Source organism: Anaerostipes amylophilus (genome assembly GCF_025567365.1).
GTDB classification, from domain to species: Bacteria; Bacillota; Clostridia; order Lachnospirales; family Lachnospiraceae; genus Anaerostipes; species Anaerostipes amylophilus.
In genome coordinates, this window is record NZ_JAOQJG010000004.1 from 115,344 (window position 1) to 205,844 (window position 90,501).

General features: G+C 37.0%; 96 protein-coding genes, 10 tRNA genes, 4 pseudogenes, 1 riboswitch and 2 other annotated features (1 of these 113 cut by a window edge). Of the genes and pseudogenes, 93 read left to right on the forward strand and 17 right to left on the reverse strand.

The features are described 5' to 3' along the window. The 3 genes in view from OCV53_RS06900 to OCV53_RS06910 are tightly spaced (at most 34 nt apart) and all read left to right on the forward strand, a layout consistent with a single transcriptional unit that may run on beyond the window. Window positions 1-1,589, forward strand: the 3' portion of a protein-coding gene (locus OCV53_RS06900) for a sucrose-specific PTS transporter subunit IIBC (protein ID WP_055197320.1). 340 nt of this gene lie to the left of the window's left edge; only the last 1,589 of its 1,929 coding nucleotides appear in the window; its start codon lies off the left edge, out of view; the stop codon is at window positions 1,587-1,589. A gap of 34 nt (window positions 1,590-1,623) precedes the next feature. Further along, complete coding sequence (locus OCV53_RS06905; RefSeq protein ID WP_022375149.1) at window positions 1,624-3,090, forward strand: glycoside hydrolase family 32 protein; 1,467 nt, start codon at window positions 1,624-1,626, stop codon at window positions 3,088-3,090. Beyond that, entirely contained in the window at window positions 3,080-4,051 is a 972-nt protein-coding gene (locus OCV53_RS06910; RefSeq protein ID WP_055197322.1) for a carbohydrate kinase family protein, read from the forward strand. Before OCV53_RS06905 ends, OCV53_RS06910 begins: the two co-directional genes overlap by 11 nt. 277 nt (window positions 4,052-4,328) lie before the next feature. Here the strand turns inward: OCV53_RS06910 and OCV53_RS06915 are convergent. After that, a pseudogene (locus OCV53_RS06915) lies at window positions 4,329-4,496 on the reverse strand (transposase); the annotation flags it as partial. Between the two features lie 67 nt (window positions 4,497-4,563). Continuing rightward, a complete protein-coding gene (locus OCV53_RS06920; protein ID WP_055197325.1) occupies window positions 4,564-5,424 on the reverse strand; it encodes a hypothetical protein in 861 nt (286 codons plus the stop codon). Between the two features lie 398 nt (window positions 5,425-5,822). On the opposite strand from OCV53_RS06920, the gene OCV53_RS06925 reads away from it, so the two are divergent. Continuing rightward, window positions 5,823-6,305, forward strand: a complete 483-nt coding sequence (locus tag OCV53_RS06925; protein ID WP_022374463.1) for a DUF2798 domain-containing protein — start codon at window positions 5,823-5,825, stop codon at window positions 6,303-6,305. 108 nt (window positions 6,306-6,413) lie between these two features. On the opposite strand, the gene OCV53_RS06930 is transcribed toward OCV53_RS06925, so the two are convergent. Both OCV53_RS06930 and OCV53_RS06935 read right to left on the reverse strand, forming a co-directional pair. Continuing rightward, window positions 6,414-6,878, reverse strand: a complete 465-nt coding sequence (locus tag OCV53_RS06930) for a hypothetical protein (protein ID WP_022374462.1) — start codon at window positions 6,876-6,878, stop codon at window positions 6,414-6,416. Between the two features lie 3 nt (window positions 6,879-6,881). Beyond that, window positions 6,882-7,235: a cupin domain-containing protein gene (locus OCV53_RS06935; protein WP_055197327.1), complete on the reverse strand. Its 354-nt coding sequence runs from the start codon at window positions 7,233-7,235 to the stop codon at window positions 6,882-6,884. Between the two features lie 209 nt (window positions 7,236-7,444). On the opposite strand from OCV53_RS06935, the gene OCV53_RS06940 reads away from it, so the two are divergent. Both OCV53_RS06940 and OCV53_RS06945 read left to right on the forward strand, forming a co-directional pair. Further along, window positions 7,445-8,734, forward strand: coding sequence for a M18 family aminopeptidase (locus OCV53_RS06940; protein WP_081020056.1), 1,290 nt, complete (start codon window positions 7,445-7,447; stop codon window positions 8,732-8,734). A 20-nt stretch (window positions 8,735-8,754) separates the two neighbouring features. Further along, window positions 8,755-9,402: a YoaK family protein gene (locus OCV53_RS06945; RefSeq protein WP_331485891.1), complete on the forward strand. Its 648-nt coding sequence runs from the start codon at window positions 8,755-8,757 to the stop codon at window positions 9,400-9,402. Window positions 9,403-9,461: 59 nt separating this feature from the next. Here the strand turns inward: OCV53_RS06945 and OCV53_RS06950 are convergent, their stop codons facing one another. Beyond that, a complete protein-coding gene (locus tag OCV53_RS06950; RefSeq protein WP_022374458.1) occupies window positions 9,462-10,004 on the reverse strand; it encodes an HD domain-containing protein in 543 nt (180 codons plus the stop codon). 215 nt (window positions 10,005-10,219) lie between these two features. On the opposite strand from OCV53_RS06950, the gene OCV53_RS06955 reads away from it, so the two are divergent. From OCV53_RS06955 to putP, 5 genes are all read left to right on the forward strand, one after another. Further along, the gene (locus tag OCV53_RS06955) at window positions 10,220-11,326 is read left to right on the forward strand and encodes a prephenate dehydrogenase/arogenate dehydrogenase family protein (RefSeq protein ID WP_055197329.1); all 1,107 of its coding nucleotides are present in this window, start codon (window positions 10,220-10,222) and stop codon (window positions 11,324-11,326) included. A 2-nt stretch (window positions 11,327-11,328) separates the two neighbouring features. Continuing rightward, entirely contained in the window at window positions 11,329-12,603 is a 1,275-nt protein-coding gene (gene aroA / locus OCV53_RS06960) for a 3-phosphoshikimate 1-carboxyvinyltransferase (RefSeq protein ID WP_055197331.1), read from the forward strand. 74 nt (window positions 12,604-12,677) lie between these two features. Beyond that, window positions 12,678-13,964, forward strand: coding sequence for a glycoside hydrolase family 10-like protein (locus OCV53_RS06965; protein WP_055197333.1), 1,287 nt, complete (start codon window positions 12,678-12,680; stop codon window positions 13,962-13,964). 30 nt (window positions 13,965-13,994) lie between these two features. Then, window positions 13,995-14,180 (forward strand): PspC domain-containing protein, encoded by a 186-nt coding sequence (locus OCV53_RS06970; RefSeq protein WP_055197335.1) that lies wholly within the window; start codon window positions 13,995-13,997, stop codon window positions 14,178-14,180. Window positions 14,181-14,298: 118 nt separating this feature from the next. Then, window positions 14,299-15,819 carry a sodium/proline symporter PutP gene (gene putP, locus OCV53_RS06975; RefSeq protein ID WP_022374453.1) on the forward strand — a complete coding sequence of 507 codons (1,521 nt, stop codon included), beginning with the start codon at window positions 14,299-14,301 and terminating at the stop codon, window positions 15,817-15,819. 236 nt (window positions 15,820-16,055) lie between these two features. On the opposite strand, the gene OCV53_RS06980 is transcribed toward putP, so the two are convergent. Genes OCV53_RS06980 through OCV53_RS06990 form a run of 3 tightly spaced genes read right to left on the reverse strand, consistent with a single transcriptional unit; the run spans window position 16,056 to window position 17,129 of the window. Next, window positions 16,056-16,661, reverse strand: a complete 606-nt coding sequence (locus OCV53_RS06980) for a manganese catalase family protein (RefSeq protein ID WP_022374452.1) — start codon at window positions 16,659-16,661, stop codon at window positions 16,056-16,058. 1 nt (window position 16,662) lies between these two features. After that, window positions 16,663-16,926, reverse strand: a complete 264-nt coding sequence (locus OCV53_RS06985) for a spore coat protein CotJB (RefSeq protein ID WP_022374451.1) — start codon at window positions 16,924-16,926, stop codon at window positions 16,663-16,665. Continuing rightward, complete coding sequence (locus tag OCV53_RS06990) at window positions 16,926-17,129, reverse strand: spore coat associated protein CotJA (protein WP_055197337.1); 204 nt, start codon at window positions 17,127-17,129, stop codon at window positions 16,926-16,928. Before OCV53_RS06990 ends, OCV53_RS06985 begins: the two co-directional genes overlap by 1 nt. A gap of 624 nt (window positions 17,130-17,753) precedes the next feature. Between OCV53_RS06990 and OCV53_RS06995 the strand changes: the two genes are divergently transcribed. The 13 genes and pseudogenes from OCV53_RS06995 (at window position 17,754) to OCV53_RS07055 (ending at window position 26,559) form a co-directional block, all read left to right on the forward strand. Further along, window positions 17,754-18,188 (forward strand): MarR family winged helix-turn-helix transcriptional regulator, encoded by a 435-nt coding sequence (locus tag OCV53_RS06995; RefSeq protein ID WP_022374449.1) that lies wholly within the window; start codon window positions 17,754-17,756, stop codon window positions 18,186-18,188. A 1-nt stretch (window position 18,189) separates the two neighbouring features. Further along, window positions 18,190-18,963, forward strand: a complete 774-nt coding sequence (locus OCV53_RS07000) for a sulfite exporter TauE/SafE family protein (protein WP_022374448.1) — start codon at window positions 18,190-18,192, stop codon at window positions 18,961-18,963. A gap of 78 nt (window positions 18,964-19,041) precedes the next feature. Next, complete coding sequence (locus OCV53_RS07005; RefSeq protein ID WP_055197341.1) at window positions 19,042-19,794, forward strand: GTP pyrophosphokinase; 753 nt, start codon at window positions 19,042-19,044, stop codon at window positions 19,792-19,794. Between the two features lie 88 nt (window positions 19,795-19,882). Continuing rightward, a pseudogene (locus OCV53_RS12430) lies at window positions 19,883-19,966 on the forward strand (hypothetical protein); the annotation flags it as partial. A gap of 27 nt (window positions 19,967-19,993) precedes the next feature. Continuing rightward, window positions 19,994-20,137, forward strand: a pseudogene (locus OCV53_RS12530) (potassium transporter TrkG); the annotation flags it as partial. Between the two features lie 187 nt (window positions 20,138-20,324). Then, window positions 20,325-20,594: a PqqD family protein gene (locus tag OCV53_RS07020; RefSeq protein ID WP_022374445.1), complete on the forward strand. Its 270-nt coding sequence runs from the start codon at window positions 20,325-20,327 to the stop codon at window positions 20,592-20,594. Beyond that, window positions 20,591-21,031: a S24/S26 family peptidase gene (locus OCV53_RS07025; RefSeq protein WP_022374444.1), complete on the forward strand. Its 441-nt coding sequence runs from the start codon at window positions 20,591-20,593 to the stop codon at window positions 21,029-21,031. Before OCV53_RS07020 ends, OCV53_RS07025 begins: the two co-directional genes overlap by 4 nt. Before the next feature lie 188 nt (window positions 21,032-21,219). After that, a complete protein-coding gene (locus OCV53_RS07030; protein WP_022374443.1) occupies window positions 21,220-21,696 on the forward strand; it encodes a LeuD/DmdB family oxidoreductase small subunit in 477 nt (158 codons plus the stop codon). A 4-nt stretch (window positions 21,697-21,700) separates the two neighbouring features. Beyond that, window positions 21,701-22,945 (forward strand): 3-isopropylmalate dehydratase large subunit, encoded by a 1,245-nt coding sequence (locus OCV53_RS07035; protein WP_055197345.1) that lies wholly within the window; start codon window positions 21,701-21,703, stop codon window positions 22,943-22,945. Between the two features lie 26 nt (window positions 22,946-22,971). Beyond that, a complete protein-coding gene (locus OCV53_RS07040) occupies window positions 22,972-23,463 on the forward strand; it encodes a LeuD/DmdB family oxidoreductase small subunit (protein WP_055197348.1) in 492 nt (163 codons plus the stop codon). Between the two features lie 4 nt (window positions 23,464-23,467). Next, entirely contained in the window at window positions 23,468-24,709 is a 1,242-nt protein-coding gene (locus OCV53_RS07045; RefSeq protein ID WP_055197350.1) for a 3-isopropylmalate dehydratase large subunit, read from the forward strand. 94 nt (window positions 24,710-24,803) lie between these two features. Next, on the forward strand, window positions 24,804-25,967 hold the full coding sequence (locus tag OCV53_RS07050) for a cation diffusion facilitator family transporter (RefSeq protein WP_022375093.1): 1,164 nt from the start codon (window positions 24,804-24,806) through the stop codon (window positions 25,965-25,967). A 67-nt stretch (window positions 25,968-26,034) separates the two neighbouring features. Next, a complete protein-coding gene (locus OCV53_RS07055; protein WP_055197352.1) occupies window positions 26,035-26,559 on the forward strand; it encodes a pyridoxamine 5'-phosphate oxidase family protein in 525 nt (174 codons plus the stop codon). Here the strand turns inward: OCV53_RS07055 and OCV53_RS07060 are convergent. Then, window positions 26,531-27,136: a GNAT family N-acetyltransferase gene (locus OCV53_RS07060; protein WP_055197354.1), complete on the reverse strand. Its 606-nt coding sequence runs from the start codon at window positions 27,134-27,136 to the stop codon at window positions 26,531-26,533. The genes OCV53_RS07055 and OCV53_RS07060 overlap by 29 nt on opposite strands. A 373-nt stretch (window positions 27,137-27,509) precedes the next feature. On the opposite strand from OCV53_RS07060, the gene OCV53_RS07065 reads away from it, so the two are divergent. The 7 genes from OCV53_RS07065 to OCV53_RS07095 all read left to right on the forward strand — a co-directional run bounded on the left by OCV53_RS07065 (window position 27,510) and on the right by OCV53_RS07095 (window position 33,439). Further along, entirely contained in the window at window positions 27,510-28,691 is a 1,182-nt protein-coding gene (locus OCV53_RS07065; RefSeq protein WP_055197356.1) for a MerR family transcriptional regulator, read from the forward strand. Between the two features lie 57 nt (window positions 28,692-28,748). Next, the gene (gene rfbD / locus OCV53_RS07070) at window positions 28,749-29,594 is read left to right on the forward strand and encodes a dTDP-4-dehydrorhamnose reductase (protein ID WP_055197358.1); all 846 of its coding nucleotides are present in this window, start codon (window positions 28,749-28,751) and stop codon (window positions 29,592-29,594) included. A 39-nt stretch (window positions 29,595-29,633) separates the two neighbouring features. Beyond that, window positions 29,634-30,188 carry a dTDP-4-dehydrorhamnose 3,5-epimerase gene (gene rfbC, locus OCV53_RS07075; protein WP_009265363.1) on the forward strand — a complete coding sequence of 185 codons (555 nt, stop codon included), beginning with the start codon at window positions 29,634-29,636 and terminating at the stop codon, window positions 30,186-30,188. Window positions 30,189-30,218: 30 nt separating this feature from the next. Then, window positions 30,219-31,100, forward strand: coding sequence for a glucose-1-phosphate thymidylyltransferase RfbA (gene rfbA, locus OCV53_RS07080; RefSeq protein WP_055197360.1), 882 nt, complete (start codon window positions 30,219-30,221; stop codon window positions 31,098-31,100). A 10-nt stretch (window positions 31,101-31,110) separates the two neighbouring features. Beyond that, window positions 31,111-32,133: a dTDP-glucose 4,6-dehydratase gene (gene rfbB / locus OCV53_RS07085; protein WP_055197362.1), complete on the forward strand. Its 1,023-nt coding sequence runs from the start codon at window positions 31,111-31,113 to the stop codon at window positions 32,131-32,133. A gap of 9 nt (window positions 32,134-32,142) precedes the next feature. Continuing rightward, the gene (locus OCV53_RS07090) at window positions 32,143-32,637 is read left to right on the forward strand and encodes a VanZ family protein (RefSeq protein ID WP_055197364.1); all 495 of its coding nucleotides are present in this window, start codon (window positions 32,143-32,145) and stop codon (window positions 32,635-32,637) included. A gap of 175 nt (window positions 32,638-32,812) precedes the next feature. Beyond that, window positions 32,813-33,439, forward strand: coding sequence for a methylated-DNA--[protein]-cysteine S-methyltransferase (locus tag OCV53_RS07095; protein WP_055197366.1), 627 nt, complete (start codon window positions 32,813-32,815; stop codon window positions 33,437-33,439). Between the two features lie 168 nt (window positions 33,440-33,607). On the opposite strand, the gene OCV53_RS07100 is transcribed toward OCV53_RS07095, so the two are convergent. Next, a complete protein-coding gene (locus OCV53_RS07100) occupies window positions 33,608-34,420 on the reverse strand; it encodes an HAD family hydrolase (protein ID WP_055197368.1) in 813 nt (270 codons plus the stop codon). 102 nt (window positions 34,421-34,522) lie between these two features. Here OCV53_RS07100 and OCV53_RS07105 point away from each other — a divergent pair, with 102 nt between their 5' ends. The 12 genes and pseudogenes from OCV53_RS07105 to yihA all read left to right on the forward strand — a co-directional run bounded on the left by OCV53_RS07105 (window position 34,523) and on the right by yihA (window position 45,886). Further along, window positions 34,523-35,284 (forward strand): N-acetylmuramoyl-L-alanine amidase, encoded by a 762-nt coding sequence (locus OCV53_RS07105; RefSeq protein WP_055197370.1) that lies wholly within the window; start codon window positions 34,523-34,525, stop codon window positions 35,282-35,284. Between the two features lie 366 nt (window positions 35,285-35,650). Continuing rightward, a complete protein-coding gene (licT, locus tag OCV53_RS07110; protein WP_022374975.1) occupies window positions 35,651-36,508 on the forward strand; it encodes a BglG family transcription antiterminator LicT in 858 nt (285 codons plus the stop codon). Beyond that, entirely contained in the window at window positions 36,501-36,998 is a 498-nt protein-coding gene (locus OCV53_RS07115; protein ID WP_055197372.1) for a PTS sugar transporter subunit IIA, read from the forward strand. The genes licT and OCV53_RS07115 overlap by 8 nt, the downstream gene beginning before the upstream one ends. A gap of 82 nt (window positions 36,999-37,080) precedes the next feature. Next, window positions 37,081-38,547, forward strand: coding sequence for a PTS transporter subunit EIIC (locus tag OCV53_RS07120; RefSeq protein WP_022374973.1), 1,467 nt, complete (start codon window positions 37,081-37,083; stop codon window positions 38,545-38,547). 383 nt (window positions 38,548-38,930) lie between these two features. Next, window positions 38,931-40,043: an N-acetylglucosamine-6-phosphate deacetylase gene (gene nagA, locus OCV53_RS07125; RefSeq protein ID WP_022374972.1), complete on the forward strand. Its 1,113-nt coding sequence runs from the start codon at window positions 38,931-38,933 to the stop codon at window positions 40,041-40,043. 114 nt (window positions 40,044-40,157) lie between these two features. Next, window positions 40,158-40,931, forward strand: coding sequence for a polysaccharide deacetylase family protein (locus OCV53_RS07130; protein ID WP_055197374.1), 774 nt, complete (start codon window positions 40,158-40,160; stop codon window positions 40,929-40,931). After that, window positions 40,928-41,158 (forward strand): annotated as a pseudogene (locus OCV53_RS12535) (ATP-binding cassette domain-containing protein); the annotation flags it as partial. The gene OCV53_RS07130 and the pseudogene OCV53_RS12535, both read left to right, overlap by 4 nt. Before the next feature lie 21 nt (window positions 41,159-41,179). Continuing rightward, window positions 41,180-41,404 (forward strand): hypothetical protein, encoded by a 225-nt coding sequence (locus OCV53_RS12540; protein WP_416781749.1) that lies wholly within the window; start codon window positions 41,180-41,182, stop codon window positions 41,402-41,404. 70 nt (window positions 41,405-41,474) lie between these two features. Further along, complete coding sequence (locus OCV53_RS07145; protein WP_055197378.1) at window positions 41,475-41,834, forward strand: ATP-binding cassette domain-containing protein; 360 nt, start codon at window positions 41,475-41,477, stop codon at window positions 41,832-41,834. Window positions 41,835-42,171: 337 nt separating this feature from the next. Further along, the gene (locus tag OCV53_RS07150) at window positions 42,172-44,289 is read left to right on the forward strand and encodes a glutamine synthetase III family protein (RefSeq protein WP_055197380.1); all 2,118 of its coding nucleotides are present in this window, start codon (window positions 42,172-42,174) and stop codon (window positions 44,287-44,289) included. A 166-nt stretch (window positions 44,290-44,455) separates the two neighbouring features. Then, window positions 44,456-45,226, forward strand: coding sequence for a polysaccharide deacetylase family protein (locus OCV53_RS07155; protein WP_055197382.1), 771 nt, complete (start codon window positions 44,456-44,458; stop codon window positions 45,224-45,226). 57 nt (window positions 45,227-45,283) lie between these two features. After that, a complete protein-coding gene (yihA, locus tag OCV53_RS07160; protein ID WP_022375702.1) occupies window positions 45,284-45,886 on the forward strand; it encodes a ribosome biogenesis GTP-binding protein YihA/YsxC in 603 nt (200 codons plus the stop codon). Here yihA and OCV53_RS07165 read toward each other — a convergent pair whose 3' ends face one another. Next, entirely contained in the window at window positions 45,887-46,420 is a 534-nt protein-coding gene (locus OCV53_RS07165) for a DUF4364 family protein (RefSeq protein WP_022375703.1), read from the reverse strand. It abuts the gene before it with no gap. Between the two features lie 122 nt (window positions 46,421-46,542). Between OCV53_RS07165 and OCV53_RS07170 the strand changes: the two genes are divergently transcribed. From OCV53_RS07170 to spoVAE, 5 genes are read left to right on the forward strand one after another with little or no spacing between them, the layout of a single operon-like run. Then, complete coding sequence (locus tag OCV53_RS07170; RefSeq protein WP_022375704.1) at window positions 46,543-47,166, forward strand: stage V sporulation protein AA; 624 nt, start codon at window positions 46,543-46,545, stop codon at window positions 47,164-47,166. Continuing rightward, entirely contained in the window at window positions 47,153-47,569 is a 417-nt protein-coding gene (locus OCV53_RS07175) for a stage V sporulation protein AB (RefSeq protein WP_022375705.1), read from the forward strand. Before OCV53_RS07170 ends, OCV53_RS07175 begins: the two co-directional genes overlap by 14 nt. Before the next feature lie 25 nt (window positions 47,570-47,594). Then, entirely contained in the window at window positions 47,595-48,059 is a 465-nt protein-coding gene (spoVAC, locus tag OCV53_RS07180) for a stage V sporulation protein AC (protein ID WP_022375706.1), read from the forward strand. Continuing rightward, on the forward strand, window positions 48,056-49,072 hold the full coding sequence (gene spoVAD / locus OCV53_RS07185) for a stage V sporulation protein AD (protein ID WP_022375707.1): 1,017 nt from the start codon (window positions 48,056-48,058) through the stop codon (window positions 49,070-49,072). Before spoVAC ends, spoVAD begins: the two co-directional genes overlap by 4 nt. Then, window positions 49,072-49,428 carry a stage V sporulation protein AE gene (spoVAE, locus tag OCV53_RS07190; RefSeq protein WP_022375708.1) on the forward strand — a complete coding sequence of 119 codons (357 nt, stop codon included), beginning with the start codon at window positions 49,072-49,074 and terminating at the stop codon, window positions 49,426-49,428. Before spoVAD ends, spoVAE begins: the two co-directional genes overlap by 1 nt. A gap of 48 nt (window positions 49,429-49,476) precedes the next feature. Here the strand turns inward: spoVAE and OCV53_RS07195 are convergent, their stop codons facing one another. Then, window positions 49,477-52,014 carry a transglycosylase domain-containing protein gene (locus OCV53_RS07195; protein ID WP_055197384.1) on the reverse strand — a complete coding sequence of 846 codons (2,538 nt, stop codon included), beginning with the start codon at window positions 52,012-52,014 and terminating at the stop codon, window positions 49,477-49,479. Window positions 52,015-52,114: 100 nt separating this feature from the next. Here OCV53_RS07195 and OCV53_RS07200 point away from each other — a divergent pair, with 100 nt between their 5' ends. Both OCV53_RS07200 and OCV53_RS07205 read left to right on the forward strand, forming a co-directional pair. Then, the gene (locus OCV53_RS07200; RefSeq protein WP_055197386.1) at window positions 52,115-52,426 is read left to right on the forward strand and encodes a DUF6514 family protein; all 312 of its coding nucleotides are present in this window, start codon (window positions 52,115-52,117) and stop codon (window positions 52,424-52,426) included. Then, complete coding sequence (locus OCV53_RS07205) at window positions 52,407-53,063, forward strand: YigZ family protein (protein ID WP_055197389.1); 657 nt, start codon at window positions 52,407-52,409, stop codon at window positions 53,061-53,063. The genes OCV53_RS07200 and OCV53_RS07205 overlap by 20 nt, the downstream gene beginning before the upstream one ends. A gap of 284 nt (window positions 53,064-53,347) precedes the next feature. Here the strand turns inward: OCV53_RS07205 and OCV53_RS07210 are convergent, their stop codons facing one another. Next, window positions 53,348-55,009, reverse strand: a complete 1,662-nt coding sequence (locus tag OCV53_RS07210; protein ID WP_055197391.1) for a 2-isopropylmalate synthase — start codon at window positions 55,007-55,009, stop codon at window positions 53,348-53,350. 144 nt (window positions 55,010-55,153) lie between these two features. Further along, window positions 55,154-55,398 (reverse strand) — a binding site (T-box leader). 148 nt (window positions 55,399-55,546) lie between these two features. Between OCV53_RS07210 and OCV53_RS07215 the strand changes: the two genes are divergently transcribed. The 5 genes from OCV53_RS07215 (at window position 55,547) to OCV53_RS07235 (ending at window position 56,393) form a co-directional block, all read left to right on the forward strand. Beyond that, window positions 55,547-55,930, forward strand: coding sequence for a hypothetical protein (locus tag OCV53_RS07215; RefSeq protein ID WP_022375713.1), 384 nt, complete (start codon window positions 55,547-55,549; stop codon window positions 55,928-55,930). A 77-nt stretch (window positions 55,931-56,007) separates the two neighbouring features. Next, window positions 56,008-56,078 (forward strand) — tRNA-Gln (locus OCV53_RS07220). 5 nt (window positions 56,079-56,083) lie between these two features. Then, window positions 56,084-56,156, forward strand: a tRNA-Lys gene (locus OCV53_RS07225). 89 nt (window positions 56,157-56,245) lie between these two features. Continuing rightward, window positions 56,246-56,316, forward strand: a tRNA-Gln gene (locus OCV53_RS07230). A 4-nt stretch (window positions 56,317-56,320) separates the two neighbouring features. Next, window positions 56,321-56,393 (forward strand) — tRNA-Lys (locus OCV53_RS07235). Between the two features lie 133 nt (window positions 56,394-56,526). On the opposite strand, the gene OCV53_RS07240 is transcribed toward OCV53_RS07235, so the two are convergent. Next, window positions 56,527-56,763: an HPr family phosphocarrier protein gene (locus tag OCV53_RS07240; RefSeq protein WP_081020062.1), complete on the reverse strand. Its 237-nt coding sequence runs from the start codon at window positions 56,761-56,763 to the stop codon at window positions 56,527-56,529. Between the two features lie 119 nt (window positions 56,764-56,882). Here OCV53_RS07240 and OCV53_RS07245 point away from each other — a divergent pair, with 119 nt between their 5' ends. The 8 genes from OCV53_RS07245 to OCV53_RS07280 all read left to right on the forward strand — a co-directional run bounded on the left by OCV53_RS07245 (window position 56,883) and on the right by OCV53_RS07280 (window position 62,707). After that, window positions 56,883-57,479 carry a sugar O-acetyltransferase gene (locus OCV53_RS07245; RefSeq protein ID WP_055197393.1) on the forward strand — a complete coding sequence of 199 codons (597 nt, stop codon included), beginning with the start codon at window positions 56,883-56,885 and terminating at the stop codon, window positions 57,477-57,479. After that, window positions 57,448-57,627, forward strand: a complete 180-nt coding sequence (locus OCV53_RS07250; RefSeq protein WP_022375395.1) for a hypothetical protein — start codon at window positions 57,448-57,450, stop codon at window positions 57,625-57,627. The genes OCV53_RS07245 and OCV53_RS07250 overlap by 32 nt, the downstream gene beginning before the upstream one ends. A gap of 211 nt (window positions 57,628-57,838) precedes the next feature. Beyond that, window positions 57,839-58,396: a biotin transporter BioY gene (locus OCV53_RS07255; protein WP_055197395.1), complete on the forward strand. Its 558-nt coding sequence runs from the start codon at window positions 57,839-57,841 to the stop codon at window positions 58,394-58,396. 73 nt (window positions 58,397-58,469) lie between these two features. Beyond that, window positions 58,470-58,725, forward strand: a binding site (T-box leader). Window positions 58,726-58,836: 111 nt separating this feature from the next. After that, on the forward strand, window positions 58,837-59,532 hold the full coding sequence (gene epsC / locus OCV53_RS07260) for a serine O-acetyltransferase EpsC (RefSeq protein WP_055197529.1): 696 nt from the start codon (window positions 58,837-58,839) through the stop codon (window positions 59,530-59,532). After that, window positions 59,529-60,932, forward strand: coding sequence for a cysteine--tRNA ligase (gene cysS, locus OCV53_RS07265; RefSeq protein ID WP_055197397.1), 1,404 nt, complete (start codon window positions 59,529-59,531; stop codon window positions 60,930-60,932). The genes epsC and cysS overlap by 4 nt, the downstream gene beginning before the upstream one ends. Continuing rightward, window positions 60,917-61,372: a Mini-ribonuclease 3 gene (locus OCV53_RS07270; RefSeq protein ID WP_055197399.1), complete on the forward strand. Its 456-nt coding sequence runs from the start codon at window positions 60,917-60,919 to the stop codon at window positions 61,370-61,372. The genes cysS and OCV53_RS07270 overlap by 16 nt, the downstream gene beginning before the upstream one ends. Then, on the forward strand, window positions 61,362-62,102 hold the full coding sequence (gene rlmB, locus OCV53_RS07275) for a 23S rRNA (guanosine(2251)-2'-O)-methyltransferase RlmB (RefSeq protein WP_022375390.1): 741 nt from the start codon (window positions 61,362-61,364) through the stop codon (window positions 62,100-62,102). The genes OCV53_RS07270 and rlmB overlap by 11 nt, the downstream gene beginning before the upstream one ends. Window positions 62,103-62,104: 2 nt before the next feature. Beyond that, window positions 62,105-62,707 (forward strand): sigma-70 family RNA polymerase sigma factor, encoded by a 603-nt coding sequence (locus tag OCV53_RS07280; RefSeq protein ID WP_055197401.1) that lies wholly within the window; start codon window positions 62,105-62,107, stop codon window positions 62,705-62,707. A gap of 52 nt (window positions 62,708-62,759) precedes the next feature. Here OCV53_RS07280 and OCV53_RS07285 read toward each other — a convergent pair. Beyond that, a tRNA-Thr gene (locus tag OCV53_RS07285) sits at window positions 62,760-62,832 on the reverse strand. 71 nt (window positions 62,833-62,903) lie between these two features. Here OCV53_RS07285 and OCV53_RS07290 point away from each other — a divergent pair. The 22 genes from OCV53_RS07290 to purD all read left to right on the forward strand — a co-directional run bounded on the left by OCV53_RS07290 (window position 62,904) and on the right by purD (window position 82,841). After that, window positions 62,904-64,223 carry a C39 family peptidase gene (locus tag OCV53_RS07290; RefSeq protein WP_242852141.1) on the forward strand — a complete coding sequence of 440 codons (1,320 nt, stop codon included), beginning with the start codon at window positions 62,904-62,906 and terminating at the stop codon, window positions 64,221-64,223. 67 nt (window positions 64,224-64,290) lie between these two features. Further along, complete coding sequence (locus OCV53_RS07295; RefSeq protein WP_262568708.1) at window positions 64,291-67,389, forward strand: glycosyl hydrolase 53 family protein; 3,099 nt, start codon at window positions 64,291-64,293, stop codon at window positions 67,387-67,389. Between the two features lie 146 nt (window positions 67,390-67,535). Beyond that, window positions 67,536-67,895, forward strand: coding sequence for a CidA/LrgA family protein (locus OCV53_RS07300; RefSeq protein ID WP_022375386.1), 360 nt, complete (start codon window positions 67,536-67,538; stop codon window positions 67,893-67,895). Then, window positions 67,888-68,580, forward strand: coding sequence for an LrgB family protein (locus OCV53_RS07305; RefSeq protein ID WP_022375385.1), 693 nt, complete (start codon window positions 67,888-67,890; stop codon window positions 68,578-68,580). The genes OCV53_RS07300 and OCV53_RS07305 overlap by 8 nt, the downstream gene beginning before the upstream one ends. A 20-nt stretch (window positions 68,581-68,600) precedes the next feature. Next, window positions 68,601-69,185: a cytidylate kinase-like family protein gene (locus OCV53_RS07310; RefSeq protein WP_055197405.1), complete on the forward strand. Its 585-nt coding sequence runs from the start codon at window positions 68,601-68,603 to the stop codon at window positions 69,183-69,185. A gap of 75 nt (window positions 69,186-69,260) precedes the next feature. Beyond that, window positions 69,261-69,332, forward strand: a tRNA-Glu gene (locus tag OCV53_RS07315). Between the two features lie 207 nt (window positions 69,333-69,539). Then, a complete protein-coding gene (gene thiS, locus OCV53_RS07320) occupies window positions 69,540-69,734 on the forward strand; it encodes a sulfur carrier protein ThiS (protein ID WP_022375383.1) in 195 nt (64 codons plus the stop codon). A gap of 59 nt (window positions 69,735-69,793) precedes the next feature. Further along, the gene (locus OCV53_RS07325) at window positions 69,794-70,564 is read left to right on the forward strand and encodes a thiazole synthase (protein WP_055197406.1); all 771 of its coding nucleotides are present in this window, start codon (window positions 69,794-69,796) and stop codon (window positions 70,562-70,564) included. A gap of 2 nt (window positions 70,565-70,566) precedes the next feature. Further along, window positions 70,567-71,733, forward strand: a complete 1,167-nt coding sequence (gene thiH, locus OCV53_RS07330; RefSeq protein WP_055197408.1) for a 2-iminoacetate synthase ThiH — start codon at window positions 70,567-70,569, stop codon at window positions 71,731-71,733. 46 nt (window positions 71,734-71,779) lie between these two features. Next, window positions 71,780-72,439: an HAD family hydrolase gene (locus tag OCV53_RS07335; protein ID WP_022374239.1), complete on the forward strand. Its 660-nt coding sequence runs from the start codon at window positions 71,780-71,782 to the stop codon at window positions 72,437-72,439. Window positions 72,440-72,582: 143 nt separating this feature from the next. Next, window positions 72,583-73,506: an orotidine-5'-phosphate decarboxylase gene (gene pyrF / locus OCV53_RS07340; RefSeq protein WP_055197410.1), complete on the forward strand. Its 924-nt coding sequence runs from the start codon at window positions 72,583-72,585 to the stop codon at window positions 73,504-73,506. Window positions 73,507-73,576: 70 nt separating this feature from the next. After that, a complete protein-coding gene (locus tag OCV53_RS07345) occupies window positions 73,577-74,344 on the forward strand; it encodes a dihydroorotate dehydrogenase electron transfer subunit (RefSeq protein WP_055197412.1) in 768 nt (255 codons plus the stop codon). Next, window positions 74,344-75,246, forward strand: a complete 903-nt coding sequence (locus OCV53_RS07350; RefSeq protein ID WP_022375656.1) for a dihydroorotate dehydrogenase — start codon at window positions 74,344-74,346, stop codon at window positions 75,244-75,246. Before OCV53_RS07345 ends, OCV53_RS07350 begins: the two co-directional genes overlap by 1 nt. 22 nt (window positions 75,247-75,268) lie before the next feature. Continuing rightward, window positions 75,269-75,685, forward strand: coding sequence for a CBS domain-containing protein (locus tag OCV53_RS07355; protein ID WP_022375657.1), 417 nt, complete (start codon window positions 75,269-75,271; stop codon window positions 75,683-75,685). A 24-nt stretch (window positions 75,686-75,709) separates the two neighbouring features. Then, window positions 75,710-76,393 carry an orotate phosphoribosyltransferase gene (pyrE, locus tag OCV53_RS07360; protein ID WP_055197414.1) on the forward strand — a complete coding sequence of 228 codons (684 nt, stop codon included), beginning with the start codon at window positions 75,710-75,712 and terminating at the stop codon, window positions 76,391-76,393. Window positions 76,394-76,395: 2 nt separating this feature from the next. Continuing rightward, window positions 76,396-76,881, forward strand: coding sequence for a VanZ family protein (locus tag OCV53_RS07365; RefSeq protein WP_055197416.1), 486 nt, complete (start codon window positions 76,396-76,398; stop codon window positions 76,879-76,881). Then, window positions 76,878-77,216: a hypothetical protein gene (locus OCV53_RS07370; protein ID WP_055197419.1), complete on the forward strand. Its 339-nt coding sequence runs from the start codon at window positions 76,878-76,880 to the stop codon at window positions 77,214-77,216. The genes OCV53_RS07365 and OCV53_RS07370 overlap by 4 nt, the downstream gene beginning before the upstream one ends. A gap of 31 nt (window positions 77,217-77,247) precedes the next feature. Beyond that, window positions 77,248-79,251, forward strand: coding sequence for an aminopeptidase (locus OCV53_RS07375; RefSeq protein WP_055197533.1), 2,004 nt, complete (start codon window positions 77,248-77,250; stop codon window positions 79,249-79,251). Between the two features lie 78 nt (window positions 79,252-79,329). Next, window positions 79,330-79,833 carry a 5-(carboxyamino)imidazole ribonucleotide mutase gene (purE, locus tag OCV53_RS07380; protein ID WP_055197421.1) on the forward strand — a complete coding sequence of 168 codons (504 nt, stop codon included), beginning with the start codon at window positions 79,330-79,332 and terminating at the stop codon, window positions 79,831-79,833. Window positions 79,834-79,893: 60 nt separating this feature from the next. Next, on the forward strand, window positions 79,894-80,919 hold the full coding sequence (gene purM / locus OCV53_RS07385; protein WP_055197423.1) for a phosphoribosylformylglycinamidine cyclo-ligase: 1,026 nt from the start codon (window positions 79,894-79,896) through the stop codon (window positions 80,917-80,919). Further along, window positions 80,913-81,536 carry a phosphoribosylglycinamide formyltransferase gene (purN, locus tag OCV53_RS07390; RefSeq protein ID WP_055197425.1) on the forward strand — a complete coding sequence of 208 codons (624 nt, stop codon included), beginning with the start codon at window positions 80,913-80,915 and terminating at the stop codon, window positions 81,534-81,536. Before purM ends, purN begins: the two co-directional genes overlap by 7 nt. Before the next feature lie 33 nt (window positions 81,537-81,569). Beyond that, window positions 81,570-82,841, forward strand: coding sequence for a phosphoribosylamine--glycine ligase (gene purD, locus OCV53_RS07395; protein WP_055197427.1), 1,272 nt, complete (start codon window positions 81,570-81,572; stop codon window positions 82,839-82,841). Between the two features lie 37 nt (window positions 82,842-82,878). Here purD and OCV53_RS07400 read toward each other — a convergent pair whose 3' ends face one another. Next, window positions 82,879-84,246, reverse strand: a complete 1,368-nt coding sequence (locus OCV53_RS07400; RefSeq protein ID WP_055197430.1) for a sodium-dependent transporter — start codon at window positions 84,244-84,246, stop codon at window positions 82,879-82,881. 270 nt (window positions 84,247-84,516) lie between these two features. Next, a riboswitch (glycine riboswitch) is annotated at window positions 84,517-84,612 on the forward strand. A gap of 120 nt (window positions 84,613-84,732) precedes the next feature. Between OCV53_RS07400 and OCV53_RS07405 the strand changes: the two genes are divergently transcribed. Further along, a complete protein-coding gene (locus tag OCV53_RS07405) occupies window positions 84,733-86,160 on the forward strand; it encodes an alanine/glycine:cation symporter family protein (protein WP_055197433.1) in 1,428 nt (475 codons plus the stop codon). Between the two features lie 74 nt (window positions 86,161-86,234). Then, entirely contained in the window at window positions 86,235-86,522 is a 288-nt protein-coding gene (locus tag OCV53_RS07410) for a YerC/YecD family TrpR-related protein (RefSeq protein WP_015530549.1), read from the forward strand. 8 nt (window positions 86,523-86,530) lie between these two features. Here the strand turns inward: OCV53_RS07410 and OCV53_RS07415 are convergent, their stop codons facing one another. After that, window positions 86,531-87,148 carry a DUF1836 domain-containing protein gene (locus OCV53_RS07415; RefSeq protein ID WP_022375668.1) on the reverse strand — a complete coding sequence of 206 codons (618 nt, stop codon included), beginning with the start codon at window positions 87,146-87,148 and terminating at the stop codon, window positions 86,531-86,533. A 142-nt stretch (window positions 87,149-87,290) separates the two neighbouring features. On the opposite strand from OCV53_RS07415, the gene pcrA reads away from it, so the two are divergent. The 6 genes from pcrA (at window position 87,291) to OCV53_RS07445 (ending at window position 90,500) form a co-directional block, all read left to right on the forward strand. Further along, the gene (gene pcrA / locus OCV53_RS07420; protein ID WP_055197435.1) at window positions 87,291-89,492 is read left to right on the forward strand and encodes a DNA helicase PcrA; all 2,202 of its coding nucleotides are present in this window, start codon (window positions 87,291-87,293) and stop codon (window positions 89,490-89,492) included. Window positions 89,493-89,568: 76 nt separating this feature from the next. Next, a complete protein-coding gene (locus OCV53_RS07425; protein WP_055197437.1) occupies window positions 89,569-89,850 on the forward strand; it encodes a hypothetical protein in 282 nt (93 codons plus the stop codon). 305 nt (window positions 89,851-90,155) lie between these two features. Next, window positions 90,156-90,230, forward strand: a tRNA-Pro gene (locus OCV53_RS07430). A gap of 6 nt (window positions 90,231-90,236) precedes the next feature. Beyond that, a tRNA-Gly gene (locus OCV53_RS07435) sits at window positions 90,237-90,307 on the forward strand. A gap of 5 nt (window positions 90,308-90,312) precedes the next feature. Beyond that, window positions 90,313-90,386, forward strand: a tRNA-Arg gene (locus OCV53_RS07440). A gap of 40 nt (window positions 90,387-90,426) precedes the next feature. Next, window positions 90,427-90,500: transfer RNA gene (locus tag OCV53_RS07445), tRNA-His, on the forward strand. Window position 90,501: the final 1 nt, after the last annotated feature.

Here is a 90,501-nt window from a genome sequence, read left to right on the forward strand (position 1 = left end):
CAATCATTCCAGCCATCGTAGCCGGTGGTCTGTTAATGGGATTAAATAACATTTTGACAGCAGCAATGTTTCATGGAAAATCAGTGATCGATCTGTATCCACAGTGGAAAGGCCTTGCGACAGCGATCAACTTATTTGCAAGTGCACCATTTACATTCTTGCCAGTACTGATCGGATTCAGTGCAACAAAGAAATTTGGTGGTAATCCATATCTTGGAGCAGCCATGGGTATGATCATGGTTCATCCTGATCTGTTAAGTGCGTACAGCATTGGTATTGCACAGCCACCAGTATGGAACATCTTTGGATTTAAGATTGCAGCGATCGGATATCAGGGAACCGTACTTCCAGTGTTAGCAGTTGCATTTATCTTAGCAACGATCGAGAAGAAGTTACATAAAGTAACACCAACATGGTTAGATAACTTAACAACGCCATTGATCTCTATCATGGTAACATCATTTTTAACATTTATTTTTGTAGGCCCAGTTTTAAGAGAAGCAGGTAACTTATTAGCAGACGGAATCACATGGGTATACAATACACTTGGATTTGTTGGTGGTGGATTATTTGGACTTGCATATGCACCAATTTGTTTAACAGGAATGCATCACAGCTTTATCGCAATCGAGACACAGTTAATTGCAGCGAAAGCAACAACAGGTGGAAGTTTCATTTTCACAACAGCAAGTATGAACAATGTAGCACAGGGAGCAGCTGTTTTAGCAGTTTTATTCTTAACAAAGAATGAGAAAATGAAATCTATCTGTTCCGCTTCTGGTGTATCTGCATTACTTGGAATCACAGAACCAGCAATGTTCGGTGTTACATTAAAATTAAAATATCCATTCTACGCAGCTATCATTGGTTCTGCCGTAGGAAATGCATATTGTGCAGCAACAGGAGTCCTAGCTCAGGCATTAGGAGCAGCCGGACTTCCAGGATTTTTATCTATGCTTCCAAAAGACTATTTAAACTTTGCAATCGGATTAATCTTATCTATGGCAGTATCCGCAGTTTTAACAGCAATCTTCTGGAAGAAGTTTAACATCGAAAGAGAAGACAACAAAGCTCAGACTTCAGTGAAAGAAGAAGTAAAAGAGATCGAAGTACAGGAATCAACAGCTGATACAGCAGAAGAAACAAATGAATTATATGCACCGATGAAAGGTGAAGTTTTAGATGTATCAAAATCTGCAGACCCAGCATTTGCAAGTAAAGCAATGGGAGAAGGAGTTGCGATCAATCCAAGTGAAGGAGTGATCTATGCACCGGCAGATGGAATAATTAGCTTAATCTTCCCAACAAAACATGCGATGGGAATTACATTAAACTCTGGTGTAGAACTTTTGATACATGCAGGAATTGATACAGTCAAGATGGAAGGCAAGGGTTTTGAAACATTCGTAGAGACAGGAGTCAAAGTAAAGAAAGGTGATAAACTGTTATCTTTTGATATGGATCTTGTCAAAGAAAAAGGATACCAGACACAGACAATGTTCCTAGTAGCAGATGCGAAAGGAAAAGAAGTAGAAGTTATTGAAGCAACGAATGCAGATAATGATACAAAGATCATGAAATTAAAATAATAATTATTCGAAAAAGGAAAGGAAACCAGGGCATATGTTTGAAAAATACAAGAAAGTCTATAAGGCAGATTATGAAAAATGGTATAAAGAAAATGAAGCTTACAGAGAACGTGTGGCAGCAGATCCTGACCGATTAAAATTTCATTTAATGCCAAAGACAGGATGGTTAAATGATCCAAACGGTTTATGCCAGTTTGACGGTACATATCATATTTACTACCAGTACACTCCATTTGAACCAACTGGTGAGTTAAAGACATGGGGACATTATACAACAAAGGATTTTATTCATTACAAAGATTATGGACCAGTGGTATTTCCGGATGAAGATATTGATGCCCATGGTGTCTATTCCGGATCTGCATTTATCGAAAATGGCACGATTCACTATTTTTATACAGGTAATCTGAAATATTTTGATCGAGATGATTATGATTATATTAACAGTGGACGCGGAAGTAATACGATCACATTTACAAGCAAAGATGGGTATAATTTTACAAAAAAAGAACTGCTTATGACAACTAACGATTATCCGGATGATATGAGCAACCATGTGCGTGATCCAAAAATCTTTAAGAAAAATGATAAATATTACATGGTGCTAGGAGCAAGAGATAAAGAAGGTATTGGAATGATCCTTCTTTATGAATCCGCAGATCTTAAGAACTGGACATACAAAAACCGTATTACAACGCCACAGAAATTTGGTTATATGTGGGAATGCCCAGATTTATTTGAAATCGATGGACAGTTATACATCATCTGCTGCCCACAGGGCGTAGAGACGCAGGGAATTGATTATGAAAATGTTCATCAGGTCACAGCAATGAAATTAAACTATGATTTTGAGACGGATGAATATGAGATCACAGATATTAAACTCTTTGATCGAGGATTTGATTTTTATGCACCACAAAGTTTCGAAGATGAAAGAGGAAGAAGAATTTTGATCGGATGGATGGGAATTCCAGATGCGGATTATACAAATCCAACCGAAGAAGCAGGATGGCAGCATGCGCTTACAATTCCAAGAAAATTATCTGTAAGAGATGGAAAACTGATCCAGGAACCAATTGAAGAGTTAAAACAGCTTCGAAGCAATGACAAAGCTGTTTGTACATTTAGTTATGGACAGGCGCTCATCATGCAAAATTCTATCTATGAAGCTGTTATAGATTTCAAACGCTGTCGCGAAATGACAATGACATTGAGAGAAGGCATCACTCTTTCTTACAAAGATAATATTCTTACATTAAATCTCGGTGTCTATGGAAGCGGAAGAACAACAAGAAAAGTAAAACTAGAAAAATTAGAACATCTCCATATTTTTGCGGATACATCTTCCTTAGAAATCTTTGTTAACCATGGAGAAGAAGTTTTTACAACAAGAATATATAATCGTCATGGAAGAATACTGATCAATGGAGAATGTTCTGGTATAATGACAGTATATCCATTAAAATCATTTGAGATCGAAGGAGGCAGAAATGAAGAATAAATTATGTGGAATCGGAGAAGCATTAATTGATTTTATCCCAGAGGTAAAAGGACAGAGACTAAAAGATGTACCTTCATTTAAAAGAGTCGCAGGAGGAGCACCTGCAAATGTAGTTGGAGCAGTCACAAAGCTTGGAATTCCATCCAAATTTTTGACAAAACTTGGAGATGATCCATTTGGAGATTATATTGTAGAAGTATTAGATAATGCAGGAATCGATACGTCCAATATTAAAAGGGATAAAGAAGGAGAAACAGCCTTAGCATTCGTATCTCTTGCATCTGATGGTAACCGTGATTTTAAGTTTTATAGAAAAAACAGTGCAGATTTACGTTACAGTGTTGAAGATATCCCAACAGATATTTTAGACGATTGTGGAATGATTCATTTTTGCAGTGTGGATCTTGTAGAATCGCCAATGAAAGAAGCACACAAAAAATTGATCAATATGGCAATCGAGCAAGGTGTGAAAGTTTCCTTTGATCCGAACTTAAGATTTTCTTTATGGGATGATCTTGACAAATTAAAAGAGACAGTCAATGAATTTCTTGCATACGCAGATATCATCAAGATCTCTGACGAAGAATTAGAATTTATCACAGGATATACAGATATCAAAGATGCATTAGACGGACTATTTGCCAACAGAGCAAAATACGTGATCTATACAAAAGGAGCAGATGGAGCTGAAATTTATACAAAGAAAGGTTCTGTTATAGGAGCACCTGGATACAAAATTGATGTACGTGATACAACAGGAGCTGGCGATTCCTTTATCGGAGCATTCTTATACTGTTTGCTAAATGATGAAGTTGAAAATCTTGAAAATGTTGATGATGACACATTAAGAAGATATCTTGACTTTGCAAATGCTTATGCTGCAAATACTACTACAAAAGAAGGAGCATTGGCTGCAATGGCAGATAAAGCTGAGATGGAAGAATGGATTAAGAAATTTTAATTTGGAGTTGGCCAACTGTAGAATTCGAGTATATGATAAAAAATAAATAAGCAACTGAACGCGATGCGGTAGAATTTTGCTCATATTTTGAACAAATCGCTGATCCGCCCAATTTCCTACGATAACTCGCTTTGGAGCTTTGTTTCAGACAAAAGTCTTTGAAGCTCAGACAATCGTCCAATTGGGCTGAGAATTTATTCAAAATATGGCAAAATTCCAATGCATCGCGTTCAGTTGCTTATTTATTTTTCATCATATACCAGAAGTCTATAGTGTGGACAAGTCCATAGTGACGGATCCTTACAAACCCTTTGGAAAGCACATGCATCAAAAACATCCGCAGAAAGTCTATTCCCTTGATCGTATGTGGGATGTATCTTCCACCATTCCTGTAATCTTTTACAAGGTAAGTAACTGTCTGATCTGTCATTCCAAGGATCCTCTGATCGGTGTTCATAAGTCTCTCTAATCTTCCGTCACATATACGAAATCCTACCGTCGCAAATCACAATTTACCCAGCAAGTCGAGCGTTCACACCCTGAAACCAAGGTTTACTAAAATTATACTTAGTACCATTCACATGTGCCCAGCCAGTTTTCTTTCCATATTTAAACTGTAAGTAGATCACATCTTTAGATAAAGATAATTTGGTTAAAGTAACAACTTTACCTTTAGGAACAGTATATGCGACTTTAGAGCCATTATAGAAAGTAAGTTTTTTCGCAGTCACAAACTGATTCTTGGCAAAGTATTTAGAATATTTATCTTTTTTATTGTTTGCGATCAGGCTCTTTACAGTCGTTGTGGAAGTTGTTGCGGCAACTAGTTTTCCTTTGCTGTATTTGTAAGGAATATTCCAGGAAATCCATCCAACTTCAGCAGGTTGATCACTGTTATGGATCGTTACATAATTCTTATCAGCGGCAACGATCTCATTTTGATAAGATGCATTTGTATTAAAAGAATTGATGCAGTTTAGCTTTTTACGTTTCTTGTTATAAGTATAAATCTGATTGAATGTAATACAGTCATTATCACCATGTCCTACAAACTGAAGGAATTCACGGCTGTTTGACATGTTTGCATAGGTTACCTTGATCCAGCAAAAAGAGCTGTCTTTCAAAGACTTTGAATAAACCGTTTTTTTATTCATTGTAACTTTGATCTTGTTGATATAATCGTTCTTATCTTTACTTGTTGTAATTTTGATGGCATCAGCTTTGCCATCTCCGTTCATATCAACTTTTGCATTGTAAACTCCGTTTTTGGCAGGAACTGTTTTTACAGCTGCTTTGGTGATCGCTGGAGCATTGAAACACATCAGCAAGCCTAATGCTGCACATCCAGCGATTTTTGTAAATGTTTTTCTCATGATCAAATCCCTCCTTAAACTTATTGAAAATATATGAGAATGTTACATTTGATTTTATTGTAGCATAAAGTTCGAAAAAAATATCTGTTTTTTGAATTCTTCATAAAGACTTAAGAATATCGAAAAAGGCTGAAAGATCATTGTAAAAAGTGCATAAAAATAGTAATAAATTCATACATATATTAAAGAATATGCTGAAATTAAAAAAAGTACTTATATAAAGAATAAAAAGTATGTATAATAATCAATTGACAAGAAATAAGCAGAAAAACGCAGTGAAAGATTGCACACGGTAGTGGGGATTGGTAACGAGTTTTGTTCAGATCCCTGCTATTTTTTTGAGCTTATTTTTATATAAGAAACAAACAATAAATTTTTTAGAAGAAGGAGAGAGAAAAATGCCACAGAATAAAAGAGAAAGTCTTATCTATACATTTATCATGTGTTTCATGATGGTATTTTGGATGAGCATATACAACGTATCATTACATATGGGTGGATTATCCATGGAATCAATCAAAGCTGGATGGTTAGGATTCCCAATCGCATATATTTTTGCAATGTGCTGCGACTGGTTCTTTGTATCTAAGCTTGCGAAAGGATTTGCTTTTAAATATCTTGTAAAACCAGATAGTTCTGTTTTAAGAAAAGTAATCAGCGTATCTTGCTGTATGGTAGTTCCTATGGTTATCATTATGTCACTTTATGGAGCAGTTGAAGTAAGTATTGAAATGGGAAATTTCTCAAACTTATTGATGATGTGGCTGACTAATATCCCTAAGAACTTTGTGATGGCACTTCCATATCAGCTGATCATTGCAGGACCTGTTGTACGCTTTGTATTTAGAGCTGCATTTCCTGAAGGTAAAGTACTTGCATAATGCAGGTTAATTGAAGATATAAAAAATACCGTCTGTTTCTGTGACGAGCTCATATGGTCACAGAACAGATGGTATTTTTTATATCTAAATTAAGCTTATGACAAGTGCTTAAACATCTTCATGTAACACTTCAGACAGTTGTGTTGCATCCCAGTCTTCAGATATTGCGAAGAGACATTTATGGAAATAGATGACTGCTTGGTCATCGAGCTTTCCAGAACGTAATTTTAAAATCGCATCCTTTGCCATTCCCTGAATTTTATGTAAGATCGCAAGCTTTAATTTACGGATTTCATCTGATGCATTATAAAGCTTACTCATATCGTAATCATCAGAATTGCCGCAACGTGCAGCACATGTCTCACACATGGGGGCGATTTTTGATTTTTCGGATTGTATGAGAGACATAGTATTTTGGATTGTTCCATCGGATAAAGAAATATCTGCACTGTCAAGGAGTGCCTGCAAGATCAATAGATCTGTGCGAGCACTTTTTTTGTGCATGGAGCAGACACGGGAGAGGCCGATGGTTGATTCGATCAATTGATCTCTTAAAGATAATGAATCTGCCATAGATTAATCCTGTTCTAATGGAAAGATCACCACTAACATCATCTTAAAAGCTTCTACAGCATGTACAGAGTGAGGTTTCTTTGCAGGCATAACAAGAGTTTCTCCCTGATTTAAGATATATTCTTTGCCATCAACAACAAATTTTCCAGTTCCTTCGATCACTGTTACCATGGCATCTCCGATGGAATCGTGAGTTCCAATTTCTTCTCCTTTAGCGAAAGCAAAAAGAGTGACACTTACGAAGTCATTTTGAGCTAATGTTTTGCTTACTACTTGTCCAGCATCTGCGTTTACCTGATCTGCAATCTTTAATACTTTTTCATGTTCAATATTTTTAATGTATGGGTATGTGTTCATCATAAAATCTCCTTTTCTGAATATAATAATTTCTTACATCTGTTTTTAGTGTATCTAAAATAGAAGAAAAAGTCTGTTGTTTTTACAACGAAATGAATTGAGAAGAAATATCATATAACAGATATATAAAACTGACATAACTACATTTCTTTTCTTTCCTATATAAATGTGCTAGAATAGTCGTTAGAAAATTTTTGGAGGAAAAGATGATGAAAAACAGTGTCAAAAATTTAATCGAATTTATCGATCATAGTCCAAGTTGCTTTCATGTGATCGAGAATGCAAGAAAACAATTTATGGATCATGGTTTTATTGAATTAAAAGAAAAAGAGTATTGGAACTTAGAAGAAGGAAAGAGCTATTTTGTTACAAGAAATGGAAGTTCGATCATCGCATTTCATTTGCCGAAAAAAGATTTTCAAGGCTTTCATATCGTGGCAAGCCACAGTGATTCGCCAACTTATCGAATCAAAGAACAGCCAGAGATGCGGGTAGAGAATCATTATACAAAGTTAAATATAGAGCGATATGGAGGAATGATCCCGGAGACATGGTTTGATCGACCATTATCTGTGGCAGGACGCATTATAATAGAAGAAAGTGGTCAGATCAAAGATCAGCTTCTAAATGTTGACAGAGATCTTTTGATCATTCCAAACCTTGCAATCCATATGTCAAGATCGACCAAGGAATCAAAAGCTTTAAATCCACAAAAGGATCTGCTGCCATTATGTGCATGTGATCTATCCAAAGATGGATTTGAAGATATGATCGCCAAAGAAGCAGGCGTTAAGAAAGAAGATATCTTATCTTATGACCTGTTTTTATATAATCGAATGAAAGGGACTAGTCTTGGGATGAATGAAGAATTTGTTGCAGCACCTAAATTAGACGATCTTGAATGTGCATATTCATCCATTGAAGGAATGTTAAACGCCAAGTTGTCCAAAGATTATGTCACAATGTGTGCGATTTTTGATAATGAAGAAGTTGGAAGTGGAACAAAACAAGGAGCTGGATCTACATTTTTCCCAGAAGTTTTAAAAAGGATCTGTTATTTAACAGGTAAAAATGAAGAAGAATACTGCATGGCGGTGGCAGACAGCTTTATGTTATCAGCAGATAATGCCCATGCAGTGCATCCAAACTATCAGGATAAGACAGATCCTACAAACCGACCTTATATCAATGAAGGAATCGTATTAAAATATAATGCATCTCAGAAATACACAACCGATGCGAATTCAGCAGCACTTGTAAAATATCTGTGCAAGAGAGAAAAAATCAATTGTCAGGTATTCTTTAATCGCTCTGATATACTAGGAGGTTCTACATTAGGAAATATCTTAACTAGGCAAGTATCGATCAAGGCAGCAGATATTGGGTTGCCACAGCTTTCCATGCATTCCACGTATGAAACAGCTGGATGTAAAGACTTAGATGATATGATGACTCTGATGAAATCTTTCTATCAGATTGGAAAGGAAGTGCAGATTTAATGGAGGAGAAACGATTGCAGATGTCAGAAAGTTTCTTTTTAACAGCAATCCTTGCAATTGTAGGAGGTTTTCTTGATGCATACAGTTATTTAATGCGAGGACATGTATTTGCAAATGCACAGACAGGAAATATCGTATTGTTTGGTGTATATCTTGAAAAAAGAAATTTTACACAGGCAATTTATTATCTGGTTCCAATTCTTGCATTTGCGGTAGGAGTCATTCTTGTAGAAATTGTAAAACATTTTTATAAAGAAGAACATAAGATTCATTGGAGACAGAGAATTGTGGCATTTGAGCTTATATTAGTAACGATCGTTGGATTTATCCCGTTAGGTCAATATGATGTTGTGGCAAATGTATTAATCTCCTTTGTATGCTCAATGCAGGTAGAGACATTCCGAAGAGTTCATGGACATCCATTTGCAAGTACGATGTGCACTGGAAACTTAAGAAGTGGAACCGAGGCACTCTGCCAGTATTTCAAAACAGGAGATAAGACTTTAAAGCAGAAAAGCTTACGATACTATGGAATCATCACATTTTTTATCATTGGAGCAATTATTGGAGGATTCTTGACAGGACGTGCTGGAGGAGAATCCATCTTTATCTGCAGTATTTTACTTACAATTGCAACGGTTTTAATGGCAAAAGAGTTCAGAATTTAAGAAAAAAGGGAATTCCGATAATTGGAATTCCCTTTTCCTTATAAATGACAAAGATGAAATTATTCTTCTGGAAAGACTTCATTCACAAGCTGGCAGTATTCTTCATACTCATGGAACTCCGAAAGATCAGCAAATCCTTCGATCATTCCACGATAATACCATCCTTGCATCTTCTTGTCCTTCATATTAAAGCGCTGCCACAATTCTTCTCCAAGAATCTTATAATCACGATAAAGGGCACGAATATTGGCAAGCTTGTCACCAAGGGCAATGATCTTAGCGTTTCGTGGTGCATGGTTCTTTAGAAAATCAATGGTATGACCTTTCCTTTCGACCCATGTTTTGCTCTTGTCTTCACTCTCCTGATAAACATAAGAAGCAACAACATCACCAAATTCATGTCTGATATCCTCAATCGAGATATCATCACAGTCTTCAACAACATCATGAAGGACAGCGGCACAAAGCATGTCTTCATCAAGGGTCATAGCGGCAACAATGGCAGCAACTTCCAGAGGGTGGATGATAAAAGGAAGGTTGGTACCTTTTCTTGTCTGACCGTTGTGAGCATTTGTTGCGAAAATAACGGCTTTTTCAAACATTGGAAAACTCCTTTGATAAAAATAGTTAGTGTAAAATAATTGTTAAGATAATCATAAAGCATTTTTTGGGGGGATTCAAGTATGAAATCCAATATTTATATACAAAGAAAAATTGATTTTTTATAAAATACTCTGCCACTTTAAAGTAAGTGAGTGTTGACTTTTTATATGTGTGAAGTTACAATAAGAAAAGGAAAAAAAGGAGAAGAAAAACAATGACAGAGAGTAACTTTACTATCGGATTTATCGGTCTTGGTCTGATCGGTGGATCTATTGCAAAGGGAATTAGACGTGTATTCCCGAACTACACACTCATTGGAATGGATGAAAATCCGGATACCATAAAAAGTGCATTGGAAGAAGGAATCATTGATTCGGTTGCAACGGACTGCAAGACAGATTTTGCAGATTGCAACTATGTATTTTTATGTGCGCCGGTTCAATATAATGTAATGTATTTAAAGGATCTGAAGGAATCGATCAATAAAGATTGCATTTTAACAGATGTTGGGAGTGTAAAGGAAGAGATTCATTTAAAGATAGAAGAACTGGGAATGGAAGAATGCTTTATCGGGGGACATCCGATGGTAGGGTCAGAGAAAGCTGGATTTTCCTTTAGTTCTGACAGGTTAGTGGAGAATGCTTACTATTTTATTACACCAACAAAGAAGATCAGTGAGCAAAGAGTCAAAGAATTTACGAATTTTATTGAAGAACTTGGAGCACTTACGATTATTTTGGATTACAAGCAGCATGATGCCTATACAGCTGCGATCAGCCATGTACCGCATATCATAGCAGCAGAACTTGTACATATTGTAAGTAATATGGATACAGACGATGGAATCTTAAAACAGCTGGCAGCAGGAGGGTTTAAAGATATCACAAGAATCGCTTCGTCTTCACCAGTTGTATGGGAACAGATTTCTCTATCTAATAAGAAGAATATCAAAGAATTATTAAAAAAAGCGCAGAATCATTTAGGATATGTGATCGCAGCTCTTGATATGGAAGATCGAGAATATCTGAATAACTATTTTAAAGAGGCAGGAGAATACAGAGATTCCGTACCAGACAGTGCTGTCGGTCTGATCCAGAAGTCATATGAGATCTTTATCGATATCCCGGATGAACCAGGAACGATTGCAACAACAACGACATTATTAGCTCTTAACAATGTAAGTATCAAGAACATCGGTATCATTCACAACCGTGAATTCGAAGAAGGTGTTTTAAAGATCATGTTATATGATGATGAATCCGCAAAGAAAGCGACAAAGATCTTAAGAGATAAAAATTACACAGTATACGAGAGGAAATAAGCATGAAATTAACAAAAAGCACAGGACTTAGAGGAGAACTTTCTATCCCGGGAGATAAATCGATCAGCCACAGAGCTGTAATGTTTGGATCACTTGCCAAGGGAACAACACATATCAGCAACTTTTTATCAGGAGCAGACTGCCTTTCAACGATCGATTGTTTCCGTAAGATGGGAGTAGAGATCGAGCAGGATGAAATGAATGTTACAGTTCATGGAAATGGACTTCATGGATTAAAAGCACCGAATGAGACACTTGATGTGGGAAACAGCGGAACAACAACAAGACTGATTTCAGGAATTCTTGCAGGACAGGATTTTGAAACTGTATTATCAGGAGATGCATCTTTAAATAAACGTCCAATGGGAAGAATCATCAAACCATTAGAGCAGATGGGTGCAAAGATCACAAGTGTAAATGGAAACGGATGTGCGCCACTTAAGATTGAAGGAACAAAATTAAATGCAACACATTACGATTCGCCAGTTGCATCTGCACAGGTAAAATCCTGTGTTTTATTAGCAGGTCTTTATGCCGATGGAAAGACAAGTGTGACAGAACCAGCATTATCAAGAAACCATACAGAATTAATGCTTCGTTCGTTTGGAGTAGAAGTAGAATCACACGATACAACAGCAACGATCACACCACCAGAAGAGATGATCGCAACAGATATCGTTGTGCCTGGAGACATTTCTTCAGCGACATTCTTTATCGTAGCAGGCCTTATCACACCAAATTCATGCATTCGTTTAAAGAACGTTGGAATCAACCCAACAAGGGATGGAATCTTACGTGTATGCAAAGATATGGGGGCTGATGTTACATTGGAAAATGTGATTGATAATGGTGGAGAACCAACAGCAGATATCGTTGTAAAGACAAGCAGATTAAAAGGAACAGTCATTGGTGGAGAAGTTATCCCAACACTGATCGATGAGATTCCAGTCATTGCCCTTTTAGCAGCATTTGCAGAAGGTGAGACAGTGATCAAAGATGCAGCAGAACTGAAAGTAAAAGAATCTGACCGAATCGCATTAACAGTTGATAACCTTGTGAAAATGGGGGTTGATGCAACAGCAACTGATGATGGAATGATCATCAATGGTGGAAATTCACTTCATGGAGCAAGCATCAACTGTAAATATGATCATAGAATCGCTATGACATTCTCTATCGCAGGAATCAATGCAGAAGGTGAGACAGTGATCGAAGATTCTGAATGTGTGGATGTATCTTATCCAACATTTTATGAACAGTTAAATTCATTACAATAGATGAAAGAAGTAAGCGAGCATTTTAAGTGGATATAAATAAAAACTAAAAAAGGAGTTATAATCAGAAAGATATCATGAAACGTTTAAAATTAGGCAAAATACAATGGATTTCATTGCTGGTAGTCAGTGCTATGTTTGCAAATCTCTGCAGTCATATGGTACTGGCAGCATCAGCAAGTGAACAGACAAAAGCAAAAGTAACGACAACAGCAGCAAAAAAAACAACAAAAACAAAACAGGAAGAATACAAAGCATTCTGGTTTTCTTATTATGATTACGATACTTATCGTGAGACAAACAAAAAAAGAAATGCAAAAACATTTCGTACATATTTTACAAAGGTTGTAAAAAAGGAAAAAAGTTTTGGAATGAACCGTGTGATCGTTCAGGTCAGACCATTTGGAGATGCTATTTACAAATCAAAATACTTTCCATGGTCAAAATACATTTCTGGAAAACAGGGAAGAAGTCCTGGATATGATCCATTAAAGATCATGGTAGATGTTGCACATAAGAATGGAATGAAGATTGAAGCATGGGTGAATCCATATCGTGTAACAATTGGATCAACAAATTATAGTAAACTTTCAAAGAATAATCCAGCAAGAAAATGGCATGCTAAGAAATCAACAAGCAGAAATGTACTTGCATATAACGGAAGTTTGTATTACAACCCATCAAAGAAAGATGTACGTAATCTGATCATCAATGGGGCAAAAGAAATCGTAAAGAACTATAAAGTCGATGGAATTCATATGGATGATTATTTTTATCCGGAATTTACAAGTAAGAATGTAAAAACGGCCTTTGATGCGAAAGAATATAATAAATCATCTTACAAGAAGAATAAGAAGAGTATCTATACATACCGTCGTGCACAGGTAAGCACACTGGTAATGGATATGAAAGCAGCAATCAAAAAGATCAATTCCAAAGTTACTTATGGAATCAGCCCAGCTGGTAATATTGATAATCTGACAAGTAAATATTCTTACTATGTAGATATTTATAAATGGACGAATTCCAAAAAATATGTAGATTATATCTGCCCACAGATTTACTGGGGATTCAAACATCCAACAGCGAAGTTTAACAAAGTGACGGATCGTTGGGTTAAGGCTTGCAAGAGCAAGAAAGTAAAACTTTATATTGGAATCGGAGTTTACCGTGCAGGTCACAATACAGGACAAAATAGTGCGGAACGTAAAGAATGGAAGAGTGACAAAAACGTCCTAAAGAATCAGGTGAAGTATGGAAGAAAGAAAAAAGTCGATGGATTTGCATTTTTTGACTATCAGGATCTGACAAGTAAATCAAGTTCTAAAGCGGTAAGCCAGTTAAAAACAGTCTTAAAAAAATAGAAAAATCCGAGAGGAGCATGATACATAGAAATGAAAAAAACATTATATAAATCAAGAAAAGGCCGCTTTTTATTTGGTGTATGTGGAGGTCTGGCAGAATATTTTGATGTAGATCCAACACTAATACGAATTCTTACAGCAGCATTATGCACGACAGGAACAGGATTGCTATTATATATTGTGGCAGCGGTTGTCATGCCTGAGCGTGTTGAATAATTGTCTTTTTCTTGAACCAATCTAAAGAATGTGATAAAATAGACAATCATGTCAAAAATTGGGTCAAATAAGACTATGATCATGAAGATAAACACACATAAAGAAGAGGAGAATTCATATGAAATTACCAATATTGATCGCAATGGTCCTCTATATGGCAATAGTTGTCTGGATTGGTGTCTTTTACAGCAGAAAGACGAAGACATCCGAAGACTATTTCCTTGGAGGACGAGGACTTGGACCATGGGTTACTGCAATGAGCGCAGAAGCATCAGATATGAGTAGCTGGCTGTTAATGGGATTACCAGGACTTGCATACGCAACAGGATTCAGCCAGGCAGGATGGACAGCTATCGGATTGATCCTTGGTACATACTTAAATTGGAAGATCGTGGCAAAGAGATTACGTCATTACACAGAAGTTGCAGATAATGCGATCACAGTACCAGATTTTTTCAGTAACCGTTTCAAAGATGATAAGAAGATCTTAAGCAGTATCTCTGCGATCATGATCCTTATTTTCTTTACAGTATACACAGCATCAGGATTTGCTGCATGCGGTACACTATTTAACTCTGTATTTGGATTAAACTACCAGAAGAGTATGATCGTCTGTGCGATCGTTATCGTATTATATACATCTATGGGTGGATTTCTAGCAGCAAGTACAACAGACTTGATTCAGGGATTATTAATGTCATTTGCAATCGTGATCGTGCTGATCGTTGGAATAGTCAACGCAGGTGGAGTAGCGAATGTCGTTGCACATGGTCAGGCATTAGATGGATTTTTTGATATCATGAAATATCATGATCCAGCAACAGGAAATGCAGTATCACAGGGTGGCATTCCAATCTTGTCAGGACTTGCATGGGGACTTGGATACTTTGGTATGCCACATATTCTCGTAAGATTTATGGCAATCCGTGACCCACAGGAAGTAAAGAAATCAAGAAATATCGCAATGATCTGGGTACTGATTTCATTAAGTGTAGCCGTATGTATCGGATTTACAGGAGCAGCACTATATCCAAATGTAGCAGAATTAGCTGGAAATGGAAACCAGAGAATCTTTATTTATATGACAACTCACTTATTTAAAGGACTGATTCCATTATTTATGGCAGGAATCATCCTTTCAGGAATTCTTGCTGCAACAATGAGTACATCAGATTCACAGCTGTTGATCGCATCATCCTGTGTATCTAAGAACTTATTCCAGGGATTATTTAAGAAAGAGATGTCCGAAGAAAAAGTACTGTTGATCTCAAGAATCACAACAATCGTGATCGCGTTGATCGGTATTTTTATTGCGATGGATGAGAACAGCTCTGTTTTCGGATTAGTAGAAAACGCATGGGCAGGATTCGGTGGAGCATTTGGTCCATTAACACTGTTCGCATTATTCTGGAAGAGAACAAACCTAAAAGGTGCGATCGCTGGAATGTTAAGTGGTGGTATCATTGCACTGGTATGGCCATTTACTTTAGCTAAATTAGGCGGTATTTTTGAAATTTATTGCTTATTACCAGCATTTATCGTTTCTTCTATTCTGATCATCGTGGTTAGTCTTTGTACGGAAGAACCTAGTGAGGTTATGGCAGAAGAATTTGAAAGAGCAAAAAGTCTTAATGATTAAATTCTGATTGAACTAAATCGCTGTGCGATGGCCTGCCAAGGCTGTGGCACAGTTTTTTTTTAATTAAAAAAGGCAGTAGATAATTGATCCAAAAAGTAGTATTGTTAAATCAACACAAAATAACAACCACAAAATCACTTATCACTGCCATGTAGAGAATAACATTAAAAATTCTGATCGTTTATTTATTTTTTATCATATACTCGAAATCTACAGTTGGCCAACCACCACACAAATTAAAATTTCTTACAATCAAAAGCAGGATTTATCGCATAGAAATTCTTACTATCCAAATGATCCTGTACATTTCTCAAAGCTTCTCCAAATCTCTGAAAATGCACGATCTCTCTGGCTCTTAAGAACTTCAATGGTTCTTTGACATCAGGATCGTCAATAACTCTTAACAGGTTATCATAAGTTGTTCGAGCTTTTTGCTCTGCAGCAAGGTCTTCGCTTAGATCGGTGATCGGATCTCCGACAGACTGGAAAGTAGTTGCGCTAAAAGGCATTCCGCTTGCTGCCTGTGGCCATACACCTGCTGTGTGGTCTACATAGTAAGCTCCGAATCCAGATTTTTTAATTTGTTCTGGTGTTAAATCTCTTGTTAACTGATGCACGATGGTACAGATCATTTCCAAATGAGCTAATTCCTCGGTTCCGACATCAGTTAATACTCCACATACATTTTTATAAGGCATTGCAAATCTCTGTGAAAGATATCTCAGGGAGGCTCCGAGTTCTCCATCAGGACCGCCATACTGTGTAATGATCAGCTGGGCCATTGCAGGATCAGTTCGTTTGATATTTACAGGAAATTCCAGTCGCTTCTCATAATTCCACATACTAGCATCCTCCCTTCTTCATCCATGGCCAGGAATCAGTTGCCCATGTAAAGTGATCGTCAATGTCAGCACTATCGATCGTTAATGGTTCAAAATTTCTGGCATATTCTTTTAGCGCCTGTTTTCTTGCTTTCTGGTATTGATTAAAATGATTGATTGCTTTCTGATCATTTGGATGAGTATCCAGATACAAGGTTGTATCGATCAGGGCAAAGCTAACTGTATCAATATAGTTTAATAGTTTTTTCTTATCATACTGATTCATTATCTGCACGCCCCTTTCCCATAAAATGGTTTATTTAATTCTGGAAAGATTGTTCCGCATTTTAATCCCTCTTCTGGACTATAGATCTGATTCCAATGCTGCCAAGGAACATACTGCATTGCAACAGGCATAGAATCGATACCGCCATGGCGATGTCCATGATTTTTTATTTCAGACGGTTGGTTACAACAACATCGATCCATCGATATTCTCCTTTTCTTATTTATATTATCATGGTATGTATGTAAAATAGAAATGTGAGAATCTTCTTTTATAGTGTAAATCCTTGTTATTTGATAAAAATTCGTATAGAATAGATTGATCTTATGGCTGGGATCATTACTGATCGTAGTGATCTCAAATATAATGACAGGGGAAATAGATATATTAACATTGACTGCAGCATTAATTGGAGCAACATCTTTGATCTTTGCAGCAAAAGGTAATGTATGGGCACAGATTCTAATGATCTTCTTATTATGCACTGGGATATGCGTCAAACGATATTGTATTGATTATTTTGTGGGTTATGGCATCTATCAAAGATCCGTCATATTTTCCAGTGGTAGTAAATTTCATGATCTTTTTCCTAAATGATATGTACGGATTTATCAGCTGGAAGAAGAGAGAAGCAAAGATTGAAGAGAAGATAGAAATAGGATAAACAACAGATAAAACAGGTGGAAATGAGTAGAAAAATTCATTTCCACCTGTTTTTATGTTACAGAAAATTTATGAGAAATATTTAAAATCACAATAAAATCTGCTATAATAAATCAAAAATGAATAGTTCAAATATGAACTAAACATAAAGAAAGGAAAAATAAATGAAGATCAATATAGAATTTCCAAGAAAACTCTTAGAAGTATATAACGATGCATGTAAGCCATTATGCAAAAAGTTAAAATTACCACAGACAGCTTTTGATATTCTAATGTTTTTAGGAAACAATCTGCAGTATCAGACAGCAAGAGATATCGTTAAGGTTAGAAATATCAAAGCAAATCTTGTATCGATTAACGTGGACAAACTAGTAAAGGAAGGATACTTAAAGAGAGAAGCGATTGAAGGAGATCGGAGAAAGACAAAACTGGTCTGTACGACAAAAGCACAGCCAGTGATCAGGGAAGGACAACAGTTACAACAAGAATTTGTAGATCATTTGTTTGATAATATAACACAAAAAGAAAAAGAAATTTTTATCAAAGTGATGAAAACAATGGATAAAAATCTAGATGACATTTTGAAAGGTGGGAACTAAGATGAATATATTATTAACGATCATAGTAACATTTTTTGCAGGAATGGGAGCAGGACTTGGAACTGGGTTTGCGGGGATGAGTGCAGCAGCAGTGATCAGTCCGATGTTAATTACATTTCTTAAGATGAATCCATATATGGCTGTAGGAATCGCATTATCATCCGATGTACTGGCAAGTGCAGTTTCAGCTTATATTTATGGGAAAAATAAGAATCTTGATATCAAAAATGGAATGATCATGATGGTAACGGTATTACTGTTTACAGTCGCAGGAAGCTATATCGCAAGCCTTTTGCCCGCAGCAACAATGGGAAATTTCTCAGTTTTTATGACATTGCTATTAGGGATTAAATTTATCGTAAAGCCAGTTATGACAACAAAAGAAGCCATGCAAGGCGTTTCAGCAAAGAAACGAGCAATTCAATCCATCATTTGTGGAATGATGATCGGACTGATCTGTGGATTTGTCGGCGCTGGTGGTGGAATGATGATGTTACTGATCTTAACAAGCGTATTAGGATATGAGTTAAAAACAGCGGTAGGAACTAGCGTCTTTATTATGGCATTTACCGCATTTACAGGAGCCGCATCCCACTTTATGATCGGTGGGGCACCAGACTGGACGGTGTTTATCTTATGTGTTGCATTTACCCTGATCTGGGCAAGGATCGCAGCAAGATTTGCAAATAAAGCGACCCCAGAAACATTAAACAGGGCAACAGGAATCATTCTTGTGATCCTTGGAATCGTTGTTCTTGGATTTTCTATGCTATAAATGATGAAAAATATTGAAAGATCAAGGAAAAGAGTGATAAAATCAAACTATTAAATAAAAAAGGAGTCGAAATACAGCATGATAATCGATGAGTTAAAAAAGCAGGGAAAAGCTTTATTAGATGCAAGAAGAGAGGAGTTTGTAAGACAAAGCCTTTTATCCGATGAATTTCTAAATTTTATGCATCAAAATAGGAAACCCTTTGATCTTTTAATGTCATACTATGAATGTGCGATCATGGAAGTTGAAACAAAATTTAGGGTATTAAACCATGAACTATCTCTAGAATACGACAATAATCCGATTGAAAGCATTAAGACAAGAGTTAAATCGTATGACAGTATTTTAAAGAAGATCCGAAGAAAAAATATTCCTTTAAATCTGCAAGATATTGAGAAAAATTTAAAAGATATAGCAGGAGTAAGAGTTATCTGTTCATTTCCAGATGATATTTATCAATTAGCAGAGAGTTTCTTAAAACAGGATGATATTACATTGATCGAGCGAAAAGACTATATCAGGAATCCAAAACCAAGTGGTTATCGAAGCCTGCATTTGATCATACAAGTGCCAATCTTTTTACAAAATGAAAAGAAGATGGTTAACGTTGAAGTACAATTTCGAACAATAGCAATGGATTTCTGGGCAAGCCTTGACCATAAAATGAGGTATAAGAAAGAGTTGTCCAGTGAAGAAGTAGAAATCATTCAGGAAGAACTCTATGACTGTGCAAGACAAAGTGCAGCCCTCGATGAGAGAATGCAGGGAATCAGAGATCGTATTACGAAGAAACAAAGGACAGACACACTATTAATAGAAGATAAATTGTAATTTTTGACTGACTGTGTCAGAATAGGACAAGTATTAAAAAAAGTATAAAAATTTGTTAAGAAAGTGTTAATGAATTGACGGTAAAAAAATGAATATTATCATTGTTGGGTGTGGTAGAATTGGTTCTACACTTGTTGAGGAATTAAGTGGAGAAAACCATGACATTTCCATTATTGATGAGAAGACAGTTTCAGGATTTACCACAACAGGATATGCATCTACAGACTTTAATAAATGGCCGGAATTTTCAAAATTTATCTTGGTCATGCTGATGTTTTCCGGGGCATGTGCAGGAAGTACCGGTGGTGGTATGAAAGTATCAAGACTTGTCATTATGCTAAAGTTCCCAATGCTGTTATTGATCAATCCATATACATGGAAAGAAATGAAATTAAAGAAAAATAAGAAAAAAGGCCGTAGCTAATGGCCTTTTTTCTTATTTATCGGTAATTTATGAGACAAGTCTTTCTTTTTTTGAAGTTATATAATAAAATAAGGATAATCAAAATGGGAATGGAACGGAGGAGCATATGAAACGAAATACAGATTTTATGCTTCGTGATATTGCAGGCGAAGTAATTCTTGTACCAACAGGAGCCGCAACTCAGCAGTTTAATGGAATGATCACATTAAATGAAGTAGCAGCATTTATCTGGAAGAATTTGGATGAGTCTGAATCAAGAGAGATATTAGTTGATAAGATTATGGACGAATTTGAAGTAGACAGGGAAACGGCAACAAGAGATGTCATAGGTTTTGTAAGTGCCTTGTATGAGCGTGGATTGGTATTGGATGAATGAGAAAGATAGCAAATGATGTTTATATTCCAGTATTAAAAGAACTGGTGGAAGAAGGAAAAGAAGTCAGTATGATGATCAGTGGGAGTAGCATGAATCCATTTTTGATCCATCAGAGAGATTATATTTTGATGAGGAAGCCAGAAAGAGAATTAAAAGTTGGAGATATGGTGTTTTTTCAGAGAAATGACGGAGCATATGTGATGCACAGAATCCATCATATCAATAAAAAAGAAAAGTTATTTATCATTGGGGATGCACAGACAGAGATGGAAGGTCCAATTGATAAAGAACAGGTCTTTGCGATCATTATCAAAGTAAAGAGAAAAGGTAAATGGATCTCACCAGGAGATTTCTGGTGGGAGTTTTTTGAGCATATCTGGCTGCATTTGATACCATTTCGCAGAATATTGATGAAATTATACGGAATCAGAAGATAAAGAGTGGTAATATTTTACTTATTACCATTCTTTTTTTGTTATCAGACCATGATGAGAGTGTCAAAAGTAAATTTTGCCACTCTCTGATGTATCCAGATTGTTTCATTGCTACGCAATTTATACTTTTGACACTTACATTATTTTATAGTATCCTTAAAAGTAAAAGATACAAAACAGGAGGAAGATCAATGGGACGTGTATTTAAATTCCATAATGACGTAGATACAGATCAGATCATTGCGTCACAATATTTGTTATTACCAAATATTGAAGAGATGAAAGTATATACTTTTGAATCAATCGATAAAGACTTTGCCAAGAAGGTAAAAGAAGGAGATATTGTTGTAGCAGGAGAGAACTTTGGATGTGGATCCTCAAGAGAACAGGCACCAAGCGTACTAAAAGCCTTAGGTGTCAAAGCAGTGGTTGCCAAATCATTTGCAAGAATCTTCTATAGAAACTCAATCAACATTGGATTACCAGTGATCATCAGCAAAGACTTATACGATAAAGTGGAAGACGGAGCTGACATTGATATCAACCTGTCTGAAGGATGGATCAAAACAGAAAACGAAACCCTTCCATGTACCAAACTGCCACCATATATGCAGAATATTCTGGATCACGGCGGATTGATCAATTTCTTAAATGAAGGGGAGGAATAGTAACATGGGAATGACCATTGGAGAAAAGATTATCGCAAGAGCTGCGAAAGTAGATCAGGTAAAAGCAGGAGAGATCCATACGATCGAAGTTGACCGCTTAATGAGTAATGACGGAACAACACATTTGACAATTGATATGTACCATAACCAGTTAAAGCATCCAAAGATCGCAGATAAGGATAAACTGGTATTTATCATGGACCATAACGTGCCTGCAGAGAATCCAAAGACAGCAGCAGCACATAGAAAGATGCGTAATTTCGCAAAAGAACATCAGATCAAATTATATGAAGGAAAAGGTGTCTGTCATCAGATCATGGTAGAAAATCATGTATGCCCAGGAGAATTTATCATGGGTGCAGACTCTCATACATGTACATACGGAGCATTAGGAGCATTCGGTACAGGAATCGGATGTACAGACTTCTTATATGCGATGGTGACAGGACAGTCTTGGGTATTAGTTCCAGATACGATCCGTTTTAACCTGCATGGTAAATTAAGAGAAGGTGTATATGCCAGAGATTTAATGCTTTCTATCATTGGAATGGTTGGGGCAAATGGATGCAACTACAAGATCATGGAATTTGCTGGAGAAGGTGCTCATAACCTTGATATCGACGAACGTTTAGTTCTTTGTAACCTTGCAGTTGAAGCAGGAGCTAAGACTGGAATCGTTGAACCAGACGAGAAAGTCGTAGAATATGTAGAAAGCCGTGGAAGAAAGGCAGAGAACTTATTTAAGAGTGATGACGATGCGGTATTTGAGAAAGTTTATGATATCAACTTAGATGAGATCAAACCAGTTGTTGCAAGACCTCATCAGATCGATGACGTTGTGGATGCCAAAGAAGTTGCTGATGTGAAGATTGATGAAGCATTCTTAGGATCATGCAATAACGGACGTATCGAAGAATTACGTGTTGCAGCTGAAATCTTAAAAGGAAAGAAAGTAAGCGATAGCGTAAGATTCTTGATCGCACCGGCTTCTAATGAAGTTTATATACAGGCATTAGATGAAGGTCTGATCGACATCTTCATGGAATCCGGAGCAATGGTTATGAATTGCAACTGCAGTGTTTGCTGGGGAAGTTGCCAGGGTGTCATCGGTAAAGATGAAGTTTTAATTTCCACAGGAACAAGAAACTTCAAAGGACGTGCCGGACATCCAGATTCTTATGTATATTTAGGATCCGCAGCGACAGTTACAGCATCAGCGATCGCAGGTAAGATCACAACAGCAGACTAGATTTAAGAGAGAAGGATAGAATAGATATGGAACAGTTTAAAGGTAAGGTTTGGGTGCTTGGAGATGATATCGATACAGATATCATCATCCCAACAGAATATCTGGCACTTCCAACCGTAGAAGATATGAAACAGTACGGATTTTCTCCACTTCGTCCAGAATTAGCAGGACAGATCGGTGAAGGAGATATTATCGTAGCAGGAAGCAACTTTGGTTGCGGTTCTTCAAGAGAACAGGCACCAGAGATCATCAAAGCATTAAAAGTAAAATGCGTCATTGCCAAATCATTTGCACGTATTTTCTTCCGCAATTCCATCAACAATGGATTACTGCTGATCGAGAATGATAAGATTCAGGATGTAGTCAAAGAAGGCGATGAGATCGAAGTTACATTAGGTGAGAAGATCACACATAATGGTGTTGATTATGAAATCCATTCTCTTCCAGATAACTTAATGGAGATCATCAACGCAGGTGGATTGGTAGAAGCCATGAAGAAAAGAAACGGGGTGAAATAAAGATATGGGACAGACAATGATTGAAAAGATAATCAGCAGAAACGTTGGTGTTGACAGTGTAAAACCAGGACAGATCCAGACAGTTAATGTAGATCGTGTTATGATCCATGATATCTTTATTCCATTTGTAGCAGAAAAATTCGAAGAAATGGGATTTACAAAGTTATGGGATCCAGACAAAGTTGTACTGATCTATGATCACATGGTACCAGCAAGTACAACAGATGATATCAGACATTTTAAGATCGGTGATGCATTTGCTAAGAAATATGGTATGACACACGTTCATAGAAGTGACGGAATCTGCCACCAGTTAATGACAGAATGCGGATATGCGAAACCAGGAAATATTGTATTCGGAACAGACTCTCATACAACAACTTATGGTTGTGTTGGATGTTTCTCTTCAGGAATCGGTTACACAGAGATGGCAGCGATCCTTGGAACAGGTGAAATGTGGGTACGTGTCCCAGAGACGATCAAAGTTGTTATCGATGGTAAACTTCCTGAAAATGTAAGTTCCAAAGACATCATCTTACGACTGATCGGAGATTTAACTGCAGCAGGAGCTACATACAAAGCACTAGAATTCTCAGGAAGTACCGTTGATGAGATGAGCGTTGCAGCAAGAATGACAATGTCAAATATGGCAATCGAAGCCGGAGCCAAAGCAGCACTTTTTGCACCAGATGAGAAAACAGCTGAATATTCTCAGGTAGATTTAGCAGATGTTGACTGGTTATACGGAGACGAAGATGCCGAGTATTGCCAGACGATCACATACAAAGCAGAAGATTTAGTACCAGTGGTAGCATGTCCATCACAGGTAGACAAGATCAGAGCGGTCAAAGAAGTTGAAGGAACCAAACTTGACCAGGTATTTATCGGATCTTGTACAAATGGAAGATTAGAAGATCTGAAGGTAGCAGCAGAGATCTTAAAAGGAAAGAAAGTTGCTGACTATGTAAAACTGATCGTAACACCAGCCAGTCGTAAGATCTACAAACAGGCAGTCGATGCTGGATATATGAAGATCTTAGCCGAAGCTGGAGCGATCATTACACATCCAGGATGTGGATTATGCTGCGGACGTGCAGGAGGAATCATGACAGATGGTGAACGTGTTCTTGCAACAAATAACCGTAACTTCTTAGGAAGAATGGGAACATCTAAAGTAGAAATCTACTTAGGATCTCCAAAAACAGCAGCAGCATCTGCAATCGCAGGTAAGATCGTAGAAGCATAAAGGAATATATGGGGTAAAAGATCCTCATAGACATAAAGAAAAAACACATTGGGGGTCCTTAGGACTCCCATTTGCACTATATATGGAGTTTTTTATGACAAACTTATTAATATCACTATTTATTAAAGACAAAGAAAATATAAAGGACAGCAAAGTAAGAAATGCATATGGAAAGATGGCAGGAATCGTAGGAATCTGCTGTAATATCTTCCTGTTTGCAACGAAATTTTTTGCAGGGATCATCACAGGTGCGATCTCAATCACAGCAGATGCATTTAACAACTTATCCGATGCAGCATCCTCTATCATTACATTGGTAGGGTTTGATATTGCAGGAAAACCAGCTGACGAAGATCATCCATTTGGACATGGAAGGATGGAATATGTATCAGGACTAGTGGTATCTATTTTGATCCTGATGATGGGATTTGAATTATTTAAAACATCTGTAGAGAAAGTGATTCACCCAGAAGTAATTACGGAACAATGGATTTCTTATGTAATTTTAGCGATTTCAATTGCATTAAAGTTTTGGATGTATTTATTTAATAAAGGAATCGGATGGAGAATTCATTCAGAGACAATGAAAGCAACCGCAGCAGACAGCTTAAATGACTGTATATCAACCGCAGCAGTTGTCGGCGGAATGTTAGTTTTTCATTATTTTCATCTAAATATTGATGGAATTGTAGGAATTTTTGTGGCATGTTTTGTATTATGGGGCGGTTATGAATCTATCAAAGATACTTTAAATCCATTATTAGGAGAATCGCCAGATCCAGAACTGATTGCAAAGATCACAGAAACTGTCTTAAATCATAAGATGGTTATTGGAGTTCATGATATTGTAGTACATGATTATGGTCCTGGAAGAAGAATTGTTTCCTTACATGCAGAAGTTCCGTACAACAAAGATATGATGGAAGTGCATGATCTGATGGATCATATTGAGATGCGTCTGATGGAAGAATACCACTGCGAAGCAACGATTCATATGGATCCGGTTGTGACGGATGATGCGGAAGTAAATGAGACGAGAAAAGAAGTTTTGGAGATTGTTGAAAAATATGATAAGACATTATCAGTACACGATTTTCGAATGGTGAAAGGTCCGACACATACGAATGTTATTTTTGATCTTGTGGTGCCTTATGGGAAAGAGTATGATCCGGAGAGAATTGTGAAGGATATTAAGGAAGAGATTAAGAATGAAATGGTAGGGAAATATTATGCGGTTATTAGGATTGATAGATTTTAGCGTACTAAGTTATAGGTACAAAATTTATAAAAATATTGATCGTAATGGGTATAAGGAAGTAATCAAAATGGACAATGAAAAAGAACAGATCATCAACTATTGGGTAAACAAAGATAAAACATCAACACACATGGAACCAGAGAAATTGTTAAAACACATAGAAAATTTCATCAAAGAACATAACACCTGTGCCTTAGCAACTTCCGCTAATGATATCGTCCGCTGTACACCAATTGAATACAATTATATCGATGGCAATTTCTATCTCCTATCCGAAGGTGGACGAAAATTCAGAGGTCTGTACACGAACGAAAATGTAAGTCTAGCCATCTACGAATCATATCAAGGTTTCGGAGAACTAGCAGGAATGCAGATCATGGGTAAGACACAGATCATAGAGCCGTTCAGTGATGAATACAATAAAGTACTAGAATACAAGAAAATCCCAAGAACAGCTATCGAAAAGATGCCATACCCAATGAATCTGATCAAAGTAATACCTACAGAAATCGACTTCCTGAATTCAAAATTTAAAGAGGAAGGTTGCGATTCCAGACAGCATCTTAATCTTCCTCTAGAAGATGAGCAGTGATCGAATCAGGAAGTACATCCTTTAAAACATCTATACAAGAAAAATCAGTCCTGCTAGTCGGCAGGGCTTTTTTTGTAATCCGAAATCCCATTTTCTGATACATACCAACAGCCTTGTAAGCCCAAGTATGCGTATGAAGAAAAACAAAATCAGCATCCGGTTCAACAACAAGAAAACGAGACAAAGCAAACAAAACAATTGCCCTCCCAAGCCCCTTGCCCTGTTCATTAGGAGAAGCAGACACCCAATGGATCAAAGGAAAACGAACATCCCCATCCGTCTTAAACCAAGCACTCGTAGTAGCAACAATCTCTCCCTCAGGATTCACAATAAAACAAACCCTGTCAGCCAAAAGTTCCTCATGAGCTAAAAAAGTCTTAGCAAAATAAGCAGAAGCATCCTCAAAACAATCAAACTCCCCAACCAACACCTCAAGATTCGCCCAAGCAACCTTGTCCCCAGGCTCAAACATCTTATAAGAATAACCATCAGGCAAAACAGGAACCTTAAGAGTTTTTAACTCCTCAAAAGGCAGACACATCACAATATCTTTATAAACAAGAGACTTATCAAGCATAAACAAAAACCTCCTTGAAATCTAAAATAATAACGAATTAATTAAAGTATATAAATTATTAAATGAAAAGTCACGTGAAGTGGATGAAATAGAAAGTACTTTCGCAACCAATACCATTCTCCATACACACCTTCTAGAATTTCCACCATATTGTGGGTTCAGCACTATAATCTTCAGGTGTATGATAAAAAATAAATAATAGTCTGGAAAGGCAAAATTCTCTAGCTGCTTTTTCAGACTATTATTTATTTTTTATCATATACAGAAAGACTCCAGTTGGCCAACCAACCACAAATTAAAATTTCCTATTGACACTTCCCTTACGTCACCCTTTATGATAACGTTATAAAGAGAAAACCAAAGGAGGACGACAATGACAAAAGATGGCTACTACACATCCGGCGAATTTGCAAAAAAAGCCAATGTAACCCTAAGAACGATCCGCTACTACGACCGTCAAGGCATCTTAAAGCCAAGTAAAGTCGCAGACAACGGATACCGTCTCTACACTGATGCCGATTTTGCCAAATTACAAAAGATTTTGTCATTAAAATACCTCGGATTTTCCTTAGAAGAGATCATGACGATGACGATCAATGATGAAGACCAGGATTTTATCAAAGAATCAATCAGCTTGCAGTTATATCTTGTACAAAAGAAGATGGAACATTTGAAACTGGTAGAACAATCCTTAGAAGAGATGGAACAAAAGATGGCAAATGAAGAGAAAATTGACTGGACACAGATGATGAATCTTCTCCATGTAACCAATCTGGAAAAAGGATTAGTAGAACAATATAAAAATGCATCAAATCTAGATATCCGTATCGGACTTCATCAAAAATATTCACAAAATCCACAGTCATGGTTTGACTGGATTTACGAGCAGTTAAACTTAAAAGAAAAAGACGAAGTACTAGAATTAGGATGTGGAACAGGAGAGTTATGGAAGAATAAAAAACTTCCAGAAGATGTTCATGTTATCTTATCTGACCAGTCACAAGGTATGGTAAAAGATGCCAGAAAATACGTCGGAGATGGAAATGGACAGATTTTTTACCAGATGATCGACTGCAGAAAGATTCCAAAAGACGATCAAAGTTTTGATAAAGTAATCGCAAATCATGTATTATTTTATTTAGAAGACCGGCAGGAAGCACTGAAAGAAATCAAAAGAGTTCTAAAACCAGAAGGAACATTTATCTGCAGTACTTATGGAAGCAGTCACATGCAGGAGATCACACAGCTGATCAAAGATTTTGATGAAAGGATCACACTTTCCGATCATAAATTATATGATGTCTTTGGTCTTGAAAATGGAGAAGAGCAATTAAAGAAAGTATTCTCACAAGTAAAAGAAGTTGACTACAAAGATGAATTGTTAGTTGATCAGCCGGAACCGCTCATTTCCTACATTTTATCCTGCCATGGAAATCAGCATGAATATTTAAACCATCGTTATTTAGAATTTAAAGACTTTGTAAGAAAGAAGATGGCAGAGGGAGGCGTGATCAAGATCACAAAATCTGCCGGAATTTTTATATGTCAACCATAAGAAGCGAATGATAATGAAATGTATATGTAAGATATATAACATCATAAAGGAGGAGTTATGAGAGTTTTTGTAACAGGAGTCAAAGGACAGCTTGGCTACGACGTAATGAACGAACTAGAAAAACAGGGACTTGAAGGAATTGGTGTGGATATCGATGAAATGGATATCACAGATGCTGACCAGGTAAATAAAGTGATCAAAGAAGCAGCACCAGATGCAGTGATCCACTGTGCAGCATATACAGCCGTTGATGCAGCAGAAGACAACGAAGAAATCTGCAGAAAAGTCAATGCACAGGGAACAGAAAATATCGCAAAAGTCTGTGAAGAATTAGATATCAAAATGATGTATATCAGCACAGACTATGTATTTAACGGACAGGGGAAAAGACCTTGGGAACCAGATGATGAGAGAGAACCTTTAAATGTCTATGGACAGACAAAATACGAAGGGGAACTTGCCATCGAAGAACATGTGAAGAAGTTTTTCACAGTCCGTATCGCATGGGTATTTGGAGTAAATGGAAAGAACTTCATCAAAACAATGTTAAACTTAGGAAAGACACACGATCACCTAACAGTTGTTAATGATCAGACAGGTTCACCAACTTACACATACGACCTTGCAAGATTATTAGTCGATATGATCCAGACAGACAAATATGGAAGATATCACGCAACAAATGAAGGTCTTTGCACATGGTATGAATTTGCCTGTGAAATCTTTAAACAGGCAGGCATGGATGTATCCGTTGCACCAGTCAGCAGTGACGAATATCCAGCGAAAGCAAAACGCCCATCCAACAGCAGAATGGACAAAAGCAAACTGACAGCCAATGGATTTCAACCATTACCAATATGGCAGGATGCCTTAAGCAGATACTTAAAAGAGATTGACTATTAAAATAAATCGAAGATTAAATTCAAAAAAGGAGAAAACATCATGGGAAAAATTACAGTAACACCTTGCGACATTGAAGGACTTTACGTTATCGAACCAACAGTATTTAAAGATGAGAGAGGATATTTCGTAGAAACATACAACCAGAACGACATGAAAGAAGCAGGACTTGATATGGTATTCGTTCAGGATAACCAGTCTATGTCAACAAGAGGCGTACTTCGTGGATTACATTTCCAGAAACAGTTTCCACAGGGAAAATTAGTACGTGTAGTAAGAGGAAAAGTATTTGACGTAGCAGTTGACTTAAGATCCGATTCCAAAACTTATGGAAAATGGTTCGGTGTTGAATTATCCGCAGAAAATATGAAACAGTTCTACATCCCAGAAGGATTTGCACATGGATTCTTAGTATTATCCGATGAAGCAGAATTCTGCTACAAATGCACAGACTTCTACCATCCAGGAGACGAAGGTGGACTTGCATGGAACGATCCAGAGATCGGAGTTGAATGGCCATTAGAAGAAGGAGTTGACCTGATCATTTCTGAAAAAGATCAGAAATGGAAGGGGTTAAAAGATACATTTAAGTTTTAAGAAGCACCCAGAGGGAGAAAGGGAAGACAAATGAAGGGAATTATTCTTGCCGGAGGTTCCGGTACCAGACTGTACCCATTAACAATGGTAACATCCAAACAGTTATTGCCAATTTATGATAAACCAATGATCTACTATCCATTATCTGTATTAATGAATGCAGGAATCCGCGATATTCTGATCATTTCCACACCAAGTGACACACCAAGATTTGAGTCTTTATTAGGAGACGGACATCAGTTTGGAGTGAACTTATCATACGCCGTACAGCCATCCCCAGACGGACTTGCTCAGGCATTTGTGATCGGAGAAGACTTTATCGGAGATGACAGCGTAGCTATGGTTCTTGGAGATAACATTTTCCACGGACACGGCTTAAAGAAACGTCTCTTACGTGCGGCAAATAAAAAAGAAGGTGCAACAGTCTTTGGATATTATGTTGATGATCCAGAACGTTTCGGAATCGTAGAGTTTGATCCTGATGGAAAAGCAGTATCCATCGAAGAAAAACCGGAAAAACCAAAATCAAACTATTGTGTCACAGGATTATATTTCTACGATAATAACGTTGTAAAATATGCAAAACAGTTAACACCATCTGCCAGAGGAGAATTAGAAATCACAGATTTAAATAAGATCTATCTGGAAAATGGACAGTTAGATGTTGAATTACTTGGACAGGGATTCACATGGTTAGATACAGGAACACATGAGTCTTTGGTGGAAGCAACAAACTTCGTAAAAACAGTGGAAACTCACCAGCATCGTAAGATTGCATGCCTAGAAGAGATCGCATACTTAAATCATTGGATCACAAAAGACCAGTTATTAAAAGATATCGAACCATTAAAGAAAAATCAGTATGGACAGTATTTAATGGATGTTATGGCAGGAAAATTTTTAGATAAATAAGGAGAAGAACATGAAAATATTAGTAACCGGAGGAGCCGGATTTATCGGTGGAAACTTCGTTCATCATATGGTAAATAAATACCCTGACTATGAGATCGTAAACTTAGATTTATTAACATACGCAGGAAACCTTGAGACATTAAAACCAGTGGAAGACAAACCAAACTACAAATTTGTCAAAGGTGATATCGCAGACCGTGAATTTATCATGGATTTATTCGAGAAAGAGAAATTCGATATCGTTGTAAACTTTGCAGCAGAAAGCCATGTAGACCGTTCTATTGAGAATCCATCGATCTTCGTAAGAACAAACGTAGAAGGAACCGTTGTATTATTAGATGCAGCAAAGAAATATGGTGTAAAACGTTACCATCAGGTATCCACAGATGAAGTATACGGAGATCTTCCATTAGACCGCCCAGACTTATTCTTCACAGAGACAACACCACTGCACACATCAAGCCCATACAGCAGTTCTAAAGCAAGCGCAGACTTATTTGTATTAGCTTACCACAGAACATTTGGACTTCCTGTGACAATCTCAAGATGCTCAAACAACTATGGACCATATCATTTCCCAGAGAAACTGATTCCATTAATGATCAGCCGTGCATTAGCAGATGAAGAACTTCCAGTCTACGGAAAAGGTGAAAATGTCCGTGACTGGTTACATGTATCAGACCACTGCGAAGCTATTGACCTGATCATTCATAAAGGAAAAGTCGGAGAAGTTTACAACGTAGGTGGACATAACGAACGTACAAACTTAGAAGTTGTAAAGACAATCTTAAAAGCATTAGACAAACCAGAAAGCCTGATCAAATTTGTCACAGACCGTCCAGGACATGACATGCGTTACGCGATCGACCCAACAAAATTAGAGACAGAACTTGGATGGAAACCAAAATACAACTTCGACACAGGAATCGCACAGACCATTGAATGGTACTTAAATAACAAAGAATGGTGGCAGAACATTTTATCTGGAGAGTACGCAAACTATTTTGATAAGATGTACGGAAACCGTTTATAGGAGAACTGTATGAGAGTACAGAAGAAGACAAAACGAGTGTTATACTGGGGGATAACACTCGTTTTGATGATTTTAATTTTTTCATTTTCCGCAAAAAATGGGACATCCTCTGCGGGGATGAGTATTGGGTATGCAAAAGAATTAGCAAGGATCTTAAGTTTTTTTGGATTCTTCAAGATTCATTCCAATGCAGATCTTATGATGCATGCGGAAGCAGTGCATACATTCGTTAGAAAAACAGCACATTTTACAGAGTATGCAGTCCTTGGATTCTTTACTTATAAGGCAGTATCCTGTGATGTGAAGGATCGAAAGAAAGCAGTATTGATCGCACAGTTGATCTCTACAGGGTATGCGTCAACTGATGAGATCCATCAATTATTTGTTCCAGGGAGAGAAGGAAAAGTATTTGATGTGATGATTGATAGTTGTGGGGCATTTTGTGGGATTATGGTTTCAATGATTACAAAAGGACAACGATTCGAACATTTGTATTGCATTTAGAACAAAATTGAAAGATGTTAATTTAACATATGAATTTTTTGATGAATATCAAAGTTAAAATTTCCTTTTGAAATATAAGAGTCTATTTGTGAGATTATTCGCACAGACTCTTATATTTTTTCTCTTTTTATGTGTTAAAATATGGTATAGAAAAAAGAAAAAGGAGTTGATTTCCATGCAGACAAGACAACAGGCAATTACCTACGGCCTAAGCTTCCCACATACATACGTAGAAGCTCCTTTCAAAGACCCAAATTGGGAACTTGTAAGAGTTAAAGGAAGTAAAAAAGCATTCCTGTGGATCTATGAAAAAGATGGTTATATTAATCTTAATATCAAAGTTGATCCAGAATGGAGAGACTTCTGGAGAGAAGCTTACGATGCTGTCATTCCAGGATATCACCAAAATAAAAAATACTGGAATACGATCATCTTAGATGGAACCATACCAGAAAAAGATATCAAAAAAATGATCAAAGAAAGTTACGATATCATCACAGACAGCCCAACCAAAAGGATTTACGAAGCAGTCAAACAAATCCCAAAAGGACATGTCGCAACTTATGGGCAGGTGGCAGCTATGGCAGGAAACAAAAAGATGTCAAGAGCCGTCGGAAACGCCCTGCACAAAAATCCAGACCCAGAACACATTCCATGCTTCAGGGTAGTCAATGCCAAAGGAGAACTTGCAGGAGCCTTCGCATTCGGCGGAGAAGGAAGACAGAGAAAGTTATTAGAAGAAGACGGAGTTCAGGTCGTAGATGGGAAGGTTGATTTGAATAAATTTGGGATAGATTTATAGATTAAGCAAGATTAACGCAGAATACATACTATAAGTAATGAAAAGATATTTTAAGAATGGTACGATGGATATTCTTTTGACGGAGTAGAATCTATTTATAGTCCAAATGGAGAAGTCAGAGGAGAATATATTAAAAAATAAATGATTTTATAATATTCTGCCAATAACTCAGTCTATTAAATATTTTTCAATAAAATTTCCAATCCCATCATGATCATTATCATCTGTAATATAATCCGCAACACTCTTCGTTTTCTCACTACCATTAGCCATAACAACGCCAACGCCAGCATGAAGTGTCATCTCATAATCATTATCAGCATCCCCAAAACTGCAAAGATTTTCCATTGTAAAACCGCGTTTTTCCATAATTTTTCTTAATCCAAAATCTTTAGAAATTCGAGGATCCATAAATTCAAATAAAAGTTTTGTTGTCTGAAGACATGCGGATTTAAATTTTTCATTATGGAAAGTCTTGCTTCGTTCAATGACAGCAGGCATCGTCTCAGGAGCACAAGTGATCAGAAGTTTCAATTGATCCTGCTTTAAAAATTCATTAAAATCAATGACTTCATAAGGCAGCTGATCTGTATCAGATAAAGATTTGATCAGATCATCTTCTTTTGGAGTATACAAAACCCCATCTCCATGAATCGCAAAATTCACATCCATATCTTCAAAATGTTTCATGATCTCTAAGATCAGGTTTCCAGGCAATGGATAATTCATCTCATAATAATCATCCGCATAATCATAGATTTCTCCGCCATTGCTGCCAACCATAAGATCAACAAGTCCATCAATTCCCCACACTTTTAATAAATGCTTGACACTTGGAACATCTCTTCCAGTAGAGATACCAAATAAAATCCTGTGTTCACGAAGTTTTTTGATTGCTTCAATGGTTTTAGGTGTGACGATTCCGTTACTGCTTAATAAAGTTCCATCGATATCACACATAACAGCTTTCACGTTTTTCATAAAAAATCTCCTTTTACTCATCATTTATATAGTTCAATGATAACACAGAACTATAAAATCTGCATAGTCTGATACAAGAAAGAACTGCAGGAAGTATGAATTATGGCAAGAGTGATTCTAGATGCTGGACACGGCGGTTATGATAATGGAGCTCAGTACGATGGAAGAAAAGAAAAAGACGACAACTTAAGGCTGACACTCGCTGTCGGACAGATCTTAGAGCAAAATGGAGTTCCAGTTTCCTACACAAGAAAAAGCGATATCTACCAGTCTCCATCGGAGAAAGCAAGACTTGGCAATGAAAGTGGAGCGGATTATTTTATTTCTTTTCATAGAAATGCAAGTCCCAATGCAAATGAATATCAAGGGGTTGAAACTCTGGTATTTGATGACAATGGAATCAAAGCTGAGATGGCGAGAAATGTGAATGTAAACTTAGAACAAGTAGGATTTCGAAATATTGGAGTCAAAGAACGGCCAAATCTTACCGTATTAAAAAGAACAAAAATCCCTGCGATCCTGATCGAAGCAGGATTTTTAAATTCCGATCAGGACAATCAAAGATTTGATGAGAAATTTGAACAGATCGCACAGGCGATTGCAGATGGGATCATGCAGACGATCGGGGATGAAAAAGAAGCGCTGCGGGGAATCTACAGAGTTCAGATTGGATTATACCGCAATTTCTCCAATGCACAATATGCTCTAAATCGTGCGGTAGCAGATGGATATGAAGGAGATATTGTCTATGAAGATCCTTATTACGCAGTCCAGATTGGGGAATACAATACGCTTGATGAAGCAGTAAGACTCGAAAATGAACTGAAGAAAAAAGGATATGACACACTTGTTATCAAGAAATAATCTCAATAAGAGAAATACGCAGATACTGCAAGGTGCGCCGCCATAAGAATTTTAAGACGTGGCACGCACCAGCAGTTAAGAAACACTCAATAAGTATTGTTTAAAATAATGAAAAGAAAATAAATAAAAGATTGACTTTTGTGCAAAATGCTGATAGAATAAAAACAAGTTAAAGAAATGAATAAAGTGACTTCAATAGTATGAATATTTAGGATTGTCACTGGTAATGCAGGCAAAACCGGATTTTATAAGTATGAAAGGCACAGACTTTTCATGTTTATAAAATGTGGTTTTCTTTTTATTTGAAATTAGAAAATATAGAAATTATATTTGATATATATTTTCCATTACAATGGAGAGAAGATTATGAAAATAGATAAAGTAATGAACAACAATGTAGTAAGCAGCATTGATGAAGACGGTCAGGAGATCATTGTTGTTGGAACAGGAGTTGGTTTTCAGGGAAAGGAAGGAAAACCAGTTGATGAGAAGAAGATTCAGAAGATTTTTCGATTAGAAGATCCGAAAATGATTCGAAAATTAAAAGAAATCTTACAGGATCTTCCGATGGAACAGTTTGAAATTTCAACAGCGATCATCGAACATGCCAAGCAAAGTTTAGGCACAGAATTGAATGAGAATATTTATGTGACATTAACAGATCATATTCATTTTGCGATTCAAAGATATGAAGACCATATGAATTTTCCAAACCCGATGTTGCGGGAAGTGAAATTGTTTTATGAGAAGGAATTTGCACTTGGAGAGTATGCTCTAGGAATGATAAAGCAGAAGCTTCATATCGATTTGCCAATGGATGATGCGGCATCGATCGCATTACATATCGTGAGTGCAGAATTTGACACGAGAGTAAGGGACACATTAAAGATCACACAATTTTTAGAAGATGTCATGGAGCAGGTAAAGAATTATTTTCATTTGGAGATAGATACTCAATCGCTTAGCTATGAGCGGTTTATCACACATTTGAAATTCTTATCAAGAAAGTTATTTGCATCAGAGCGAATGGATGATATGAATAATGACGTACAGGAGATGATACAGAAGATCTGTCCGGAAGAATATCAGTGTGCACGATACATTAAGAGTTTTATCAAAAAACAATACAAAAAAGATATGACATCAGCAGAGATTGCTTATCTTACGATGCATATCGAAAGGATCAGAAAAAACAGTATAGAAAAAGGAGAAGAAAATGTTTGATACATTAAAAAAGATGTTTGAAAAAAACGCAAAGATAATTTCAGTCAAAGCAGCAGAAGATGGAAGAACAATCCCGATGGATCAAGTAAATGATCAGACATTTGCCCAGGAATTATTAGGACCTGGAATAGCAATCCATCCATCAAATGGGACAGTTGTTTCTCCAATTGATGGAACCATAGCTACAGTGATGGATACAAAGCATGCAGTTTGTATTCAAGGAGAAGATGGATTAGAGATGATCGTTCACGCAGGTCTTGATACTGTGGAGTTGAATGGAAAGTATTATGAAGCACATGTCAATACAGGAGACCATGTAAAAGCAGGAGACGTTTTGCTTACATTTGATATTGAGGAGATTGCAAAGGCAGGATATGAAGTCACAACGCCAATTGTAATAACGAACTTAAGTGGTTATAAGATCACAAAATGTTTAACAGGACAACAAGTGCAAGCGGGAGATGAGGTGATACAATTAACAAAAGAATAACTAAGATAAGTAACCAAAAGAGAAGGAAAACATGAAAAACTAAAAGTAAAAATGAAAGTAAAAATGAAAGGGGACGAGCTATATGAAATTTTTACAAAAATTAGGAAAAGCCTTGATGCTTCCAGTAGCGTGTTTACCAATCTGTGGTATTTTAATGGGAATCGGATATGCACTGTGTCCTGCAACCATGCAGGGTGGTGATATCACAGGGATCGGAAACCAGATCGGATTCTTCCTCGTGAAGGCAGGAGGTGCTTTGATCGATAACATGGCATTACTGTTTGTGATCGGTGTAGGTGTAGGTATGTCGGATAAACACGACGGAACTGGGGGTCTGGCAGCCTTAGCATCATGGCTGATGATCACAACCTTGTTATCTACAGCAGTAGTAACAACGATCATGCCATCTATCGCAAAGAATGCAGATGCAACACTTGCATTTGATAAGATCGCCAATCCATTTATCGGTATCTTATCTGGTGTGATCGGATCTATGTGTTATAACAAGTTCAAAGATACAAAATTACCAGACTGGTTATCATTCTTTAGTGGTAAACGCTGTGTAGCAATTGTTGCTGGTGTTGTATCTATCATTGTATCTGTTGTATTACTGTTTGTATGGCCAGTAGTATTTACAGCACTGATCACAGTTGGTCAGTCTATTGCCAAGATGGGAGCCATTGGAGCCGGTATCTATGCATTCTTAAACCGTCTGCTGATTCCAACTGGATTACATCATGCATTGAACAACGTATTCTGGTTTGATACGATCGGACTTGGAGATTTAACTCATTTTTGGGCAGGTGAAACATCTAAGAATGTATCATGGAGCCTTGGAATGTATATGTCAGGATTCTTCCCATGTATGATGTTCGGTATTCCAGGAGCAGCCTTAGCGATGATCCAGACAGCAAAGAGCAACAAGAAAAAGATTGCCATCGGTTTAGTAGGATCTGCAGCCGTTTGTGCATTTGTCTGTGGTGTAACAGAACCATTTGAGTTCGGATTTATGTTCTTAGCACCAGGTTTATATGTAATCTACGCACTCCTTTATGGAATTTTCACAACGATCACAACTCTGGTAGGATTCAGAGCAGGATTCAGCTTCTCCGCAGGAGCAACCGACCTTGTATTCTCATCTTCCTTACCAGCAGCACAGAAGACATGGATGATCATTCCTTTAGGAATCGCAGCATTTATCGTATTCTATGTAGTATTCCGTATTGCGATCACCAAATTCGATCTGAAAACACCAGGTCGTGAAGATGATGATATTGATGAAGAAAACATCGCATTAGCAAATGACGATTATACAGCAATGGCATCTGTGATCCTGGAAGGATTGGGTGGAAGTGCCAATGTTAAGAGTGTTGATAACTGCATTACAAGACTTCGTTTAGAAATCAACGATGATGATAAAGTAAATGAAGCAAAGATCAAATCCTCAGGAGCAGCAGGAATCATTCGTCCAGGAAAAGGTAACATTCAGGTTATCATTGGACCAAAAGTTCAGTTTGTTGCAGATGAGATGGAAAAATTATGTAAATAAGTCTTTGTTGCTATTCATAATTCTCCCCGAAAACGGACCGGCGATATGCTGGTCCGTTTTTCCGTTGATATCATAAAAGACTTTTTGTATAATAAAGATAGTTTTGCAAAGTAAGTGATGACGCATTCTGGACTTTCGCAGATCAAATGGTTAACAGCGTGAATGTATGGAAATTAACCGTAACCGAATGGTCTTGCAAAGAACATTAGATAAATCGAAAGTACATTCAAAAACTTGATTAAACAAAAACAAATCACGACGGAACAATCAGTTTCAGTAAAACAGGGCCAAAAAGCTCTGTTTTATTTGATTGTAAAGTATCAGACTGTTAAAATAGAAGCAGAAAGAATCATATAAATAGTAACGAGAATCGAGGTAATACAATGATCATAAAAAACGGACTGGTTTTTACACCAGAAGGAACATTCGAAAAAAAAGATCTCTATATAGAAGGAGAATATATTTCTAACAAAACAACAGATAACAAAGAAGTAGAAGCCGAAGGATGCTATGTGATCCCAGGTCTTGTAGATATTCACTTCCATGGATGTGTCAGACATGATATGTGTGATGGAACCGAAGAATCGATTCAGGCACTGGCTGATTATGAGGCAGCCAATGGAGTATTAGCAATCTGTCCAGCTACAATGACAATTCCAGAAGACCAGTTAATGCAGGCAATGAAAGCGGCTAAAGAACATAAGAATGGAAAAGGTGCAGATCTTGTCGGAATCAATATGGAAGGACCTTTTGTAAACAAAGAAAAGAAAGGCGCCCAGAAAGAAGAAGATATTAAAACAGCCGATGTAGATTTCTTCCACAGAATGCAGGAAGCAGCAGGTGGACTTGTGAAATTGATTGATCTTGCACCAGAGACAGAAGGTGCAATGGAATTTATCGATCAGGTAAAAGATGAAGTTCATGTATCAATCGCACACACAACTGCAGATTATGATACAGCAACCGAAGCGATTCATAGAGGTGTCGATCATATTACTCATCTATACAATGCAATGCCGCCATTTGGTCACAGGACACCAGGAGTTATTGGAGCAGCAAGGGACAGCGAATGTTTCGTAGAACTGATCTGTGACGGGGTTCATATCCATCCATCTTGTGTCAGAGCAACTTTTGAGATGTTTACAGACAAGAGAATTGTTCTGATCAGTGATAGCATGATGGCAACAGGTATGGATGATGGACAATACGAATTAGGTGGACAGCCAGTAACTGTAGTAGGTAATCTTGCAACACTGACAGAAGGAGGAGCTATTGCAGGTTCTGCAACAAACCTGATGGATTGTATGAGAACAGCAGTTAAGAAGATGAATATTCCATTAGAAAGTGCAGTCAGGTGTGCAACATTAAATCCAGCAAAATCGATTGGAATCGATGATAAATATGGAAGCCTTGAAGAAGGAAAATACGCAAATGCAGTAGTTTTAGATAAAGATTTAAATATTGTATCCATCATCCAGAAGGGTCAGGTAAAATAAGTATCATAAAATAGAAAATATCAACAAAAATAAGAAAAAGGATTCTGTGAAAGCAGGATTCTTTTTCTATGTCTAAATTCATAAAATGATAAAAAAAGAGAGGCAGATCAAACAATGCTTCGAAAAATGTCAGTCATTATCCTGTTGATCTTGACAGCACTCTGGGTTACAAACAGTGACAGTATTCGTCCAGCCAGAGAATTTATACAAAACAATATCTATGTCTGGAGTGAAACACAGGAAGAAAAACTTCCAATTTACTGTGTAGATACAGATAAAAAACAAATCGCATTGACATTTGACACCGCATGGGGCAATGAAGATATTCCACAGATCTTAAAGATACTAAAGCAGGAAAATGTAAAAGCAACTTTTTTCTTCTGTGGAGACTGGATCAGCAAATATCCAGCGGATATCAAAACAATCTACGATGAAGGGCATGATATCGCAAGTCATGGAGATCATCATAAATATATGACAAAATTAACAGATAAACAGCAGCAGGAAGAGATCCGAGGTGTCACAGAAAAGATTCAAGGATTATTAGGTATCAAAATTGATCTGTTTCGTGCACCATACGGAGACTATAATGAATCTGTTGTAAAAAATGCAAGAAAAATGAATTATTATATCATTCAATGGAACGTAGACAGCTTAGACTGGCAGGAACCAACCAAAGAACAGTTGATCAAGAAAGTTTGTGAACATAAAAATTTATCACCTGGAAGTATTATTCTGATGCATACTGGAACAAAATGCACCAAACAGGTATTAAAACAGATCATAAGAAATATCAAAGCAAAAGGATATGAGCTTGTACCAGTCTCCAGATTGATCTATCGAAGTAACTATCGCATTGATCTAACAGGAAAACAGATAAAATTATGAAATATCAAAAAGTTATCGAAACGAACAAAGAAATATCGCTAAAAATCAAAAAAGGCAAGATTACATTGATCGCAGGACCAAGCGGTAGTGGGAAGACGACGCTGTTAAGACATTAAAAAAAAGAACAGATGAAGCGTACGGTTGCGGAGATCGTTAATTATTTTGATCTGCAAAAGATTTATCATAAAAGTACAGATGAATTGTCTGGAGGCCAAAAACAGATGGTAAATCTTGCAGCAGTTATGGCAATGCATCCAAAGGTGTTGATCCTTGATGAACCAACAGCACAGTTAGATCCCACAGTAAGAAATGACTTTCTTGTGATGCTTCAGAAATTACATAAGGAATTTGGATTAACGATTATTTTGACATCCCATAATTTAGAAGATGTGATGGAAATGGCAGATCAATGCATCATCCATTTGAACAGTCACTTCCACAGATTCTTCGTTTGGAAGATAAATTTAACTTAGAACCAAGCTTTAAGATAGAAGAAGCAAGGAAGCAGATAAGAAAGATCAGCTGTTTGCAGATCTGTTGGAGATGGGAAAAGGCAAAGAGGAAAGAGTCGATGAACTGTTAGAGATGGCAGATCTTATGAAAGAAAAGTATGCACATCCATATGATCTAAATGGCGGCCAGCAGCAGATGGCAGCTTTGGTCAAGGTATTGCTTGCAGACCCAGAGATTTTGCTGCTAGATGAGTCAACCAAAGGGATGGCCAGAGAACACAGCAGGAGATTTGGAGAGCTTTTACAAAAACTTGCAGATGAGGGAAGAACGATTTTCATGGTATCCTATGATCTGGAATTCTGTGCAGAATATGCAGACCGTATCGGGATGATGTTTGATGGCAAAATTGAAGGAATTGGAGAACCATCGGAATTACAATTTACTTTGTAGCAGGAACATCCTACAAGTTTAAAGTAAAACCATACAAATACACAAAGAAAAAAGCAAAAGTAGGAAAGAGTTACAAGTTCCGCCTGGTAGGAATCAAAACAGTGAATGGAAAATCTGTCGAAAAAACGATCAAATAAAAGTACTAGATAAAATACAAAAAAGGACTTGATTTTCAAAAAGAATCATTGTATCCTATAACCAGTGAAGTTACTGACAAGGGCGTCAAACAATTAGTTTCATATTGTTTGTCGCCCCTTTTTTTCTACTATCAGTTAGATAATAGAAGAAAAAATATATAGATTATGCTTCAAATGTAAGAGAAGAAAGGAAGAACTCTATGAAGGAAAAAATCAATGTATCAGAAATCTTCGGATCCCACGTATTTAACGACAGTGTTATGAAAGCACGTCTTCCAAAGGCCGTTTACAAAGATCTGAAAAAGACAATCGAAGAAGGAACAGAATTAAATCCAGCAATTGCAGACGTAGTTGCGAATGAGATGAAAGAATGGGCTATTGAAAAGGGTGCTACACATTATACTCACTGGTTCCAGCCATTAACAGGTGTGACAGCAGAGAAACATGACGCTTTCATTAACCCAACAGACGATGGTAAAGTTTTACTTGAGTTCTCAGGAAAAGAACTGATCAAAGGTGAACCAGATGCATCTTCATTCCCATCAGGTGGATTAAGAGCAACATTTGAAGCAAGAGGATATACAGCCTGGGATTGTACATCACCTGCATTCATCAAAGAAACAGAAAATGCATGTATCTTATGTATTCCAACAGCATTCTGCTCATACAAAGGAGAAGCATTAGACAAGAAGACACCACTTCTTCGTTCTATGCAGGCATTAGATATCCAGACAACAAGATTATTAAATGTATTAGGAAATAAGAATGTAAAACGTGTTAGCACATCCGTTGGACCAGAACAGGAATATTTCTTAGTTGATGAAGAAAAATATAAACAGAGAAAAGACTTGATCTTCACTGGACGTACATTATTCGGAGCAATGCCTCCAAAAGGTCAGGAAATGGATGACCATTATTTTGGAATCATCAAACCAAGAATCGAAGGATTCATGAAAGATTTAAATATCGAAGCATGGAAACTTGGAATCAGTGCTAAGACAGAGCATAACGAAGTAGCACCAGCACAGCACGAATTAGCTCCAATTTATAACTCAAACAACGTGGCAACAGACCACAACCAGTTATTAATGGAAACAATGAGACGTGTTGCAAGACGTCACGGATTAAAATGCTTACTTCATGAGAAACCATTTGCAGGAATCAACGGATCAGGAAAACATAACAACTGGTCTATGGTAACAAATGAAGGAAAGAATCTGTTAGATCCAGGAAAAACTCCTCATGAAAACAATCAGTTCTTACTGATCTTAGCTTCCATTATTGCAGCAGTAGATAAACATGCAGATTTACTTCGTATGTCAGCATCTACACCAGGAAACGACCACAGATTAGGAGCTAACGAGGCACCTCCAGCAATCATTTCTATCTTCCTTGGAGATCAGTTAGAGGATGTTGTAAAACAGCTTGTAACAAGAGGAGAAGCTACAGAATCTAAACATGGTGACAGACTTGCATCAGGAGTACATTCTTTACCAGCATTTGAAAAAGATGCAACAGACCGTAACAGAACATCACCATTTGCATTTACAGGAAATAAATTCGAATTCCGTATGGTTGGTTCTACACAGTCTATCTCTGATCCAAACGTTGTATTAAATACGATCGTAGCAGATGTATTTGCAGATGTTTGTGACAGATTAGAGAAAGTAGAAGGCGGAGCAGATGCAGTAGCAATGGAAGCTCACGAGATCACAAAAGAATTATTAACAGAGCATCAGAGAGTTATCTTCAATGGTAACGGATATTCTGATGAATGGGTAGCAGAAGCTGAGAGAAGAGGACTTCCAAACTTAAGAAGCATGGTAGATGCAATCCCAACATTAACAACAGAAAAATCTATCAAGATGTTCGAAAAATTCGGTGTATTTACAAAAGGAGAATTAGAGTCCCGTGTAGAAGTATTATATGAACAGTATTCTAACACGATCAACATCGAAGGACTTGCAACATTAGATATTGCGAAGAAACAGATTGTTCCAGCAGTTATGAAATATCAGAGAAAACTTGCAAATGGAGTTGCTGAACTGAAGACAGTTGGAGTTGACAGCTCTGTACAGGAAAAACTGTTAGAAGATATCACTGCAAACTTAAAAGATTTATTTGCAGCGATTAAGAAATTAGAAGCAGATATTCCAGAAGCTCAGGCATTAGAAAGTGAAGCACAGGCTCGTTTCTATCATGATACGATCTTTACAGATATGAGTGCAGTACGTGAACCAGCAGACAGACTGGAAATGTTAGTAGCGAAAGAAGATTGGCCAATGCCAAGTTACGGAGATCTGATCTTCGAAGTTTAAGATTACATAGTTTGTAAAACTCTTTAATACACGAAAAAAGTGGCAGAAATGTTATTTCTGTCACTTTTTTTATTTATTTTGTGTAAATATATGCCAGAATAAAAATGAGAGTTCTTCACATGATAAATAGAAAGAAGAATCAAAATATTTTGAAAAGAGGAAGAATATGAGAAAGAAGATATTGGCATATATCATTGCAGTATTAACGATCACTACATGTATGATCCAATTAATACCCAGACAAAATAATATATTTAAAATTGCAAGTCAGGGGGAAGGAGAAAGCGGATTCCTTACAAATAATAATCTGAATCAAAAAAAGGTATACTTAACGTTCGATGATGGGCCGTCAGATCATACAGACGAGATTCTTGATATTTTAAAGAAAAATAAGGTAAGGGCAACATTTTTTGTTGTAGGGAAAGAAACGGAACATGCTAAAAAGATGTATCGGAGGATCATTTTAGAAGGACACACACTAGGTATGCATTCATATAGTCATAATTATGATCAGATTTATGCAAGTGTCGGAGCATTTTCTAAAGATTTGATGAAACTTCAGAAATATTTATATGATCTTACGGAAGTAAAGTCGTATATTTATCGTTTTCCAGGAGGCAGCAGTAATCATTGTGCTGGAGACATCAAACCGTATATCCGATATGTGAATCAAAAAGGCATCTTATATTTTGACTGGAATGCATTAAATGAAGATGCGATCAATTTTAATGCCAGTTCTTATGAGTTGAATCAAAAGATATTAAAGGATGTCAGAAGACAAAAGACAAGCATTGTCCTGATGCATGACCTTCATGAGACGAAAAATACAGTAAAAGGATTAGACTCGCTGATCAAAACCTTAAAAAAAGAGGGATATCAGATACTTCCGATCACAAAAAATACAAAGCCCATTCATCATGTCTCCATTGACAAATAATAGGGGATAACGTAGAATATGTTCGGTAATGGATTTATTTTACGTTAGGAGATTGACATGATCATAAAAAGTGTAAATTTAGAAACCGTCTGTGGAATCACAAGTAAATTACCGGACAACACATTGCCGGAAGTAGCATTTGCAGGGAAATCAAATGTAGGAAAATCATCACTGATCAATGCATTGATGAATCGTAAATCCTACGCAAGAATTTCTGCACAGCCAGGAAAGACACAGACGATCAATTATTATAATATTAACGAAGAACTTTATTATGTAGACCTTCCAGGATACGGATTTGCGAAAGTAACACAGTCTGTTAAGGAAAAATGGGGACACATGATCGAGAACTATTTACAGACATCAAAACAGCTTAGAATGGTATTCTTACTGATCGATATCAGACATAAACCATCAAAGAATGATGTCATGATGTATGATTGGATCCTTCACAATGGATACCGTCCAGTGATCATCGCAACAAAGCTTGACAAATTAAAAAGAAGCCAGGTGCCAAAACATCTAAAAGAGATCCGCACAGAGCTTCAGATGGACAAGGAAACACCAATCTTCCCATTCTCAGCCTTATCCAAACAGGGAAGAGATGAAATCTGGGATTTCATTGAAAAAATCGTCCTTGAAAAAGAAGAAACCGAATAATTACTTATCCGGCTCGTCAAATAATAATTTTTCAATTAGCATGGAATAGACATCGGAGTGTTTCTTCTCCCAATGGTCGCATATGTAAACTGCCTGGTCTCTTGAGACGACATTTAAGTTAATCTCAAGGAGCGGGCTTTCTTTTTCGCTGATCTTAAGATTTACCGTGTATTCATCACCTTTCGATGGATAAAAATCTGCTTTTACATTCGCTTCTTTACGCAGTTCGTATTCTTTTTCTTTTAGAAACTGTGCGATATCTTCTTTGATCGAATTCGGAATCTGGTATTCAAACATCTCGATCGCTTCTAAACCCTCATCACTAAGAGCATAATGGCTCATATTACGGATTTGTTTAACTCTGAGCATATTCTCTTCCTCTAGCTCATGAAAAGCTCTCTGAACGGTAAAATAGTTCGTATAGCCTTTATCCAGAATAAATTCAGATATCTGGGAATTACTCAAAGGAAAATCCACTTTCTCAATTAAATATAAAATCATAAGTTTGTAAAGTGTTAATTGTTCTTGTTCCATGGCCATTCTCCTTTGATTTATCGATAAAAGTCACTATGAGAGATTATAACACCACATCATTTTTCTTGCAACTTATGAATGAAAAGCCAAAAATAACAGATAATAACGCTGAGGTGATAAAAATGAATGTGTATATTAAGGTGGAAGAAAGTGTATGCATTGATCATAAAGAAATTAAAATGAAAGATATTATGTCTTTATACTGCACCGATAAAGATATGGAACAACAGATTAAGAATAAGAGTATTTATCATTTTATAGACAGAGGTAATCAGAGAAAATGTTTTTCAGTTCTTAAAGTGATCGAGAAGATCAAAGAAGTAGATAAAACGTTAGATGTGATAAATCTTGGACCGCAGGATTTTATTGTCTATTACAAAAAGAAACAAGATGAATCGAAGATCATGCATTATGGAAAAATCTTATTTGTGATGCTCGTTGCGTTTTTTGGTGCAAGCTTTTCAATCATGACATATAACACAGATGTTGGAATTGAGGAACTTTTTTATAATGTTTATGAAATGATCATGGGAAGTGCTCCAAATGGCCCGAATCTTCTTCATGTTTCATATACGATAGGTTTGGCAATAGGAATCATCATCTTTTTCAATCATGCAGGAAAGATCAAACTAAATGATGATCCGACACCATTCGAAGTGCAGATGCGGCTTTATGAAAGAGATGTAAATGATACATTAATGATTGATGCAGGCCGCAAAGAGGAGGAAGAAGATGTGGATTCGTAGTATACTTTTAATATTTTACGGATTATGTGCAGGAGGACTTATTGCAGCCAGTTTTCTCGCATTTTTAAGTATGCTGGGTGTGATTCCAAGACTTGCAGGCCTTACAAAAAGCATAAAGTATGCAAGAGCGTATGAAAGTTTTGTGGCAGCAGGAGGGATTCTTGGAACATTAGCATTTATCTACAGATGGTCGATAAGGGCTGGATACTGGTTGCTGGCAGCTTATGGAATCTTTGGAGGCATATTTATTGGATGTATGATCGGAGCATTGGCGGAGACGATCAAAAGTCTTCCGATTTTTTCAAGGAGATTAAAACTAAGGTCAGGGATTCCATATGTTATTTATGGAATTGCGCTAGGAAAAATGTTTGGATGCTATATGTATTTTTATATATTCCGTTAAATCAATCTATGAAAGGGTGGTTAAAATGAAAAAAGAACCGGATAAACAAGAATATCAGCAGATCGTAAAAAATCTTACACCAAAACATAACAGTTTATTAAATTGTGCAAAGGCATTTGTGGTTGGAGGTGTGTTTTGTGTTTTGGGTGAAATGATGAAGCAGACAATGATAACATATTTTGGCCTTTCCAAAAAAGATTCTCTGCTTTATGTGACGATTGAACTTGTTTTATTAAGTGTTATCTTAACAGGATTTAATTTATATGGGAAAATTACAAAATTTGGAGGCGCTGGAGGACTTGTACCGATCACAGGATTTGCTAATTCTGTAGCATCGGCAGCAATTGAGTACCAGAAAGAAGGACAGGTGTTTGGTATTGGTGTGAAAATCTTTACGATTGCAGGTCCGGTTATTTTATATGGAATTTTTTCATCATTTCTGGCAGGTCTTATTTATTTGTTTATAAAGCAGTGGGGGTGGTTTTTATGACAATGAGGAAAGGAATCCAAAGTATTGAATTTAGTAAGACACCATATATAAAAGGCTGGGCATCGGTTGCAGGACAGAAAGAAGGAGAAGGGCCATTAGGAAATGCGATCGATCAGATTATAGAAGATCCTTATTTTGGACAGAAAAGCTGGGAGCTTGCTGAAGGACGTTTTATGAAACAGGCCGCTATGCTTGCGATCAGTAAAGCAAGGCTTCACACAAAAGATATCCGGTATGCATTTGCTGGAGATCTTCTGGAACAGAACACAGCGACGTTTTCTGGTATGAAAGAGCTTGAAATCCCCTTGTTTGGTTTATTTGGGGCTTGTTCGACAGTAGGTGAGGCATTATCACTAGCGGCTATGAGTATTGCAGGAGACTTTGCAAAGCATGTACTTGCAGTTGCCTCAAGTCATATTGGAAGTGCGGAAAAACAGTTCCGTTTTCCTTTGGAATATGGGAATCAAAGACCGTTATCTTCAACATGGACAGTCACAGGTTCTGGAGGGTTTGTTGTATCAGATGAGAAGGGATCAGTAAAGATCAAGGGAATCACGACAGGAAAGATTGTAGATTATGGAATGGAAGATCCGATGAATATGGGAGCTTGTATGGCACCGGCTGCAGCGGAAGTGATCTATCAGCATTTTGTGGATTTTAATACAAAGCCAGAAGATTATGATGCGATTTATACAGGAGATCTTGGGGAAGTTGGAAAAAAGATCTTGCTTCATTTACTTCGTGAAAATGGTTATGATCTTTCAGGAGTATATGGAGATTGTGGAATTGAGATTTATGAAAGTGAAGAACAAGATACCCATTCAGGAGGTTCTGGGTGTGCATGCAGCGCAGTTGTGCTGGCAGCAATGATCATAAAGAAGATAACTGACGGAATATGGAAACGTGTATTATTTGTGCCGACAGGAGCATTGATGTCAAAGACAAGTTTTAATGAAGGGGAAAGTGTTGTTGGAATTGCGCATGCAATTGTTTTGGAAGGAGAAAATGAATAATGGAATATATCAGGGCATTTATCACAGGAGGAATCATCTGTATTCTTGTACAGATTCTTATGGATCATACGACACTGCAGCCTGGAAGGATCATGGTAATTTTAGTCATTACAGGAGTTCTTCTTGGAGCGTTGGGAATTTATAAAAAAATCGAAGAATTTGGAGGGTGTGGGGCAACAGTTCCGCTGTCAGGATTTGGGTTCAGTTTGTGGAAAGGAATGAAAGAAGCAATTGATAAACATGGTTTTTTAGGATTGTTTGAAGGAGGCTTTACAGCAGCAGCTGTGGGAACATCTGCTGCATTGATTTTTTCATATCTTGCATCATTGATCTTTCAACCGAAGATAAAAAAATAAAAAACAGGGAATTCTTCTTTGAGGAATTCCCTGTTTTTTATTTTTTTGTTAATGCATTGTGCAGGAATTAGATTGATATTTTTTTGGAAGCAGGAATTTTGTATCTGCTGTTTTTCCGTGACTTCCATTTTTTCGGACGATATAAACTTTCTTGATACGTTCGGATTTAGGACATTTTTTATTGGCAAGTTTATCTGTTTTCTTGCAGATTTCAACAGCTACATGAGTATCACAAGTTTGTTTTGGAACAGTGCCTTTTTCAAAATATTCAGTGATGATACAATTACCGCGAGGGTCGTGGTCGCAGACTCCTTTGATGGCAAGTTTTCCAGACTCTTTACAAATCTTTGCCTTGACAATATTTGATGGTTTTGAGAAATTCTTAGTTTTCTCGGATTTTGTCTGTATGATCTGATTCATGATCTTTGCCCATAGTTTCTTATGTGTGTTTTCGGAATTGAAATTTGTATTGTTGTCGTATCCCATCCATATAGAAGCTGTGTGGTAAGGTGTATAACCGCTGAACCAGTAATCGTAATTGTTAGAGGTTGTACCAGTTTTTCCTGCGACAGCCATAGGAGAAGACAGTTTTGCGTCTTTACCAGTTCCTTTGGCAATGACATCCTTCATGGCATCGGTAAGCAGAAAAGCGGTGCTTGATTTCATAATCCGTTTCTTCGTTGGTTTGTTAGAAAGCAGGACATTTCCATTTTGATCGACAACCTTTGTATATAAAACAGGTTTATTATACATACCGCCATTGGCAATAGAAGCATAGGCAGCAGTTAATTCCATATTCGTGACACCATATGTCAGACCGCCAAGGGCTAATGACTGTGTGATATCCGTATATACGTTACCGTTAGATGTAAACTCATTGGAAACAAGTGTTGAAAAACCAAGTTTTGTAAGGTAAGCAAAAGATGTCTTTGGTGTTACATCAGAAATAGTTTTTGCTGCGACAATATTCATTGATTGGGTGATCGCTTCACGGATCGTTGAATAACCTTTGTAACCTTTGTAATAATTATGCACCGGACGATTGGAATCGTTATAGTTGTATGGAGCGTCATCATAAACTGTTCCAAGTGTCATATGATTTTTATCAAGGGCTGGTAAAAATGCAGACAAAATCTTAAATGTTGATCCAGGCTGTCTGGTTGAAGTAGTAGCACGGTTTAGTGAAAGATCTGAAGTCTTCAGATCGCGTCCTCCAACTAAAGCTTCTACAGAACCATTTGACTGATTCATGATCGTTAAAGAAATTTGTGGCTGGATCGTTGTCTGTGAAGTCTCATCGATGATCATTGCACCTTTATCTTTTATATAATGTTTATATTTAGCGAGAGTTTCTTTTGCATCGGAAGCATTCTGGAAAACCAGGCTGTTTCCTAGTTTATGGGTCTTCATGTAATGAAGCAGATTATGTTCGGTGTAAGTATTTGTCTCTCCGGAAGCTGCACGCACCATGAAAGAGCAGGTTAAAGCTACTTTTGTGGCTTTAGGATAGTTTGCTGGGCTGCTAGTGATACTGTCCGCGATATTTTGAATTGCAGTATCTTGTGTAGAATATATTTTTAATCCGCCACTGTAGATTGCACTGTAAGCTTTTGTCTCATCATACCCGAGTTTGCTTTTTAAGTCTTTTACAACTTGAAGGATTAGTGCATCTTCAAAATAAGAATTCGTGTTTTTCTTTGTTGTAGATGCAGCAGCATTTTTTTTAATTCTTGTGTATACATCATCACGAAGTGCTTCTCTATATTGAGATTTTGTGATATAATGTTGATCTAACATATTTTGTAAAACAAGTAATCTTCTGGAAGCATTGCTTTCCGGATGAGTAATTGGATTTAAACGTGTAGGATTTTTTGTGATTCCTGCCAGAACCGCACATTCTGAAAGTGTCAGATCAGAGACATCTTTGTTAAAATATTTCTGAGATGCTGTCTGAACACCAAGAGTTCCTTCTCCAAGATTGATCGCATTCAAATATTCTTCCAATATATATTTCTTGGAAGCAATTTTCTCAAGTTCTAGTGCAAGAGACTGTTCTTTGATCTTACGTTCCAGACGTTCCATCATAGTTTTTTCAGGTTGGATTCCCAACAGATTATTCTTGATCAACTGCTGTGTGATCGTACTTCCCCCTTGGCTTAATGATTGGTTACGAATACCAAGGAAGGTAGCTCGAATGATCCCGTACAAATCAATACCATTATGGCTGTAAAACCGTTCATCCTCAATGGCAATAAATGCATGCTGGAGATCTTTGGGGATGGATGACAGAGGAGTATAAATTCTGTTAGAATCATGGTTTGATAAAGTTTTGATTGTCTGACCTTTATTATCATAGATCGTTGTGATATAGCCCTTGGAATGTACGGAATTTTTGGTGATCTGTGGAGTTGTCTTAAGGATACCACGAACAAATCCCACACCAAGGCCAAGACCGGCAACGATCAGGATAATGGAAACAATAAAAGCATATTTAAAAAGAAAGAGAGAAACACTGGAATTCTTCCGTACTTTATCAGAAGAAAGAACTTTTCTCTGCTTCTCAATATTTTGTTTGGTGTATTTCATAATAAACCTCCTGATAAGCATTATACCAAATAAGAAAGTTCAAGTAAACCGGCCATGTAACATGCAAACAGAAGAATAATTAATAAGTGAGGAAATTATTATGAGTAACAAGTACAAGAAAAAATTTATGGGGAAACAGGTGTTTTATGATGACAAAGCCAGGGAAAATGTAGTATCCTACTATTTAATGGAAGATCCAGTACATCAGATATATGGAGTGGCACTGAAAAAAAGTCAGGAAGATGCAGGATTGATCGAATGGGACAGTATACCGAAGATTACAGATTCAGCGGAAGTGATCGGACATATGATCAATAGTCTGATAAAATATAAAGTAACACCAATTTCATTAGCAGAATCATTAGATGAGATCATGATCAGGGAGGAAGAAAATGAGCAGTCAGAGATATAAGATTTTATATAAGGAAGGGGAAGCAGAGATTTCAGAGAAGAAATCAAGATTTATCGCACATATTGCACCAGCACAGACAGAAGAAGAAGCACAGGCTTTTGTAGAAAAGATAAAGAAACAATACTGGGATGCCAGACATAACTGCTGGGCATATAGCATTGGAGAAAAACAGCCGGCATTAAGATGCAGCGATGATGGAGAACCAAGCGGAACAGCAGGAAAACCAATGTTAGAAGTATTGACAGGGCAAGAACTGCACAATGTAGTAGCAGTAGTCACAAGGTACTTTGGAGGCACTCTGCTTGGAACAGGAGGCCTGATTCGTGCATATACAAAGAGCACACAAGAAGGAATCAAAGCAAGCACCATAATTGAAAAATGTCTTGGTCAGAAAATGAGTTTAACATGTGACTATACAACATCAGGAAAGATACAGTATCTGACAGCAACAGATCATATTCCGGTGCTGGATACCATATATACAGATAACGTAACTTTTGAAATGATCAGCCCAGTGGAAGATGTTGAAATGATGGAAAAGAAATTTATGGAAGCATCCATGGGAAAGGGAGTTCTTGAAAAAGGAGAAGAAAGTTATTATGCTGAAATTGATGGGGAGATAAAATTTAATTTGTAATTAGCCAACTGTAGATTTCGAGTATATGATAAAAAATCTTTCATCTTCCGTTAACGAATATAAAACTTATCAGCAAATACCGTTTAACATACACACTATGTAGTGATTTGAATAGCGTTCCGTTGTATAAGTCAGAAAGAAGATAAGAAGAAATATTTATAAGAAAAAAAAGGATGACAACATGAGCACTTTTTGAATGCGTTGTGTCATCCTTTTTTTCTTATAAATATTTCTTCTTATCTTCTTTCTGACTCATACATGCAACACTACCTGCAAATCAGAATTTACTGATCAAGCCGGTTTACTGCACTGATTAATGCTAATACAGAAGCCGTAATAATATCTTCATGAATACCAGCTCCCCAAGTAATTGTTCCATTAGGTTCCTGAACACCAACATAAGCACAAGCTTGTGAATTAGAACCAACATTTAAAGCGTGTTCCTGATAAGTAATGATAGAATAATGCATATCACTGTGTCTCTGTAATGCATTACTTACAGCATCCAGACGGCCATTTCCTTTACCATGGTAAAGTTTAGGAACACCAGATTTATCCAAGGAGATTTCTGTTTCGATTCCACCATCTTTTTGTACGAAATGTACTTCTTTTAATTTGCAAGGATCATCGATGTTTACATAAACTTCTTTAAATACCTTTAAGATATCTCGAGGAACTAATTCCTGATGACGTTTGTCGGACACATCTTTGATTGTGTAGCCAACATCTTCACGCATCTTTCCAGGAATATGGAATCCAAAGTTTTCTTCTAGTACATAGCTGATGCCACCTTTACCGGACTGGCTGTTGATACGGATAACATCACTTTCGTATTCGCGTCCAACGTCGTGCGGATCGATTGGAAGGTATGGAATATTCCAGTGATCTGGATGTTTTTCTTCTCTCCAATGCATACCTTTGGCGATGGCATCCTGATGAGATCCAGAGAATGCGGCGAATACCAGCTGACCTGTATATGGCTGGCGTTCGTAAACAGACATTCTTGTTAATCTTTCATAGGCTTTTGTAAGTTCTGGTAAGTTGGAAAAGTCCAGTTTTGGATCAACACCATGTGTATACATATTTAATGCAAGAGTGATAACATCAACGTTACCTGTACGTTCTCCATTTCCAAATAAAGTACCTTCGACACGATCAGCACCTGCAAGTAGGGCAAGTTCGGTGTCTGCAACACCACATCCGCGGTCATTATGTGGATGAAGAGATAATACAACATTTTCACGATACTTCATATGTTTGCTCATATATTCAATCTGACTTGCGTATACGTGTGGCAGAGAAAGCTGTACAGTAACGGGAAGGTTGATGATAACTTTCCAGTCTGGACGAGGTTGCCATACGTCAAGAACTGCATTACATACATCTAATGCATAGTCGATTTCAGTACCAGTAAAACTTTCAGGAGAATATTCAAATAAGAAATTACCTTCTGTTTCATCTGCCAGACGTTTTAATAATTTGGCTCCGTCAGTAGCAATCTTCATGATTTCTTCTTTAGATTTCTTAAATACCTGCTCGCGCTGCGCAACGGAAGTAGAGTTATATACATGAACGATTGCTTTTTTAGCACCTTTCAAGGCTGCAAAAGTTTTTTTGATAATATGTTCTCTGGCTTGTGTTAAAACCTGAATTGTAACATCATCAGGAATCAGGTCATTTTCGATCAATGTACGAAGAAATGTATATTCTGTTTCAGATGCAGCAGGGAAACCAACTTCAATTTCTTTGAAACCAACTTTAACTAAGTATTTAAAGAATTCAACCTTTTCATCAAGACTCATTGGAATGATCAGTGCCTGGTTTCCATCACGAAGGTCAACACTACACCATGTAGGTGCCTTAGTGATATATTCCTTCTTTGTCCATTCAAGGGATGTTTCAGGTGGCATAAAATATTGTCTTTCATATTTGTTTGGGTTCATCATTGCTGTGAAGCTCCTTTCAAAATTAATAATTGTTGTAGGCATGTGTTTTCAGTATATATAGATGAATCGCGGTAAAAATACATGATAGAAAGATGAAATAATCTTCTATAACATAAAAAAAGCTCCGAATCTGATCCTTATAAGGATAGAGACGAAGAAACTTCCGCGGTACCACTCTAATTCACGTTATTAAAAAACGTGCACTTTTTACTGATACGGGTTATAAAACCGATATCTCTCCATTATAACGGTTGGACTCCGGCAATACCTACTATAAGTTCAGCATGCTACTCAAAGGCGAGTTCAAATATCATCAACAATTGCTTCACACCATCCAGCAACTCTCTGAATGTCTCAAATATTCTACTATTCCTTATCATTGTATTTAAATCATTTACAATAATGACAATCTAACATAAAATTAAGAAAGTGTCAACTGTAAAAGTGTAAAATGTGAGTGTAACTATTTTTATAAAGACCTCTTTTATGGAAAAGAAAATTATGATAAAGTAAAACAGATTAATGGAGGAGAGAAACATGCGATTTTTTGAATATTTAAAAAAACAGGAACCTTCTAAAGAAAATGAAGAAGCAAGAAAACGGATTTACAAATTGCATCAATTAGAAGGAAGTCTTACTTATATTGAACGAATGGAACAAATAGAAGAAGGAAAAGGTTCCATGGAGGTTGAATTTGTCAGAGGAGAACTGAGGGAAGGAATGGCACTTTGTTTTTATGATAATCAGGGAAAAGAATCTGGGAGAGGAGAGATTCTCGAGATTTATATAGGAAAGGGAGAGGATAAAGGAAGATTTTCTGAACAAGGAAATAAAGGAAAAATCGTATTTGAGTATTGGCAACCTGTGACAGAGCGATTTTGGAATAGTCAGTACCTAAAAGAATTGACTCTGGGAAAATAAAAAAAATTAAAAAATTTTAAAAAAAGTGTTGACAGATGTCGTAATGCTATGATAATATAAACGAGCTGTCGCATTGATGGGGTATCGCCAAGTGGTAAGGCACAGGATTCTGACTCCTGCACCGCTGGTTCGAGTCCAGCTACCCCAGTTTAAGGGTGTGTAGCTCAGGTGGTAGAGCACTTGACTTTTAATCAAGTTGTCCGGGGTTCGAATCCCCGCACGCTCACTATATTTTTTAAATAAGATTTAAAAAATATAAAAAAGTTCTTGACAAAGAACGACAGCTGATATATAATAAAATAGTTGTTACGCTGATGGGGTATCGCCAAGTGGTAAGGCACAGGATTCTGACTCCTGCACCGCTGGTTCGAGTCCAGCTACCCCAGTTAAGGGTGTGTAGCTCAGGTGGTAGAGCACTTGACTTTTAATCAAGTTGTCCGGGGTTCGAATCCCCGCACGCTCAGTAGATAAGCATGATTTAAGAATTAACTTAGATCATGTTTTTTTATTTTGCAGGAAAGTTTGATGAAATTCCCTATGAAATAAATGATTAATGATAAAGAAAAACTGGCATTAAAATGGATGCCAGTTTTTCTTTATTTTTTGATGTAAGGCGCGATTGCTTCTGTAATTTCGTCAATTTCATCATTTCCGTGTACAGTTAATGTCAAAGGTTGTGTCAGATCAAGGCTGAAGATTCCCATGATAGATTTTGCATTGACGATATATCTTCCAGAGGACAGATCAATCTCAGATGTAAAATGTGCGATCATGTTTGCAAAAGCATTCACTTCTGCAATGGAATCAAGTGAAATTGTAAAATTTGTTTCCACGTTGAAACCTCCTTATGATATTTGATTTCTTTTATCCTACAATTTTTTGAATCGAAAGTCAAATTCGATAGATTAGAGAAAAAAAGTATGGTAAAATAAAAAACAATGGAGGACATGAAATGACGGAAAAACAAAAAATGCTGATGGGAATCATATACAATGCAGAAGAAACTTCTTTGATTGAAGAGAGGAATCGTGCAAAATCCCTGACAAAACAATATAATGAAAGCCGCCAGGAAGATAGGGACTATAGAAAATATTTAATGGGACAGATTTTCGGGAAATTAGGTCAGAATGTTCATTTAGAAGCACCATTTTATCTGGATTATGGATATCGAACAACGATCGGAGATGATTTTTTTTCAAACTTCAATCTGACGATTCTTGATGGAGGTGGCGTCGAGATTGGTAATCGTGTTTTTATAGGGCCGAATGTTGGAATTTATACGGTCAATCATCCAACGGATGCCAGAAGACGTGAAAAAGGATATGAATGGGCACTTCCAGTAAAGATTGGGAATAAAGTCTGGATTGGAGGTGGAGTAACGATTCTTCCAGGTGTGACGATTGGAGATAATACAGTCATAGCAGCAGGAAGTGTCGTGACACAAGATGTTCCAGCTAATGTTGTGGCAGCAGGGAATCCTTGTAAAGTAATCAAAGAAGCAGAAAAAGGAGACAGGTATGGGATTATTGACAAGAAAGACGGAGAGTAATCCGTTGGGCAAGAATATTGATCAATTATTAGATGAGATGAATCATGAGAAAGAAGAAGCCAAAGAAGGAACGTATGAAGATTCTTTGAAGAAGATAGAAGAACGGATCAAAGAACTAGGGATTCTTGATAGTGAAAATGATGAATAAATAGAGAGACACAGATATCATGTATAGATATCTGTGTTTTTGTTTGATAGGAAATTTTGGTGAAATCCTTCTAGAAAGATAAAAATCATAGAAAAAAGTATTTTCAATTCCTTTATTGTTAACTTTAATAATAAAACGGTTGACAATCTAAAGTTAACAATCTATAATAACAATAAAATCAGAAAAATGATAAAAAAGAGGAGAACTTATTATGAGACAACAGACGATGAAAATTCAGGATCTTACATTGATCGCGTTAATGGCAGCTTTAACTTGTATTTTGGGACCAATGTCAATCACACTGCCATTTACACCAGTGCCAATTTCATTTACCAATCTGGTAATTTATTTTTCAATTATGGTCATTGGAATGAAACGTGGAACGATCAGTTATCTTGTATACTTATTGATCGGAGCTGTAGGGCTTCCAGTGTTCTCTGGTTTTAGTGGAGGACTTGCCAAACTTGCAGGACCAACAGGAGGATATCTGGTTGGATTTATCTTTTTAGCACTGATCAGTGGATTTTTTGCAGAAAAATTTTCTGATAACGTTATAATGACAGCAATCGGTATGGTTCTTGGAACTGCAGTAACTTATGCGTTTGGAACAATCTGGCTTTGCGCACAGATGCATTTAACATTTGTCCAGGGATTATATGCAGGTGTCATTCCATATCTTCCAGGGGATGCAGCAAAGATCGTAGTTGCGATCATTGTAGGAAGTGCAGTAAAGAAAGCAGTTGTGAAAGCAAGGGTTTTACCAGAATAAGATACAGAAATAATTTGTATGAAAAACAAGAATTGGTTGACATTTTGTATGAAAAAGCATAAACTATTCGTAGTTAAATGCAATGAACAGAATTAGTACAGACGAATTGGAACTGTCAGAGAGAAGCTGTCACCGGCTGAAAGCAGCTTTTAGGGAAGATGTCTGGAATGCATCTGGGAGCAGACAAGATGAATCAAGTAGTTTTGTACGTCGCCGGCGTTAACGGATTTAAGTGAAAACATTCTGCCTAAGTGATATCATTCAGGGATATGATCAGAAGGACAGAAGTTTTTAAAAGAGTGGAACCGCGGATATACTTCGTCTCTTTGTTAGGAGACGGAGTTTTTTTGTTTTTGAAAGTTCAATAATAATTTGAAAGTTCAATAAAATAAAAAATCCCGTAAATTACATACTATATATTGGAGGTTTTAGAAGCTATGATGGGTTTTCGAGAATTTGCGAAAAGCCAATATGATACGATCAAACTAAGAGACCCTGCATTAAGGGAAGAAAAAGAAGTTTTTTTGTATCCTTATGTGAAGGCGTTGTATTGGCATCGAGTTGCACACGAATTATATAAGAAGGGAGAGTTTTATAAAGCCAGAAAGATCTCACAGAAATGGGCGAGAAAGACTGGAATTGAGATTCACCCGGGTGCACAGATCGGAGAAGGATTCTTTATTGACCACGGGCATGGAGTGGTTATTGGAGAGACAACGATCATTGGAAATAATGTAACATTATATCAGGGGGTTACACTAGGCGGAACCGGAAATGAGACTGGAAAGCGTCATCCAACGATCGAAGATAACGTTATGATCAGTTCAGGGGCAAAAGTTTTGGGTTCTATTACCATTGGAAAGAACTCAAAGATCGGTGCAGGAAGCGTTGTTGTATCTGATGTACCGCCAAACTCAACAGTTGTCGGAGTTCCAGGAAAGGTAGTTAAACAGGATGGAGAGAGAGTAAACCGCATTCAGAGTCTGGTACTTGACCAGATCGACCTTCCAAACCCTGTTGATATGGATATCGAGAAACTTGCAAGAGAAAATGCTGAATTACGACAGGCATTAGAGACATTTATTATACATTATCAAAATTCAGAGGCGCTTAGAAAGGAAAAAGAGAAAAAATGAAAATTTACAATACACTGACAAGACAGAAAGAAGAATTTGTGCCAGTACATCCAGGAAAAGTTGGAATGTATGTATGTGGACCAACAGTTTACAATTATATTCATATTGGAAATGCAAGACCAATGATCATTTTTGATACAGTCCGCCGCTATTTTGAATATAAAGGATATGAAGTAAACTACGTTTCAAACTTTACAGATGTCGATGATAAGATCATCAAGAAGGCAAATGAAGAAGGTGTGACAGCGACAGAGATTGCAGAAAGATATATCAAAGAATGCAAGCAGGATATGGAAGCTTTGAATATCAAACCTGCAACACATCAGCCAAGAGCAACAGAAGAAATCGGTGGTATGATCAAGATGATACAGACACTGATCGAAAAAGGGCATGCTTATGAAGTTGATGGAACTGTTTACTTTAAGACAAGATCCTTTAAAGATTATGGAAAACTTTCCAAGAAAAATATCGATGATCTGGAAGCAGGACATCGTGAGATCAAGGTAACAGGAGAAGAAGGAAAGAAAGATCCGCTTGATTTCGTATTATGGAAACCAAAGAAAGAAGGAGAGATCGCATGGGATTCTCCATGGGGAGAAGGAAGACCAGGATGGCATATCGAGTGTTCTGAGATGTCCAAAAAATACATCGGAGATACGATCGATATCCATGCAGGTGGAGAAGACTTAATCTTCCCTCATCATGAAAATGAGATCGCACAGAGTGAAGCATGCAACGAAGAGAAGTTTGCAAATTACTGGATGCATAATGGATTTTTAAATATTAATAATAAGAAGATGTCCAAATCTGCAGGAAACTTCTTTACAGTTCGTGAGATCGGAGAAAAATACCCATTACAGGTAATCCGCTTCTTCATGTTAAGTGCACATTACAGAACACCATTAAATTTCAGTGATACATTAGTAGAAAGTGCCAAGACAGGATTAGACCGTATTTTAACAGCGATCGATCTGTGCAGAGAGATGGCAGCGAAAGAAGAAACAGGAACTCTTAGCGATGCAGAAAAGGAACATTTTGCAAATGTAGAAGCACTTGTAAAGAAATTTGAAGATGCGATGGAAGATGACTTTAACACAGCAGATGCGGTTTCCGCTATTTTTGAGATTGTTCGTGAGTCAAATTCAACAGTCAAAGATTTCAGCGCAGACTATGCAAAGAAAGTCTTAAAAGTCTTAGAAGATCTTTGCGGAGTCCTTGGAATTGAGACAACAAAAGAAGAAGAGATCTTAGACGAAGAAATCGAAAAACTGATCGAAGAACGTCAGGCAGCAAGAAAGAACAAAGATTTTGCAAGAGCAGATGAGATCAGAGATCAGTTATTAGAACAGGGTATCGTATTAAAAGATACAAGAGAAGGTGTAAAATGGAGCAGAGCTTAATTAACAAGATCAAAGAAGGATTGTCACTCGATGGGTTAGATCCAAAAAGTTACTCTCCATTATCCCTTGCCTACATCGGAGATGCAATCTATGAGATTGTGATCCGTACGATCGTTATGTCTGCTGGGAATATGAGCGTGAATAAATATCACAAAAAATCAAGCAGCATGGTAAAAGCTTCTGCACAAAAGGAAGTATTCGAAAAGATTGAACCATTTTTGACAGAAGAAGAGATGGCAGTTTACAAACGTGGAAGAAATTCCAAATCAGGATCTGTTGCAAAGAATGCATCTATGATGGATTATAGAAAGGCAACAGGGGTGGAAGCATTGATGGGCTATTTATATCTGTCAGGAGATATGGACCGTATCATCGAACTGATCGGGATCGGTTTTGATTTAAATAAGAAAGAAGAAACAGGAGAAGAACATGAATCATAAAGAAGATCTGATCGCAGGCCGCAACGCCGTGATCGAGGCTTTGAGAGCAAAGAAACCAATCGATAAGATTTTTGTACTGGATGGATGTCAGGATGGACCAATCCGTACGATCGTAAGAGAAGCAAAGAAAACAGACGCGATTCTTAAATTTGTAGACAAAGAGCGTCTAAACCAGTTGACAAATGAGCATCATCAGGGTGTTGTAGCAATTGTAGCAGCATATGAATATGGAACAATAGATGACCTATTTAAGAGAGCAGAAGAAAAGGGAGAAGATCCTTTCTTTATCTTACTTGATGGAATTGAAGATCCACATAATCTTGGTGCGATTATTCGTACAGCAAATCTTGCAGGAGCGCACGGAGTGATCATTCCAAAACATCGTGCTGTTGGAATCACACCAACTGTAGCAAAGACGTCAGCAGGAGCGATCAATTATACTCCGGTAGTGAAAGTTACAAATATTGGAAAAACAATGGATGAGTTAAAAGAACGCGGTATGTGGTTTGCATGTGCAGATATGGATGGAGAAGTGATCTATCGACAGAATCTGACAGGATCCATCGGTCTTGTGATTGGAAACGAAGGAAGCGGTGTTAGTCGACTTGTAAAAGAAAAATGTGACTTTATTTCATCAATTCCGATGAAAGGAGATATTGATTCTCTGAATGCATCAGTAGCAGCCGGAGTTCTGGCATTTGAAGTTGTAAGACAACGACTGGGAAAATAATAATGAATGAATTAAGAACAATTTCCGATGAGGAATTGCTAAGACAGATCCATGGCGGCAGTGATGACGCCATGGAATGTCTGTTGGAAAGATATCGGGATATGGTAAGAAAAGAGGCAAGAAAATTTTTCCTTGCAGGCGGTGACGAAGAAGATCTGATTCAAGAAGGCATGATCGGGCTTTTTAAGGCGATAACATCTTATCAGGAAGGGAAAAGTACTTCATTTTCGACATTTGCATATTTGTGTGTGCATAGACAGATCTATACAACGATCACAGCATTTAATAGAAAAAAACATATTCCATTAAATACGTCAATTTCTTTGTTTGAATATAAAGATCAGGGGGACGAATTTGCACTTGATGAGATCTTGGAGAATCCTGATGAGACACCAGAGGAAAGACTGCTTCGAAAAGAAGAAATTAAAGATTATTATCAAAAGATCAATCAGAAATTAAGTGAATTTGAAAAACAGGTTATGTATTATTATCTGAATGGGGATAATTATACGGTGATCGCAAAGAAGCTTGGGAGAACTGATAAATCAATTGATAATGCGATTCAAAGAATTCGCAAAAAGATTAAAAGTGATGAAAGAAAATAGTTAATACAATGAAAAATGGCTTAAAACATAAGTTTTAAGCCAATCTTGTATAAGCTGCTGACGGGAGTTGAACCCGTGACCTCCTCACTACCAATGAGGTGCGCTACCTCCTGTGCCACAGCAGCAGAACCGATTAATAATTTATCATGAAAATGAAACACTGTCAATAGAATTCATAAAATAAAGGGAAAATCAGATGATAAAGTGGTATAAGGGAAAAAAGAGATGGATCAGTATGATTTTGTGTCTTATCATTTGTATGCAGACAACGATAAAGATACAGGCAGCTACGCCAGGATATTTTGATAATCCGCAGACGATTTATAACGAATTTAAAGGAAAAATCGTGGATATATCATATGAGAAACAATATGCATTTTTGAAAAAGAAAATGAACGTGTATGAGAGTTCTTCTGGAACTAAAAAGATTGCATCTGCACCGAAGTATTCGGGAATCATCATTGTAAGCAAGACATCTAATTATCTGCAGGTTATTTATGAGAAAAAGAAAGGATATGGTATCGGTTGGATTGAAAAAAGCAAATACCATAAAGAGGCGATTGCTTATAATGGAAATGAAAAACAGTTAATTGGCAATGGAAAGTATTGGATAGAAAACAAAGAAACAAAAGAAGGTATAGAAATCAATCTTACATTTTTGGGAAATCAGCAGTATAAAATTCAGACAGAAAATCAATATATCAAGGAGCAGAAGACAAATTGGAAGTTGATCAGAGAATATGACCATTTATATATAAAAAATATGAAGGAAGACAAATATCTTTCTGTAGACCAGAATGGAAACCTTGTGTTAGTGAAACAGGGAAATATAAAAAATAACTTTCAAAAAACAGACAAAGAAGCCGGAAATAAAACTATGCAATGGAAGTTTATTCGCCTTCAGAATAAAAACGTAACGCCATATAGAAATTTTATGCAGTTTGATCCAGCGTGGGCAAGAAAAAATTATGGAGATGTTTCAGATTACAGTGGAAAAATGGCAGCAGCTGGATGCGGAGTTGTAGCGATCACCAATGCGGTTTATGCATTAAATGGACAGTTTGTGGATCCTATGCTATTTGCAGATTTTGCTGTGAAAAAACATTACAGGATCATAGGTTCTGGAACACAGGATGGAGTTTTTAAAGGTGCAGCAAAAGAATTTGGAGAGGCCTATGGATTTTCTTATGTGAAAACAAGTTATAGTCTCTCTGAAGTCAGAAATTATCTGCAAAAAGGATATGTTGCGATTTCACATGTGCCAGGACACTATGTGACGATTGCAGATTTTAATCCAAAAACGAAGAAATATCTAGTGCTAGATTCACATCCGATCAAAAGCAGACCTACAAGTTCTTTTGGAAACTGGTTTAAAAGAGAAAGAGTACAAAGAGGGGGACTTACTTCATCAGCATATTATATTTATGGAACAAGAGTCCAGACAAGAGGGATTGAACGTGTGAAAAATATAAAGTTCCAAAAAGAGTTATTTAACTTTATGATGTTATTAAGATGAGAATATGATATAATGAAAAAGTATAAAGATTAAATAAATGAAAGGAGAGTATGATCCTATGAGGAGAATGAAACAATTACTAGCAGCAGGACTTATGATGTCTGTGCTTGCTACAATGAGTGGGGGGACTTTAGTATCTGCAGCCACGCCAAAAGCAATAGAAACAAATAAGATCGCAAAAACAGCAAACAGCAAAGATACAGCTCAAAAAATAATGGAACAGTATAAAAAAATAGAAGGAATTGACAGCGAAAAGACAATTCTAGGTGCTGATTTTACACATTACCAACAAAATGTCGGATGGGATAAGGTTTGGAAAGATTACAAAGGAAATGCCGTTAACAATCTATTTGCATATATAAAAACACAGGGAATCAATACAATTTCTGTTAAGATCGCAGTGAATCCAAGTGGAGACGATGAATATTTATCACTGGAGAATGCAAAGAAAACATTAAAAGAGGCAAAAAAGGCAGGATTAAGAACAAATGCAGTGCTACTTTATTCAGATAAACTGACATATGCCAATACACAGGATCTTCCAAGCAGCTGGAAAGCAGATGATGCGAGAGAGGAAGCAGCTGCTTATACCATATCCACATTAAAAGAGTTAGAAGATAAGGATGCACTTCCAGATATTGTGACAGTTGGAAACGAAGTAAATTATAATTTCCTTGGAATCGGCGGTAATGATGGGTTTGTGCAGATGGGAAAGATCACACAAGAGATTAAGAAAGATTATAAAGATATAAAAACAGCTGTAAGTATTTCAATGCCGAATGATCCATCAGATATTAAATGGGTACAAAACCAGTTAAATGGAGATTGGAATAATATTTCATACGATTATCTTGGTGTGAATGTATATCCAGATGAGAATACCAATACGAATATTGAAAAATTACGTAAAGAATTCGAAAATAATCAGGCAGATGCAGGAGTGAATAAAGATGCACAACTGATTGTTTCAAATGTGAAATATCCAAGAAATGATGATGAAGCGAAAACAAGTGTGTATACACAGACAAAGAATATCTATGATCTGCTGACAGCTACGATTGATGACAAGAATAAAGGTGGAATCATCTATGATGAGGGAGAAGTTGTTGATGGTTGGAATTCATTTTTTGATAATGGACAGGCAGCAATGTCTCTTTCAATTTTTGCATATGCACAAGGAAAAGGAGACGATACAAATGTAAGTGTTGATCCATGGATCTATGGAGGAGAATCTGGATTAAAGGATCAGAAAGTTACGATCAAAAAAGTCACAGGTATGTCAGAAAATGCAATGAGAGGAATGGATATCTCATCATATGAGGCACTAAAGAATGCAGGTGTCAAATACTATGATAATGATGGAAATGAAGAATCTTTATTGAAGGTTTTGCATGACAATGGAGTGAATTATATAAGAATCCGTATTTGGAATGACCCATTTAATAAGGATGGCGAAACTTATGGCGGCGGTGGAAATGATGTCAAAACCGGACTTAAGATTGCCAAAGAAGCAACAAAATACGATATGAAGATTTTATTAGATTTCCATTATTCTGATTTTTGGACAGATCCATCTGTGCAGTTACTTCCAAAAGCATGGAAAGCCGACGAGAATGATGAGACAAAGATGTGCGATAACATTTATCAGTTTACAAAAGAAACAATTCAGAAGTTTAAAGAAGCAGGTGCAGATGTTGGAATGGCACAGGTTGGAAATGAATTGACGAATGGTGGTTTTGGAATTTATTTAAACAGAGATGCTGGAAAAACATACGATGCAGTATGGGGAGATAAAAAGAAATCAACAAAGATCAATACATATTTGAAAGCTGGAATTAAGGCAGTAAGAGAAACTTTGCCTGAAAGTTTAGTAGCATTACATCTCGAAACACCAAATGTTAAAAAATATCAGGATATTATGAATACATGGAAGCGTGATAAGGTAGATTATGATGTGTTAGGATCTTCCTATTATCCATTCTGGTCAACTTGGGCAAAAGCAAATACACCAGAAACTTTATCTAAAGTCCAGGATTTAGCTGCATCTTATGGTAAACTATTTGCAGTATTGGAAACAGGCTGGGCAAATAGTTTAAAAGATGCAGATGGAACAGGAAACACGATTGGAGAGAGTGCCAATACAAGTGCTTATTCTGTGAGTCCACAAGGACAGGTAGATGAATTGACAGACCTTTATAAAACAGTGATGTCAAAAGGAAATGGTTTAGGTGCATTTTATTGGGAAGGTGCATGGATTCCTGTAAGAGCAGGACAGACCTATTGGAAATATAACAAAGAGCAGGCAGACAAATATGGAACAGGCTGGGCATCTGCTGGTGCGAAAGATTACTTTGTAGCACAGAAACTCTATTATAATGGACAGCCGGCATGGGGTGGCTGCAGCTGGGATAATATAACGTTGTTTGATTTTAACGGACATCCGCTTCAATCACTTAGATTTTACAAAGATTCTGTATCCAAAGGTGCAGAACAGATCGTAGCAATTAACATTTGTGATAAAAACGGAAAACAGATTGCTGTAACACAGTATGTAAAAGTTGAAGTAGGTAAGACAAAAACAGTTACATTGCCGAAAGTTGCAGGATATGCACCAGATAAAGATTCTTATAAGCTGACAATAAAAGGAACAAAAGAAGGAATTGCACAGCAGAAAGTCACATACAAGAAATTACCACAAGGTGTTGCGATCAATTACAATTACCGTGTGAAAGTTACAAGCAAGAAATACAAAGTTTATAGTAATTTTAGCTGGAAAAAAACCAAAGTAAATCCATACAAAAAAACGTATGTAGCTAAATATAAATATTCACATCAGAATGGATCTACATATTTAGAATTATATACAAAGGCAGGAAAATTTATCGGATATATCAATCAGAAAGCTGTAAAACGTTTAGGATATGCCACACAGCCAGAACAAGGTAAAGCATATAAATATGGAAAACGTGTAAAGATTACAAAGAAAAATTATAAATTATATAAGAACTTTTCATGGAAGACATCAAAGACAAAAGTTTATAAGAAAACATATACAGCAAAATATAGATATAAACATGAAAATGGATATAAGTATTTATCTTTATATACAAAATCAGGAAAGTTTGTTGGATATATCAATTCGAAAGCAGCAAAAATTATAAAATAACAAAGTGAAAAAAATAGAATCCTGTAAGTGCAGGATTCTATTTTTTTCAAGTATTTATTTCAAGCAAAGTATTGACATTAAAAGTTGGTAGTACCATAATATTGTATACACAAGAGAAGACTTAATATGAAAAACTGGAGGATTGTATGAAATTTCTTAGACAATTTATGATTATTTTGCTTCTCTCTTTTTTGGGAGAAGTGCTTAAGATGTTCATACCATTGCCAATACCGGCAAGTGTGTATGGACTTGTGTTGATGCTTGTATGTTTGATGACTGGCGTTTTAAAAACAAGTCAGGTCAAGGATGCAGCTTTTTTTCTGATTGAAATTATGCCGGTCATGTTTATCCCAGCAGCGGCTGGTCTGATTGATTCATGGGGAGTTTTAAGACCCTTGATAGTACCAATCATGATCATTACGGTAGTGATCACGGTATTTGTTATGGCAGTTACAGGAAGAGTTGCACAAATGATAGCACAAAAGAGAGGAATCAAAAATGAATGAAGTGTTCAGACAATCAATGTTTGTAGGAGTAACGATCAGTTTGATCGCATATGAGATTGGATTATTTTTAAAGAAGAAATTTGGCTTGGCAGTTTTGAATCCATTGCTTGTATCTATTATTATTGTGATCATTGCATTAAAAGGATTAGGAATCAGCTATGAAGTATACAATGCAAGTGCAAAGTACATATCTTATCTGCTGACACCGGCAACAGTGTGCCTGGCAGTTCCATTATATGAACAGCTTGAACTATTAAAGAAAAATATGGTTGCAGTTGTATGTGGAATTTTATCTGGAACATTGGCAAGTTTGTTTGGGATTTTTGTTCTTTGTATGTTGTTTGGATTTAATCATCAACAGTATGTAACAATGCTTCCGAAATCGATTACAACAGCAATCGGAATTGGTTTGTCAGAAGAACTTGGAGGAATTGTAACGATTACTGTTGCAGTGATCATTATCACAGGAATTCTTGGAAATGTGATCGCAGATACAGTATTTCGTATCTTTAAAATAAAAAATCCGTTGGCTAAAGGACTTGCGCTTGGAACGGCATCCCATGCGATCGGAACGGCAAGAGCAATTGAAATGGGTCCGGTAGAGGGTGCGATGAGTAGTCTGGCAGTGGCAGTAGCAGGACTTTTGACCGTTGTATTTATATCAGGATTTGCTCAGTTTATTTAACCAAGAGGAGGAAAAAAATCATGGCAGATGAAAAAATGATCATTACGATCGGAAGAGAACATGGAACAATGGGAGAAAAGATTGCAGAGAAAATTCGAAGAAAATTTGATCTTCCGTTATATGACAAAGCTCATCTTCTAAGAGCTGTAGAAGGTAGTGATGAATATGATGAATTAAATGCGTTCTTTAATGATCGGAAAGTAAATAGTCTATTATATGCGATCGCAATGAGTGAAAGCGTAAGATCAAATGATGTGCCATTTGGAATCATAAAAAATATCGTAGGAGATACAGGTGGAATTGTGATGGATAGTTGTGGGAATTATCTGTTTAGAGATCGTCCGAATACTGTGAGAATTTTTCTACATGCGAAGAAAGAAATCCGTGTAAATAATCTGATGAAAAATCTTGGGATTACGAAAGAACAGGCACAAAAAGAAATTGAAACAGAAGATTCTAAGCGATATGAGTTTCACAAATATTATACAGACGAGATATGGGGCGCATCTAAGGGATATGAGCTATGTTTGGATGAAGGGATTCTTGGAATTGATGGATGTGTGGAGATGATTCTTGATTATTTAAAAATAAGAAAATTAATTTAAAAAAAGTATTGACATTTTAAAAATAATCCGTATAATAAATAGAGGTGGTTGCAACAGACCACCTCGAATATATCTGGCTCCATGGTCAAGCGGTTAAGACGCGACCCTCTCAAGGTCGAATCACGAGTTCGATTCTCGTTGGAGTCATAAGCCTTAAGCACGATTGTGTTTAAGGCTTTTCTTTTTTAGAACAAAGGAATGACTTGACAAAAAAATATCAATATGGTAGTCTACAAATAGAGTGAATCTGAAATGATCGGGTCCACAAAGGGGCACACCACCTTGGGTGTGAAGCTTCTTCGTGGACCCCTTTTTTTATGCCTTTAAAAGAAAGCAGGAAGAAGGAGGAAGCAGATGCGTTTAAATGGCGAGATAAAAGCATTAAAAGAACCAGTTGCACTATCTGATTTTTTAACACAGGAAGGATTTTCGGATAAGAGAATTGCAGTGGAAAAAAATGGGGAGATTGTTCCGAAAGGAGAATACTCCAATGTAATTCTAAGTGACAGTGATACATTAGAGGTTGTAGCATTTGTTGGAGGTGGATGATCAGAAGATAACAGAAAGCAAAAAAGGCAATAAATTATACATATATAAAGGAGAATAACATGAAACAGGACAAGTTAATCATCGGTGGACATGAGTTTGACTCAAGATTTATCTTAGGATCAGGAAAATATTCCTTAGATCTGATCAATGCAGCAGTGCAGAATGCAGGAGCACAGATCATTACGCTGGCACTTCGAAGAACAAACACAAATGATACAGCCAATATTCTTGACTATATTCCAGAAGGTGTCACACTTCTTCCAAATACATCTGGGGCAAGAAATGCAGAAGAAGCAGTTCGTATCGCAAGACTTGCAAGAGAAGTTGGATGTGGAGATTTTATTAAGATCGAAGTGATTCATGACTCCAAATATCTGCTTCCAGATAACTATGAAACGATCAAAGCGACAGAAATCCTTGCCAAAGAAGGATTTGTTGTTATGCCATATATGTATCCAGACTTAAATGCAGCCAGAGATCTTGTAAATGCTGGGGCAGCTGCAGTTATGCCTCTTGGGTCTCCAATTGGATCTAACAAAGGAATCTGTACGAAAGACTTTATCCAGATTTTGATCGATGAGATTGATCTTCCGATCATTGTAGATGCAGGAATCGGAAAACCATCACAGGCATGTGAGGCAATGGAAATGGGAGCAGATGCTGTTATGGTAAATACAGCAATTGCAACAGCAGGAGATATTCCAGCTATGGCAGAAGCATTTAAAAATGCAATCGAAGCAGGAAGAAGTGCGTATCTTGCAGGACTTGGAAGAGTCATTGAAAAAGGTTCTAGTGCATCATCACCATTAACAGGATTTTTGGAGGATTAATCATGAGTGTAAGAATTGATGAAAATACAGATCATATGAAATATACCGATGACATGGAAGCAATTGATTCTGATATCATGGACCGTGTCATTGCGGAGATGAACAGTTACGACGCAGATATTTATACTGCAGAAGATGTGAAGGAAGCATTGGCAGCCGAAACTTGTTCTGTTGATAATTTTAAAGCATTATTATCACCAGCAGCACTACCGTTCTTAGAGGAGATCGCACAGAAAGCACAGAAAGAGACAAGAAAACATTTTGGAAATTCTGTAGCAATCTTTACTCCATTATATATAGCAAACTACTGTGAAAATTATTGTGTTTATTGTGGATTTAACTGTCACAATAAGATCAAACGTGCACAGCTTAATTATGAAGAGATTGAAAAAGAAATGCAGGCGATCGCAGCGACAGGACTGGAAGAAGTTCTGATCTTAACAGGAGAAAGTCCTAACAAATCAAGTGTGGAATATATCGGAGAAGCATGTAAGATCGCGAAGAAATATTTTAAACTGATCGGTCTTGAAGTATATCCAATGGATTCTAAAGATTATGCATATCTGCATGAATGTGGGGCAGATTTTGTTACAGTCTTCCAGGAAACATATAATTCAGACAAATATAAGACACTGCATTTGGGTGGAAGAAAGAGAATCTTCCCATACCGTCTCAATGCTCAGGAACGCGCGATCATGGGTGGAATGAGAGGTGTCGGATTTGCTGCTCTCTTAGGATTGGATGATTTTAGAAAAGATGCACTGGCAACAGGAATGCATGCATATCTTTTACAGAAAAAATATCCACATGCAGAAATCGCATTTTCATGTCCTAGATTACGTCCGATCATTAATAACGATAAGATCAATCCAAAAGATGTTCATGAACCACAGCTTCTACAGATCATTTGTGCATATCGAATCTTTATGCCATTTGCAAGTATTACGATCTCAACACGTGAATGTGAAAGATTCCGTGACAACATCATTCAGATCGCAGCGACAAAGATTTCAGCAGGAGTAAATGTTGGAATCGGAGGACACAGTCAGGAAGAAGAAAAAGGTGATGAGCAGTTTGAGATCAGTGACGGAAGATCAGTCGATGAAATTTATCATATGATAGAGGACAATGGTATGCAGCCGGTTATGACAGATTATATTTACGTATAAAGATTTTCGTGTTACGATAAAGAAAAAACAGATGAGGTGACTGAAAATGGAATATCAAGGAATTATTTTTGATTTCAACGGAACATTATTTTTTGATAATGATAAACATGTGAAAGCGTGGAATGAGATTTCTAAGATCTTACGTGGAAAAGAAATCACATTGGAAGAACTTCACACGAAATTAAACGGAACACCGAATATACAAAATATTTTATATTTTACAGATGGAAAAGCAACAAAAGAAGATCAGAAAAAATATTCTCAAAAAAAAGAAGAATATTATCGCAAATTCTGCAAAGAAGATAAAGACAGTTTTCATCTGGTCGATGGTGTATGTGAATTCTTTGATTATTTAAAAGAAAAAGGTATTCCATTTACGATCGCGAGTGCTTCAATTAAAGAAAATATTGATTTCTTTATCGAATCATTTGGACTAGATCGCTGGATCAAGCCGGAAGATATCATTTATGATGATGGAACTTATGAAAATAAGATCGCAATGTTTCACAAGGCAGCGGATGTGATCGGTGTCGATATGAAAGATATCAGAATTTATGAAGATTCTAATTCAGGACTTAAAAATGCATATGATGCCGGATGCAGACAGATTGTTGCAATCTGTGACAAAGAAAAGGAAGAAGAATTCTTAAAACGTCCGGGAGTGATAAAGACAATGCAAGATTTTTCTTTCGCAAAAGAATTGTAATACAAATTTAAAATTGATTTTAGGGAGTTTCATAGACGAAACTCCCTTTTTGTGATAAGATAAATTGAATATACCTTAACTACTATAGTAAGGAAAGGTATAACCTTTTGAAATATAAAAATAAAGATATAAAGGAGAGTTCGATGATCAATCAGTTAGTAAACAATATTAAGAAATTAGATGCACCTATTGTTGTTGGATTAGATCCAATGCTTGATTATGTACCAGAGTATATCAAGAAAGCAGCATTTGCTGAGTATGGGGAGACTTTAGAAGGAGCGGCAGAAGCAATCTGGCAGTATAACAAAGGAATTATTGATGCTACATATGATCTGATTCCAGCAGTGAAACCACAGATCGCTATGTATGAACAGTTTGGAGTTCCAGGACTTGTTGCATTTAACAAGACTTGTGAATATGCAAAGAGCAAAGGTCTTGTGATCATCGGAGATATCAAACGTGGAGATATTGGATCAACATCCAAGGCATATGCGGTTGGACATGTAGGAAAGGTTGCAGTTGGAAGCAAGACATATAGTGGATTCTGTGAAGATTTCGTAACAGTCAATCCATATCTTGGAAGTGATGGAATCCGTCCATTTATGGAAGTATGCAAGGAAGAGAAAAAAGGAATGTTTATCTTAGTTAAGACGTCTAACCCATCCAGTGGAGAATTTCAGGATCAGCAGATCGATGGTAAACCATTATATGAGATGGTAGCAGAGAAAGTCGCTGCTTGGGGAGATGAACTTATGGGAGACTCTTACAGCTATGTCGGAGCTGTTGTTGGAGCAACATATCCTAAGATGGGAGAAGTCTTAAGAAAGATCATGCCAAAATCATACATTTTAGTTCCAGGATACGGAGCACAGGGTGGTCAGGCAAAAGATCTTGCACCATTCTTTAACGAAGATGGATTAGGTGCGATCATCAACTCTTCCAGAGGAATCATCTGTGCATATAAGCAGGATGCATATAGTCAGTTTGGAGAAGAAAATTACGCCGATGCATCAAGACAGGCTGTGCTTGATATGAAAGAAGATTTAAAACAGGCTTGGGTAAAATAAATAATTTCCCAATTATTTTGTGAGAAATTTTGTAAGGAAAGAAAACATCCAGATAAAGGAGAATTACAAGATGAGTAAGAAACAGGTAATGGCAGAGATCATTCGTCATACATCTTTATCAGACGGAATCTTTGATATGACATTGAAAGCAGAAGAGATTGCAAAAGAAGCGAAAGCAGGACAGTTCATTTCTGTTTATTTAAATAATAAAAGCAAGATTCTTCCAAGACCGATCAGTATCTGTGGGATTGATAAAGAAGCAGGAACTTTAAGGATCGTATACCGTACAGTTGGAGACGGAACCAAAGAGCTATCCGATTATAAAGAAGGCGAAACAGTGAAAATTTTAGGGCCTTTAGGAAATGGATTTACACAGAAAGATAAAAAAGCGATCTTGATCGGTGGAGGAATCGGAATTCCTCCAATGCTAGAGTTGATGAAACAGTTAGATTGTGAGAAGACAGCGGTCTTAGGATATCGTGACAGCGATATGTTTTTAAAAGACGAATTTGAGGCAGTTGGAGATGTCGTGATTTCCACAGAAGATGGATCTTATGGAACAAAAGGAAATGTTATCGATGCGATCAAAGAGCAGGGTGTCGAAGGAAGCATCATCTATGCATGCGGACCAACACCAATGCTTCGTGGAATCAAGGCATATGCCGAAGAAATGGGAATCGAAGCACAGATTTCCATGGAAGAGAGAATGGCGTGTGGAATCGGTGCATGCTTAGCATGTGTGTGTAAGTCAAAAGACGTAGACTCTCATTCACATGTTCATAATAAACGTGTCTGCAAAGATGGACCAGTATTTGATGCCAGGGAGGTGGAACTATAATGAATTTATCAGTTGATATTGCCGGAGTAACAATGAAGAACCCTGTCACAACTGGATCAGGAACTTTTGGTTCAGGTGAAGAATTCAGCGAATTTGTGGACCTTTCTAAATTAGGGGCAGTAACAACAAAGGGAGTTGCCAATGTCCCATGGCCAGGAAATCCAACACCAAGAGTGGCAGAAGTTTATGGTGGAATGTTAAATGCGATCGGGCTTCAGAATCCTGGAATCGATGTATTTGTAGAACGTGATGTCCCATATCTTAAGAAAGCAGGAGCAACGATCATAGTCAATGTTTGTGGAAAGTCAGAGAAAGATTATGTGGAAGTTGTAGAAAGACTTTCTGATGAACCGGTAGATCTGTTAGAGATCAATGTTTCCTGTCCGAATGTTAAAGAAGGCGGGATTGCTTTTGGACAGGATCCAAAAGCTTTATATGAGATTACAAAGGCGGTAAAAGCAAAGGCAAAACAGCCGATCATTATGAAGTTAAGTCCGAATGTCACAGATATCACAGAGATGGCAAAGGCAGCGGTTGATGCTGGAAGTGATGCACTTTCACTGATCAATACATTAACAGGAATGAAGATCGATATTGAAAGACGCGATTTTGTTTTGGCCAACAAAACTGGTGGAATGTCAGGACCAGCGATCAAGCCAGTTGCTGTCCGTATGGTATATCAGGTTGCGAATGCAGTAGACGTACCGATCATTGGTATGGGTGGAATCGCAACAGCTGAGGATGCATTGGAATTTATCATGGCTGGTGCCACAGCAGTATCTGTAGGAACTGCAAACTTTATCAATCCAGCAACGACACTTGAAGTTGTTGACGGAATTAAAGCTTATATGGAAAGACATCAGATCAATGATATCAATGAATTGATCGGATGTGTCAAATAGATAAATAAAGGAGGATGAGGGTGTGAATATTTTATTTTTCCTGACTCCGAAAAGCGAGGTTGCATATATTCCTGCCAATGAAAGTTTGAGGCAGGCATTTGAAAAACTAAAATATCACGGATATTCGGCGGTGCCGACATTAACCGATGATGGGAAATATGCAGGAACGATCACAGAAGGTGATGTATTACGTGCCATGGAATCTATGTGTCACTGGAATATATCAGAAGCTGAGAAAATCAAACTTCCAGATGTAAAAAGAAAGAGAAACATTCAGGCAGTGACGATCAGCACAGATATGGATGATCTTGTCGATGTAATCACAGACCAGAATTTTGTTCCGGTTATCGATGATCAGGAGAAATTTATTGGAATCGTGACAAGAAAAGATGTGATCCGTTTTTATTACGATGAATACAGAAAACAAGTAAAGAATTAAAAGATATGGAGGTTTCGATAGAAGATGGAACAGTACAAGAAAGAATTTATTGAATTTATGGTAGAAAGTGATGTATTAAAATTTGGAGAATTTACACTAAAGAGTGGAAGAAAATCTCCATTTTTTATGAATGCAGGAGCTTATGTAACAGGTTCTCAGTTAAAGAGACTTGGGGAATATTATGCAAAAGCAATTCATAGTACATATGGAGATGACTTTGATGTATTATTTGGACCTGCATACAAAGGAATTCCATTAGGAGTTGTCACTGCGATTGCATACAGTGAATTATATGGAAAAGAAGTACGTTACTGCTCTGATCGTAAAGAAGTAAAAGATCACGGAGCAGACAAGGGAAGTTTCCTTGGAAGTGAATTAAAAGATGGTGATCGTGTGATCATGATCGAAGACGTTACAACATCAGGAAAATCTATGGAAGAAACAGTTCCAAAAGTAAAAGGAGCTGCAGATGTTGAAATCGTTGGATTAATGGTATCCTTAAATCGAATGGAAATCGGAAAAGGCGGAGAAAAATGCGCACTTGATGAAATAAAAGAATTATATGGATTTGATACAGCAGCGATCGTTGATATGGATGAAGTTGTAGAATGTTTATATAACAAAGAGTGTAAAGGAAAAGTTGTGATTGATGATACATTAAAAGCAGCAATTGACGCATACTATGAACAGTATGGCGCAAAACATTAAGGATGGTTCTTGTGACGGTTGAGAAAAAGAAGTTGGCCAGACGAGGAGTAAAAATATTATTTTATCTTTATATTGTAGTTATATTTTATTTTGTATTATTAAGTGAACGATATGGGAGGAGTACAGGATATGACACCTCCCACGTAAACTTAGTGTTGTTTAAGGAAATCAATCGGTTTTGGAGATATAGACATTTGTTATCTACTGAAGCAGTTGTAACGAATCTGTTTGGAAATATTTTTGCATTTAGTCCATTTGGATTTATGATACCAATTGTGATCAATAAGAAGAAAGCTTTTTTTCGTGCAGTATTTGCAACATTTTTCTTCAGTTTATTGATCGAAACAAGCCAGCTGATCATGAAAGTAGGGGTTTTTGATGTCGATGATCTATTAATGAATACGATTGGAGGACTGATCGGGTACATTGGGTATAGGATCATGGTTGCAATATATGATGTATATGACAGAAAGAGGGCGGCAAAATGAAGAGAAACAGAAGAAAAACATTTGCGTATCGTCCATCTGACAGAATTGTTTCGCGGGAATCTATCATTTCCGTGGTTTTAGGAGCAGCAGGAATTTTGGGATATTACCTGCTGCTTTTAGGTTCTGTAAAAACAGGTGGAACAAGTGGAGTATTAAGCGGAGCAATCGGATGGATTCTGACAGCACTAGCAGCACTGGGATTGTATCTTGGAGTGCGTAGCATGGAAAACACAGCGGCAGTAATGAAATGGAAGATCATAGGCTTGGTATGCAATGGAATCGTACTAGCAGTTTCTATCATTGTTTTTGTGATCGGACTTATCACAATGATCTGACAAAATGAAAGGAAGAAAGAACTTGAATACGATGTTATCAGAAAGACATGAATTAAATAAGATCGCATTATCAGAATTAAAGAAAGATGTAGAAAAGACAAGACAGTTTTCTTCATATTTTTCCAAGATGGCAGATCTATTATTATTTTTAAATGAGATTTATGATACAAAAGAAAAATCTTTAGAGCAGTTGAAACAGTGGAATAAGATTTGGTATGAAGAAGTTTCACCAGAGAAATATGTAGATAGTTTGGGAAATCCAGCATTTTGTGTACAGGAATACGGAAAAGATTATGGACAGATTTTTTCATTTTTATATACAGAGATGCGGAGTGGATTTATTTATGCTATTGAGGGAAGACTGTTTGATCTAGTGATCAACAATGAATTATTTTTGGAAATCAGTAATTTGTTTCTGGCAGGGGAAGAACATCCACAGCAGATCAAAAATATTATTTTTGATCATATGAGAGATTACAGTGAAGATGTTTATGAGTACAGAGTGAGAGAACAATTAGATCCAGAATTGAATTTTGCAACAAAGATCGTGATGGAATCAGATTTAAGCAATCCAGATATTTTATATCAGTATGGAGAGTATATTTCTAAGAATGAAATTGATATGTTGAAGTTTTTAAATAAACTGCCAAGGGAAGAAATTACAGCAATGGCAAAGACATATGTGGATGGATTTCATGAAGGATTTATCGTTAATAATATTGATATGAGTCAAAAAAGAAGTGTAAATATCCGTTATACGATCGGGTTTGAACCAGTTGTAAGAGAAGCAGTTCGATTATTCGCAGAGATCGGCCTTGCACCGATCATATATCGCTGTGGTAAATCTGTTCTTACACGGGGATTGAATAAGATTGGTTATATTTCATCATCTCCAAACCCACAGTATGAATATGATCATAGATATGATCAGGCAGTTTTCTTTGATAATCGATTTATGAAACATAAGTTAGAATGTTATCACAATGCGTATGAACGTTACAAAGAAGAAGCTTATGTGTTCGCAGGACCAGCCTGCATGGAAACATTTGGTGAAACACCATTTTTACCTGAGAATAAAGAAGAAAATTTAAAATTAACCAAGAAACAGCAGGAGCTTTCTGTAGAATTCCAGATCAAAGCATCCGAGATCATGAACCAGTATATCAAACCAGAACAGAGAAGTTTTACGATCATAGCATATCCGATTCCAGAGATTGGAGATAGGTTTGAAGAGATTTTTCGTGAAGTGGTAAAAGTAAATACACTGGATAAAGATAAATACAGAAAGATTCAGCAACATTTGATCGACACGCTGGATCAGGCGGTAGAAGTCCACATCAAAGGTAAGGGAGAAAATAAAACAGACCTTTATGTGGCAATGCATGAAATGGGTAATCCATCCAAAGAGACAAATTTTGAAAATTGCCTTGCAGATGTGAACATTCCAGTTGGAGAGGTATTTACATCGCCGAAATTAACAGGAACCAATGGCGTATTGCATGTTGGAGAAGTTTATTTAAATGACCTTAAATTTGTGGATCTTGAAATTACTTTTAAAGACGGAATGATTTCTGAATACACTTGCAAAAATTTTGAGACAGAAAAAGAAAATAAAGCATTTATTAAAGAAAATCTGTTATATAACAGAGATACGCTTCCAATGGGTGAGTTTGCGATTGGAACGAATACAACAGCCTATGTGATGGCAAAGAAATATGATATTTTATATCAACTTCCGATTCTGATCGTTGAGAAGATGGGACCTCATTTTGCAGTAGGAGATACATGTTATAGTCATTGTGAAGAGACAGAAGTCCACAATCCAGATGGAAAAGAAATTGTTGCAAAGTATAATGAATGCTCCAAAGAAGGAGAGTATTTTCAGTGTCATACAGATATCACGATTCCATATGAAGAATTGGATTCGATCTGTGCGATCACTCTTGGAGGGGATGAAATTTTACTTATAAAAGATGGTAAATTTGTGCTTTTTGGTACAGAAACATTAAATGAACCATTGACGGAGATCGACTAAATCAGTACAATGATAAGAAAGATAAATTCCTGTAAGGGTAATATTATTGTTAATTTCATAAGATAAGGAGAAAGAAACATGGCAAAAGTAGCAATTGTAATGGGCAGCGATTCTGATATGCCTATCATGAAAAAAGCAGCAGAGTTTTTAGATCAGATGGGAATTGATTTTGAAATGACGATCATTTCCGCCCACAGAGAACCTGATATTTTCTTTGAGTGGGCCAAAGGTGCCAAAGATCGTGGAGTGAAAGTAATCATTGCAGGTGCTGGAAAAGCAGCACATCTTCCAGGAATGTGTGCAGCTCTGTTTCCAATGCCAGTTATCGGCATCCCAATGAAGACATCTGATCTTGGTGGTGTTGATTCTTTATATTCTATCGTACAGATGCCATCTGGAATTCCAGTAGCAACCGTAGCGATCAATGGTGGACTGAATGCAGGAATTCTTGCAGCAAAGATCCTTGCAACATCCGATGAAGCACTGCTTGAGAAATTAGAAGCTTACAGCGAAGAGATGAAACAGTCAGTTGTAGCTAAAGCAGAGAAGCTTGATAAAGTTGGATATAAAGACTATGAGTAATAATTGTCACAGTATAATGAAATTGATCAACATTTTAAATAATCAGGAGGATAAGTAACAATGGATTACAAGAAAGCAGGCGTAGATATCGAAGCAGGATACAAATCTGTAGAACTGATGAAAGAACATGTAAAGAGAACCATGAGAGAAGAAGTACTTGGTGGACTTGGAGGATTTTCTGGGGCATTTTCACTAAAGAAGATCAAAGACATGGATGATCCAGTCTTACTATCAGGTACAGACGGATGTGGAACAAAAGTGAAACTTGCAATGATCCTTGATAAACATGACACGATCGGTATTGATGCTGTTGCCATGTGTGTGAATGATATCGCATGTGCTGGTGGAGAACCACTGTTCTTCTTAGACTATATTGCCTGCGGTAAGAACTATCCAGAGAAGATCGCTGAGATCGTAAGCGGTGTAGTAGAAGGATGCGTACAGTCTGATGCAGCCCTAATTGGCGGAGAAACAGCTGAACATCCGGGACTTATGCCAGAAGAAGATTACGATCTTGCAGGATTTGCAGTTGGTGTATGTGACAGAAAAGATCTGATTACAGGAGAGAACTTAAAAGATGGAGATGTTTTGATCGGTATGGCATCTACAGGAGTTCACAGCAACGGATTTTCATTAGTAAGAAAAGTATTTGACATGAGCAAAGAATCCCTAAATACATATTATGATGAATTAGGAAAAACATTAGGGGAAGCGTTACTTGCCCCAACAAGAATTTATGTAAAAGCATTAAAGAGCGTGAAAAATGCTGGTGTTACAATCAAAGCATGCAGCCATATCACAGGTGGTGGATTCTATGAGAACATCCCACGTATGCTTCCAGAAGGAATGAGAGCAGTTGTTAAAAAAGACAGCTATGAAGTACCAGCAATCTTTAAACTTCTTGCCAAAGAAGGAGATATTGCAGAAGAGATGATGTATAATACATTCAACATGGGACTTGGAATGGTTGTTGCCATTGATAAAGAAGATGTTGATAAGACAATGGAAGCAATCAAAGCAGCAGGAGATACACCATATATCGTAGGTCATATGGAAGCAGGAGAAAAAGGAGTTACTTTATGCTAAAAGTGGCAGTGCTTGTCTCTGGAGGAGGAACAAACCTTCAGGCTATCATTGACGGAATCGAGAATGGAAGTATTACAAATGCCAAGATTGATGTTGTGATCAGCAATAATAAGAATGCATATGCCTTGGAGCGTGCCAAGAAACACGATATTAAAGCAGTTGCACTTTCTCCAAAAGATTTTGAGACAAGAGATTTATTTAACGAAGCATTATATAATGAACTGGTAAACCGTAAGATCGATCTGATCGTTCTTGCGGGATGTCTGGTTGTGATTCCAGAGAAGATCATTCATGAATTTGAAAACAGAATCATTAATATCCACCCATCACTGATTCCATCATTTTGTGGAACAGGATATTATGGACTGAAAGTTCATGAGAAAGCTCTGGCAAGAGGTGTTAAAGTATCTGGTGCCACCGTTCATTTTGTTGATGAAGGAACAGATACAGGTCCGATCATCGCCCAGAAAGCAGTAGAGATCAAACAGGGAGACACTCCAGAAGTTCTTCAGCGTAGAATCATGGAACAGGCAGAATGGATCATTATGCCAAAAGCTATCGATGATATCGCCAATGGAAGAATCAAAGTCGAAGACGGAAAAGTTATTTATCTATAAATCATTCAGATCACGAAAGAAAGGAAATGAAAGATGAAAGTTTTAATCGTAGGAAGTGGTGGAAGAGAACACGCGATCGCATGGTCTGTTGCCAAAAGCCCAAAAGTAGACAAGATTTTTTGTGCACCAGGAAACGCCGGAATTGCTGAATTCGCAGAATGTGTGAATATCGGGGCAATGGAATTCGATAAACTGGTTGCATTTGCAAAAGAAAATGCAATCGACCTTACAATCATTGGAATGGATGATCCATTAGTTGGTGGTGTTGTTGATGCATTTGAAGCAGAAGGACTTCGTGTCTTTGGCCCTAGAAAGAATGCAGCGATCATCGAAGGTTCCAAAGCATTTTCCAAAGATCTGATGAAGAAATATAATATTCCAACAGCAGCATATGAGAACTTTACAGATCCAGATGAAGCAATCAAATATTTAGAGACAGTTAAAATGCCAATCGTATTAAAGGCGGATGGATTAGCTCTTGGGAAAGGAGTACTGATCTGTAATACATTAGAAGAAGCCAAAGAAGGTGTCAAGACATTAATGCTTGACAAGCAGTTTGGTGATGCTGGAAATGAGATTGTGATCGAAGAATTTATGACAGGAAGAGAAGTATCTGTTCTTGCGTTTTGTGACGGAAAAACGATCAAGTGCATGACATCTGCGCAGGATCATAAACGTGCTAAAGACGGAGATCAGGGACTTAACACAGGTGGTATGGGAACATTCTCACCAAGTCCATTCTATAACGATGAAGTAGAAGCTTTCTGTGAAAAATACGTTTACCAGCCAACGATTGATGCGATGGCAGTAGAAGGAAGACCATTTACAGGAATCTTATTTACAGGATTGATGCTCACAGAAGATGGACCAAAAGTCTTAGAATACAATGCACGTTTCGGAGATCCAGAAGCACAGGTAGTTCTTCCAAGAATGAAGAATGATATCATTGATGTGATGGAAGCATGTATCGATGGAAAATTATCTGATGTAGAATTAGAATTTGAAGATAATGCAGCAGTATGTGTTGTCTTAGCATCTGATGGATATCCAGAAAAATACGATAAAGGATTCGAGATCAAAGGATTAGACACATTTAAAGACAAAGACGGATACTATGTATTCCATGCGGGAACAAAGTTTGATGGTGATAAGATCGTGACAAACGGAGGACGTGTTTTAGGTGTTGTAGCCAAAGGAGAAGATCTGAAAGCTGCCAGAGCAAATGCTTACAAAGCAACAGAATGGATTGACTTTGCAAACAAATATAAGAGAAATGATATCGGTAAAGCAATCGATGAAGCATAAAAAGATAAAGAAAAAGGATGGCGTCGGCCATCCTTTTTTACATTGTAATAATACCAAATGCATTTGCAACAGAACTGATCAAAATGATTGCTGCAAAAAACGGACAAAGATATTTGATCATAAAGCAGAAGATCTTCTTACGACGAAATGGCTGTCCATCCTTTGTGATCTCTTTTTCTAATTTATCAACTCCAACGACTTTGGATACCAGAAGGCATGTTGCGATCGCTGCGATTGGCATCATCACAGAATTTGTCATGAAATCAAAGAAATCAAGAAACTGCATTCCAAGAATCTTAAAATCCACAAGTGGACCATATCCAAGACAGGAAAGAGTTCCAAGAAGAATCATGATCACACCCATAAAAACAGTCGATTTTCTACGGCTCCAGTGCAATTCATCTTCGAATGTTGAAACAGCACTTTCTGTCAGTGCAATAGAACTTGTCACAGCTGCGAACAGTACTAATAAGAAAAATACAATACCGATCGCAGTTCCAAATCCCATGTTTGCGAAAACTTTCGGGATTGTGATAAACATCAGTGCAGGACCAGATTTTAAAGTTGCTGCATCACCTCCAGAGAAAGCAAAAACAGCAGGAATGATCATAAGTCCAGCCATGATCGCAATGGCAGTATCAAAAATCTCAACATTTTCTGTTGATTTCTCAATGGAAGTGTCTTTTTTCATATAAGAACCAAACGTGATCAGAATTCCCATAGCGATTGATAAAGAATAAAACATCTGTCCCATGGCAGATACCACCGTCATCCATGAAAAATGCTCAAAGTTCGGTACAAGAAAATATTTAACACCTTCTATGGCACCGGGTCTTGTTACGGAATAAACTGCGATGATCAATGATAAAACGATTAGGATTGGCATCATGAATTTGGAAACGCGTTCGATTCCATTGCGGACACCAGCATAAATAATTCCAAGAGTAAATAATGTAAAGATCAAAAAGCAGATTTCGGTGGAAATCCCATTGGAAATAAAACTTGTGAAATAAGTATCACCAGCTAAAGCTTTGCTATGTCCAGAAAAATACTCGATCAGGTATTTGATGACCCATCCGCCAATGACAGAATAATAAGGAACAATAAGGATTGGAATGATCGCATTGATCCATCCGCCAAGGGATATAAAACGGGATTTTCCAAAGTTTCCAAATGCTCCAACAGGACTTTTCCTTGTCATACGTCCAAGAGAAGTCTCCGCCATGATCAAAGTGTAACCGAAGGTTAATGCCAGTATGATATAAATAAGTAAAAAGATTCCGCCACCATACTTTGCAGCAAGATATGGAAATCTCCAGATATTTCCAAGTCCTACGGAAGCACCAGCGGCCGATAAGACAAAGCCAAGCTTTCCGGAGAAAGTGCTTCTTTTGTGTTTGTTCATTATAAATTATCTCCTTTAAATAATGTTTGCATACGCATTGAGCGTATCTGAATCAGTTTAACACAGCAACAGGAAAAAAGTAAAGAAACTTATAAAAAATCTTGTGAAAAATATTGCACATGTATGCCGTAGAAAGACAAATGTTTTTGTATAATATGCCGAAAGTGTCAGATTATTAAAAAAATACTTGCAAATATCAGAATCATCATATAAAGTAAATATTGCGGATAAGAAAAATAAACATAGATATTTCTTTCTGATGAACAAAAAGAAAGAAACTCTGGAGAGTCTCATAAGTGAGCGCCGAAGGTGTACAGTTTTCAAATAGGGAACTAATCTCTCAGGCAAAAGGACAGAGCTTTATAAGCAATGTATTCGATACTCTTTAGAGCTGATTTTATCAGCTCTTTTTTGTATATTCAGATATACAAAAATCAAGCTGTTCAAGGTTACATTCGCAAAGATTTACTTTTGGAGGAATGAAAAATGTTAAACACGCTAAACGATGTATTAAACAACGTTGACAATTTTATCTGGGGTATGCCACTGATCATTTTGATCCTTTTTACAGGTATCTTATTGACAGTCAGACTTCGAGGATTGCAGGTTAGACATCTTGGGAAGGCACTTCATTATGTATTTCATAATGAAGATGATGGTGAAGGAGAAGTTACGAGTTTTGGAGCATTATGTACAGCGCTTTCAGCAACGATCGGAACTGGTAATATCGTAGGATGTGCAACAGCAATCGTCGCAGGTGGACCAGGAGCGTTATTCTGGATGTGGCTGGCAGCATTTTTTGGAATGGCAACAAAATATGCTGAAGGAATGTTAGCAGTCAAATACAGAGTGATCGCAGAAGATGGTCACGCACTGGGTGGTCCGTTCTATTACATTGAAAAAGGAATGGGTAAAAACTTTAAATGGCTTGCAAAATTATTCTGTATTTTTGGAACCATGGTAGGTTTATTCGGAATCGGAACATTTACACAGGTGAACGGAATCACATCAGCAGTGAATAACTTCTTTGATTCATCCAATGTACATACGATCAGCTTATTTGGAATGAACTATTCTATCAGTGTTGTTGTAGCTGGAATTATCGTAACAGTCTGTGTAGGACTTGTTATTATTGGAGGAATCAAGAGAATTTCTAAAGTATCAGAAATCATTGTACCATTTATGGCTGTGACATATATCGGTGTTTGTCTGCTTATTGTGCTGACACATTTACCACAGGTGCCAGTAGCATTTGGTCAGATCATACAGTCAGCATTTGGATTAAAGGCAGCAGCAGGTGGAGCAATCGGAGCTATGACAGTTGCAATGCAGAAAGGTATTGCACGAGGAATCTTCTCTAATGAAGCAGGACTTGGATCAGCACCGATCGCAGCGGCAGCAGCACAGACAAATGAACCAGTACGTCAGGGTCTTGTTTCTATGACAGGAACATTTATTGACACAATTATCGTATGTACAATGACAGGACTTGCAATCGTTATGACAGGTGCATGGGATATGGGACTTGAAGGCGTCGCAGTTACAACTAAAGCATTTGCATTAGGACTTCCATTTCCAGCCAAAGTATCAGCATTTATATTAATGATGTGTCTGGTGTTCTTTGCATTTACTACAATTCTTGGATGGGCATACTATAGCGAAAGGTGCTTAGAATATCTGGTAAATGGAAAGAAATTCGTGATCACAGTATTCAAATGGTTGTATATTTTGGCAGTATTTATCGGACCATTTATGACTGTCAGTGCAGTATGGACGATTGCGGATATTTGTAATGGTTTAATGGCATTCCCGAACCTTGTAGCATTGCTTGCGTTAAATGGAGAAGTTGTATCTGAGACAAGAGGATATCTTGAAAGAATTGGCATCATGAAGACAGCAGTCGACGAAGCATAAAGAAAATATTACTTTACTTTAGCACTCTGATATAGTATAGTGGAACTATAAGATCAGAAAGGGAGTAAGTGCTAATGAGCAAGAAAATCAAGACAGAAGCGGCAAAAAGATTATTTCAGGCAGTACTGACATTAGAAACAGAAGAAGAATGTTTTACATTTTTCGAAGATCTTTGTACGGTAAATGAATTAGAATCGTTAGCTCAGAGATTTGAAGTGGCATCTATGTTATATGATAAGCATACATACTTAGAAGTTGCAGATAAGACAGGTGCTTCCACGGCAACCATCAGCCGAGTGAATCGTTCACTGAATTATGGGAGTGATGGCTATGATATGGTATTTAAACGAATGAAGAAATAGGCAGATGCCTATTTCTTCTTTTTTGCTTTTTTATCTTTTTTTTCTGATTGTACAGGCTGGTATAATTGGTCGATCATTTTCTCAATCATCTGTTTTCGCAAATAGATATCATAACCGAGCAAAGTAATAAAAGCAAATTGCTGAAGTTTTTCTTTCTCATTAGAATCTTCAAGATCAGAGAAGGTATTAGCTGCTTTATTAAAAGCTTCGGTGATAGATTTTTTGATCGAACTGTTATGATTATGTTCCAGATGGAAAATTTCATCATAAATCTGATAAAAAGAAGGTTTCATATCACTGTCTTCAAAATGTTCATTCAAAGGATCCAAAAGGTTCTTGATATCAGAAATTGATAAAAAGTTCTTCAAATAATAAATATAAATCAAAAGAATCATATGATTTCTTGAGTATTTCTTCTTATTAGAAGGTGGAAGAAGATGATTCTTTGTATAGTTATTGATCATGGTTTTTGTAAAGATCTTATCTTCTTCAAAACGTTTTGTATTCTTTAATTGTTCTTCCAAAAAAGTGGTGACCTGATCCATATACAATTCGATGTTTGGAAGGTCTTCTGGAAGCACATAATCAAGTTTCATCCATTCTTCGAGTTGTTTTTCAAATTCCATAATGATTTCTCCTTATCTTATGACTATATTATACGGTTATTTAAACCAGATGACAAGAGAAAATGCATAGTCCATCGGACTGGACTCGCTTCGCTCGATAAGGTATAATATCTCTTACAGTTTTAAGGAAAGGAATTTATTTATGGGAATTTATGATACATTGAATGAACAGCAGCAGGAAGCCGTATTTTGTACGGAGGGACCGCTTTTGCTTCTTGCTGGTGCGGGGTCTGGGAAGACTCGTGTTTTGACGCATAGAATTGCTTATCTGATGGATCAGGGCGTGAATCCTTATCATATCATGGCGATTACGTTTACAAATAAAGCAGCGAAGGAAATGAGGGAGAGGGTGGATGACCTAGTTGGATATGGAGCGGAACATATCTGGGTCAGTACTTTTCATTCTACTTGTGTAAGAATATTAAGACGTCATATCGATAAGCTTGGTTATGGAAATAGCTTTACGATTTACGATGCAGACGATCAGAAATCTCTGATCAAACAGATCTGTAAGCAGTATAAGATCGATACAAAGATGATGCCGGAAAGAAAGATCATTAATGAGATTTCTTCTGCCAAAGATGAATTTATGACACCTTCTGAGTATGAGACAAGACATCAGTATGATTTTAAGAAGAAAAAGATTGCACAGATTTATAAAGAATATCAAAGACAGTTAAAAGCAAACAATGCACTGGATTTTGATGATCTGATCTTTAAGACCGTGGAACTATTCCAGTTCCATCCAGAAGTGCTTGATTATTATCAGGAGAGATTCCGTTATATTATGGTTGATGAGTATCAGGATACAAATACGATTCAGTTTCAGTTAGTCAGTATGCTTGCAAGAAAATATCACAATCTCTGTGTTGTAGGTGATGATGATCAGTCCATTTACAAATTCAGAGGTGCCAATGTAAAGAATATCTTAAATTTTGAAAATGTATTTCCGGAAGCAGTAACAATAAAACTGGAGCAAAATTATCGTTCAACAAAGAATATCTTAAATGCGGCCAATGAAGTGATCAAACATAATAAAGGAAGAAAAGCAAAGAAGCTTTGGACAGAAAATGAAGAGGGGGATTTGATCGAATTTCATCAGTATGGAACAGAATATGAAGAAGCACGACAGATCATTGACAAAATAGAAGCTTTATCAAATGAAGGTTATGATTATAAAAATATGGCGATTCTTTACCGCACAAACGCACAGTCTCGTGTATTTGAAGAAAGTTTTATGATCAAGAATATTCCATATCGTATTGTTGGTGGTACAAACTTCTATCAGAGAAAAGAAGTCAAAGATATTTTAAGTTACTTAAAAGTAGTTGATAATGGTCTGGATGATCTGGCAGTGCGAAGAATCATCAATGTTCCAAGACGAGGAATTGGAGCGGCAACGATTGAAAAGATCAATGTCTATGCTGTAGAACATAATATCAGTTTCTTAGATGCATGTTTTTCGGCAGACCATATTGAAACTCTTGGAAATGCAAAGAAGAAGATTAATGGGTTTGCAGATTTGATCCGGGATTTCCGCCGCAAGATGGAAGAAGGCTCTCTGGAAGAGTTATTTAAATATATCACAGAAGAAACGGGCTATATTGCAGATTTGAAGGCGGAAGAAACAGAAGAAGCAGAAGGTAGAATTGAAAATATCAACGAACTTTTAAATAAAGTGGTAACGTATGAACAAGAGGCAGAAGAAGCAAGTTTATCAGAATTATTAGAAGAAATTGCATTAGTTGCAGATATTGATAATCTGGAAGACTCTGATAACAGAGTTGTTTTAATGACACTACATAGTGCAAAAGGTCTGGAATTTCCATATGTATTTATTTGTGGAATGGAAGATGGAATCTTCCCAAGTTATATGACAGTCATGTCTGAAAATGACGATGACATGGAAGAAGAACGACGTTTATGTTATGTAGGAATCACGAGAGCAAAGAAGAAACTTTATTTGAGTGCGGCAAAACGCAGAATGATGCAGGGAAGAACGCAGTTTAATAAGGTTTCAAGATTTATTGATGAGATCCCTGAACAGTTATTACAGTTAGATAAAGGAATCAATCTAAAAGAAAAACGTCCAGATAAAGCATTATTTTCAGCAAATCGTGGACATAAATTTAGAAAACCATATCAGGCAAAATCATTTACTTCGACCAAAATGGATACTTTATCTTATAGTGTCGGAGATATGGTAAAACATATAAAATTTGGAAAAGGGAAAGTGCTGGAAATCGTACCAGGAGGACGTGATTATGAGGTAACTGTCGACTTTGAGAAAGTTGGCGTGAAAAAAATGTTCGCTTCCTTTGCAAAGTTAAAAAAAGTCGAATAAAATGAATGAAAAAGTTAGTAAAATATAGTCAGAAGTGATATAATAAAGAAAACACACAAGAAAGGAAGGAAACGGCATGGAAAAATTAAGCGATCTTTTAGAAATGGCAAAAGTTTCAGACATCATTACAAAGAAAGAAAAAGAAGATAACAAAATCGTCTGGGCATTAGCAATTATCGGAGCTATTGCAGCAGTTGCAGGAATCGCATTTGCGGTATACAAATACCTGGCACCAGATTATATGGATGATTTTGATGAAGATTTTGATGAAGACTTTGATGATGATTTTGATGATGATTTCTTCGATGATGAAGATGATACGGATGTGAAAGAAGAAGATATCGAGGAAGTAGAGTAAGATTTCCTTTCTAAAGGCGAATATCTGATCACAGATAAGAACTGAAATTTTTGAAGAACACCTGATTTTTGGGTGTTCTTTTTTTGATACAATTTGTGATAAAGATGATACAAAATGTAAAACAGGTTAGAAATATAACATCAAAAAGTAAAAAAATATAGGACGAAAAACCGCATAAACAGGAGGCTTGCGAGAAAATATAAAGAAAAAATAAAAAAAACTTGAAAAAAGTTGTTGACATTTATGAAGTGATTCTATATAATAAATCTTGCTGTTGAGGAAATAACAAAACAGACAAGCACTTACGGGGTGTGGCTCAGCTTGGCTAGAGCGCTTGATTTGGGATCAAGAGGTCGCAGGTTCGAATCCTGTCACCCCGACTATAAGCGGGTGTAGTTCAATGGTAGAACTCCAGCCTTCCAAGCTGATCACGTGGGTTCGATTCCCATCACCCGCTTTTATGAGTCTGTAGCTCAGTTGGATAGAGCAACGGCCTTCTAAGCCGTGGGTCGGGGGTTCGAATCCCTTCAGGCTCGTTTTATTATTTGTTGTTTGAATGAGCAGCAAGAATATATGGTGGGTATAGCGCAGCTGGTTAGCGCGCCAGATTGTGGCTCTGGAGGCCGTGGGTTCGAATCCCATTACCCACCC

Excerpts from the sequence above, each read along its gene's own strand:
- OCV53_RS06905 (WP_022375149.1), top strand. The coding sequence starts at position 1,624 with ATGTTTGAAAAATACAAGAAAGTCTATAAGGCAGATTATGAAAAATGG.
- OCV53_RS06910 (WP_055197322.1), top strand. The coding sequence starts at position 3,080 with ATGAAGAATAAATTATGTGGAATCGGAGAAGCATTAATTGATTTTATC.
- OCV53_RS06920 (WP_055197325.1), bottom strand. The coding sequence starts at position 5,424 with ATGAGAAAAACATTTACAAAAATCGCTGGATGTGCAGCATTAGGCTTG.
- OCV53_RS06925 (WP_022374463.1), top strand. The coding sequence starts at position 5,823 with ATGCCACAGAATAAAAGAGAAAGTCTTATCTATACATTTATCATGTGT.
- OCV53_RS06930 (WP_022374462.1), bottom strand. The coding sequence starts at position 6,878 with ATGGCAGATTCATTATCTTTAAGAGATCAATTGATCGAATCAACCATC.
- OCV53_RS06935 (WP_055197327.1), bottom strand. The coding sequence starts at position 7,235 with ATGAACACATACCCATACATTAAAAATATTGAACATGAAAAAGTATTA.
- OCV53_RS06940 (WP_081020056.1), top strand. The coding sequence starts at position 7,445 with ATGAAAAACAGTGTCAAAAATTTAATCGAATTTATCGATCATAGTCCA.
- OCV53_RS06945 (WP_331485891.1), top strand. The coding sequence starts at position 8,755 with ATGTCAGAAAGTTTCTTTTTAACAGCAATCCTTGCAATTGTAGGAGGT.
- OCV53_RS06950 (WP_022374458.1), bottom strand. The coding sequence starts at position 10,004 with ATGTTTGAAAAAGCCGTTATTTTCGCAACAAATGCTCACAACGGTCAG.
- OCV53_RS06955 (WP_055197329.1), top strand. The coding sequence starts at position 10,220 with ATGACAGAGAGTAACTTTACTATCGGATTTATCGGTCTTGGTCTGATC.
- aroA (WP_055197331.1), top strand. The coding sequence starts at position 11,329 with ATGAAATTAACAAAAAGCACAGGACTTAGAGGAGAACTTTCTATCCCG.
- OCV53_RS06965 (WP_055197333.1), top strand. The coding sequence starts at position 12,678 with ATGAAACGTTTAAAATTAGGCAAAATACAATGGATTTCATTGCTGGTA.
- OCV53_RS06970 (WP_055197335.1), top strand. The coding sequence starts at position 13,995 with ATGAAAAAAACATTATATAAATCAAGAAAAGGCCGCTTTTTATTTGGT.
- putP (WP_022374453.1), top strand. The coding sequence starts at position 14,299 with ATGAAATTACCAATATTGATCGCAATGGTCCTCTATATGGCAATAGTT.
- OCV53_RS06980 (WP_022374452.1), bottom strand. The coding sequence starts at position 16,661 with ATGTGGAATTATGAGAAGCGACTGGAATTTCCTGTAAATATCAAACGA.
- OCV53_RS06985 (WP_022374451.1), bottom strand. The coding sequence starts at position 16,926 with ATGAATCAGTATGATAAGAAAAAACTATTAAACTATATTGATACAGTT.
- OCV53_RS06990 (WP_055197337.1), bottom strand. The coding sequence starts at position 17,129 with ATGGATCGATGTTGTTGTAACCAACCGTCTGAAATAAAAAATCATGGA.
- OCV53_RS06995 (WP_022374449.1), top strand. The coding sequence starts at position 17,754 with ATGAAGATCAATATAGAATTTCCAAGAAAACTCTTAGAAGTATATAAC.
- OCV53_RS07000 (WP_022374448.1), top strand. The coding sequence starts at position 18,190 with ATGAATATATTATTAACGATCATAGTAACATTTTTTGCAGGAATGGGA.
- OCV53_RS07005 (WP_055197341.1), top strand. The coding sequence starts at position 19,042 with ATGATAATCGATGAGTTAAAAAAGCAGGGAAAAGCTTTATTAGATGCA.
- OCV53_RS07020 (WP_022374445.1), top strand. The coding sequence starts at position 20,325 with ATGAAACGAAATACAGATTTTATGCTTCGTGATATTGCAGGCGAAGTA.
- OCV53_RS07025 (WP_022374444.1), top strand. The coding sequence starts at position 20,591 with ATGAGAAAGATAGCAAATGATGTTTATATTCCAGTATTAAAAGAACTG.
- OCV53_RS07030 (WP_022374443.1), top strand. The coding sequence starts at position 21,220 with ATGGGACGTGTATTTAAATTCCATAATGACGTAGATACAGATCAGATC.
- OCV53_RS07035 (WP_055197345.1), top strand. The coding sequence starts at position 21,701 with ATGGGAATGACCATTGGAGAAAAGATTATCGCAAGAGCTGCGAAAGTA.
- OCV53_RS07040 (WP_055197348.1), top strand. The coding sequence starts at position 22,972 with ATGGAACAGTTTAAAGGTAAGGTTTGGGTGCTTGGAGATGATATCGAT.
- OCV53_RS07045 (WP_055197350.1), top strand. The coding sequence starts at position 23,468 with ATGGGACAGACAATGATTGAAAAGATAATCAGCAGAAACGTTGGTGTT.
- OCV53_RS07050 (WP_022375093.1), top strand. The coding sequence starts at position 24,804 with ATGACAAACTTATTAATATCACTATTTATTAAAGACAAAGAAAATATA.
- OCV53_RS07055 (WP_055197352.1), top strand. The coding sequence starts at position 26,035 with ATGGACAATGAAAAAGAACAGATCATCAACTATTGGGTAAACAAAGAT.
- OCV53_RS07060 (WP_055197354.1), bottom strand. The coding sequence starts at position 27,136 with ATGCTTGATAAGTCTCTTGTTTATAAAGATATTGTGATGTGTCTGCCT.
- OCV53_RS07065 (WP_055197356.1), top strand. The coding sequence starts at position 27,510 with ATGACAAAAGATGGCTACTACACATCCGGCGAATTTGCAAAAAAAGCC.
- rfbD (WP_055197358.1), top strand. The coding sequence starts at position 28,749 with ATGAGAGTTTTTGTAACAGGAGTCAAAGGACAGCTTGGCTACGACGTA.
- rfbC (WP_009265363.1), top strand. The coding sequence starts at position 29,634 with ATGGGAAAAATTACAGTAACACCTTGCGACATTGAAGGACTTTACGTT.
- rfbA (WP_055197360.1), top strand. The coding sequence starts at position 30,219 with ATGAAGGGAATTATTCTTGCCGGAGGTTCCGGTACCAGACTGTACCCA.
- rfbB (WP_055197362.1), top strand. The coding sequence starts at position 31,111 with ATGAAAATATTAGTAACCGGAGGAGCCGGATTTATCGGTGGAAACTTC.
- OCV53_RS07090 (WP_055197364.1), top strand. The coding sequence starts at position 32,143 with ATGAGAGTACAGAAGAAGACAAAACGAGTGTTATACTGGGGGATAACA.
- OCV53_RS07095 (WP_055197366.1), top strand. The coding sequence starts at position 32,813 with ATGCAGACAAGACAACAGGCAATTACCTACGGCCTAAGCTTCCCACAT.
- OCV53_RS07100 (WP_055197368.1), bottom strand. The coding sequence starts at position 34,420 with ATGAAAAACGTGAAAGCTGTTATGTGTGATATCGATGGAACTTTATTA.
- OCV53_RS07105 (WP_055197370.1), top strand. The coding sequence starts at position 34,523 with ATGGCAAGAGTGATTCTAGATGCTGGACACGGCGGTTATGATAATGGA.
- licT (WP_022374975.1), top strand. The coding sequence starts at position 35,651 with ATGAAAATAGATAAAGTAATGAACAACAATGTAGTAAGCAGCATTGAT.
- OCV53_RS07115 (WP_055197372.1), top strand. The coding sequence starts at position 36,501 with ATGTTTGATACATTAAAAAAGATGTTTGAAAAAAACGCAAAGATAATT.
- OCV53_RS07120 (WP_022374973.1), top strand. The coding sequence starts at position 37,081 with ATGAAATTTTTACAAAAATTAGGAAAAGCCTTGATGCTTCCAGTAGCG.
- nagA (WP_022374972.1), top strand. The coding sequence starts at position 38,931 with ATGATCATAAAAAACGGACTGGTTTTTACACCAGAAGGAACATTCGAA.
- OCV53_RS07130 (WP_055197374.1), top strand. The coding sequence starts at position 40,158 with ATGCTTCGAAAAATGTCAGTCATTATCCTGTTGATCTTGACAGCACTC.
- OCV53_RS12540 (WP_416781749.1), top strand. The coding sequence starts at position 41,180 with ATGCATCCAAAGGTGTTGATCCTTGATGAACCAACAGCACAGTTAGAT.
- OCV53_RS07145 (WP_055197378.1), top strand. The coding sequence starts at position 41,475 with ATGGGAAAAGGCAAAGAGGAAAGAGTCGATGAACTGTTAGAGATGGCA.
- OCV53_RS07150 (WP_055197380.1), top strand. The coding sequence starts at position 42,172 with ATGAAGGAAAAAATCAATGTATCAGAAATCTTCGGATCCCACGTATTT.
- OCV53_RS07155 (WP_055197382.1), top strand. The coding sequence starts at position 44,456 with ATGAGAAAGAAGATATTGGCATATATCATTGCAGTATTAACGATCACT.
- yihA (WP_022375702.1), top strand. The coding sequence starts at position 45,284 with ATGATCATAAAAAGTGTAAATTTAGAAACCGTCTGTGGAATCACAAGT.
- OCV53_RS07165 (WP_022375703.1), bottom strand. The coding sequence starts at position 46,420 with ATGGAACAAGAACAATTAACACTTTACAAACTTATGATTTTATATTTA.
- OCV53_RS07170 (WP_022375704.1), top strand. The coding sequence starts at position 46,543 with ATGAATGTGTATATTAAGGTGGAAGAAAGTGTATGCATTGATCATAAA.
- OCV53_RS07175 (WP_022375705.1), top strand. The coding sequence starts at position 47,153 with ATGTGGATTCGTAGTATACTTTTAATATTTTACGGATTATGTGCAGGA.
- spoVAC (WP_022375706.1), top strand. The coding sequence starts at position 47,595 with ATGAAAAAAGAACCGGATAAACAAGAATATCAGCAGATCGTAAAAAAT.
- spoVAD (WP_022375707.1), top strand. The coding sequence starts at position 48,056 with ATGACAATGAGGAAAGGAATCCAAAGTATTGAATTTAGTAAGACACCA.
- spoVAE (WP_022375708.1), top strand. The coding sequence starts at position 49,072 with ATGGAATATATCAGGGCATTTATCACAGGAGGAATCATCTGTATTCTT.
- OCV53_RS07195 (WP_055197384.1), bottom strand. The coding sequence starts at position 52,014 with ATGAAATACACCAAACAAAATATTGAGAAGCAGAGAAAAGTTCTTTCT.
- OCV53_RS07200 (WP_055197386.1), top strand. The coding sequence starts at position 52,115 with ATGAGTAACAAGTACAAGAAAAAATTTATGGGGAAACAGGTGTTTTAT.
- OCV53_RS07205 (WP_055197389.1), top strand. The coding sequence starts at position 52,407 with ATGAGCAGTCAGAGATATAAGATTTTATATAAGGAAGGGGAAGCAGAG.
- OCV53_RS07210 (WP_055197391.1), bottom strand. The coding sequence starts at position 55,009 with ATGATGAACCCAAACAAATATGAAAGACAATATTTTATGCCACCTGAA.
- OCV53_RS07215 (WP_022375713.1), top strand. The coding sequence starts at position 55,547 with ATGCGATTTTTTGAATATTTAAAAAAACAGGAACCTTCTAAAGAAAAT.
- OCV53_RS07245 (WP_055197393.1), top strand. The coding sequence starts at position 56,883 with ATGACGGAAAAACAAAAAATGCTGATGGGAATCATATACAATGCAGAA.
- OCV53_RS07250 (WP_022375395.1), top strand. The coding sequence starts at position 57,448 with ATGGGATTATTGACAAGAAAGACGGAGAGTAATCCGTTGGGCAAGAAT.
- OCV53_RS07255 (WP_055197395.1), top strand. The coding sequence starts at position 57,839 with ATGAGACAACAGACGATGAAAATTCAGGATCTTACATTGATCGCGTTA.
- epsC (WP_055197529.1), top strand. The coding sequence starts at position 58,837 with ATGGGTTTTCGAGAATTTGCGAAAAGCCAATATGATACGATCAAACTA.
- cysS (WP_055197397.1), top strand. The coding sequence starts at position 59,529 with ATGAAAATTTACAATACACTGACAAGACAGAAAGAAGAATTTGTGCCA.
- OCV53_RS07270 (WP_055197399.1), top strand. The coding sequence starts at position 60,917 with ATGGAGCAGAGCTTAATTAACAAGATCAAAGAAGGATTGTCACTCGAT.
- rlmB (WP_022375390.1), top strand. The coding sequence starts at position 61,362 with ATGAATCATAAAGAAGATCTGATCGCAGGCCGCAACGCCGTGATCGAG.
- OCV53_RS07280 (WP_055197401.1), top strand. The coding sequence starts at position 62,105 with ATGAATGAATTAAGAACAATTTCCGATGAGGAATTGCTAAGACAGATC.
- OCV53_RS07290 (WP_242852141.1), top strand. The coding sequence starts at position 62,904 with ATGATAAAGTGGTATAAGGGAAAAAAGAGATGGATCAGTATGATTTTG.
- OCV53_RS07295 (WP_262568708.1), top strand. The coding sequence starts at position 64,291 with ATGAAACAATTACTAGCAGCAGGACTTATGATGTCTGTGCTTGCTACA.
- OCV53_RS07300 (WP_022375386.1), top strand. The coding sequence starts at position 67,536 with ATGAAATTTCTTAGACAATTTATGATTATTTTGCTTCTCTCTTTTTTG.
- OCV53_RS07305 (WP_022375385.1), top strand. The coding sequence starts at position 67,888 with ATGAATGAAGTGTTCAGACAATCAATGTTTGTAGGAGTAACGATCAGT.
- OCV53_RS07310 (WP_055197405.1), top strand. The coding sequence starts at position 68,601 with ATGGCAGATGAAAAAATGATCATTACGATCGGAAGAGAACATGGAACA.
- thiS (WP_022375383.1), top strand. The coding sequence starts at position 69,540 with ATGCGTTTAAATGGCGAGATAAAAGCATTAAAAGAACCAGTTGCACTA.
- OCV53_RS07325 (WP_055197406.1), top strand. The coding sequence starts at position 69,794 with ATGAAACAGGACAAGTTAATCATCGGTGGACATGAGTTTGACTCAAGA.
- thiH (WP_055197408.1), top strand. The coding sequence starts at position 70,567 with ATGAGTGTAAGAATTGATGAAAATACAGATCATATGAAATATACCGAT.
- OCV53_RS07335 (WP_022374239.1), top strand. The coding sequence starts at position 71,780 with ATGGAATATCAAGGAATTATTTTTGATTTCAACGGAACATTATTTTTT.
- pyrF (WP_055197410.1), top strand. The coding sequence starts at position 72,583 with ATGATCAATCAGTTAGTAAACAATATTAAGAAATTAGATGCACCTATT.
- OCV53_RS07345 (WP_055197412.1), top strand. The coding sequence starts at position 73,577 with ATGAGTAAGAAACAGGTAATGGCAGAGATCATTCGTCATACATCTTTA.
- OCV53_RS07350 (WP_022375656.1), top strand. The coding sequence starts at position 74,344 with ATGAATTTATCAGTTGATATTGCCGGAGTAACAATGAAGAACCCTGTC.
- pyrE (WP_055197414.1), top strand. The coding sequence starts at position 75,710 with ATGGAACAGTACAAGAAAGAATTTATTGAATTTATGGTAGAAAGTGAT.
- OCV53_RS07365 (WP_055197416.1), top strand. The coding sequence starts at position 76,396 with ATGGTTCTTGTGACGGTTGAGAAAAAGAAGTTGGCCAGACGAGGAGTA.
- OCV53_RS07370 (WP_055197419.1), top strand. The coding sequence starts at position 76,878 with ATGAAGAGAAACAGAAGAAAAACATTTGCGTATCGTCCATCTGACAGA.
- OCV53_RS07375 (WP_055197533.1), top strand. The coding sequence starts at position 77,248 with ATGTTATCAGAAAGACATGAATTAAATAAGATCGCATTATCAGAATTA.
- purE (WP_055197421.1), top strand. The coding sequence starts at position 79,330 with ATGGCAAAAGTAGCAATTGTAATGGGCAGCGATTCTGATATGCCTATC.
- purM (WP_055197423.1), top strand. The coding sequence starts at position 79,894 with ATGGATTACAAGAAAGCAGGCGTAGATATCGAAGCAGGATACAAATCT.
- purN (WP_055197425.1), top strand. The coding sequence starts at position 80,913 with ATGCTAAAAGTGGCAGTGCTTGTCTCTGGAGGAGGAACAAACCTTCAG.
- purD (WP_055197427.1), top strand. The coding sequence starts at position 81,570 with ATGAAAGTTTTAATCGTAGGAAGTGGTGGAAGAGAACACGCGATCGCA.
- OCV53_RS07400 (WP_055197430.1), bottom strand. The coding sequence starts at position 84,246 with ATGAACAAACACAAAAGAAGCACTTTCTCCGGAAAGCTTGGCTTTGTC.
- OCV53_RS07405 (WP_055197433.1), top strand. The coding sequence starts at position 84,733 with ATGTTAAACACGCTAAACGATGTATTAAACAACGTTGACAATTTTATC.
- OCV53_RS07410 (WP_015530549.1), top strand. The coding sequence starts at position 86,235 with ATGAGCAAGAAAATCAAGACAGAAGCGGCAAAAAGATTATTTCAGGCA.
- OCV53_RS07415 (WP_022375668.1), bottom strand. The coding sequence starts at position 87,148 with ATGGAATTTGAAAAACAACTCGAAGAATGGATGAAACTTGATTATGTG.
- pcrA (WP_055197435.1), top strand. The coding sequence starts at position 87,291 with ATGGGAATTTATGATACATTGAATGAACAGCAGCAGGAAGCCGTATTT.
- OCV53_RS07425 (WP_055197437.1), top strand. The coding sequence starts at position 89,569 with ATGGAAAAATTAAGCGATCTTTTAGAAATGGCAAAAGTTTCAGACATC.